Raw genomic sequence first — 115,343 nt, 5'->3', positions numbered from 1 at the left:
CGCTGCCCGCGCCGCCAAACGCGAGTCCTCGGCTGTCGAGGCACTTGAGGGTGGCGACCTGGGTCCGGAACAGCACGGCCTGGTGATCGCGCACTTCGGTGTGCAGGTCGAGGTCGAGGCCTGCGAAGGTGCATTGGCCGGCCAAGTGTTCCGCTGCCACCTGCGGGCCAACCTGCCTGCCCTGGTGACCGGTGACCAGGTTGTCTGGCGCGCTGGCAACCAGGGCATCGGCGTGATCGTGGCGCAACTGCCGCGCAACACCGAACTGTGCCGCCCGGACAGCCGTGGCCAGCTCAAGCCGGTAGCCGCCAACGTCGACATGATCGTCATCGTTTTTGCACCGCTTCCCGAGCCCCACGCCAACCTGATCGACCGTTATCTTGTCGCTGCCGAACATGCGGGCATCAAGCCGCTGTTACTGCTGAACAAGTTCGACCTGATCGACGAAAACAACGCGCCGGCGCTGAACGCCCTGCTCGCGGTTTACCGCACGCTGGGTTACCCGGTGCTGGAAGTCTCGGCGCACCACGGCAACGGCATGGAACAGTTGCAGAAACAGCTGGACGGTCGCATCAGCGTGTTCGTCGGCCAGTCCGGTGTCGGCAAGTCGTCGCTGGTCAACAGCCTGTTGCCGGAAGTCGAGACCCGCGTCGGTCCGTTGTCCGAGCTGTCCGGCCAGGGCACTCACACCACCACCACCGCGCGGTTGTTCCACTTCCCTGGCGGCGGCGAGTTGATCGACTCACCAGGCATCCGCGAGTTCGGCCTGGGACACGTCAGCCGTGCCGATGTCGAGGCCGGCTTCATCGAGTTCAACGATTTGCTCGGCACCTGTCGCTTCCGCGACTGCAAGCACGACCGTGAACCCGGTTGCGCATTGCTCAAGGCTCTCGAAGACGGCCGCGTGCAACAGCAACGAATGAACAGCTACCGCTCGATCATCGCCAGTTTGCCGGAAAACGGCTACTAAACAGGCACCTGCCCCGCCCTGATCCAACGGGGCGGCGGGCTGCCGGCTCTACTGTTTAAATCACCCACCAACTTAAACGTCAGACATTTCTGTAAGGCGTCTGCACGCATCCCTGTAGGGCATTTCTCTTTCGCGATCGGCACCTTGTGGCGGCCAGCCAATGACCTAAGTTCAAACCCTCTTCGCACTCCTGCGACATCGAGGGACAGCCATTGCAAACCTATCATTTGTTCATCAGCCATTCGTGGACCTACCCTCACGCCCACGACAACCTCGTGCGCTTGCTCAACGCGCAGCCCGGTTTCATGTACAAGAATTTTTCAGTGCCGACGGACAACCCGATTGTCGACGCGAAAACCGACAAACAACTCGAAGATGCCCTCGAGAACAAGATCCGCCCATGCTCGGCGGTACTGATCATGGCCGGCATGTATTCCACGTATAGCAAATGGATCAACAAGGAAATCGAGATCGCCAAGCGCATGGGCAAAGTGATCATTGCCGTCAAGCCGTTCGGTGCCGAACGGATTTCCAAGGTGGTACGTGAGGCCGCACATGCCGAATGCGCCTGGAATACCAACAGTATCGTCAGCGCCATTCGCCAACACACGGCGGTGTAACCATGCGCAAAGGACTGTTCATTGGCATCAACGATTACACCCATGTCTCGCGCCTGAGCGGTTGTTGCAACGACGCCATGGCCATGGCGTCTGTGCTGAAGACCGACGCCAATGGCGACCCGAACTTCAAGAACATCGTGTTGACCTGTGCCGAGGATTACCTGAGTCGAAAGAAACTCGAGGATCAGATCCGCGAGTTGTTTTCCGGGGACTGCAACGTCGCACTGCTGTACTTCGCCGGTCACGGCACTTTCGACACCGATACCGACGAAGGCATGCTGATCCCGCAGGATTACAGGAACGCCAATGACGGGATTCGCCTCAGCGATGTTCTTAATTGGGCAACCAAAGCCACCCGGATCAAAAACAAGGTGATCATTCTCGACTGCTGCCAGAGCGGCTCGGCAGGCGAACTGCGCGCCTTGCGCAGTGAAGGCAGCGTAGTGGGCGAAGGCATGACCATTCTTACTGCGTGCAAAAAGGAAGAGCCGGCGATGGAAGGCGCCCAACACGGCGTATTCACCGGGCTATTGCTCCAGGCTCTGCACGGCGGCGCCGCCAACATCCTCGGCAAGATCACTCCCGGCAGCCTCTATTCGTTTGTCGACAACGCCCTTGATGCCTGGGAACAGCGGCCGGTGTTCAAGACCAACGTGTCGCAGTTCATTTCCCTGCGCGAGGTTTCACCGCTGATCGCCAAGGAAATCCTGCGCAAACTGCCCGAGTGGTTTGCCGAAGCGGAATCGGTCTACCCCCTCGCCCCCAGCTTCGAGCCCAGCGAACCCGAGTTCAATCCGGAACACGGCGAGGTCTTCTCTCAACTGCAAAAGTGCAATCGTCACAGCCTGATCGAACCGGTTGATGCCGAACATATGTATTACGCCGCCATTCACTCCACCGGCTGCCGCCTCACCGCCCTCGGTGCCTATTACCGCGAACTCGCAATCAAGGGACATTTCTGATGCCAGTGTTTATCAGCTACCGCCACATGGATCGCGCCTACGCGGTCAACATCAACACCCGCCTGATGCAGGCCAACATCAAGACCTATCTCGATGTGCTGGACGCCGAATCCCAGACCACCGACGACATCACCGGTGTGATCACGCGCAACATCAGTGAATGCACGCACCTTCTGGCGGTGGTGTCGGAAAAAACCGCACTGTCCTGGTGGGTACCGTTCGAAATCGGCGAGGCGACCATCACCAACCGACGCATCTGCTCATTCAAGACCGGCCCAACGGAACTGCCGCTGTACCTCGATAAATGGCCGAAACTGACCAGCGACAGAGACATCGAGTTCTTCATTGATGCCTATCGAAACGAATCGACCATCAAGCGATCGATGTCACTGGAGTCGGTTAACGGCAGCGAGGCGGTGCGCAGCGTCAACAAAACCAACGCCGATCGATTTCACACGGATCTCAAATCCAGGATCATTCGCGGTTTCTGAAGGATCAGGTCGGCTGTCAGTCCGACATCGCTGGCAAGCCAGCTCCCACAGGAATCGTGCCCACACGGAGAATGCAGCGGCCTGATAAACGCCGAAAAAAAACCGACATCACTGTCGGTTTTTTTGGGATCACTGCTTCGCTGGCTCAGCCGGCTTCGGCGCCGGATCATCAAACAGATTCAAACGCTCGCGCAGCTCGTGGGCCGGCAGCGGTTCCTTGTCTGCCGGCAGCGCATTCGGGTCGACCGGTGCAGCCGGGGTGGCGCCTGGCGCTGCAGAACCTTGCGGTGCATCAGGAGCAGGTTCCGCGCCTTGCGAACCTTCAATGGCGCGCTGGGCTTTCTTGGTCAGCACCACAATGTCGATGCGACGGTTGACCGGGTTGAACGGATGTTCACGGTCGAACAAGGCAGACGAGGCATAACCCACCACCCGCGCCACCTGCCCGTCCGGATAACTGCCCGCCACCAGCGCACGGCGGGCGGCGTTGGCACGGTTGGCCGACAGTTCCCAGTTACCGAAATCGCCCTGGCCGCTATACGGTTTGGCATCGGTGTGGCCGCTGATGCTGATCTTGTTCGGCACCGCTTTGATGGTGTCGGCCATGGCCAGCAGGATGTCTTCGAAATACGGTTTCAGACGCGCAGAACCCGAGTCGAACATCGGCCGGTTTTCGGCATCGACGATCTGGATACGCAAGCCGTCCGGGGTGATCTCGAACATGATCTGGTCTTTGAATTTCTGCAGCTGCGGGTTCTCTTCAACCTTGTTTTGCAGTTCTTGCAGCAACAACTCGAGACGTTCCTTCTCGACCATTTCGGCCATGCCTTCGACCTGTTCGGCGTCGACGGTCACCTTGTCCGGTTGCGGCTGGGACTTCACCTCGGGGTTGAGGGTGTTTTCCGGCGCCAGGGTCGGCGTACCGCCAAGGTCGATGATGTACGGCGTGCCGCTTTCGGAAAAGCCGATCGGGTCCTTGAAGTAACCGGCGATGGCGATCTTCTGTTCCGGCGTAGCCGTCGACAGCAGCCACAGCACCAGGAAGAACGCCATCATCGCCGTGGCGAAGTCGGCGAAAGCGATCTTCCACGCCCCGCCGTGATGCCCGCCGGCGATGCGCTTGACGCGCTTGATGATTATCGGCTGGTTATTTTCCATGGCTTAACGACCGCGAACCGCTTGTTCCAGCTCGGCGAAGCTAGGGCGGTGCGCCGGGTACAGAACCTTGCGCCCGAACTCGACGGCCAGCGATGGCGGCATGCCGGAAGCCGAAGCCACCAGGGAAGCCTTGATGGCTTCGTAGACGTTCAGCTCTTCCTTGGCATCGTGGGCCAGGGAATGGGCCAACGGGCCGAAGAAACCGTAGGCAGCGAGAATACCGAAGAAGGTACCGACCAGCGCCGCACCCACGTGCAGGCCGATGGACTTCTGATCGCCCTCCCCCAGGGACGCCATGGTCACCACGATCCCCAATACCGCCGCGACGATACCGAAACCGGGCATGGCGTCGGCGATGCCGTTCACCGCATGGGACGGGTGCTCAAGGTCTTCCTTGAGGCTGTAGAGTTCCATGTCGAACAGGCCTTCCAGCTCATGGGGAGCCATGTTCCCGGAAGACATGATGCGCAGGTAATCGCAGATGAACGCGGTCATGCGCTCGTCTTTCAGGACCGTCGGGTACTTGGCGAAGATCGGGCTCGCGGCCGCATCTTCGATATCGCCTTCAATAGCCATCATGCCTTCACGACGGCTCTTGTTGAGGATCTCGTAAATCAGGCCAAGCACTTCAAGATAAAAACCGTGGCTGAAACGCGAACCGAACATGCTCAGGGACTTCTTGAGCACGTGCATGGTCATGTAGCCGGGGTTGGCCTGCAAGAATGCGCCGAGGGCCGCACCACCGATGATCATCACCTCGAAAGGCTGGATCAGGGCGGCAATTTTGCCGTGGGAGAGCACGTATCCGCCGAGCACGCTCGCGAATACGACGATGATGCCGATTATTTTAGCCATAGGTAGGAGAGCACTTACTGAGTCGGGTTCAAGGTCATATTCGGAAGTTAAAAAATCTCTTCTTCTACTTATCGGCAAAACTGCGCCAGACTATAGCCAGTTCAGGCGAAAAGCCAATTTGACCCATTCCGGGCGCAGGTAACGCAGACGATGATCGCCTCCAGACATGGTTAACGAAACGAACGTCCCGACTCCCAAACCAACCACGCTCCAAGGCTGGGTCAAGCTTCTGGATGGCGTCCGCCTGCCGGTTCCGCAGGCCAGTCACGACCGCGTCTGCCGGGCAATCCGCGACAGTCGCAGCTCGCTGCGCGACATCGCCGATTTGATGCAGGACAGTCCGGCTTTGGCCTTGAGCGTGATTCGCGAAGCCAACCGCCACACCCACGGCAGCATGACCGAGCCGGCTGAAAACCTTGAGGTGGCGATCAACCGCCTCGGTTTGAAACGCACCGAAGAATTGCTGGAACGCTTGCCTGCCGCGCCCATGGGCGAGATTCCCAAGGCACTGCGTCAGCTACAAATGATCAGCCAGCACGCGACGCAACAAGCCAACGGTTTTTTCGCCAGCCGCCTCGCACGCCTGTGGCAGGACATTCATTGGGGCAGCCTGCTGTTTCTGTCACCACTGTGGCCCCTGGCATTGACGCATCCGCAGTTGCTCGAAGAATGGGAGCTGCGGGTCATCCATAAAGGCGAGTCGGCGTGTAAAGTCGAAAAGCAGTTGTTTGGCGCGCGCCTGCTGGAAATCGGCCTGGCCCTGGTGGAGGCCTGGCACCTGCCGATCTGGGTGCAGCAAGGCTATAAACTGTTGCTCACCGAACAGCGGGAACTGGTCAAAGTCCTGCGCATTGCCCGCGACAGCGAGCATCCTTTGCGCCAGCAAAATCGCCTGGATGACGATCCGACGCTGCGCCGCTGGCTGAACCAGCCCGCCAACACGGTGCTGCTGGCCAACGGGCTGGCGCTGTCGGCGCAACAGGCCTGGGACAGTCCGCACAGCGAGCGCTGGCAGTACCTGACCAGTCTTTACCTGCAAATGCCCATGGACGAGGTGCAACAACAATTGCACCAGCAGGCCGCCAACAGCGCCCGCCATCACGCCATGCCCGACCTTTGGCACCCTGCCGTTGCATTGCTCTGGCCATGGGGCACGAATCGAGTGCATGCCGGTCTGTTGCCAGCCCCGGCGCCGACCGCCGAAGACCTGGCAAAGTGGCGTCGTCAATGTGCCGAATTGCTGATCGAGCCGAGCCGCTTCACCAACGCCATGCACTTGACCACCTCGGCCCGCGACGCCCTGGTCGCGTGCGGCATGCGCCGGGTAATGATCCTGATGGCTGATCGAGCCCATGCCAACCTGCGAGTGCACCAGAGCGCCGGTTTACCGAAAGAAGTGGCCGGCATGAATTTCGCGGTCAGCCAGAGCACAGTGCTGCAACGGCTGCTCGCGCAACAGGCGCAGGTGCGTTTGACGCCAGCCAACAACGCACAGTTTTCCGCCCTGCTGCCCAACAGCCTGCGCTCACAATTCAGCGGTGAGCATCTGTTGCTGCGCTCACTGGTCAATAACGGCCGCGTGATCATGATTGTCGTGGCGGATCAGGGTGGCGGCGCCTTTTCGGAAATAACCGTACAAGCCTTCGGCAAAACCGCGCAGTGCATCGAGAAAGCCCTGCACAGCTTTAGCCACCGCGGCCAGTAAGGCTGCGTTACAATCTTCCCTTTTTGTGCCCTGGAGACCTCACATGTCTGACTTCTCTGGCTTGCCGCTGGTGATCGAGCCGAGCGACTTGCTCCCTCGCCTCGATGCCCGCGAACTGATCCTGGTGGACCTGACCAGCAGCGCCCGCTACACCGCAGGGCATATTCCCGGTGCTCGTTTTGTCGACCCCAAGCGCACGCAACTCGGTCAGGCGCCTGCGCCGGGACTGATGCCGCCGCAGGCTGCACTCGAGACGTTGTTTGGTGAGCTGGGACACAACCCCGACGCAGTCTACGTAGTGTACGACGACGAAGGCGGCGGTTGGGCCGGGCGCTTTATCTGGCTGCTGGATGTCATCGGCCACCGCAAGTACCACTATATAGACGGCGGCCTGACAGCCTGGCTGGCAGAAGGCTTGCCGATGTCGATCCAGATCCCGCCAGCCGTGGGTGGTCCGGTTTCACTGACCTTGCATGACGAACCCACCGCTACCCGCGAGTACCTGCAAAGCCGTCTCGGCGCCGCCGACCTGGCGATCTGGGATGCCCGCGGACCGCTGGAATACTCCGGCGAGAAAGTGCTCGCGGCGAAGGCCGGTCATATTCCCGGCGCGATCAATTTCGAATGGACGGCGGGCATGGATCAGGCGCGCCAACTGCGCATTCGCACCGACATGCCGCAGATCCTTGAAAAACTCGGCATCACGCCGGACAAGGAAATCATTACCCACTGCCAGACCCACCACCGGTCCGGCTTCACTTATCTGGTGGCCAAGTCCCTCGGTTATCCACGGGTCAAAGGCTACGCCGGTTCATGGGGCGAGTGGGGCAATCACCCTGACACGCCTGTCGAGCTTTAAGGTTTTTAAGGACACCCAATGAAAGAACGTTTGTTTATCCTCAGCCAGTACCTGCTGCCCCACCACTTGCTTTCGCGACTGGCGGGCTGCGTCGCCGAATGCCGGGTGCGCTGGTTCAAGAATGCCTTTACCGCCTGGTTTGCCAAGCGCTATCAGGTGGACATGTCCCAGGCATTGGTCGAAGACCTGACGGCCTATGAGCACTTCAACGACTTCTTCACCCGCGCCTTGAAAGACGGCGCACGTCCGCTGGACGAAACACCGGGCGCGATCCTCAGCCCGGCCGACGGTGCGATCAGCCAACTCGGCCCGATCGAACACGGTCGCGTGTTCCAGGCCAAGGGCCACAGTTTCAGCGTGCTGGAACTGCTGGGGGGTGATGCTGCCAATGCTGCGCCGTTCATGGGCGGTGATTTCGCGACCATTTATCTGTCGCCGAAGGACTACCACCGTGTGCACATGCCGCTGGCCGGCACCCTGCGCGAAATGGTCTACATCCCGGGCCGGCTGTTCTCGGTGAACCAGTCCACCGCTGAAAACGTACCGGAACTGTTCGCCCGCAACGAGCGAGTCGCGTGCATTTTCGACACCGAGCGCGGGCCGATGGCCGTGGTATTGGTGGGGGCGATGATCGTCGCGTCGATCGAAACCGTTTGGGCCGGCCTGGTCACACCGCCGAAGCGCGAACTGAAAACCTTCCGTTACGACGAAGCCGCCCGTGCGCCGATTCATCTGGAAAAAGGTGCGGAACTGGGCCGCTTCAAGCTGGGTTCGACCGCTGTCGTACTGTTCGGGCCGGATCAGGTGAAGTGGACGGAAGACATGGTCGCCGGCGCCCCGGTACAGATGGGCCAGGGCATGGGCCTGCCGAAGGCTTAAAGACCACGCTGTACCTTGTGGGAGCGGGCTTGCCCGCGATTGCGGACTGACCGTCAACCGTGATGTTGATGGTTGGTCAGTCATCGCTGGCAAGCCAGCTCCCACATTGATTTCCAGCGTATCAGAGCTGTCCGTCGCGATCGCGGAAGCCCAGCAAGTACAGCACGCCATCCAGCCCCAGGGTGGAAATCGCCTGCTTGGCCGATTGCTTGACCAGCGGCTTGGCACGGAACGCCACGCCCAACCCGGCAATCGCCAGCATCGGCAAGTCATTGGCGCCGTCGCCGACTGCAATGGTCTGCTCCAGACGCAAACCTTCCTTGTGTGCCAGTTCTTTGAGCAGATCCGCTTTGCGCTGCGCATCGACAATCGGCTCGATCGCCACGCCAGTCACCTTGCCGTCGACCACTTCCAGTTCGTTGGCGAACACGTAATCGATACCGAGCTTGGCCTGCAATTGCTTGGCGAAGTAGGTGAAACCGCCCGACAGAATCGCAGTCTTGTAACCCAGGCGCTTGAGTTCGGCGAACAGGGTTTCAGCGCCTTCGGTCAAGCGCAACGAAGCGCCGATAGAATCCAGTACGCCGACATCCAGGCCTTTGAGCAAGGCCAGACGCTCCTTGAAGCTGGCACGGAAATCCAGTTCGCCGGCCATCGCCCGCTCGGTAATTTCCGAAACCTTGTCACCCACACCGGCGGCCTTCGCCAATTCGTCGATCACTTCGGCTTCGATCAGCGTCGAGTCCATGTCGAACACCGCCAGACGACGGTTGCGACGGAACAGCGAATCCTCCTGGAACGCGATGTCGACGTTCAGCTCCTGGGCGACGCTGAGGAATTCGGCACGCAACGCCTGCGGATCGGCCGCCTCGCCGCGTACGGAAAACTCGATGCAACCCTTGCCTTTATCAGCCGGAGTATCCAGCGGCATGCGCCCGGACAGGCGATCGATGTGATCGATGTTCAAACCGTACTTGGCGGTGATCGAACTCACGGCCTGCAGTTGTCCGGCAGTCACCTTGCGGGTCAACAACGTGACGATGTGGCGCTTTTTGCCCTGGTTGCCGACCCACTGCTGGTAATCCTCTTCAGACACCGGCGTGAAACGCACCTGTTGATCAAGCTCATAGCCCTTGAACAGGATGTCCTTGAGCACGGATTTACCTTGCTCGGTATCGGGAATTTCAACCAGGATGCCGAACGACAAGGTGTCGTGGATCACCGCCTGACCGATGTCGAGAATGTTCACACCACCCTGGGCCAGAACGCCGGTAATGGCCGCAGTCAGACCCGGACGGTCGACTCCCGTGATGTTTATCAGGACGATTTCGCGCAAGGCGCACCCCCGCAGGTGGAAAAAAACCGCATTCTACCCACTTTCAGTGACCATCGGGCACCGTGAGCGCTTTGACGGTCTAGGGCCTGTCGCTATACTGCGCGTCAACTTCACGGACAAAAGAGCCGAGCTCAAGTGAACCGGCCCACGCCAGTTAAAACCGATAACTTCTTCCTGCTGATCTTCCGGGCACTGCGTCACCGCCGTGTACCGATTGCATTGCGCATTGCCAGCCATAACGTGATCCTGGTCGCTCTGGCCCTGGTGATCTACGCCTGTGTGATGGGTTTGCAGTTCAAGCAGGCCATGCATGAGCAGGCGGATGCCCTGGGCGAAAGCCTGACCACGCAGACGGCCACCTCGGCCACCGAGCTGCTGGTGTCCAATGACATCCTCAGCCTCAACGTGCTGCTCAACAACCTGACCAAGAACAAGCTGGTGGCCCACGCCGCCATCTACAGCGTCGACAACCGCATCCTCGCCGAAGCCGGTCAGCGGCCCAAGCACGGCTTGCTGGGCGAAGCCGAGGGCATGTACCAGAGCAAGATCACCTTCCAGGACGTGACGGCCGGGCAACTGCGCATCAGCCTGGACATGGATCAGTTCCAGCAGCCGATGACCATCAGCCTGCAAAGCATGGGCATCCTCAGCGCGATCCTGCTGGCACTTTCCCTGGCCTTGAGCCTGCGCCTGGGTCGGCACATCTCTACGCCGCTCCTGCAGTTGCGCGTCTGGCTGCGCAATATCGACGAATACACCCCGGCCACCGAACGCCAGGACGAGATCGGTGATCTGGCCCGGCAACTGCACGCCAACTTCGCACCGGAACCGGCCGAGCCTGAACCGGAGCCGGAACCCGAGCTCGAAGACAGCGATGATGACGATGCCGAACCGGGCTTCGAAGTGCGCAACCTGCGCGATCCGAGCTTCGACGAAAGCCGGCCGATGGCGGCGAAGAAAGCGGCCCCACGGCGCGTTGTCAGCACCGTTGAAGACGATGACGACGATGCGTTTGCCGATTTGCTCGATGACGCAGACAGCGTAGTGAAACCGCTTGCCCGCCCTGCTCCTTCGAATGTACCGCAGCACAGCGCCGTTCTGGCCGTGCAGCTGGGCTCCCAGGAGCAACTGCGTCGCTTGCCACGCGCACGCCTGGAAGAATTGCTCAAACGCTATCGTGATTGCCTTGATCAGGCCGCTTCGTTGTACGAGAGCGAACTGCACACGCTGAACGACGGCAGCACACTGATGCTGTTCCACACCGAAGACAGCGGCGACGACTACCTGACCAATGCCATTTGCTGCGGCGAGTTGCTCCGCGCGCTCGGCCACCAGTTGCAAATCGAAGTCGCCGACAGCGGCATCACCCTGCAATTGCAGCTGGGCCTGACCCTGGGCGACGATTTGTTCGGTCTGAGCCAGATCGATCTGCTGCTGACCGATGCCGCCCAGGACGCCCTGGCTCTGTCGCAACACAGCCGCAACCTGCTGCTGGTGGAACGCAAGATCAGTGACGACGCGCTGATCCGCCAACGCGCGCGGATCCGCCCGATTGCCAGCCCTGAAGGCGCTTGCTGCGTAGAGCGGTTGATGGAGCCTTATCCGTCGATGCTGGAGCGGCAATTGGCGCGGATGCATGAACGCCGGGCGTAAGCCTTAAGCCCCGGTATAACGAAGCCCGCAGGTGATCACTCGTCTGCGGGCTGATCGTTCCCATGCTCAGCGTGGGAATGCCTCCAGGGACGCTCCGCGTTCCAGCCCCACCTCCTTCCAGCCTGGCCCTGATGTGACGCAGAGCGTCACGGGCTGCATTCCCACGCTGAGCATGGGAACGATCATCTCCAACCCGCAGAAACAACAAGGCCCGCATCAAAGCGGGCCTTGTCATGAATCAATCACAAGCTTAGAAGCGGAACACTTCCATGTCCGTGCGAATCGGCGAGGCCATCGGGATCTTCGGCTGCTTTTCCGCTTCCGCCGCCGGTGCCACAGGCTTGGCCGCCGGTTTTTTTGGCGCTTCGGCGATTGGCGGCTGGTTGGCCAGAGGCTTGAGCGCGGTCGACAGCTGTTCGGCCAGTTTCTGCAACAGCACACCCTGAGCCTGAACCTGCGCCGCCGTGCTGCCGGCGTGCTGCTCCTGCAAATGAATGATGCGATTGTCGCGGACCTGCCCACGACGGTCGATGAGGCGCCATTGCGCATCAAGGATGGCCGGCTGCTTGGTCCCAGAATCCAGGCGCGTGATGGTCAACAACACTTGAACGTCCGGCGTGAAGCCAACGGTGGCCGGCGCCAATACCACGCGCTGGCTGTCCAGATGACCGGCGACCTGACGCAGCAACAACTGGTCGATGTCGGAAGACAGGCTGCCGGCCCAGCGACCGTCGGTCGCGGCTTGCAGGCTGCCGTCGGGCTGACGCTGCAACAGGGTTTCGCGTTGCAGATAGTCGGCAACGGTCACCGGGCCCAGCAATACAGCCATGCCCGCGCTTTGCGCAGGCTGAACCGGACTACCGCTGTCCAGTTGATACAGCGACACCGGCTGGTGAACGCTGCAGCCCGCCAGGCCAAGAACGCCGGCGAGCATCAGAATAAAAGGAAGGCGCAGAGCAGTCATCGTCCCATCCAGGTGATTGCCACAAGGCTAATCACAGTGAAAATACTCAATAAATATGAAGAACGCTCAGCCACGCCGGCGCTTGAAAGGCCATATCATCCGTGAATATGCGTTCCGACTCCAGCGCGAAAGCGTCGATCTACGCGTTAAATCGTAGATCGAGCGCTCTAGGACGCTTAATTGAGGTTTTCGACGAGCAGCGCATCCACCCGCTGGAAGCCACGCGGCAGTTTATTACCACGACGCCCACGTTCACCCTTGTAGTGTTCGAGGTCGTCCGCTTTCAGTGACAAGGTACGTTTTCCAGCCTGAAGCACCAAGGTTGCACCCTCCGGGATAACGGCGATGTCCGTGACATATTCTTCGCGACTGGCCACTCGCTCACCGGAAATCCCGATGATCTTGTTGCCTTTGCCCTTACCTAATTGTGGCAGATCGCTGATCTTGAAGATAAGCAGGCGACCTTCGGTGGTCACCGACGCCAACCAGTTCTGTTCACGATCGGCGACAGGCCGCGGCAGGATGACCTTGGCGTTGTTCGGCAGGCTCAACAGCGCCTTGCCCGCCTTGTTCTTGGCCTGCAGGTCTTCACCCTTGACCACGAAACCGTAACCGGCATCGGAGGCGATCACGTACAACGCATCGTCTTCGGGCATCAGCACGCACTCGAAACTCGCCCCCGGCGGTGGCGTCAGACGACCGGTCAGCGGTTCGCCCTGGCCACGGGCCGATGGCAGCGTGTGCGCTGCCACCGAATAGCTGCGACCGGTGGAGTCGATAAACACCGCAAATTGGTTGGAACGCCCCGCCGCCAGGGCCTTGAAGCCATCGCCAGCCTTGTAGGAAAGCCCGGTGGCGTCGATTTCGTGACCTTTGGCCGAACGTACCCAGCCTTTCTCCGACAGAACGACTGTTACTTTCTCGTTCGGCAGCAGATCGTGTTCGGTCAGGGCCTTGGCTTCAGCACGCTCGACGATTGGCGAACGGCGGTCATCGCCATAGGTTTCAGCGTCCTTGATCAACTCGCTGCGCACCAGCTTCTTCAGCTTGGCTTCACTGCTCAGCAAAGCTTGCAGCTTGGCTTGTTCCTTGAGCAGTTCATCCTGCTCGGCGCGCAGCTTCATTTCTTCCAACCGCGCCAACTGACGCAAGCGGGTGTCGAGAATGTAGTCAGCCTGGATCTCGCTCAGGGCAAAACGCTCGATCAGCGCGGCTTTCGGATGTTCCTCGGTGCGGATGATGTGGATCACTTCATCCAGGTTGAGGTAGGCAATCAGCAAACCGTCCAACAGGTGCAGGCGACGCTCGACTTTATCGAGGCGGAATTGCAGGCGTCGACGAACGGTCTGAACCCGGAACTCCAGCCACTCGACCAGCAAGGCGCGCAGGTTTTTCAGCTGCGGCTTGCCATCCAGGCCGATGATGTTGACGTTGACCCGGTAACTCGACTCCAGCTCGGTGCTGGCGAACAGATGCTGCATCAGCGCATCGTGGTCGAAGTTTTTCCGCGCTCCCGGAATGATCACGATCCGGCACGGGTTCTCGTGGTCGGATTCGTCGCGCAAGTCAGCGATCTGCGGAGCCTTGGACGGTTTGGCCTGCATCATGGCCGCGATCTGTTCCAGCACCTTGGCGCCGGAAACCTGATGCGGCAGCGCGGTGACGATGATGTCGCCGTCTTCGATGTGATAAACGGCGCGCATGCGAACCGAGCCTTTGCCGGTTTCATACATTTTCAGCAGATCGGCACGGGGCGTGATGATTTCCGCTTCGGTCGGGTAATCCGGGCCCTGGATATGCTCGCAGAGCTGTTCGACCGTGGCTTTGGGCTCATCCAGCAAACGCACGCAGGCACTGGCGACTTCGCGCAGGTTATGCGGCGGCACGTCAGTGGCCATGCCCACCGCGATACCGGTGGTGCCATTGAGGAGGATGTTCGGCAAACGTGCCGGCAACACCAGCGGTTCGTCGAGGGTGCCGTCAAAGTTCGGTCCCCAGTCCGCGGTGCCCTGGCCCAGTTCGCTGAGCAGCACCTCGGAGTAGCGCGACAGTCGCGCTTCGGTGTATCGCATGGCCGCAAAAGACTTGGGATCATCCGGCGCACCCCAGTTGCCTTGGCCGTCCACCAGCGTGTAGCGGTAGCTGAACGGCTGGGCCATCAGGACCATGGCTTCGTAGCAGGCCGAATCGCCGTGCGGATGGAACTTGCCGAGCACGTCACCGACGGTACGCGCCGATTTCTTGTGCTTGGAATCAGCGTCCAGCCCCAGCTCGCTCATGGCGTAGATGATGCGCCGCTGTACCGGCTTCAGACCGTCGCCGATATGCGGCAAGGCACGGTCCATGATCACGTACATGGAGTAGTTGAGGTAGGCATTTTCGGTGAAGTCAGCCAGCGATCGGCGTTCTACGCCATCTAAGCTGTCTGCAAGGATGTCGCTCATGCGGGCCTCATCGGTTCGTTGTCTGGCGCAGCAGCATGGTGCCACCGCGCTGGGTAAATTCAAGTTTGTTCAGTGCGCTCATGCCGAGCAACACCTGGTCGCCATGCAGGCCGGGCGCCACCAGTGCGCGGACATCCCGCAGCACGATGTCGCCCAGTTGCAGGCGTTCTATACGGGTGCGATAGCCCTGGCTCAGGCCATTGGCCGTGCTCAGGGTCACACCGAAACCTTCTGCCAGCTGCAAGCGTTTGGCCAGTTCCGCCGGGACCGCCACATCAGTGGCCCCGGTGTCGAGCATGAAGTCCACCGGCTGCCCGTTGATATGGCCACTGGCGACGAAGTGTCCCTGGGCATTACTGGCCAGTTTCACCTCGATGTAACCATTGCCCTGTTCCGAGCTCACCATCACATTCGGGTTTTGCTGACGCTCTTCCCACTGCCCGAAAAACCGTGTGGCCAGAAACAGCGCCGCACACCAGGCCAGCACCATCAACACTCGACCGGCGCGTTTACCGGGTGTTTGCTGGCTCACGGCGCGTTCCAGCCACCGTCAGGCGCGGCAAAGCGCCAGACGATCGGACGAAATTCACCATCGGCACGGGCTCCGGTGTTGTTGTCGATACCGATCCAGGCTCCGTCAGCGTCGACTACCAATGCCTCCGTGAGGCCGAAATCCTGGGGATAACGCCGATTTTCCTGCAATGCCTCGTCGGCAAACGACCAGCAACGCTCGAGCTTGGCAGTCAATGCGTCGCGGCGACAGATCTCGAACGCATTGCGTTCCAGGGTGAACAGCTTGCCGTTGAACAGTGACAGATCGGCAAAGTCCCGGGGCATTGCCCTGGCATGGGGGAACTGTGCAGGCTGCATTTCTTTTCCGTCTTCGCTGAGCAGCACGCAGCCGCCGTCGCAATCCCAGACGGTTTGCTTGCGCTTGACCAGCAGCAACCCACGGTTCTGGCGTTCAGCGGCCAACCACAACTGGTCACCCTCAGGATTGATCGCCAAGCCCTCGAACAACGCGTTGAAACGCAACAGCATGCCTCTGGCCCGAGCTTCACGCACCATCAGCGGGGAAATCTTCAACCAGGAAGTCGGCCCGGTCGGCGGAATTTGCAACACCCCTGCATGGGCTTCACTGACGACATAGCGGTTGCCGGCGTTGTCGCAAGTAATGCCTTCGAAGTCCAGACCGCCGCCACGCACGAATGACGCCGCCCAGGCCCGCGAACGCAGGCCCCAGGGCAAGCCGCTGTCAGGCACCTGCGGCACGCCGATGCCCACGGCCTCTGCACGCCAGACGCTGGCCTGGGTATCGAGGCGGTAGATCTGATCGTCGTCGCGGTCGGAGATCGTCCACAGTTCCTTGCCGCACTGAGCCAGCCCGGACAGGTTGCCGCCGCGCATGCCATCGATGGCATGCTCGGACAACAGACGCAGTTGCGGTGCCGGTTCGCCGGACACCGTCATCGAGGTCAGCAGCAACGCACACGCCAGGGCAAAGCCCAGGCGCATCAGCCCAGCACCTCCGCCAGGTTGCCCTTGGATTCCAGCCAGGTCTTGCGATCGCCAGCGCGTTTTTTCGCCAGCAGCATGTCCATGATTTCCGAGGTCGCCTCGAAATCATCCAGCGTCAGTTGCACCAGGCGCCGGGTGTTCGGATCCATGGTGGTTTCGCGCAACTGCGGCGGGTTCATTTCACCCAGACCCTTGAATCGGGTGACCTGAGGCTTGCCGCGCTTCTTCTCCGCCACCAGGCGATCAAGAATGCCGTCGCGTTCGGCCTCGTCGAGGGCGTAGTAGATCTCTTTGCCCAGGTCGATGCGGTACAGCGGCGGCATGGCGACATAAACGTGACCGGCATCGACCAGCGCACGGAAGTGCTGGACGAACAGGGCACAGAGCAATGTCGCGATGTGCAGACCGTCGGAGTCGGCGTCGGCAAGGATGCAGATTTTTCCGTAGCGCAGCTGGCTCATGTCCGCCGCGCCCGGATCGACGCCGATGGCCACGGCAATGTTATGCACTTCCTGGCTGGCCAGCACTTCGCTGCCGTCGACTTCCCAGGTGTTGAGGATCTTGCCGCGCAACGGCAGGATCGCCTGGAACTCTTTGTCCCGCGCCTGCTTGGCCGAACCGCCGGCGGAATCACCTTCCACCAGGAACAGCTCGGAGCGCATCGGGTCCTGCCCGGCGCAATCGGCGAGTTTGCCCGGCAGCGCCGGACCTTGGGTGATGCGCTTGCGCTCAACCTTTTTGCTGGCCTTCAGACGACGACCAGCGTTGTTGATCGCCAGTTCGGCCAACGCCAGACCGGTTTCCGGGTTGGCATTGAGCCACAGGCTGAACGCATCCTTGACCACGCCGGAAACAAACGCCGCGGCTTCCCGGGACGACAGGCGTTCCTTGGTCTGGCCGGAGAATTGCGGTTCTTGCATTTTCATCGACAGCACGAAAGCGATGCGCTCCCAGACGTCTTCCGGGGCCAGCTTTACGCCGCGCGGCAACAGGCTGCGGAATTCGCAGAACTCGCGCATGGCGTCGAGCAGCCCCTGGCGCAAACCGTTGACGTGGGTACCGCCCTGGGCGGTCGGGATCAGGTTGACGTAGCTTTCCTGCACCGCGTCGCCGCCTTCCGGCAGCCACAGCAGCGCCCAGTCCACCGCTTCCTTGTTACCGGCAAACGCACCGCAGAATGGCTCGTCCGGCAGGCGCTCGAATTCGCTGACCGCATCGACCAGGTAGGAACGCAGGCCGTCTTCGTAATGCCATTCGACTTTCTCGCCGGTGGCTTTGTCTTCAAAACTGACCAGCAGACCCGGGCACAGCACGGCCTTGGCCTTGAGCACATGCTTGAGGCGGCTGATGGAAAACTTCGGTGAGTCGAAGTATTTCGGGTCCGGCGCAAAGAACACGCTGGTACCGGTGTTGCGTTTGCCGACCGTGCCGACCACTTCCAGCTCGGTGGCCTTGTAACCATCGGCGAACGTCATCTGGTATTCGTTGCCGTCACGCTTTACACGCACCCGGACTTCGGTCGACAAGGCGTTGACCACCGAAATACCCACCCCGTGCAGACCGCCGGAGAACTGGTAGTTCTTGTTGGAAAACTTGCCACCGGCATGCAGCTTGGTGAGGATCAGTTCGACCCCGGAAACACCCTCTTCGGGGTGAATGTCCACCGGCATGCCACGGCCGTCGTCGCTGACTTCCAGCGAGTGATCGGCGTGCAGGATGACTTGCACCGATTTGGCGTGCCCGGCCAGGGCTTCGTCGACACTGTTGTCGATGACTTCCTGGGCAAGGTGGTTCGGCCGACTGGTGTCGGTGTACATGCCGGGGCGTTTGCGCACCGGGTCGAGGCCCGAGAGGACTTCGATGGCGTCGGCGTTATAAGAGCTAGCGCTGGGAGTGGCCATGGGGTCTCGTCGTCAGTCATTCATTGAAAATAGGGGCGAGGTTTCACAATGCGGTGAAATCTATCGCCTGATACACATCGGCGCCAATGCCGGCAAAACTCAGCATGGCTGGAAGCTGTGCGGCAAACCCCTGGAAACTATGGTCGCCGCCGGCCTGGATACGCAAGGCACAGGCCCGGTAATACTGCTGGGCCAGGCGATAGTCCAGCGTTTCATCCCCCGTCTGCAACCATACCTGATACCGCAGCGGGTCCAGGGGTGGCGGCACTTCCAGCTCGGCCAGCGCCGTTACGTGGTCGTGGGTCAGTTCCCAGGTCTCATCGGTATACAGGTTTTTCTGCGTCCCCAGAAATCCGTCGAACATCCGGTGCGGGCTGACGGCAGGGTTGATCAGCAGGGCTTTCAGGCCATGGCGCTCGGCCAAGTGAGTCGCATAGTAGCCGCCGAGTGAGCTGCCGACCAGTAATGGCCGCCCGAGCGCTGCAATCGCCTGTTCAAGCTGACCGATGGCCTCGCGGGGATGGTGATGCAAGGCCGGCACGCGCAAATGGTCGCTCAAGCCCAGCCGTTCCATCACTGCGCTCAACTGCGTGGCCTTTTTCGATGCAGGCGCGCTGTTGAAACCGTGGATATAAAGGATCGAACCGGACATTTGGACTCCCTGCGCGTCGGGTAAAGAAGCGGAGTTTACAGGGACTCGGGGGATGTTGGGTGCCATCGCTACCGAATTGAACACAGCCCCTGTGGGAGCTGGCTTGCCAGCGATGAGGCCGTCACATTCAACATTGATGTTGTCAGGCAGTCCGTAATCGCTGGCAAGCCAGCCCCCACAATGGAAATCAGTGTTCGCGGGAAACGTGTCAGTAGCCGTTGGAGCCGTAATCGACCTGGAAATCGAAACCGGTAACGCGTTCCACCCCGGTTTGCAGCTGTCCATCGGGCATCAACCGCAACCAGCGATACCCCGGCGCCTGCTCTCCGACCGTGAAGTCCTCGCTACCCGGTTCAAACTGAATGCAGGTCGACGGCGAGGCGATCAGACGCACTTTGTCACGCAATTGATCGATCTCCTGATGCACATGCCCCCACAGCACGGCACGCACCTGCGGAAAACGATCGAGCACTTCAAAAAAGGCGTCCGGATTGCGCAAACCGATCGGTTCCATCCACGCACAACCAATCGAAACCGGATGATGGTGCAGGCACACCAGATGATGCCGCTGCGGTGCCTCGCTCAACGAGCGGGCCAACAGTTGCAATTGTTCGTCCTGCAGGTAGCCCGGCACTGAGCCCGGCACTGCCGAATCGAGCAGCGTGACTCGCCAGTTGCCGATATCCACTACCGGCTCCAGCAATGCACTCTGAACGGCGGCCTCGGCCATGATCTGCGGCTCGTCGTGATTGCCGGGAATCCAGCGCGCCGGCGCATCGAGCTGTCGGGTCAGGTCGCGAAACGCCTGGTAAGACTCCAGCGAGCCGTCCTGAGACAGGTCACCGGTGGCCAGGACCAGGTCGATCCGTGGCTGCTGGGCGCGCACCATTTCAAGGACTTTTTGCAGGCTGTCGCGGGTGTTCATGCCCAGTAGCGTGCCGTGCGCCTCGGCGAACAGATGGCTGTCGGAAATTTGCACCAGCAGTGCCGGCTCAGCGGTGCTCAAGGTGGATACGCTCGGCAAGGTGTTCTCCCAGGGCGTGATCACGGGATTGGATGATTGGCGCAATTATGCTGGGGGACGATCGAAAGAAGAAACCTGTGAACCTGACGCAGTTCACAACTGCGACGGAAGTTAACGTACCACTTCGTACTCATGCCCCAATGCCAGGCAATGACTCAGCCACTCGCCCAGGAACATGTTCAGCTGGGCTTTTTCGTCGGGCTGGTGCATCGAGGCATTCGGATAAGGATAGATGCCGCGAAAGCGTCGCGCATGTTCGGCACTGACCACTTCGGCCATGCAGGCATCGTGATAGACCTGTACTTCCAGTTGCGGCACCGGTAGCCAGGGCAGACTGTGCTCCTGACGCACTTGCAGGGTGGTGGTGTACGGACAGACCTGCAACACCTCCAGCGCCAGCACGCCGAGCATCTGGTCGCCATGGGTCACGGCGATGCGCCTCGCCGCAGGCTCGCTGCGCATGTCCGGCAACAGTCGCATCAGGCGCGCGTAGTTCGCCTCACAGGACGCTTGCAGCCCCACGAGGTCCACCCGATAGCGATCGCGCAGTTTGTTTACGACCATAACCCCCTCACTTCAACGCGATTCAAAGCCAGCCATTGCAAGGCAATGATGCTTGGCGCGTTGGCAATACGTCCATCGCGTACGGCTTGCAGGGCATCTTCAAAGGCCCACACCGAAACGCGGATATCTTCGGCCTCTTCCTCCAGTCCATGCAGGCCACCGGCGCCGGTGGTGTCGCAACGCCCCAGGTACAAATGCACGAATTCGTCGCTGCCGCCCGGCGATGGAAAATATTTGGTCATCGGCCAGAGCGCTGCGATTTCAAGCCCAGCTTCCTCCTGCGCTTCGCGGTGAGCAACTTCTTCCGGCTGTTCGTCCTTGTCGATCAGACCGGCAACCAGTTCTACCAGCCACGGATTGTCGGTCTTGCCGAGGGCACCGACACGGAACTGCTCGATCAGCACGACTTCGTCACGCTGCGGATCGTACGGCAGCATGCACACTGCATCATGACGGACGAACAGTTCACGGTTGATTTCGCGGCTCATGCCACCGGCGAACAATTCATGGCGCAAGTGCACGCGTTCGAGCTTGTAGAAGCCCTCGAAGCACTTTTCGCGCCGAACGATCTCTACGGCGGTCGGAATGGCGTTGGCAAAATCGGTCATGACAATCCTCATTACTTCAATCCGATACGAGATTCCTTTTCCCGTGGAACCTCGACTTCGCGCCATCCTAACGCGCCCGTGAGGTTTGATGCAGCCCCTTTCCCGTCAGCGGGATAGACGGTGAGGACGAAACCCACTCTAATTAGCTTAGTGGCGAACTGACTGCTCCGTTGGTAGTCGAAGCGGGTAACTTTTTGCCTTTCCCTGATTTATGAAGGACGCACATGTCGCTTTTTAAAATCGCCTCCGTGGCCGCTATCGCCCTGACCCTGGGCGCCTGCCAGAGTTTGTTCCAGCCCAATTATCGCGCACCGCTGGAAGTCACCCGCGACGCCACCGAACAGCTTCAGCCGGGTTGCAAGGATCAGGATTGCCCGCTGGTGAACATCGACACCCTGCACTTCCCCGCGGAACCCGCACTGGATGGCATCATCGAAAAACGCCTGCTGGCAATGACCCGCACCTCGCCCGATGCTCCGGTCGCGCCGACGCTGGCGGCCTATCGCGAGCAATTCTTGCGCACTGCGGGGCCACGCAACAGCAGCTACCTGCAAGCGAAAGTACGCGAGCAGCATGACGGCTTGGTGATCATCGAATTGTCCAGCTACCTGGACACTGGCGGCGCCCATGGCACGCCGGGCCGCGGCTTCATCAACTACTCGCGTCAGCAGCATAAAGTGCTGACGCTGGCGGACATGCTGGTGCCAGGGCAGGAAGAGGCGTTCTGGAAAGCCGCGCAGGTGGCGCACAACAGCTGGTTGATCAGCACCAAGCTCGATCAGGAACCGGAGTTCGTCAAAAGCTGGCCGTTCCAGAAAACCCAGAACGTGGCGCTGACCTATGGCGGGGTGATCCTCAAATATGAAACCAGCAGCATCGCGCCGTACGCACTGGGCCATGTCGAACTGAAGATCCCCTACCCTCGCCTGAACGGCATCCTCAAGCCCGAGCTGTTTCCCGGCCGTAACTGAAGGCCCGGCCCAGCACCAGCTGCAGCAGCCCTGCCACCACCAGTGCCGGCAGGGTTGCACCGATATCGGCATACAGGTTGGCCAGCAAATGATAGGTGCTGATCCCGCCCAGCCAGGCGAGCAGCGCCGGCCAGCGCAATGCGGCTGACGCCACCTGGCCACTGCGCTTGCGCAGAATGAAGTGATCCACCAGCACCACGCCAAACAGCGGCGCAAACACCGAGCCGATCAACAGCAGGAAGTTCTGGTACTGCGCCAATGGCGCCAGCAAGGCGATCAGCGTGCAGATCACGCCGATGGCCAATGCCAGGTGCTCGACTTTCAGGCGCAACAGAATCCCGCTGGACACCGCTGCCGAGTGAATGTCGGCGAAGGCGTTCTCCGACTCGTCCAACAGAATCAACAGCAACGGAATGCCCAGGCCGGCGCCGGCCAGTGCCAGCAACAGGGCATTGACTTCACCGCTCGGCGCGAACGCCAGGGTGTAGGCCACGCCCAGGCTCATCAGCCAGAAATTACCGATGAAGAAACCGATGGCGGTGCCACCGAAGACGTTTTTCGCCCGCTTGCCGAAACGCGAGTAGTCGGCAATCAAAGGCAACCACGACAGCGGCATGGCGATGGCAATGTCGAAGCCCACCGCGAACGGCATCGAGCCATCGCCGGCCTGCGTCCACAATGCGGCCAGATCGGCCTTGGCGAACAGGTTCCAGGTCAACCAGATGCACGCCGCCAACAGCAACCAGATGCCCCACTTGCGCAATATCTTGCGCACGAAGGTCAACGGACCGCTGACAGCGAGCAAGGTCGCCAGCGCGCCGAAAAACAGCGTCCACAGCACCGGGCTCGACATCAGGCTGGCGTCGCTGAAAGCCTTGGCGCCCAACAGGCTGGCGGCATCGCGCATGACGATGATTTCGAACGCCCCCCAACCGATCAGTTGCAGCAGGTTCAGCACTGCCGGCAGGCTCGCGCCCTTGGCGCCGAGGCTGAGTTTGAGTGCAGTCATCGATGACAGGCCGGTGTCGCTACCGATCACCCCGACCGCCGCCAGTAGAAGAACGCCGACCAGCGTGCCGAGGAAAATCGCCAGCAACGAGCCCGACAGGCCCAGGCCTGGTGCAAGCAATGCGCCGGTCTGCAGGACCATCAGGCCGATGCCGAGGGAGAACCACAGAGAAAACAGATCGCGGCCGCCGAACACACGTTTGTCGATCGGCACGGCGATATCAGGTGAGTAAGTGCTGGGTTGAATGCTCAAGGGTGTTATCTCAGAGGGACATTGTTGTGTAAACCACCCTTGTGGCGAGGGAGCTTGCTCCCGCTCGGCTGCGCAGCAGTCGTAAAATCGGTCATCGCAATCTGGCACCCAGAATGCGGTGGCTGGTTTTGGGTCTGCTTCGCAGGCCAGCGGGAGCAAGCTCCCTCGCCACATGGATAAGCGGCGCACCCGAGTGCGCCCGGTCAGATCAAACCTTCTTGTACAGCTGGCTGCCTTCCTGCTTGAAGCGCTCGGCCTGTTCGGCCATGCCTTGGGCAACGTCCACGTCGACCGCTTCGATGCGTTGGTTGGCCGCGTACTCGCGGACTTCCTGGGTGATTTTCATCGAGCAGAACTTCGGCCCGCACATCGAGCAGAAATGCGCGACCTTGGCCGAATCCTTCGGCAGGGTTTCATCGTGATACGAACGAGCGGTGTCCGGATCAAGGCCCAGGTTGAACTGGTCTTCCCACCGGAATTCGAAACGCGCCTTGCTCAAGGCGTTGTCGCGAATCTGCGCGCCCGGATGTCCCTTGGCAAGGTCGGCGGCGTGGGCGGCGATCTTGTAGGTGATGATCCCGGTCTTCACGTCATCCTTGTTCGGCAGACCCAAGTGCTCCTTGGGCGTTACGTAGCAAAGCATGGCGCAACCGAACCAGCCGATCATTGCCGCACCGATGCCGGAGGTGATGTGGTCGTAGCCCGGCGCGATGTCGGTGGTCAGTGGGCCGAGGGTGTAGAACGGCGCCTCGTCGCAGCATTCGAGCTGCTTGTCCATGTTCTCTTTGATCAACTGCATCGGCACATGGCCCGGGCCTTCGATCATGCATTGTACGTCGTGCTTCCAGGCGATCTTGGTCAGCTCGCCGAGGGTTTCCAGCTCGCCGAACTGCGCTTCGTCGTTGGCATCGGCAATCGAGCCAGGACGCAGGCCATCGCCCAGCGAGAAGCTGACGTCGTAGGCCTTCATGATTTCGCAGATGTCTTCGAAATGAGTGTAGAGGAAGTTCTCTTTGTGATGCGCCAGGCACCACTTGGCCATGATCGAACCGCCGCGGGAGACGATGCCGGTCACGCGTTTGGCGGTCATCGGCACGTAGCGCAGCAGCACGCCGGCGTGGATGGTGAAGTAGTCGACGCCCTGCTCGGCTTGCTCGATCAGCGTGTCGCGGAACAGCTCCCAGGTCAGGTCTTCGGCGACGCCGCCGACTTTTTCCAGGGCCTGATAGATCGGCACAGTACCGATCGGCACTGGCGAGTTGCGGATGATCCACTCACGGGTTTCATGGATGTGCTTGCCGGTGGACAGATCCATGACCGTGTCCGAACCCCAGCGAATGCCCCAGGTCAATTTCGCCACTTCTTCTTCGATGGACGAACCCAGGGCGCTGTTGCCGATGTTGCCGTTGATCTTCACCAGGAAGTTACGGCCGATGATCATCGGTTCCAGTTCGGTGTGGTTGATGTTGGCCGGGATGATCGCGCGGCCCCGGGCGATTTCGTCACGGACGAATTCGGGGGTAATGACTTTCGGCACGCTGGCGCCGAAGCTGTGGCCGGCGTGCTGCTGGTCCAGCAGGCCGGCGGCGCGGGCCACTTCCAGCTTCATGTTTTCGCGGATGGCGACGTATTCCATCTCGGCGGTGATGATGCCTTTGCGCGCGTAGTGCATCTGGCTGACGTTGGCGCCCGGTTTCGCGCGACGTGGATTGTTGACGTGAGCGAAACGCAGCTGGGTCAACTCGGGATCGGCAAGGCGTTCCTGGCCGAAATTCGAACTCAGGCCAGCCAGTCGCTCGGTGTCGCCACGGGCCTCGATCCACGGCGAACGCACATCGGCCAAGCCTTTGCGCACGTCGATGATGACGTTGGGATCGGTGTACGGGCCTGATGTGTCATAGACCACGACCGGTGCGTTGACCTCACCGCCGAAGTCGGTCGGCGTCACGTCGAGGCTGATTTCACGCATCGGCACGAGAATGTCCGGACGAGAGCCCTGGACATAGATTTTTTGCGAGCGGGTAAACGGCTGAACCGATTGCTGATCGACCTTGGCCGATTCACTCAGGTTGGTGGCGATTTTTGCTTTTGTAGTCATCACGGGTTCTCCAGACATCATCCAGGCAGTGGATTTTTGTCGGAGCGAACCTGTAAACGAATGGACGCACGGGCGCTGGGAAACCAGCTGTGCTGTGCTCGGTGCACGAGGGCTGTTCGATTGTCGAACAACATCCCGGACGAAGCACAAGAGGACTCGCCGGGTGACGAGAAATCTTGTTCCCTACGCAGGCGTTAACCTGATCAGGTTCAACGGGATCCGAAATTATTCGATCTCAGCCTCATAGCAAGGCACCCCGACAAGAACCCGGCCAGTCTAGACACAACTGGCAAAGAACGCCAACACCGCTGCAAACACCTTGATGAATGGCGTAATTACGGGGGAAGGCAGGATTGTTGCCGATTGAATGCACAACTACACTCGCTACGCCGAGGCTGCGCATTGACGCTGCACCTGTAGCGCCTTAGCCTTGGCGCTTAAATTACTTGTGTAATATTTCTACTAGGGATCGCCTATGCTGCGCAAACTCTCACTGGCCGTTGCCGTGTCATGTGCGTCCAATGGAATGGCCTGGGCAGCAGAAGCGCCCTTGTCGACAAAAAACGATCTGGTCAGCGTCTACCAGGAGGCGGTGGACAACAACGCCGACCTCGCTGCCGCCATCGCTCAATATGGCGCCCAGAAAGAAGTCGTGCCCCAGGCCCGCGCCGGGCTGCTGCCCAATCTGTCGGGTGGCGCGGATGTCACCAGTGTCCGCACGTCTATCGATCAGCCGTCGGCCACTGCCAACCGCAATGCCCACTCTTACCAGGCAACCCTGGCACAGCCGCTGTTTCGTGCCGATCGCTGGTTCCAGTTCCAGGCCGCCAAGGACGTCAACGAACAGGCCGCCCTGCAACTCTCGGCGACCCAGCAAAACCTGATCCTGCAAACCGCCGACAGTTACTTCAACGTGTTGCGCAGTCAGGACAATCTGGCATCGACCAAGGCCGAAGAAGCCGCGTTCAAACGGCAGCTGGATCAGTCCAACGAACGTTTCGATGTCGGCCTTTCGGACAAGACCGACGTCTTGAACTCACAAGCCAGCTACGACACTGCACGTGCCAACCGGATCGTCGCGCAGCGTCAGGTGGATGACGCGTTCGAAGCCCTGATCACCCTGACCAACCGTCAGTACAAGGCTATCTGGGGCATTTCCCATAACTTGCCGATCCTGCCGCCGGCACCGAACGATGCCAAGGCGTGGGTCGACACAGCCGCCAGACAGAACCTCAATCTGTTGGCCAGCAACTATGCCGTCAGCGCCGCCGAGCAAACCCTCAAACAGCGCAAGGCCGGCCATGCACCGACCGTTGATGCCGTGGCCAGATACCAGAAAGGCGATAACGATGCACTGGGCTTCAGTAACCCGAGTGCCTTTGGGCAGTCGTACAAGGGTGATGTCGAGCAATCGTCGATTGGCCTGCAATTGAACATCCCGATCTACAGTGGCGGGCTGATCAATTCCCAGGTCCGTCAGTCTTACGCTCAACTGGACCAGACCGAGCAGCAGCGCGAATCCCTGCGCCGGCAAATCGTCGAAAACACCCGCGACCTGCATCGCGCGGTGAACACTGACGTCGAACAGGTACAGGCGCGCAAGCAATCGATCATCTCCAACCAGAGCGCGGTGGAAGCGACCGAAATCGGTTATCAGGTGGGGACGCGAAACATCGTCGACGTGCTGGATGCACAGCGCCAGCTGTACACCTCGGTGCGTGATTACAACAACACCCGCTACGACTACATCCTCGACAACCTGCGCCTCAAGCAACAGGCCGGGACATTGAACCCGGGTGATTTGCAGGACCTGGCGCGCTGGCTCAAGGCCGACTACAACCCGGACAAGGATTTCCTGCCACCGGATCTGGCCAAGGCTGCGGCTGAACAGTTGAAGGCCCGGCCGGGTCAGTAAAAAGGCAACTTGGGTGAAAAGCTTTCTGTGGCGAGGGAGCTTGCTCCCGCTCGGCTGCGAAGCAGTCGTAAAACCTGGCAATGCGATATGTCTGTATGCAGTGCGGTGTCGGGGTATGGGGCTGCTTCGCAGCCCAGCGGGAGCTTGCTCCCTCGCCACAATTGGTCAGTGGCCAGCGATCAACCGGCCTAGCCCATCCAGCAACCGCTGCAATGCGCCCTGATTGCTGCGCATCACTTTCAAGCCTGCTTCGGCCATGCGTTGTGCATCCCGCGGCAATTCGAACAGCCGCTGAACTGCCAGGGCCAAACCTTCGGCATCTTCCACTTCCTGCAAGGCCCCGGCACTGCGCAGTTGCGCGGCGATTTCGAGGAAATTGAACAGGTGCGGGCCACTCAATACCGGTTTTGCCAGCGCGGCCGGCTCCAGCAGGTTATGCCCGCCGTTGGGCACCAGACTGCCGCCGACAAAAGCGCTGTCGGCCAACGCGTAGAGAAACAGCAATTCACCCATGGTGTCGCCGAGCAGCACCGAAGTACCGGCACCAACCGGCTCGCCGCTGGAACGCCGGACCGTGGCAAACCCTTGTTGCTGGCACAAGCCGTACACCGAATCGAATCGCTCCGGATGACGCGGCACCAGGATCAGCAACGCATCAGGATGATCGGCCAGCAACCGGCGATGGGCCGCCAGCACCACTTCATCTTCTCCGTCATGGGTGCTCGCGGCGATCCACACCGGGCGCTCCTGGGCCTGCCATTGGCTACGCAATTCGCTGGCGCGCTGCAACAGTTGCGGATCGATCGTCAGGTCAAACTTGATCGAGCCGGTCACTTCAACCGTTTCTGCCCGCGCCCCCAGATCACGGAAACGCTGGGCCTCGGCTTCGGTCTGCACCGCGAACAGGCTCATCTCGGCGAGCATTGGTCCGGTCAATTTGCCGAAGCGGCCATAACCCTTGGCGGATCGTTCCGACAACCGCGCATTGGCCAGTGCCACCGGAATCCCGCGCTTGGCGCATTGATGAATATGGTTGGGCCACAGCTCGGTTTCCATGATCACCGCCAGTTTTGGTCGGGCCCGATCAAGAAAGCGTTTAGCGGCGCACGGCAAGTCATAGGGCAAATAACAGTGCTGGACGCGCGGCTCAGTGGCAAACAACGCCTGGATGCGCTCCGAGCCAGTTGGCGTCATGCACGTCACGGTGATCGGCAATTGTGGATAGCGTTGCAGCAAGGCACGGATCATCGGCGCGGCAGCAATGCTCTCGCCCACCGACACCGCATGCACCCAGATACCGCCCGGTTTCATCGCGGGCATGCCATAGGAGAAACGCTCGCCAATGCGTTTGGCATACGCCGGCGCCTTGCGTGCGCGCAGCCAAAGCCGAATCGCCACCAATGGCAGCCCCAGATAAAACAGCGCGGTGTAGAGAGTTCTATTCATGGCGGCGGAGTTTATCGGCTTTTTTCGCCGATCGCCTGCAAGTGCACGGCAAAACGTTCAGCAAGCCAGCGAGCCGCCGGACCGAGCGGTTCGTCGCGGCGCCAGACCAGCTCCACCACCAGCGCTGGCGGGGTCCATTCGCTGACCAGTTCCACCATCTGATTCTGATACGTCGGGTACTGCACCACGTGGCGCGGCAACCATGCCCAACCCAGGCCGCGCACCAGCCATTCGGCCATCACGTAGAAACTGTCGGCACGCCAGACTTGCGGGCTGGCTGGCTCGCTGCCCGGATAAATGCTGGACTCCGTCGACATCAACAACTGCCGGTGTTGCGCCAGTTGCTGGCAGTCCACTGTGCCCTTGGCCGCCAGCGGATGTTCCCTGCCGCATACGGTGACCATTTCGACGCTGCCCAATACCCGCCGTTCCAGCGCTTCGGGTATCTGATCATGAAAGAACAACAACCCCAGATCGGCCCGCCGCTCCACCAGTTTGCGCGCGACATCGCCTTGGGCGGCGCTGGTCAACTGCACTTCGACACTGGGAAATTTTTCCGCCAGGGCTTCGAAGCTTTCGATGATCGGCTGGTAAGGCATCGCCTCGTCCTGCGCCACACGCAAACGGGCCTCTTGCCCGCGCATCATCGCCAACGCCCGGCCATTGAGGCGTTCACACTGGCGCAGCACTTCTCGGGCCTCCTCCAGTAATGTCGTGCCGGCCTCGGTGAGTTTCGGCTGACGGCCGCTACTGCGCTCGAACAGGCTCACGCCCAGGTCTTCCTCCAGCAATGCAATAGAACTGCTGACCGCCGATTGCGCCTTGCGCTGATCCCGCGCCACGGCGGAAAACGATCGTTGCTCAGCCACGCTGACAAACAGCCGCAGCTGCTCCAGATTCCATTGTGTGTTCATGGCTCAACCCATCTCCAAAGCAGATAGGTAATGACTTTACCGCATCTGGGGAATCTCTAAAATGCCGACCTCAGAGAGCAACACTTCACACGAGGATTGAACCATGACCGCCTACTACTATCTGGCCATCGCCATCTGCGCCGAAGTGATTGCCACTGTTTCGATGAAAGCGGTCAAAGGCTTCAGCACACCGTTGCCCTTGTTGCTGGTCATCGTCGGTTACGGGATTGCCTTCTGGATGCTGACGCTGGTGGTGCGCAGCGTGCCGGTGGGTGTTGCCTACGCGGTGTGGGCCGGCATGGGCATCGTCATGGTCAGCGTGGCGGCGCTGTTTATCTACGGGCAGAAACTGGATGTGCCGGCGATGCTGGGGATGGCGTTGATTGTGCTGGGGGTTGTTGTCATCCAGCTCTTCTCCAAGACTGCCGGGCATTAAGCTCGCACCTAATGCACTGTGGGAGTGAGCCTGCTCGCTCCCACAGGATTTTGATTCGCCGTGTTGATCGCCAGCAAAACCTCCAATCTTCGAGTCTGTATACTGCGCCCTCGTCTTGAACACTGAGGTCGTCGCATGCCATCCGTTATTTCCACCGACGTTCTGATTGTCGGCGCTGGTGTCGCCGGCCTCTGGCTGAATGCGCGCCTGCGCCGCCAGGGTTTTTCGACCGTGCTGGTGGAAAGCGCCAGCCTCGGCGGCGGGCAAAGCATGAAATCCCAAGGCATCATTCACGGCGGCGCCAAGTACGCATTGCATGGCGCAATCACCGGTGCCTCTGAAGCCATTGCCGACATGCCCCGTCGCTGGCGGGAAGCGCTGGCCGGTGACGGCGAGCTGGATCTGTCCGGCGTGCGCCTGTTATCGCAAGCCCATTATCTGTGGTCCCCCGGCACGATCGCCGGCAACCTCACCAGTTTCTTCGCCAGCAAAGCCGTGCGCGGCCGTGTCGATCAGGTCAAGGGCGAGCAATTGCCGCCCGCCCTGCAAGACAAGCGTTTCAAGGGCAAGGTCTATCGACTGGCCGAATTGGTGATCGACGTGCCGAGCCTGATCCAGCGCCTGGCCGATCTGGCGGGTGATGGCCTGCTCGCCGGTCAGAAGATCGAACCGCTGCTGGAGGCTGGTGTTCTGGTCGGCCTGAAAGTCGATGAGCGTGAAATTCGTGCGCAACGCATCGTCTTGAGCGCCGGTGGCGGGACAGCTGCGCTGCTTGAAGCTTTGGGGTTGAGCCAACCCGCCATGCAACGTCGCCCGCTGCACATGATCATCGCCAAAGGCCCGAGCCTCAAGCCGCTGTATGCCCACTGCCTGGGTGGTGGCACCAAACCGCGCCTTACCATAACCACCCATCCGGCAGCCGATGGTCAGTGGGTCTGGTACATGGGCGGAGACATCGCCGAAAGCGAAGGTGTGGCTCGCGAGCCCGCCGAACAGATCGCCACCGCACAGAAAGAACTCGGCCAGTTGTTGCCCTGGATTGATCTGAGCACGGTGCAGTGGGCAACCTTGCGCGTGGATCGTGCCGAGCCGTTGCAATCGGGCCTGACCCGCCCCGACAACGCCTTCCTCGCCGAGGAAGGTCGATTGTTGGTGGGTTGGCCTACCAAGCTGGCATTGGCGCCGGACTTTGCCGACCGGGTGATCGCCAGCCTTGCACGCGACGGCATTCAACCGGGTCCGGTAGCGGCGCTGCCGCCGCTGCCAAGGCCACCGATGGGCATTCCGGTCTGGGAGCAACTACTGCCATGAGCCAACCTACCCTGCACGACCTGCATCGCCCCCTGGGCAGCACCGGCCTGATGGTTTCTCCGCTGGGCCTGGGCACCGTGAAACTCGGCCGGGACCAAGGGGTGAAGTACCCCAACGGCTTCCAGATTCCGGACGATGACGAAGCGCGCATGCTGCTCAAGTTGACCCGGGACCTGGGCATCAACCTGATCGACACCGCCCCGGCCTATGGCCGCAGTGAAGAGCGCCTCGGCCCGCTCTTGCGCGGCCAGCGTCAGGACTGGGTGATCGTCAGCAAGGTTGGCGAAGAGTTTGCCGACGGCCAATCGCGCCACGATTTCAGCGCTGCACATACCCGGCTCTCGGTTGAACGCAGCCTGCAACGCCTGGAAACAGATTTCATTGACCTGGTGCTGGTGCACTCCGATGGCAACGACCTTGCGATCCTCAACGATTGCGAAGTCTATGCAACCCTCGCCGCGCTCAAGGCCGAGGGCAAGATTCGCGGCTTCGGTTTTTCCGGCAAAACCGTCGAGGGTGGCTTGAAGGCGCTGGAGCAAGGCGATTGCGCAATGGTCACCTACAATCTGAACGAGCAAAACGAGAAAGCCGTGATTGACTATGCTGCTGCTCACGGCAAAGCCATTCTGGTCAAAAAAGCCCTCGCCAGTGGTCACGTTTGCCTGAGTCCCGGGGTGGACCCGGTGCGCGCCAGTTTCGAGTTGCTGTTTGAACATCCGGGGGTGGCCAGTGCTATTGTCGGAACGATCAACCCGCTGCACCTCGCCCACAACGTCGCGACCGTTGCCCAGGTCCTACGTAGCCACTGATGCCGCCCCACGCGGCCTAAAGCAGGAGCCGACATGCCGCGTACGCTCATTAGAAAGAATCCGAGCAACTTCAAGACCCTGCCGTTATTCGTCGAAGCGACTCCCGAAGGCCTGAGTTACCAGAGCGTCGGCAGGCCGCTGAACTTCTCCCAGACCCTGCAACGTCGCCGCCCGGTCACCGTCGCCGACAGCGAGCGCTTTGCCCTGGAACTGGCCAACCTCGGCGTTTCGGTGCGCCTGACGCTGCATTGGCAGAATCGCGATTACTGGGTACTGGTGCGTCAGCGTCGCCAGGATCGCGGGGACGTCGTGCTCAAGCTGATTTCCGGCTACGTGCCGGCCCACGAGCTGAACCTGCCGCTGCACACGGCGATCCAGGAGATTGCCGAAGAATGCCTGCTGGAAACCCCGGAAGGCTGGCTCGGCGGGCGCTTCAACGACACATGGTTGCCCGCGCCCTACTCGTCTGCTCTGCATTACCGCGAAGCCCTGCCGTTTCGCCTGTCGCCACTGTCCGGCTCGGCGCGGCCGGTGCGTTGCGCCAACCTGCAGCTGATTGAGCGGCCCCGGGCCTATGTGCACCTGCCGACGGCATCGTTGCAGTTGATCTATGATTTGCGCCTGGACGTGCCCAAGGAAGCCAAATCCCTGAGTCTGTTCCACGTCGACGAACGGCTGGAAGGCGATCAACTGGTGGCTCGACTGGATCGCAAGCGGCCCGATCTGTACTTGATGCCTTTGCAGGACGGCCACCCGTTGGCCGAGCTCTATACCTTGAAGAAGGATCAACTGTACCCGGCGAGCACGCGCGGGTTGTTTCTGGCCGAGAGCTTTGCCCGGCAGGAAGGCTGGTTGGTGAGGGATGAGCGCATTCGCTGGAAGGACTGGGTCCGCCAGCAAGGCTTGACGCCACCGGCGAAGGATTCAGGCCTGGCGCGACTGCGCGGGAAGGCCAAGCAACTGCTGAAGAAGATCGTACCGCGCAAGGCTGCACGATAGGCTGATCAGGACGCTGCCGTGGCGAGGGAGCTTGCTCCCGTTGGGTCGCGGAGCGACCCTAAAACCTGCAATCGAGTTGCACCAGGCAAATCGCATTCAATGGTTTTACGACCGCTTCGCAGTCGAACGGGAGCAAGCTCCCTCGCCACAGTGATCACGCGTTATTCGGACTTGCGGATTTTCTCGACAATGGCGGTAGTGGAGCTGTTTTCCACCAGCCCCAGCACTTTCACGGTGCCGCCGTAGGCAGTCACGATGTCCGCGCCCACCACCTGGTCAATCCCGTAATCCCCACCCTTGACCAACACGTCCGGCTTGACCTCGCGCAGGAGGTTTTCCGGGGTGCCTTCGGCGAAGCTGATCACCCAGTCCACCGCACCCAACCCGGCCAGCACGGCCATGCGTCGGTCGACACTGTTGATCGGACGACCCGGCCCTTTCAAGCGACTGACCGACGCATCGTCGTTGACCGCTACGATCAGGCGATCGCCTTGGGCGCGCGCCTGTTCGAGGTAAGTCACGTGGCCGGCATGCAGAATGTCGAAGCAACCGTTGGTGAACACGATCTTCTCGTTGTGCGCACGGGCGTCGTCGACGGCCAGCAGTAATTGCTCGAGCCCCAGCACACCGCGCTCCGAACCTTCTTCACGCTGGATGGCGCGACGCAGTTCCGGCGCACTGATCGCCGCCGTACCGAGCTTGCCGACCACGATGCCCGCGGCCAGGTTGGCCAGGCCCACCGCATGCGGCAGTTCCTCGCCGGCAGCAATCGCCGCCGCCAGGGTGGAAATCACCGTGTCGCCGGCGCCGGTCACGTCGAACACTTCGCGGGCGCGAGCCGGCAGGTGCAGGGCCGGATGATCCGGGCGCAACAGGGTCATGCCGTGTTCGCCACGGGTCACCAGCAAGGCGCCAAGGTCCAGGTCGTGCATCAACTGCGCGCCCTTGCTCACCAGCTCGTGCTCATCGGCGCAACCGCCAACGATGGTTTCGAACTCGCTGAGGTTCGGTGTGATCAGACTCGCACCGCGATAGATCGAAAAATCCTTGCCCTTGGGGTCGGCCAGCACCGGAATGCCACGGGCACGAGCTGCCTGAATCAAGACTTGATGGTTTTTCAACGCACCCTTGCCGTAGTCGGAGAGCACCAGCACCTTGATGCCTTCGAGCAATTCGTCGACTTGCACCGACAACGCCAGCGAGTCGGTGGCGAACGGTTCTTCGAAGTCGATACGCAGCAATTGCTGGTGCCGACTCATGACCCGCAACTTGACGATGGTCGGTTGATGCGCGATGCGCTGGAACAACGCCCGCACACCTGCACCCTTGAGGCTATTGACCAGACTGTCGGCGGCTTCATCGTCGCCGGTCACGCCAACCAGCGAGGCTGGCGCGCCAAGGGCGGCAATGTTCAACGCAACGTTGGCGGCACCGCCGGGACGGTCCTCGATGTGCTCGACCTTGACTACAGGTACTGGCGCCTCAGGGGAAATCCGTGAGGTACCACCATGCCAGTAACGGTCGAGCATGACATCGCCGACCACCAAGACAGGGGCTTGATCGAATCGCGGCATGGACAACTTCATGGAGCAACCCACATACAAAATGAACAGGGGCGCGATATTAACACAGGGTTGCCGCAGGCTTGTGCGACGGCTGCATCGGGATAAATTCGCGAGGGCAGGACTGTAGAGAGCAACGAGGCTGCGACCTCTTGATCTTTAAAAACAAAGTCAAAAGATCGCAGCCAGGGCAACGCCCTGCAAAAGATTATTTCAGGCGATGTCTTCAGCCGGCGCGTCCAGCCCCATCGCATGCAAACGCGAGTAGTAGCCGTTTTGCGCCAGCAGTTGAGCGTGGGTGCCGCGTTCGACGATCTGGCCCTGCTCCATCACCAGAATCAAATCGGCTTTTTCGATGGTCGACAGACGGTGAGCGATGACCAGCGTGGTGCGCCCTTTCATGACTTGGTCCAGCGCCGCCTGAATGTGGCGCTCGGACTCGGTGTCGAGGGCCGAAGTGGCCTCGTCGAGGATCAGCAATGGCGCGTTTTTCAACAGTGCCCGCGCAATCGCCAGACGCTGACGCTGCCCGCCGGACAGCAGCACGCCGTTTTCTCCGACCTGAGTATCGAGGCCTTCAGGCATCTGCGAGATGAAGTCCATCGCATAGGCATCCGTGGCAGCCTTTTCAATGTCTTCGCGCGGCGCGCCAGCCAGGTCGCCATAAGCGATGTTGTTGGCAATGGTGTCGTTGAACAGCGTCACGTGTTGGGTAACCTGCGCCACGTGCCGGCGCAGGTTGCGCAGGCGATAGTCTTCGATCTCAACGTCATCGAGCAGGATTTCGCCAATGTCGTGATGATAGAAACGCGGAATCAGGCTGGCCAGGGTCGACTTGCCGCTCCCTGAACGGCCGACCAGTGCAATCATCTGCCCCGGCGCCGCCGTGAAGTTGATGTTTTTCAGCACTTCACGGTCAGTTCCAGGGTAGGTGAAGCTGAGGTTGCGCACCTCCAGATGCCCGCTGACGCGGTCTCGCTCGACCGTGCCGCTGTCGACCTCGGGCTCGACGTCCAGTTGCTCGAAAATGCTTTCGGCACCGGCGACGCCCTTCTGGATGGTCGAACTGACCTCCGACAACTGGCGGATCGGCTTGGGCAGCAGGCCAGCGGCGGTAATGTAGGCCACCAGATCACCGGCGGTGGCATCACCGCGCAGGAACAGCACCAGGAACATCAACACAGCCATGGCGGTGTAGATCACCAGTTGCAACATCGGCGTGTAGACCGCGCCGGTCTTGGTCATGCGCAACTGCTTCTCGGTGTTGCCCTGGCTTGCGGCAGCGAAGCGACGCTCTTCATAAGTCTCGCCGCCGAAGCTGCGCACCACGCGATAACCCTGAATGGTTTCGGAAGCCACGTGGGTCACATCACCCATGGCCACCTGGATCTTCTTGCTCTGCTTGCGGAATTTTTTGCTGGCGCTACCCACCATCAAAGCAATCAACGGCAGGATCGCCAGCATCACCAGGGTCAGCTTCCAGTTCATCCACAGCAAATAGGCAAACAGGAAAACCACGGTCAGGCCTTCACGGATCACGACCTTGATCGCATCGGTGGCGGCACCGGTCACCATGGTCACGTTGAACGTGATGCGCGAGATCAGATGCCCGGAGTTGTGGGTGTCGAAATAGCGGTTGGGCAGCACCAGCAGCTTGTTGAACAGCTCGACGCGCAGGTCATGCACCAGCCCTAGCGATACCCTCGCCAGGTAGAAGTTACCGAGAAACGAACCGAGGCCTTGCCACGCCGCGATCAGGATGATCAACAACGGCACGGCCATCAGCAGCTGCAAATCCTTCAGGTAAGGGACTGTAGGGAACAGCACCGCTTCAGGGTTGCTCAGGCCATCGACGAAATATTTGAGAATCCCGGCCAGCATCGGCTGCGTGGAGGCAAAGATCACGAAGCCTACGATACTCAGCAGGAAGAGACCGATATAGGGTTTCACGTACCCCAACAGCCGAAGGTAGATTTTCAGGCTGGAATCCTGTCCCGCTTCAGGCGGTGCATCACTCATCGTAGGGCTCACTGGTTAAATGGAACGTGAAATTTTATCACAGGCGCCGGAGTTGGCCCGTGCCCATACCAGAACACTGGCCAGCCCCACGGGCAACCAGCTTATAAACCATTCGGGCCTCGGGGTCCCGGACAGGCTGGCGGCGTCAAATTGCATGGCCAGCGTCGAGAACACCCAGATGCCAATGATTCCCTTGGCATAAAGCGTCTCCCGGGCTTTCCAGGCCTCGTACAGCACCGCAAGCCAGATCGAACACCACAACAGCAACCCTGGCAGCCCCAATTCGAGAGCCACGTGGGTAAACAGGTTATGCGTATGATTGAAGTACTCACCTGAAGCAAACACTCGGTAGTCACCGCCAAGGCCGAGGCCAAGCCATGGGTGCTCACTGATCATCTGCAGACTGGCTATCAGGATTTGCGGACGATAAGACACTCCGCGCGCCACGACGAACGATTCGAAAAACCAGATTGCCATGACCGCCACGATCAATGCTGCCGCTGCGATGATGCGGCTACGTCGGTCACTGCTCCAAACCGGCATGGCAAGTATCGTGAAAAACAACGCCAGCCCGGCGCCACGGCTCTGGCTAAGCATCACGAATGCACAAAGCAGGGCCAGAGCAATCACCCAGAGCACCTGCAATTTGCCGCTGGCCGGAGGCCAGAAAGCCAGCCAGACCGCAGCCAGCCCAATGACATACCCGCCCAGGATCGGATGAGCCAATTCACCCAACCCCTCCAGGCGTGCGCTCCAAATGTTTCCATCCACGCCATAGAACTTGATGATGGCGATGAGCGCCGTCAGCGCCAACCCGAGCCCACCCCACTGCATGATGCGGATCACGCGATCAGGCTGGCCATTGGCAAATATCGGGAAGAACATCAGGAACACCACGATGTAGAGCAAACGCTTGGCCTCGCGAGCGAGGTCCGGAGCGTTCGTCCAGGCAAGACTGATCAGAGACCACACCAGAAGCCCGAGCATCGGCAGATAGACCCAGCGTTGCTGATGGAATAACTCCCGGAGCCGGGCTCGCGCGGACCATGAAAAAAACAGTGCCGGCAGCCAGACCGATGCGACCAAACCTTGTTGATAGATCTTGTTGGTAGGCGCGACGGCGATGGCCAACAGGAACCAAAGCAGACCTATCGTCATCCATACTTGCGCCCAGCGTTTTTCTTGCATCAAATTACCCCTGAGAAACGTCACCCACCCCGCCCGGCATGGTTAAAGCTGAAACTTTTCGGCATCATTGCCCGTCACAACGCCCGTCTTCCAACAAGGCTTTCTACGATGCAATGTTCTCGGCTTTCACAAGCCGCTCTAAATCAAATGATTGAAGGCGCCAGAGTACTGGAAGCCGACAGCTTTGGGCCGAAAGTCTACCTGTTGCAGAATGGGAATATTCTGAAACTGTTCCGCCGCAAGCGTATTTTTTCTTCTGCGCTGTTTCGTCCCTATTCCAAGCGATTCATCGACAACGCCGTAGAACTGCAAAAACTCGGTGTGCCGACTTTGCAGGTCCTGCAGTACTACCGACTGCAAGCGCCAGGCATGACGGCGGTGCTTTACCAGCCATTGCCAGGCGAGACCCTGCGCCAGATCGCCAACAAGGAAGGATTCACCTGGCCGCAGGCCTTGCCGGACCTGGTGGGCCTGATAAGAAGTCTCCATGAATCGGGAATTTATTTCCGCTCACTGCACCTGGGCAATATCGTGGTCACCCCCGATAACCGCATGGGCCTGATTGATGTGGCGGACATGCGCTTTCTGCGCGCACCGCTGTCCCGTCATCTAGTCAAGCGCAACCTGCAGCACTTCGCTCGCTATATTGCACGGGAAAACCTGAACGACAGCTTTCCGATGAAAGCCCTCGAACAGGCACTGCTCGCTTCATGAGAGCAATGCCCGGGAAGCCTGGCTGAAATCCCGCCAGGCCTGGTCCGGGGCAAGTGCACGATATTGCTCTGCGGCGATCGCTTGAGCGTTGGCACTGAACGCCCGGGCAATCGCGTCGCGCCAGGCAGCCACATCCTCGACAGGGGCATACCAGCCGGCATCGCCCAATTGTTCACGGAACACATCCAGTTCACTGGCGATTACCGGTACCCCGGCCATGACCGCCTCCTGCAGGATCAGCCCCAGGCCTTCGCTCAGCGACGGCATCGCCACCCAGTCGAATGCTCGATAGAGCTGCCCCACGTCACTCACATGACCCGGCAAAAAGACTTTGCCGCGCAACCCTGCCGCGTGGATTTTCGCTTCCAGTTCGGCACGGGCAACACCTTCGCCCACAATCACCAAGCGCAGATCCGGTCGTTCAAGCAATGCTGCCGCGAAAGCATCGATCAGACAGGCAAAACCTTTTCCCCCAACCAGCCGTCCCACGGCACCCAGCACCGATGTGTTATCCACAGGCAAGCCCAACCGGGAACGCGCCTGTTCCCGGGTGAGCAGGGCAGAACGCCAGGCCGTGGGATCAAAAGCGCTGCGCAGTGTCGTGACTGGCCGTTGCAGGTCCTGGCTCAATGACGTCGCGAGGGTTTGCGACACAGCAACCACCGACAGCCGGGACGCCGGGAACCGCTGGAAGAGCGCTCGATCCGCTGCGTGAAGCCGCGTCGAACCATGGAAAACCACTACCGCACGCAAGTGCGGCATGGTCTCGATGCAGGGCAACAGTGCCCGGGCCACGCCCAGGCCATCAAGCAACAGTACGCGCGCATCGCTGGATTTGAGCGCACTCTGCAATTTGTAGTGCATCCAGGGCCGGGCCAGTCGCCAGATGTGTCGCCCTTTCAGTCGCGCAGAGGTCAGCCCCCACTCCCGCACCTTGCCGACCGCCACTCCACACTCCGAGGCATGCCCCTGAAGCAGCCAGGTTTCGATCGGTACAGAGGCCGGGACCTGGGACAATATCTGTTGGTGCACCTTGTGAGTCGAGGCAAACGGAGCGCCGCTGGCCCACATGACGTTAACAATGCTCATAGGGTGAAAAGCCGGGACAGGGAGTGCTTTAGAGAAGCCGTACGGCGCTCAGGGGATGAACCGACCACAACTTCACCATAGCAACCGCCAACAGGAACGCACGCTCGGTGTACCGATGCGATGTCGTTTTCCATGGATAACTGCACCTGACCCCTAAAGAAATGGAGGTCGCCAGCAATGCCAATGGCCGGGTAACACATCGTCAAATGCCTAACTTCAGACGGACTTTTTCCAGCAGGCTCAAGGGCGCGCGAACACGCAATGCCGGCTCGAGCTCCTCGACGATTCGCTGACCGATGCGTGCAAAACTGAACTGGCTGACCGCCAGTTCGCGACCGTTACGGGCAATGCGCTGAGCCAGTTCCGGGTCGCTGCGTAATAGCGCGAGCTTTTGCTGAAGTTGTGCGATGTTCTGGTAGAACACCACGTTTTGCATGTCCAGCAGACCCAGTGCCTGGCTTTCCGCCTCGCCCTGGTCATACGCCAGCAATACACAACCGCAAGCCATGGCCTCGAAGTTCTTGATCATGAATTCGCCCATACCGACATCGGCACTGACGAAGTAGCGGATGCGGTTGAGGGTGTCGCGGTATTCCTCGCCGGATTTCGTGCGGGTGACCACCAAGGGTTCGACGCCCGCCAACTCATCGAGCAAGGCTTTGCGCCCGCTGTAGGCGACACTGTTGGTGCTGCCGACGAAGGCCAGTTCGATATCGCGCTCACGCCCTTGATCTTCAAGCTGGGTCTGGTCGTAGCCTTTGGGCACGAATACCGCATCGAACCCTTCGCTGCGCAACCTTTCGGTGACGACGAAACCTGAGCTGATGACTCGCGCCCAGGGCAGCTTGCGGTAATGTGCGCTGAACTTTCCCGTGTACTTGCAAGGAATGTAGTTCTGATAGGCGTCGTGTTCGAGGATCACCAGATTGGGGATCGTGCGGATAAATCCGACCTGGCGGATCTCCTGCTTGAAGCGCAGGAAAAACACGATCCGGTCATACTGCGCCACATCGACTTCGCGTCGAAAATAGCGGCGCAGGTTGCGCTGCTCATCGCTGCTCAGCCACCGCAGGTCGCACTCGCAATGGGCGGCCACGCCCTCGTACAGACGGTCCAGGATAGCCCGCTGATCTTTCTGCACCAGAAACAAAACTTTCATCGTCTTCCTTGCCGCAACAGGCAAACCGAGCAACCTCTGACATACCCCTGCTCGCAGCTGGGGCGCTTCACGCACGCAATCCTACAAATGCCAGAACAGCTCATGGCGACGTACAGCCTTGCGAAAAAATTCGTTCTCACCGTAGGGCGAACCGCGGCGCCCGGCCAGCAACCGCTGCAATACCCGGCGCACCCGGCGCTTGAACGGGGCTGGCGGCTGCAAGTCATGCATCATTGCCAGCGCCATGGCCTTGTCGCGCTGCTGCGCCGGCGTGAGTAAAAGACAATAGGGATGCAGCAGCGAGGCAGGATCAAACACCGGTGGCAGCGCCACGCCGGTACCGCTATTGCCCATGGGCCAGCGATCGTTGTCATGCAAGTGATTGGCGTAACCCAGCAATGTCGGCTGCCAGTCGAGCCCTTGCAAGGCTTCAAGAACCGCGGCATGAGCGCAAATATGATCCGGATGCGGATCAAGTGTCGGATGCGGCAGCACGATGACTTGCGGTTGCGCGCGCAGCAGCAACTCTCGCAAGTCGGCCAGCAGGTTGTTCCAGGTCGGCGCGCCATCGACATCGCCCGGCAAGGCGAACGGGTTCAACTGGCGAAACAACCGGGTATCACTCAAATCCGCTTCGCGCGAGCCCGCCGGCTGAGCAGGCGAAGCCTGCATGGTCGCCAGTTGCAGGCAGAAATAACCCAATTGCACGCACCGGCTTTCGGCCACGCCAGCCCAACGCGGCACTGCAATGCTGTCCCAGGTTCGCAAACGGCCTTTGAGCCGCGAAGCCTGGACTTTGTCCAATCCCATCTGCTGGTAGTGTTCGGCTTCGATTTCACCGGCGGTGAGCGTGACGATCCAGGCTTCATCCGCCTGGCTGTACAAGCCATAGGCTGCCAGTTCCGCGTCATCGGCATGAGGCGCAATGACCATCACCCGTTGGCGACGGTAATCCGGATGTTCGATCGCCCACAGCACCGGCTCGCCGAGCAGGCGGCAAAAACGGCCGCGCAGGCGGAGCTCGCCTTGGGACAGGACCTGTGCCTGGCCACTGAGGTTGAGATAACGCAGGCCGTTTACACCGCGCTCGAAGGTCAGCCGATCCGGATTGTCACCACCAGCCAGTTCGACCACAGGATCAAGGAAACGCCCCAGCCAGGTGCTTTTGACCCGCAACGCCAGCACCAGCGTCGCGTCTTCGACCAACATGACGCCATCGTCCAACCGCAGGCGATCGCCATTGAGGTGGACTTTCGGTTGCGGCGTGTAGGGCGGGAAGCTGTACTGGTAATCGTCGTTGGGCGAATAGAACAGGTGGTCGGCGAACCACGCTTCATGGGCAATCCAGCCCAGGACTGCGAGCACCAGCGGCAGCCACCAGGCCACCAGCAGGCCCATGACAATCAACATTCCCAGCGCGATCAACAAGCCGATGCGTTTGTTGCGCCGATGGCGCTTGAGCAGTTGTTGTTTGCGGCTCATGGCTTGGCTCATACGGTGAAGACCGGAACAGGGTTGCACCAGCGATCCTTGTATTCCCGGTCGGCGCGACCGAAGGAAAAGCGCAAGGGCTTGTCCAGTGCCCGTGCATGCTCCCAGGCGCTTTGGGTATTGAGGAAGCTCAACACGCTGCCAGGGCTGAACTCGCGGGTTTCAGGGTCGACGCCACCATTGATGTACTCGACGCTGATCCACTGCGGCGTCTCGACGCGGTACACCAGCTGAATGGCAATCGCTGCATCGTTGAGGAAGATCACCGAGCCGATCAGCAACTCGCGCAACAACTCGATGACTTCAGCCATGCGCTCGGCGCCGGTCGCCGGAAAACCCCAGCGGCGCTGGAACAGGTCGCAATAAATGGCCGCCAGCTCGCTACTGGAAAAATCCGAAACCGGGCGTACCACACCGCCCGCCTCTTCCAGTAACCGGAGTTCCCGGCGCTGGTTGTAGCGAAATTTCTTCGACAGTTCTTCGGGAGCGCGGGCCATGGCCAATTGTTCGGCCTGCAACTTGATGCCGGTGAAACGGCTTTCGTTCAGTGCCGAAAGGTAACGCCCGCGATGGCGCAGAGGCGCTTGGGCATCGGCCGCAGCCGGCAGGATGATCTCGGCGTTGCCAAGGTCGAACAAGCCTTTTTTACCGCTGCGCTTGAGCACATCCTTGGACAAGGCAAGATCGCGCCCCCAGGTCGGGATCGCCGCTTTCACCTCGCCCTCATGCTCCCAGGCCAGGTAACGCACCGGAATACCAGCCAACTGCGCCAACCGTTCAACCACCATAGGGTGAGTCGCGACGCTGCCGCCATAACGTTGCCAGACCTCGGCATAGATCGAGGCATCGGCTACCGACCAGCCACGTTCGCGCCAGCCTTGAAATCTGTTGAGCATCAGCCCCTCGGTGCCAGTTCGATAACGTGTGGCAAATGCCAGAAAGCATCCTGCACCGCGCGGTCGGAAAAGCGTTCGCGCAAGCGGTCCAGCATCAGCTCGGCACACTGAAGACGTTGTTGATCGTCCATCGCGGCAAGGTGCTTCAGCCCTTGCGCCAGATGTTCGGCATCGCCCAGCGGGAACAGAATGCCCACGCCTTCGACCACTTCCTTCGCCCCACCACATGCGGTGGCGAGCAAGGGTACACCAGCAGCCATGGCCTCTAGCAGCACCATGCCGAAAGGTTCGTGATCGGAACTCAAGGCAAAAACATCGAAGGCACGAAAATACCGTCGGGCCTCTGGCACCTGGCCAAGGAACAACACGCGGTCTCCAATCCCCAGTTCACGAGCCTGCGCCTTGAGATCCTGCTCCAGACGCCCGCTGCCGAGAATCACCAGCTGACTGTTGGCGGGTAGCCCTGGCAGCGCTGCGGCAAAGCCCTCAAGCAACGTGGCCTGATCTTTGTCCGGGTGCAATCGACCGACGTTGCCGACGATCCAGGCATCCGCCGACAACCCCAGGATCTCCCGTGCCTCACGCGCGCAAACCTGGCTGGCCTGCAACGCCGGCACATCGATGCGGTTATAAAGTGTCTGGATGCGCGTCGCCGGCCACTTCGGCAGGCAGCGGCGCATGTCATCGCGCACGGCATCGGAAACCCCGAGCAGGCTCAGGCGCTTGCGGAAAACATGAGCGAACAGCTTGCGCGTGCCGCGCTTGTAATCGTCAAACGCGTGGTGCACGCCGATCACCGGCAACGAAGTGCCCAGCAAGGCGATGTAGATGGGTTTGAAGCGGTGGGCGATGCAGAAACTGAAATTGCGCGAAGCGGCGATCTTGCGCAGATCGCCAATGGCGCCCAGCTTCAGGCCACGAATGGCTCTGGAGCTGTATTCCATGAACAACACTTCATCAGAGGCGCATCCCGCGGCGACTTCGGCGTCGGCGACCCCGGTGAGAAACACCGTGGTCACGCGATAACCGGTCCCCGCGAACAGGCTGGCGTACTGCCGGGCGCAGTCCAGAAACGGCCCGTCATAGCCGTGGCAGAACTGCAACACATGGCGTTCAGCCGAGCGTGTCATATGCGTTCGCGCCCTCTTTGACCACCAGGATGTCTTCCATGATCAGATACTGTAGATCGGAACCGAAGAACATGTTCAAGGCGTCCGTCGGCGAGCAGATCATCGGCTCACCGCGACGGTTGAGCGAAGTGTTGAGCGACACGCCGTTGCCGGTGAGTACTTCCAGCGCTTTCATCATGTCGTAGTAGCGCGGGTTGTATTCGCGCTTGAGCACCTGGGCACGGGAAGTGCCGTCTTCGTGGACCACTTCCGGCACGCGGGTTTTCCACTCTTCAGCCACTTCAAAGGTGAAGGTCATGAACGGCGCCGGGTGATCGATCTTGATCATCTGTGGCGCCACGGTGTCGAGCATCGACGGGCAGAAAGGCCTCCAGCGCTCGCGGAACTTGATCTGGTGGTTGATGCGATCGGCCACGCCCGGCACGCTCGGGCAACCAATGATCGAACGACCGCCCAGTGCACGCGGACCAAACTCCATGCGGCCCTGGAACCAGGCCACCGGGTTGCCGTCGACCATGATTTTGGCGATCTGCTCCGGCATGTTGTCGAGCTTGCGCCACGCAGGTTTGTTCTCATGGCGGGCGCAGGCGGCGATCACATCTTCATTGCTGTAAGACGGGCCAAGGTAGACGTGTTCCATCTTCTCGACCGGAACGCCGCGGGCGTGGGACACATAAGCCGCAGCGCCGACGGCAGTACCGGCATCGCCGGACGCAGGCTGGACGAACAGCTCTTTGATGTCGTCGCGGGCGATGATTTTCTGGTTCAGCTTGACGTTCAAGGCACAGCCGCCAGCGAACGCCAGCTTGCCGGTTTCCTTGAGTACGTCGCCCAGGTAGTGGTCGATCATCTGCAACGCCAGCTTCTCGAACAGCGCTTGCATGCTGGCGGCGTAGTGGATGTATGGCTCGTCGGCGATGTCGCCTTCGCGCTTCGGACCCAGCCACTCGATCAGCTTCGGCGAGAAGTAGAAACCCTTGCCCTTCTCTTTATAGCGACGCAGGCCGATGACGTTGGCGTAATCGGTGTTGATCACCAGCTCGCCGTTTTCGAAAGAGGCCAGGCGCGAAAAGTCGTACTTGCTGGCGTCGCCATACGGCGCCATGCCCATGACCTTGAACTCGCCGTCGAGCATCTCGAAACCGAGGAACTCGGTGATTGCGCCGTACAGGCCGCCGAGGGAGTCAGGATCGAAGAATTCCTTGATCTTGTGGATCTTGCCGTTTTCGCCGTAACCGAAGAACGTCGTGGCGTACTCACCCTTGCCGTCGATCCCGAGAATCGCGGTTTTTTCTTTGAAACCGGAGCAGTGGTAGGCACTGGAGGCGTGAGCCAGATGGTGTTCGACCGGCTCGATCTTGATTTTTTTCGGATCGAAACCCAGTTGCTCGAGGCACCAGACGATCTTGTTGCGATAGCGCTTGTAGCGACGGTTGCCCATCAGGATTGCATCGAGGGCGCGGTCCGGCGCGTACCAGTAACGCTTGGCGTAGTGCCAGCGAGCCTTGCCGAACAGGCTGATCGGGGCGAACGGAATGGCCACCACATCAACGTCGGAAGGTTTGATACCGGCCTGTTCCAGGCAGAATTTCGCCGATTCATAAGGCATGCGGTTCTTTGCATGTTTATCGCGCACGAAGCGCTCTTCTTCAGCCGCCGCGACCAGCTTGCCGTCGATGTACAGGGCTGCGGAAGGATCATGGCTAAGGGCGCCGGACAGGCCAAGAATCGTCAATGCCACAGGGGTCTAGCCTCTTTAGTCTGCGTGCAGGCGCAATGCGCCTCAAAAATTTATGTGCCCTCGCAAGGGGCGAGAGACAGCTAAAGGGCGGGATTATAGCGTAAAAGCTGCGGCAAACCTCTAGCGGCAACCGGCAAGCCTTTTCGGAAGTCGACTTGCCGCTGTTTAACCGCGCACGGGTCGCCAATAGATCTGGATATTGCCGTCCACGCTTTGCCGGTAAATCGTGTAGGGCAAGACAACGGTGTCCAGAGCGCCGGACAACGTCAGGTCCAGCAGAATGAATGGCACGAGGAAGCCCGTGGGATCGGGTGGCGCATTCAATACGCAGAAATCATGGGCGAGACCGCTGTAGACCCGCGGTATCGACTGGCAATAGGTTTTTTGCTTTCGCAACCCTTGCGCGGCGTCAGCATCGTCCTGAAGCACCGTCGCAGCGGTCCCGCATCCCGCCAATGCCAGCGAAATCGCGCCTGAAGCAGCTGCCATTCTTATTGTCAAAGTCCGCCCTCCGCAAATGTCAGGGCAAACTAGCATCGGGCCGATCCGGGCCACAGTTCATGGCTTCCGAAGATCGCGTAGGACGGTTCACAAGAACTTGTCCCTGATCTTATTTGGCTGGTCCGATCCCATCGCGGGCAAGCCCGCGACAGGACCGAAGGCCCGATTCAGGAAACGCTGGCGATGTCTTTGGGCAGACGCCCATCGATGACTTGATAAAGCGCGCTACTGTCCGGCCAATTGCGCATGAACCGCGCGCGATCCCGTGCATACGCCGGTACGAAACTGGCGAGGGAGCCATGCTGGCACATCGAGTCGAGATCGATCAGTGCCCAGCGATCCTGCTGCCAGAACAGGTTGTGGCCCTTGAAGTCGCCATGGCTGATGCGCTCGCGAATCAGCTCGGCGAACAAGTGATCCAGCGCTGCCAGCTCAGACTCCGGCGCATCACCACTTTCCACATAGGGCGCAAAGCGCTCGATGATGTCCGGCCCCGACAGATGCTCGGTGATGAGGTAGGCGCGACCGCGCAACCCGAGGAAGCGCTTTTCCAATAGCGCCAGCGGCTTGGGCGTGGCGATGCCGAAGAACGCCAGGCGATTGCCTTCGCGCCAGGAGTGCCACGCCCGGCTCGGGCGCCAGAAACGCTTGAGCCAGTGCGCAAAGCCCTTGATGTTGTAGCGCTTGATCACCAGCGTGCGACCATTGACCTGGACTTTGCCGACACTCGCCGCGCCGCCGGTCTTGTACAGATGCCCTTGGTCAAGCAACTCATCGGCCCGCTCCAGCACCGGCAGCATGGCCGCTTCTTCCTCGCGGCGAATCGCCCGCAAGCCGAACGCCCCGCGCTGCACGCTGAACAGTGTGCATTCACGGCCGACTTTGTTCAGAAAATCCTTGAGGCGCCAGTTGCGGACTTTGTCGATCTGCTTCTGTAGCGCTTCCATGGGCAAGGCATGTTCGCCATTGCTCAGCAGGTAGTAGACCAGCAACTCTTCGGTGAACGGCTGCAACGATTGTGGCAACTGGGCAAAGAACACCCCGAGATTTTCCAGGACCTTTTGCCGCGACAACGGCTGGCCAGGCGTTTCGCTGCAGATTCCGGCGCCGTCGATCAGATAGAGCCGACGGCCCTGGCGCAGCAGATTGTCCAGATGCAGATCTTCCTGCCACAGGCCTTTGCGATGCATTTGGCCAATGGCACCCAAGGCTTCGGCCAAAACCGCTGATTGCTCGTCGGCCAACACGGGCAAGCTTTCAACTCGCTGCCACGCATCGCCGAGGCTTTCAGCGCCTTCCAGAAACTCGAACAACAGCCAGCCGCCCTCGCCTTCCTTAAGGCCGTCGGCCAACAGCAGCGGCGTGGTCAAGCCTTGGGCAGCGAGTAAACGCACGCCGTCCAGTTCCCGTTGAAAATGCCGTGCAGCCTTGCTGCCGACCAGCAATTTGGCCAGCACCGGGCGGCCACGCCAGACACCGGCGCCCACGTAACGCTGCCCCGGCAACACTCGCAGCAGGCTCAGTAGCTGCAAATCGGCCGGACCGGCCGCGTCGGCCAGGGAAAGAGTCAACGGCAGCGTCGGACTGCGGCCAGCGCTTTTCAGTTCGGACAAACGCATCAAGCTTTCCCCTTATGGCTGCGCCGGGCAGTCAGACGTGTCAGCCAGCTGTCGATCAGCGAACTGTCCTGAGCCTGATCCAGATAGGCGGCCAGAAGCACCCGCAACTGCGCTTCGCTCCACTCGGGTGCTCGACGCAGTAATGGCTCCAGATCCTTGACCCGGTCCCGTTGGCCGAACAGCAGTGGCCGAGTCTTTTCCAGGTCAATCAACTGCGCCTGATAGCCGTCGCCGTTGGCGCGCAGGAAAATGTGCTTGGGATAGAAGCAGCCGTGCACCTGACGCCTGCCATGCAGGCGCTGCGCCAGACGGCCGCAGGCTTGCAGAATGGCCACGTGTTGCGCCTCGCCGAGCTCTGACCAGCGGCGCAGCAGCGAATCCAGATCATCCCAGCCGTCCAGTGCCCGGGTCAGCAGCACAGCGCGGACTTCGCCATCAACTTTGCGCTCGCCGAAAAACGCCGCTTTCAGCGCCGGAATGCCGAGTTTTTCATAACGGCTGATGTTGCGAAATTCACGGGCAAAACTCGGCTCGCCGAACGGCGCGTGCAAAGTGCGCATCTGATAGTTGCTCTGGCGCTTGAGATAGAAGCCATGACCTTCCAGGTCCAGTCGAAACACGCTGCTCCAGCCACCGCGAACGGTGTTGGGTTCGTCCACGGCCTCGAGTTGCCGGGACCACAGCGCATCGAACGTGCCGAGGCCATGGCGTTCGAGCAGCGCACGGTCTTCAGCGGCCAGAAAATCAGTCATTCGCGTCCCTCGAAAAATCTCACCACGTGCCGGATGCGTTTTTTATCGGCGGCATTGAGCCGTTCCCGTTGCCGGTATTGCAGGTAAAAGCGCAGACGCTGAGTGGCCGACAGCTGATATTTGGCGACCTTGTCCAGGCACGCCAGGTCCTTGGTGATGCGGTACTTGAGCCAGAAACCGCTCCAGAAATCACCATTGGGACAGTCAATGAGAAACAGCTGGGGCTGATCGTCGACCAGCAGGTTGCGCCATTTCAGGTCGTTGTGGGTAAAACAATGCTCGTGCATGGTCCGGGTGTAGCTGGCCAGCTGGCGGCTGATGGTATCGACCCACGCGCGGTCCGCGAGCTTGGGGTCGTGCCGTTCGGCAAGGGCCGAGAGGTCTTCGGTATGCGGCAGTTCGCGGGTGATCATCGCCCCGCGATCGTAAGCCATGCCGCGACGCTCCAGCCCCCAGGCCACCACCTCGGCGGTGGGAATGCCCCACTTGGCGAAGCGCTTGAGGTTCTGCCACTCCATTTTCACCCGAGGCTTGCCCAGATAACGGCGCAACCCCTTGCCTGCGCCCACGTAGCGTTTGACGTAATAGTTGACGCCCTTGCGCTGGACGCGGATGACTTCCGACAGCGGATCACGGGTCAATCGCTCGCCTTGAAGCGCAAACACCGCTTCGAGGCTGCCGAAGTCCTCTGCCAGATCGCTGTATTCAGGCTCCAGTGTCCAACCCGCCATCAGAGCGCATCCCCGTATCGCTGTTTGCGGTCGTAGAGTTTGTTGGCCTTGCCCTCGAGCCAACTGAGCAGCCCGGCTTCTTCGCTGAGAATCTGCCGCAGCGGTTGCTGGAAATAACCCTTGAGGAACCGCAGCTTGTCGCGACGGGTCAGGCCGATATCCAGAGCGGAAAAATACAGCGCCGCCAGATCCTTGTTGCGCCAGCGGGCAGTGATCGTCGGACGCGTCTGGGCGCGGTGCAGGTCGATTACCGACAGCTTGAAGTCATCGGCCGTCACCGGCTTGTCGGTGTGCAGCAGGAAGTGGCAGATGTAGCAGTCGCGGTGGTTGACCCCGGCGCGGTGCATCATCCCGGTCATGCGTGCCACTTCGGCGATCAGCGCGCGCTTGAGCTTCGGCTCGGGCGGCTGCTTGATCCAGTTGAGGCTGAAGTCTTCGAGACTGACCGTCGGCGCCAGCTCTTCAGTGACGATGAACGAATGCTGGTCGGCCGGATTGCTGCCTTTCTCACCATAAGCGACGGCGGTCATGGTCGGCACGCCGACTTCCTGCAAGCGCTGGATCGCCTTCCACTCCTGGCCTGCACCGAGTACCGGCAGTTTGGCGGTGAGCAGGTTCTTGAAGATCTCGCCCCAGCCAATGCCGCGGTGGATCTTCACGAAAAACCCGTTGCCGTTCACTTCAGTGCGCAGGGTCCGGCGCGCTTCAAGCTCGCGGTACACCTCGCCCTGCAAACCCTCGACTTCGGCGAACGGATCGCGTCCGGCCCAGAGGCTTTTGAACGGTTCAGCCAGCATCAACTTCATTTAGCGTGCTCCGCCAGAATCACATCGGCCGCGTGCTGCGGCATGCTGTAGAGATCAGCCGTCTCGGCAAACGCCAAACCGTTGCGGCTCCAGGCCGCCCGTGCTTGGGCGTCGTTGAGCATGCCGGTCAGGTATTGCGTCAGCTGTGCTTGCTCGAAGGGTTCGTCCAGCACCAGGCCAGCATCGGCCTCGGCAATGTAATGGGCGTAACCGCACACCGCACTGACCAGCACAGGCAACCCGGCCACCAGCGCTTCAAGCAGCACGGTACCGGTGTTTTCGTTATAGGCCGGATGGATCAACAGATCGGCCCCCAACAGGAAACGCGGAATATCGCTGCGGCCCTTGAGGAACGTCACGTTGTCGCCCAGCCCCAACGTCGCACTCTGCATCTGGAACAATTTGGGGTCGTCCTGGCCGATTACAAACAGCCGTGTGCGTTTCTTCAGATCAGCGGGCAATGCCGCCAACGCCTTGAGGCTGCGATCAACCCCCTTGGTCTTGAACCCGGAGCCAATCTGCACCAGCAACAGTTCATCGTCCTTGAGGTTGAATTCGGCCCGGAAGCCGGCGCGAATTTCGTCGGCATCGGCTGGGCGGCGGCGATCCTGGGCAATGCCTGGCGGCAGCAGATGAAAACGCTCCAGCGGCGTGTCGTAATGCTTGATGAACAGCGGCTGCTGGACTTCGGAGATCATCAACACTTCAGTCTTCGCGTCTTTGGCAAACACCGCGCGCTCATATTCGGCGAAGTGGCGATAGCGGCCCCAGCGACGATACAGCGAGTTACGCAGGTTCTGCGCTTTGTCTTCGAAGCAGCCGTCAGCGGCGTAATACACATCCAGCCCCGGCATCTTGTTGAAGCCGATCAGACGATCAACCGGGCGTTTGGCCAGGTCCGCTTCCATCCATTCACTGAGCTTTTCGTTGCGACGATGGTTGAAGAATGCCTTGACTGGCGCCACCAGCACTTCAAAACCCGGCGGCACGTCGCCTTCCCAAATCAGCGTGTAGACGCGAATCTGGTGCCCGCGTTTTTGACACTCCAGGGCGATGCGCATGAAATCGCGCTGCAAGCCACCAAAGGGAAAGTACTTGTACAGGACAAATGCCAATTGCATCAGCGCAGCTCCTCAGCCAGTAGCAACGTGCTCAGTCGGCTGGCGACCCGCTCGGGATTCAGGCGCGTGAAGCACAACGGCCACTCGCGCTCAAGGTCGAACTGACGGGCATCTTCGGCCGTCGGTTGATAGGTGCATTTCTTTTGCAGGCAGGGTGCGCAAGGGAAATCGCTGGCCAGGTGGATCTGCGATTTGCCGTAGGCGCCGGTCAGGCCCGGGTTGGTCGGACCGAAGAGCGACAGGGTCGGCACATCCAGTGCAGCGGCCAAATGACCAAGACCGGTGTCGACCGCCACACACGCCTGAGCCCCGGCCAACACCTTGCCGACGCCGGCCAGGTTCAGCTTGGGCAGCACTTCGGCGTGCTTGAAACCGGCAGCGATGCGTTCGGCGCGCGCCTTCTCCACCGCGTTGCCCCAAGGCAGTTTCACCCCGACACCGAGATAACCGACACGCTCGGTCAGCTCGCGCCAATAGGCTTCAGGCCAGTGCTTGGTGTCCCAGGTCGTGCCATGCAGGAACAGTACGTAGGGATTCTTGCGCGGCAACTCCACCAGGCGTTCGACGCTCAGGCCATAGTCGCCCAAGCCCTTGGGCAGGTCGTAGCCCAGGGCGATGGCGAACAATTGACGCACTCGCTCCACCGCGTGCTGGCCACGGGCAACCGCCAGGCGTCGATCATAGAAACGCGCGGCCATCGGCTCGCGGGCCGACGACTTGTCCAGGCCGGCCACCGGGGCTTTGACATAGCGAGTCAGCCAGGCGCTCTTCAGCAAGCCCTGGGCATCAATGACCAAATCGTATTTCGTGGCGCGCAGGCTTTGCTTGAAACGCTTCCACTCGCCGCTCTTGATGGTTTGCCAGAGGTTTTTGCGCCAGCGCCGGATTGCCACCGGGATCACCTTGCCCACCGCCGGATGCCAGGTGGGGATTTCGGCGAAGCCTTCTTCCACCACCCAGTCGAACTTGATGCCGGGGATCGCCCGCGCAGCATCGGTCAGCGCTGGCAACGCATGAATCACGTCGCCCAGCGATGACGTCTTGATCAGCAGTACCCGCAAGCTATTTGACCTCGACCACTGTGCCCTGCAAACGCTGCAAGGCTTCGTTCACGGCTTGCGGCATCAGCTGGCGCAAGCAGTTGTAATGGCCGAAACGGCAGGTGCGATCGAAGCAAGGGCTGCATTCGATGCCCAGGCGCACGATCTCGACATGTTCGGCCAACGGTGGCGTGAAACCCGGCGATGTCGAACCGTAGACCGCTACCAGTGGACGGTTCAGCGCGGCAGCGACGTGCATCAGGCCGGAATCATTGGACACCACGGAATCAGCGCAAGAGAGCAGATCAATTGCTTCGGCCAGCGAAGTGCCGCCACTGAGGTTCACCGACTCTTCGCGCAAGCCGGGAATCAAACGTGAACGGATGTCTTCACCCACCCCGTGATCATTTTTCGAACCGAACAGCCATACCTGCCAGCCGTCACGGATCTTCGCCTCGGCGACCTTGGCGTAATGCTCGGACGGCCAGCGCTTGGATTCGCCGAACTCCGCGCCTGGGCACAACGCCAACACCGGGCGATCGAGGGTCAGGCCGAATTTGGCCAATGCTGCCTCGCGGGTGACCGGGTCGATCTGCAAGCTCGGGCGCGGATAGGGTTTGGGCAACTCGATACCCGGCTCGAAGGCCAGCGCCATGAAGCGCTCGATCATCAGCGGATAACGTTCCTTGTCCAGCGTGCGCACATCGTTGAGCAGGCCGTAGCGGAACTCGCCGCGCCAGCCGGTGCGTTTGGGGATGCCGGCAAAGAATGGCACCAGCGCCGACTTCAACGAGTTGGGCAACAGGATCGCCTGGTCGTACTGCCCGGCCAGGGATTTACCGATGCGCCGACGGGTCGCCAGCTCCAGCGCGCCGTGACCGAGCGGAAAGCTCAAGGCCTGGCGAACTTCGGGCATGCGCTCAAGAATCGGCCGGCTCCACTCGGGGGCCAGCACGTCGATTTCGCACTGCGGGTGGCGCTGCTTGAGACACTGGAACAGTGTCTGCGCCATCACCATGTCACCGACCCAACTGGGCCCAACGATCAGAATTTTCATGTGGCTTCCAAAAACGAACCGGGGAGGCTTATGCCTCCCCGCCTCGATAATCCAGCACCTGCGGGATGAACCATCAGGTCATTTGGACGAGCCGGCTGGGGCTCGTCGGATCAATTTCACACATCAATATCAGTCAGCATACAACGTCGTGGCGAGGGAGCTCGCTCCCGCTGGGCTGCGAAGCAGACCCAAAACCTGCGACTGTATTTCATCTGCCAGACCGAGCCGGCTGAGTGGCGACTGCTTCGCAGCCGAGCGGGAGCAAGCTCCCTCGCCACAAAAACCCGCTCCCACATTTGAATCTCGTCGCCTGCTCAGCTTAGCCCCAGCTCGCGCCAGATCCGCATGACCTGTCGCCGCTCGTCCGCGAACTGGTCACCGGCAATCACCCCGGGATCCTTCTGCAAGGCCTGCCGGTGGGCGGCCGAGCGGTAAGCTTTATAGGCTTCACGCAGCAGACTGGCATCTTCGACGGGCATCAGCCCTTCGTGTTCCAGCTCTTCCAGAATGCGGATGTTATCGGTCCAGCGCAGCAATGGCGGGTGCGTTTGCGACCACGCCAGGGCCGCGTATTGCACCATAAATTCAATATCGACGATACCTCCGGCGTCCTGCTTGAGGTCGAAGGGCGCCGTGGCGTCGAAGGCATTTGCCCCGGTGCCGGCCGCCGTGCTCTTGCTGCCAAGGTTCTCGCGCATCTTGGCGCGCATCTCGCTGACCTCCTGGCGCAGGGTCGGCAAGTCACGCGGTTTGCCCAGTATCGCCGCACGGACCTTTTCGAAAGCCTGGCCGACGTCCTGACTGCCCACCAACACCCTTGCCCGCACCAACGCCTGATGCTCCCAGGTCCAGGCTTCATTTTCCTGATAACGGGCAAACGCCCCCAAAGAACTGACCAACAGCCCCGACGCACCGGACGGACGCAGGCGCATATCCACTTCGTACAGCTGGCCCGAGTTGGTCTGGGCCGTGAGCAAGTGGATGATCCGCTGTCCCAGGCGGGTGAAGAACTGGGCACCATCGATCGGCTTCGGCCCGTCGGTTTCGGCCTGCGGATCACCGTCGTGGATGAACACCAGATCCAGGTCCGAACCATGCCCGAGTTCCAGGCCGCCGACTTTCCCGTAACCGACAATGATGAACCCGGGATCGCATAAAGAGCCGTCGGTGCGCAGCGGCGTGCCGTACTTGGCCACCGTTTGCCGCCAGGCCAGGGCCAGGACCTGTTCCAGAATCGCCTCGGCGAGCCAGGTCAGGTAATCGCTGACCTTCATCAGCGGCAGGCTACCGGCGATTTCCGAAGCGGCGACTCGCAAGCGGTGCGCCAGTTTGAAATGGCGCAGGGCTTCCATCTGCTGCTCCAGGTCGTCCTCGGGAATCCGCGTCAGGCGCTCGCGCAATTCGGCGGCCAGCTCGGGAGCCAACGGCGGCTTGAACAGTCGGCCTTCGTTGAGCAATTCATCGAGCAACAGCGGGAAGCGCGTGATCTGTTCAGCGATCCACGGGCTCGCGGCACACAGGGTCAGCAAACGGCGCAATGCACCAGGGTTTTCGGTCAGCAATACCAGATACGCCGAACGACGCGCCACGGCTTCTACCAATGGCAGCACACGCTCGAGCACCAGATCCGGATTGGCATGTTCCACCGCCTGTGCAAGCAGACGCGGAATAAAGGCATCAAGCCGTTCGCGCCCCAAACGCTGCATGGCTCGTAATTGCGGGCTGCTGCGCAAGCCAGCCAAGGCTTTCAGCGCTTTGGGAGCATCAGTGAAACCGCCCTCTTCGAGCTGACGGCAGGCGGCTTCTTCATTCTGCGCCTCCTCCCATAGCGGCAGCCATTCACCACCGACCACCACTTCGCTTTCGGTGCCGGCTTCCTCGTCCGGATCAGCGATGACCTGGCCGAAGTGCCACGCCACCCGACCGCGCCAGTGCATCAATTGCTCATGGAACGCCGCCCAGTCGGCAAACCCCAGCATGAAGGCAATACGCGCCTGATCCTGGGCGCCATCGGGCAGCATCTGCGTCTGACGGTCGGCAATCGCCTGGATGGCGTGTTCGGTGTAGCGCAGGAATTCGTAGCCTTCGCGCAGTTCGCTGATCACCGTAGGCGGCAGATAACCCTGACCTTCCAGCGTGCTCAGTACTTTTAATAAAGGGCGCTGCTGCAAGCTCAGGTCGCGACCACCGTGGATCAGCTGGAACGCCTGGGCAATGAACTCCACTTCGCGGATGCCGCCGGAACCCAGCTTGATGTTGTCGGCCATGCCCTTGCGCCGCACTTCCTGCTGGATCAATTGCTTCATGGTGCGCAGCGCTTCGATGGCGGAAAAGTCCAGGTAACGCCGGTAAACGAACGGCCGCAGCATTTCCTGCAATTGCGCGCCGGCAACCTGATCGCCCGCCACCACACGCGATTTGATCATCGCGTAGCGTTCCCAATCGCGACCCTGATCCTGGTAATACTGCTCCAGCGCATTGAAGCTCAGCACCAATGCCCCGGACGAACCGTAAGGACGCAAACGCATGTCGACCCGGAACACGAAACCGTCGACGGTCATCGGGTCCAGCGCCTTGATCAGGCGTTGGCCGAGCCGGATGAAAAATTCCTGGTTATCCAACGGGCGTTTGACGCCGACCGTCTCGCCACCCTCGGGGTAGGCGAAAATCAGGTCGATGTCGGACGACAGATTCAACTCCACCGCACCGAGCTTACCCATGCCCAGCACCACCATTTGCTGGGGTTCGCCGCTGCGGCGGCCGGTGGGCACGCCGAATTGCTGGCAATGGCGTGCGTACAACCATTGATAGGCCTGGTCGATACTGGCATCGGCCATGTCGGAGAGATCGCGACAGGTCTGCACCAGATCGGCCTGGCGGGTCAGGTCGCGCCAGATGATCCGCACCTGGTGACGGGTACGCTGACGACGCAAGGCACGGCCGAGCTGGTCATCGGTTTCGGCCGCGTTTGCCGCAGCGGCAATCTGCGCACACAACTCACCGGGGCTGAAGCTGCGGTCCAGTTCGCCGGACTGCACCAGCTCCAGCAACATCAAAGGGTCACGCACGCTCTGTTCAATGACAAAGTCGCTGGCGGCGGTCACTCGGGCAAATTGAGCCCAACGCTCAGGGGTCCAGGCGGACAGCCCATGATCGTCGTCCAGGGCATCGACAGCGGCACGGAACGACTGCTCGGCGCGGGTGACAAGCGGCATCAGAATGGCGGGCAGTTCGGCAAGCGTAGGCAGGCTCATGGTCTATCCTTGATCGGCGTGTATCGGGCTGCATGTAGTGAATTTTCATAACGCACTACCTGAAGGACTGTCGAACAAAAGTTAGAAATAGCTGAAATTTCTTTATTTTTGGCAGCCAGCATCAAGCTTTCACCTTTTCGGGTTGGCAAATGACCAACCTTAACGATTATTCTCACAACGCAGCCGGGGGCCACAAGCCGCTCATCTGTAGTTTTACTACTCGTATATACATTAGTAAGGCTGAAATGCCGGATGATTTGTAGTAAAACTACACACCGCCGGAACAACCTATCGGCAATCCAAGAATTCATAACGTCTGCCCACAAGGCCAGTCGCTAACTCAGGCAACCGATTCTGGTAGCCTTTCCGCCCTGGAGCAAGCCATGCAAGACCTCGATCCCGTCGAAACCCAGGAATGGCTGGACGCCCTGGAATCGGTTCTCGACAAAGAAGGCGAAGACCGTGCTCACTATCTGATGACCCGTATGGGTGAACTCGCGACCCGCAGCGGTTCGCAGTTGCCTTACGCCATCACCACGCCTTACCGCAACACCATCCCGGTTACCCACGAAGCACGCATGCCTGGCGACCTGTTCATGGAACGCCGCATTCGCTCGCTGGTACGCTGGAACGCGATGGCCATGGTAATGCGTACGAACCTGAAAGATTCTGACCTCGGCGGTCACATCTCCAGCTTCGCTTCCAGTGCGACCCTGTATGACATCGGCTTCAACTACTTCTTCCAGGCCCCGACCGATGAACACGGCGGCGACCTGATCTACTTCCAGGGCCACACCTCGCCAGGCGTTTACGCCCGTGCATTCATGGAAGGCCGCATCACCGAAGAGCAGATGAACAACTTCCGCCAGGAAGTCGACGGTCAGGGCCTGTCGTCCTACCCGCACCCTTGGCTGATGCCTGACTTCTGGCAGTTCCCGACCGTATCCATGGGTCTGGGCCCGATCCAGGCGATCTACCAGGCACGCTTCATGAAGTACCTGGAAGCCCGCGGCTTCATTCCTGCCGGCAAGCAGAAAGTCTGGTGCTTCCTGGGTGACGGCGAGTGCGACGAGCCGGAATCCCTGGGCGCGATCTCGCTGGCTGGCCGCGAGAAGCTCGACAATCTGATCTTCGTCATCAACTGCAACCTGCAGCGCCTCGATGGCCCGGTTCGCGGCAACGGCAAGATCATCCAGGAACTCGAAGGCGTGTTCCGCGGTGCACAGTGGAACGTGACCAAAGTCATCTGGGGCCGTTTCTGGGACCCACTGCTGGCCAAAGACGTCGACGGTATCCTGCAACGTCGCATGGACGAAGTCATCGACGGCGAGTACCAGAACTACAAAGCCAAAGACGGCGCGTTCGTGCGCGAACACTTCTTCAACACGCCAGAACTCAAGGCGATGGTTGAGGACCTGTCCGACGACGAAATCTGGAAACTCAACCGTGGCGGCCACGACCCGTACAAGGTCTACGCGGCGTACCACGAAGCGGTCAACCACAAAGAACAACCAACCGTCATCCTGGCCAAGACCATCAAGGGTTATGGCACCGGTGCCGGCGAAGCGAAAAACACCGCGCACAACACCAAGAAGGTCGATGTCGAAAGCCTGAAGCTGTTCCGCGACCGCTTCGACATTCCGGTCAAGGACGAAGAGCTGGAGAACCTGCCGTTCTTCAAGCCAGAGCCGAACAGCGCCGAAGCCCGCTACCTGAGCGAGCGCCGCACTGCACTGGGCGGTTTCGTGCCACAGCGCCGCGCGCAGAGCTTCAGCGTGCCGACTCCGGACCTGGATACCCTCAAGGCTATCCTCGACGGTTCCGGCGACCGTGAAATTTCCACCACCATGGCTTTCGTGCGGATCCTCGCGCAACTGGTCAAGGACAAGGAAATCGGCCCGCGCATCGTCCCGATCATTCCGGACGAAGCTCGTACCTTCGGTATGGAAGGCATGTTCCGTCAGTTGGGCATCTACTCCTCCGTCGGCCAGCTCTACGAGCCAGTCGATAAAGACCAGGTGATGTTCTACAAGGAAGACAAGAAGGGCCAGATCCTCGAAGAAGGCATCAACGAAGCGGGCGCCATGAGCTCCTTCATCGCTGCCGGTACTTCGTACTCCAGCCACAACCAGCCGATGCTGCCGTTCTACATCTTCTATTCGATGTTCGGCTTCCAGCGTATCGGCGACCTGGCCTGGGCCGCTGGCGACAGCCGTACCCGTGGCTTCCTGATCGGCGGCACCGCCGGCCGTACCACCCTGAACGGTGAAGGCCTGCAACACGAAGACGGTCACAGCCACCTGCTGGCCGCGACCATCCCGAACTGCCGCACCTACGATCCAACCTACGGCTACGAGCTGGCGGTGATCATCCAGGACGGCATGAAGAAGATGACCGAAGAGCAACAGGACGTCTTCTACTACATCACCGTGATGAACGAGTCGTACCAGCAGCCAGCCATGCCGGCCGGTGCCGAAGAAGGCATCAAGAAAGGCATGTACCTGCTCGAGGAAGACACCCGCGAAGCGGCGCACCACGTTCAGCTGATGGGCTCCGGCACCATCCTGCGTGAAGTCCGTGAAGCAGCGAAGATCCTGCGGGAACAGTTCAACGTCGGCGCCGACGTGTGGAGCGTTACCAGCTTCAACGAACTGCGTCGCGACGGCCTGGCCGTTGAGCGCACCAACCGTCTGCACCCGGGCCAGAAGCCTAAGCTGAGCTATGTCGAAGAGTGCCTGAACGGTCGTAAAGGTCCGGTCATTGCCTCTACCGACTACATGAAACTGTTCGCCGAGCAGATCCGTCAGTGGGTACCGTCCAAGGAATTCAAAGTCCTGGGCACCGATGGTTTCGGCCGCAGCGACAGCCGCAAGAAACTGCGTCATTTCTTCGAAGTCGACCGTCATTTCGTGGTGTTGGCAGCCCTGGAAGCACTGGCTGACCGTGGTGACATCGAACCTAAAGTCGTGGCTGAAGCCATTGCCAAGTTCGGTATCAACCCGGAAAAACTCAACCCACTGGACTGCTGAGGAGAGATTCTGTGAGCGAACTCATTCGCGTACCTGACATCGGCAGCGGTGAAGGTGAAGTAATTGAACTGTTTGTGAAGGTCGGCGACCGTATCGAAGCCGACCAGAGCATCCTGACCCTGGAATCGGACAAGGCGAGCATGGAAGTGCCTGCGCCGAAGGCCGGTATCATCAAGAGCCTGAAAGTGAAGCTGGGCGATCGCCTGAAAGAAGGCGACGAGCTGCTGGAGCTGGAAGTCGAAGGCGCCGCGCAAGCGGCTCCTGCGGCTGCCGCGGCGCCTGCTGCAAAAGCTGAAGCCAAACCGGCCGCCGCGCCTGCTGCCGCTCCAGCCGCTGCCCCTGCTGCTCCTGCTGCCGCTTCGGTTCAGCAAGTGCACGTGCCGGATATCGGTTCGTCGGGCAAGGCCCAGATCATCGAGATCCAGGTCAAGGTCGGCGACACCGTCGAGGCTGATCAGTCGCTGATCACCCTGGAATCGGACAAGGCCAGCATGGAAATCCCGTCGCCTGCAGCTGGCGTGGTCAAGGCCATCAGCGTCAAGCTCAACGACGAAGTCGGCACTGGCGACCTGATTCTGGACCTGGAAGTGGCGGGTGCTGCGGCGCCGGCCACTGCGCCAGCTCAGGCTGCTGCACCTGCCGCCGCTGCTCCTGCGCCAGCTGCTGCCGCTCCGGCTGCACCGGTAGCCGACAGCGTCCAGGACATCCACGTTCCGGACATCGGTTCGGCAGGCAAGGCGAAGATCATCGAAGTCCTGGTCAAGGCCGGCGACACCGTTGAAGCCGACCAGTCGCTGATCACCCTGGAATCCGACAAGGCCAGCATGGAAATCCCATCGCCTGCCGCTGGCGTGGTGGAAAGCGTTTCCATCAAGCTCGATGACGAAGTCGGTACCGGCGACCTGATTCTCAAGTTGAAAGTCAAAGGCGCAGCTCCAGCTGCTGCCCCGGCTCCAGCTGCCGCTGCTGCTCCGAGCGCTCCGGCGCCAGCTGCTGCTGCTCCGGCTGCCGCTGCCCCTGCTGCTGCCGCTCCGGCCGCTGCGCCTGCCAAGCCGGGCGCGAAAGTTCACGCCGGCCCTGCCGTGCGTCAACTGGCTCGCGAATTCGGTGTCGAGCTGAGCGCTGTCGGCGCCAGCGGTCCGCACGGTCGCATCCTGAAGGAAGACGTACAGGTTTACGTCAAGGCCATGATGCAGAAGGCCAAGGAAGCTCCGGCCGCTGCTGCTGGCGCAACCGGTGGCGCGGGCATTCCGCCGATTCCGGTCGTGGACTTCAGCCGCTTCGGCGAAATCGAAGAAGTGCCGATGACCCGCCTGATGCAGGTCGGCGCTGCCAACCTGCACCGCAGCTGGCTGAACGTGCCGCACGTGACGCAATTCGACTCGGCCGATATCACCGAACTCGAAGCGTTCCGTAACGCCCAGAAAGCCGTAGCAGAGAAGGCCGGCGTCAAGCTGACCATCCTGCCGCTGCTGCTCAAGTCCTGCGCGCACCTGCTCAAGGAACTGCCGGACTTCAACAGCTCGCTGGCGCCAAGCGGCAAAGCGATCATCCGCAAGAAATACGTGAACATCGGCTTCGCCGTCGACACCCCTGATGGCCTGCTGGTACCGGTGATCAAGAACGTCGACCAGAAGAGCCTGCTGCAACTGGCGGCCGAGGCGGCTTCCCTGGCTGAAAAAGCCCGGACCAAGAAGCTCTCTTCGGACGAGATGCAAGGCGCCTGCTTCACCATTTCCAGCCTCGGCCACATTGGCGGCACCGGCTTCACGCCGATCGTCAACGCGCCGGAAGTGGCGATTCTCGGTGTTTCCAAGGCAACCATCCAGCCAGTCTGGGACGGCAAAGCCTTCCAGCCGAAACTGATGCTGCCACTGTCGCTGTCCTACGATCACCGTGTGATCAACGGCGCCGCTGCTGCACGCTTCACCAAGCGTCTGAGCGACTTGCTGGCGGACATCCGCACCATCCTGCTGTAAGACCGGCCGGCCCTCCCTCACGGGAGGGCCAGTCGCGTTCCACGTTTCCGAGCGCCACGCTCGTACCTCAACCCCGCCAATTGGCGGGGCTTTTTTTGCCCGCCGTTTTTTACTCTGAAAGAATCCTTCCTACATTTGTGGCTGACATCGCCCACAACTCAAGTCCGTTTCCGCCCGATATTTTTTGCGATTCAATCACTAGCCTTGGTTATAAGGCTGTTCAAGCAGCCAATAACTTTACCGCTTTGATTAACAGAAAAACATCGAAAGGACTCGACTATGTTCAAGCCTACTGTCGGCCCTATTATTGGCCACACAACAACTAATGACGCACGAATATTCCTGCGCGGAGAATGGCAAAAAGATGCTTTGGTATTTGCCGGCATTCGTTATAGACGGGCGGGGGAAGAGCGCTGGAATAACGGCTTATTTACCCAACTGATCCCGTCGCGCGACATGTCAGATGTCATCGTTCTGCAGGATCTCACTGCCGATACTGAATACGAATACCAGGCTGGATGGTTCAGCCCCATGTGCCCGTTGCACAATCCGCAATCCGTCCAGGAGTTGCCTCTACAGTGGCCGCGGGAGGTTTATCACCTGCGTACGCAAGCCAGCAAGGCAGCCATGCCACGAGCTTATATTGTGGGCTCCTGCCGCTATTTGCGCATGACGGCAGGGCAGCCTTCCGCTCCGCACCTGGGTGACCGGATCTTCGCCGCCATCGCCAAACTTGCACACTGCGCGTCACCACCTATCAATGCTGTATTGATGACGGGCGATCAAGTGTATGTTGACGATCTGAACTTCATAGCGCCGGATCGGGAATACACCGAGATACTTGCCAAGTATCGTTCTGCATTTTCCCAACCTAATATTGCAAAACTGATGTCTGGCATTCCCACTTACATGATTCTTGATGATCATGAAATTGAAGATAACTGGCCAGCCAACAAAAACAGCAATGATGAGTATTTATACAAGAACGCCATGGCAGCTTATGAACTGTATCAAGCCAGTCACAGCCCGGCCGGGGAATTCAATACCCAAAATCAACCAAGTCATTCACCAAGGCGCTATTGGTACCAGTTTGCCAATGGTGATATCGAATGGTTTGTCACCGACAGCAGAACCCGGCGCAATCTCACGGGCAACGACCGACGCATTCTTGATGGCGAACAGGAACAGGCGCTGTGCGACTGGCTGATTCACAGCCCGGCCCGGGTCAAATTCGTGGTCACCAGTGTGATGTTCTACCCGGACCGCAAACGCTTGGGCGATGACGCCTGGAAAGCCTTTCCCGAGCAACGGTTACGGCTGCTCGAAACGATTCGCACCCACGGCATAAAGAATGTGGTGTTCATTTCCGGCGACGTCCACGGCTCCCTCACCAGCCGCCTGACCCACAGCGAAGACCCGGCTTTCGAGGTCAACACCATCGTTTCGTCACCGCTGTGCAACAGCAAGCTGCTGCCTTATGCCAAGGCTTCGACCTTCATTCTCGATCAACCGTTGGCCCGGACCGCTGCCGGCGACTATCGACACGAATTGACCAGCGACGTGATCAGCCAGGATAACTTCGCGCATCTGATCGTCGATTCGGATCAGATTCATGTGCGTTATCACGATCGGGATGGCCATTTTCTAGAGTCGGTGGCTATTGCGTTGCGTTAAAAGTAAAAAATCGCAGCCTTCGACAGCCCTCGCGTTGGGATGGAATACCCCCTGCAGGAGCCGACGAAGGCTGCATTCTCTGCGCCGAGAACATTACTTTTGGCTTTAATTGCAGAAATCTTCGCGCCTGCCGACACATTCTTATAGCACTTGGCCTTCATCTCTCTTGTCAGTCGGTGTCGCAATGATGCAACCTTGCCGCAGGCAACAGTAAAGAGGGCGAGAGCCCCGGCGCGTTCAGCAAATTCGAAGCGAGTTCCCTCCATGAAAAGCCAACCCGATGCCGCCAGCCGTATGGTGGCCGAGGTAGTGACGCAGTTGCCCGTGCCCTCGCGGCTCGGCATGCTGCGTTTCGAGCGGCTGAATGAACCAAGCTGGGCGCTGCTGTTTCTTGATCCCAATTGCGAACGCCAGTTCGGCCTGCCGGCTGTGGAACTGTGCGCCCTGGTCGGCTCGCCATACGCCAGCCTCATGGAACCAGAGGCGCGCTATCAGCTGCATGACGCGGTTCAACAGCAACTGAGCGAAAGCACCCATTATCTGATCCGCTACACCCTGCACACGGCTTCCGGCTCGCTGAATCTGCTGGAACTGGGTGAAGCCTACAAACAACACAACCGACACCTGTTGCGTGGCTACCTGTTGGTGATCGACGGTTTGTTCGACGACGACCCGTTGCTGCCGGCCCTCGACCTGGAAACCCAGAACTCACGCCTGCAGATCGCCCTTGAGCTCAACCAGCGCGCCCAGCAGGAACAACTGCAGCATCTGGATCGGGTCCGCGCCCAGCAGGACTTGATCCTGCTATTGACCCGCCAGCGCTACAGCAGCAACAACTCCCTGCAGGAAGCTGCCGAACTGATCACCCGCAGCGCCTGCGACATTTACCAAATCGACTGCGCCAGCCTGTGGCACCTCGAAGGCTCGCAGCTGGTGCCGATTTCGGCCTATCACCGCACGACCCAGGAATACCTGCTGCCGGAACCGATCGATGTCAGCGTATTCCCCGACTACCTCGACGCCTTGCATACCGGCCGCGCCATCGACGCCCACAATGCCATGCGCGACCCGCGCACCCGGGAAATGGCCGAGAGCCTGCGCCCGCGGGATGTCAATGCGATGCTCGACGCCAGCATCCGGGTCGACGGTCAGGTGGTCGGCGTACTGTGCCTGGAGCAAACCGGTGTGACCCGCGCCTGGCAGTCGGACGAAATCGCCTTCGCCGGCGAACTGGCGGATCAGTTTGCTCAGGTCATCAACAATCACAACCGACGCACCGCCACCAGTGCCCTGCACTTGTTCCAGCGTGCGGTGGAACAAAGCGCCAACGCCTTTTTGCTGGTCAACTGCGACGGCGTGGTCGAATACGTCAACCCGAGCTTCACCGCGATCACCCAGTACAGCACCGAAGAAGTCCACGGCCATCGCCTGTCGGAACTGCCGGCCCTGGAAAACCTCAGCGAACTGCTGTTCGACGCGCCTTCGGCACTGGCCAAGAGCAACAGTTGGCAAGGTGAATTCAAAAGCCGGCGCAAAAACCTGGAACCCTACTGGGGGCAGTTGTCGATCTCCAAGGTTTACGGCGACAACCGCGAGTTGACCCACTACATCGGCATTTACGAAGACATCACCCAGACCAAACTCGCCCAGCAGCGCATCGAGCGCCTGGCCTACACCGACAACCTGACCAACCTCGGCAACCGTCCGGCATTCATCCGCAACCTCGACGAGCGCTTCGCCCGGGACAGCGATACACCCATCAGTCTGTTGCTGGTGGACATCGACAACTTCAAGCGGATCAACGACAGCCTGGGCCACCAGACGGGCGACAAACTGCTCATCAGCCTGGCCCGACGCCTGCGCAACAGCCTCAGCCCGAGCGGCAGCCTGGCGCGGTTTGCCAGTAACGAATTTGCGGTGCTGCTGGACAATACCAATCTGGAAACCGGCCAGCAGATCGCCAGCCAATTGCTGACGACCCTCGACAAGCCAATGTTCGTCGACAACCAATTGATCAGCGTGACCGGCTCGGTCGGCCTGGCCTGCGCGCCGCTGCATGGCCGCGACCCGCAAACCCTGATGCGTAACGCCGGGTTGGCGCTGCACAAGGCCAAGGCCAACGGCAAACATCAGGTGCAAGTGTTCACCGAAGCCTTGAACGCCGAGGCCAGTTACAAGTTGTTCGTCGAAAACAACCTGCGCCGCGCCCTGACCCAAAACGAGCTGGACGTGTTCTACCAGCCCAAGCTTTGCCTGCGCAGCGGTCGACTGCTGGGCATGGAAGCGCTGCTGCGCTGGGACCATCCGGAAAAGGGCATGATCCGCCCGGACCAGTTCATCAGCGTCGCCGAAGAAACCGGCCTGATCATCCCGATCGGCAAATGGATCGCCCGCCAGGCCTGCCGCATGAGCAAGGCACTGACCGCTGCAGGGCTGGGTAATTTGCAGGTGGCGATCAACCTGTCACCCAAACAGTTCTCCGACCCGGACCTGGTGGCCTCCATCGCCAACATTCTCAAGGAAGAAGCATTGCCGGCGCACCTGCTGGAGCTGGAATTGACCGAAGGCCTGCTGCTGGAAGCCACCGAAGACACCCACTTGCAGCTCGACCAGCTCAAACGCCTGGGCCTGACGCTGGCAATGGACGACTTCGGCACCGGTTACTCGTCGCTCAGTTACTTGAAAAAATTCCCGATCGACATCATCAAGATCGATCGAAGCTTCATCCACGAAATCCCGGACAACCAGGACGACATGGAAATCACTTCCGCGGTGATCGCCATGGCGCACAACCTCAAGCTCAAGGTCGTGGCTGAAGGTATCGAGACGGCTGCGCAGCTGGCTTTCCTGCGTCGCCACCGCTGTGACGTCGGCCAGGGCTACCTGTTCGACCAGCCGATCCCCGGCGCCGAGCTGATCGAGAAGCTCAAACGCTACCCGCGCGGTCCAATCGCCTGACAGCGGGCCAACACTCGGGCAAACTGCACTTCTAAATATTCCAACGACTGAGGGGACTGATGATGGTTCTGCGCTCGGAAATTCTGGTGAACAAAAACGTGCTCCCTACCAAAGAACAAGCTCTGCCTGGCCGCGAAACCCCGATCAAGGTTCCGGACGAACACTTCGTCAACAAAAACCCGTTGCTGGGTCCGTTCCCCGGCAATGTCGAATTCGCCATCTTCGGCCTGGGCTGTTTCTGGGGCGCAGAGCGGCGTTTCTGGCAGCGTGAAGGCGTGTACAGCACAGCCGTGGGGTATGCCGGCGGCTACACGCCGAACCCGACCTATGAAGAAGTCTGCTCGGGGCTGACCGGCCACACCGAAGTGGTGCTGGTGGTGTACGAACCCGAGAAAGTCAGCTATGAAGAGCTGCTGAAGATGTTCTGGGAATTGCACAACCCGACTCAGGGCATGCGCCAGGGCAACGACATCGGCACTCAGTACCGTTCGGTGATCTTCGCCACCAAACCGGAACAACTGGAAGCGGCGAAAAAAAGCGCGCAAGTGTTCCAGGTCGAACTGACCAAGGCCGGCAAAGGCATCATCACCACTGAAATCGACGAAGCCCCGACGTTCTATTACGCCGAGGCGTATCACCAACAGTATCTGGCGAAGAATCCGGAAGGCTATTGCGGGATTGGCGGGACTGGCGTGACTTGCCCGATCTGATTCAGCACAACCTCTGTACCCGATCGTTCCCACGCTCTGCGTGGGAATGCAGCCCGGGACGCTCCGCGGCCCAAAAGCGTGACGCAGAGCGTCACATGAGGCATTCCCACGCAGAGCGTGGGAACGATCATCGCCTCATTCGGCAATCAACCAATCCATCTGCCACCCACCCTGGGTCTGCCCCAGCTTCTGGGACAACCATGGCAGCAGTTCACGCAGTTCCTCTTCCAGCCCCCACGGCGGATTGGCGATTGCCAGACCGGAACCGTTCAGGCTGTTGGGCGTGTCCAGCGGATGCACCAGCAACTCCACGCGCAACAATTTCGGCGCGCCGGTGCCGGCCAGGTCCTGATAGAAACGGCGCAGTGCGCGCTGATCCTTCACCGGATACCAGATGGCCGCCACGGTTTGCCGCATACGGCCAATCGCCTCTTTCAACGAAGCCGCGCAACGCTGCATTTCATCGAGCTTTTCGAACGGCGGATCGATCAACATCACCGCACGCTTCTCTGGCACCGGCAGCAAGGCGCGCGACACATGCCAACCTTCGCCCAAGTGCACCTTCACGCGACGATCGCCCGCCATGTTGTCCTTGAGCAACAAGCCGTCTTGCGGGTGCTTTTCGTTGAGCAACACGCGATCCTGCTTACGCGTCAGACGTCGCGCCAATTCCGGCGAACCGGGGTAATAGCGCAACTGGCCATCCGGGTTCATCTCATGCAGCACCTGCATGTAGTCAGCGGTCAGGATCGGCAGATCCGGCTGATCCCACAAACGCGCAATGCCCTCCAGGTACTCACCGGTACGGCTGGCCTGATCACCCTGAAGGTCATACAGACCGATGCCGGCGTGGGTATCGAGATAGGCAAACGGCTGTTCCTTGCGCGACATCAGGGCGATGAGGCGGGTCAAGGTCAGGTGTTTGAACACATCGGCGTGATTGCCGGCATGGAAGGCGTGACGATAATTCATGGTTGCTCCTGCGAAGGCCGGCAAGTTTACCTTTTACCGGCCTGCAAGTCAGGGTTCACGGCTGAGTGGCCTGCTGTATCGAAGACTGGCGTCAGCTCGACGCCTCCAGCAAATACTCCACCCAATCAGCTTTCGACGCAGCTGCCACGTCAGTTTCCGCAAGGAAATGCGCAGCCTTGCTGCGCAAGACGCGCTCCGAAAACACCTCGAAAATACCCGGCTGCTCTTCACTCAACCATTGCAACAAGTTGTTGATCCGGGTGGTAGCGTCATCCGCAGCCAGTTGTTGCAACAGCGCATCTGGCACCTTCCACCAGGGGAAGACCTTCGATGTTTTCTGCGCATTGCCATCTATCTCGACAGCGTGCCCGTTAATCCAGCATCGGCCGATGACCGGCAGGAGCTCATAAGGATTGACCTCTGTACTGTGCAGGATCGGCATCAGAAAACGCCCATCCCAGAAGCGGAAAAACACCGCATTGTCATTGGGCAACAGAACCTGTGTGAGACTGCGCAGGTGTTCGGCGAGCACCTCTTGGCTCGCAGAAGAAACCGCCAGCCACCCCCAATCGCGAGACCTTGTGGTCGCCGCCCACTGCACAAACTCACTGTCCACCGCGACATGTGCGACGTAGGGCATCACTGCTTCCCACTCGGCATAAGCGGTATCGGCCCAGATCGGGGTCGCCTTGCTGATGGGCATCGATCGTCGCCAGGCTTCGAGTGGTTTGGCGGCACTGGCGTTACTGAAGATCGCGAACAACTGCTGCGACGCTTGCAGCGGCTGGCGTTCGAGCCAGTCGTGGGGCAATAGAAAATCAGGCGGCACACACACCTTCCTTGCAGCGTTCGCACTCTTCGCAAAATGGCGAAGCACTTTGCATACTCAGCCTCTGCGCCATGCTTAGCGCTACACCTTGCACAGCCACGCTTGACACACCGGGAGCCGACATCGGCGCCCCACCGACTTCGATCGGCACACTGCTGAAAATTCCCGCAGGACCGATATTGATCCAGTGGCCACCGGCCTGAATCGTGGCGTTGGTGCCGCCATCAATCACGACCTGGCTAACGGCATTGAGCTGAAACTGCCCGCTCGCCGTGACGGTCTGGCTGCCGACGCGGATGTGCCGGTCACCGGTGACCTGCAGGTATTCGTTTTGCCCGACCTGCACGTGCATGTCATGCAACACCTGCTGGTTCCAGTTTCGCTGGGCGCGCAAGTGGATTTCCTCGGCCCCTTTGCGATCCTCGATGCGCAATTCGTTGTAGCCCCCGCCACCGGGACTGCTGCGCGAGCGGAAAATACTGCGAGTCTTGTCTGCCGGAAGATCCAGCGGCACCGGGTTCATCGCATTGGGCAGGCAACCCATCACCAGCGGCTTGTCCGCATCGCCATCTACGAACCCCACCAGGACTTCCATGCCGACACGCGGGATCAACACACTGCCGTAGCTGTCGTGCGCCCAACCGCTGGCCACCCGCAGCCAGCAACTGGAATGTTCTTCCAACTGACCGAAGCGATCCCACATCAACCGGACCTTGACCCTGCCGAATTCGTCGCAATGAATTTCACTGTCTTTCGGCCCACTCACCACAGCGGCTTGATACCCGGCCACCTGAGGCTTGGCGCGCATTCGCGGGCGGAAAAAAACGTCCCACGGCGTTGCCAGGAAGGTATTGCGATAACCTTGAAAACTGTCCGTGCTGCCCGCCGACTCTTCCAGCACTTGTGGCTGACAGCCATGGTGTTCGATTTCAGTCAGCAGCCACAGGTTGTTCCACTCCTGCTGCGGGTGCTCGTCGAGTTGCAGGAAATGCCCACTGATCAACGCAGCTTGATCACTCTTGCCTTGCGCCTGACGGTAATCCGCGCGATGGCTCTGCAATGCCCGCTGAGCCAGCCGCCCGCCGATTTCCCGATCATTGAACTGCCCCGGAAAACGGTAATCCTCAAGCAGCGGCAACTGCTCACTGTCGGAACGACTTTGCAGTTCCAGGCGTGGTTGATGGAAGTCGTAGTCGCGGCGCGTCACCACGGTGGGTCGGGTTTCCAGACGAACATTGAACCGCTTGATGACAGCTTCATTCACCGCCATGCCACTGCCCGGCCGGTAAGGTATCGGTTCAGGCAAGCGTGGAAAAACTGTCTGGTCATCGCCAAACACCAACAGGTGACCGTCGCAACTGTGTTGGAAATGGTAGTGGATACCCAGTTCGGCACACAGCCGCTGGATGAACGCCAGATCGCTTTCCGCGTATTGCACGCAGTACTCGCGCTCGGGATAGGCGCCACTGAGCTGAAAAGCAAAGGCATCGCCGAGGATGCCATGATCCTTGAAGATTTGCGTGATGATCGCCGGCACAGTTTGGTGCTGAAAGATTCGCTGGTTGATCCGATGATCGAGGTAGGCCAGACGCGGTACAAGGCTGATCTCGTAGCGCGTCAGACGTTTACCGGAATTGCCCTGGCCCACCCGATAAATCTGACCATGAACACCGGCGCCTTGCGCATCGAAACCCAGAAACGCCTGACGATGCAGAAGGTTTTCGAGATCGATGTCCGGCCGCTCGCTGACCAGCTCCACGTCAAAACGGTATGGCTGGCTGATGGCCTCCTTACCGGTGAACTCAAGTACCTTGAGTTCACTCTGGACACCGTCGACGGTCAACGTGAAGCGCGGTTGGTTGGCAGAAGCGAACATCCGATGTGTCTCGGCAGAATGACAGCGGGCGATTCTGCATGAGCATCAAGCCTCCCTGATCAAGAAACAGGAAAATCAGATTTGCCCTACCGCTCCTGAAGCATTGCCCCTCAAAAAACGCTTCATTCGACTACAGACAACCCCGAGAACACCGCGCCCCTTGCAGGAACCGAGCTTGCTCGCGATGGCGGTCTGGATGCCAACATATGTGTTGAACGTGCTGACGCCATCGCGAGCAAGCTCAGCGCCTACAGAAAACCTTGAAAGTGCAGGCAAAAAAACGGCCCGCTTCCAAAGGAAGCGGGCCGTTTTCGTTCAAGCCATTGGCGCAGAGCTTTCGCTCGTGCCGATTACTTGTTCAGGCGGAAATCACTTTCGGCAGCAGCGAAACGCTGCAGCATGCCGGCAGTCGGCGCGCCCATTTTGCTGACGAAGTAAATCGCCAGGCTGGCGAAGATGAAACCAGGGATGATTTCGTACAGGCCCAGCAACTCGAAGTGCTTCCACACGATCACGGTGATTGCGCCAACCAGGATACCGGCCAGTGCGCCGTTGCGGGTCATGTCTTTCCAGATTACGGAAATCAACACGACCGGACCGAAAGCGGCACCGAAACCGGCCCACGCGTAGCTCACCAGACCCAGTACACGGTTTTCCGGGTTGGCAGCCAATGCGATGGCAACCAGGGCAACCAGCAACACCATGGCGCGACCGACCCAGACCAGTTCGACCTGGGAAGCCGACTTGCGCAGGAAGGTTTTGTAGAAGTCTTCGGTCAAGGCGCTCGAGCACACCAGCAGCTGGCAGCTCAGGGTGCTCATGACGGCCGCCAGAATGGCCGACAGCAGTACACCGGCAATCCATGGGTTGAACAGGATCTTGGCCAGTTCGATGAACACACGTTCGTGGTTTTCAGTCACTGGACCGGCCACTTCAGGGTGCGCCGAGAAGTACGCGATACCGAAGAAGCCAACTGCCACGGTGCCGCCCAGGCAGAGGATCATCCAGGTCATGGAAATGCGACGGGCGTTGGCGATCGACTTGACCGAATCCGCTGCCATGAAACGCGCCAGGATGTGCGGCTGACCGAAGTAGCCCAGACCCCAACCCATCAGCGAGATGATGCCGATGAAGGTGGTGTTTTTCAGCATGTCGAAGTTGCTTGGATCTTGCGCTTCGATGGCCAGGAACGTGGTATCCACGCCACCGGTGGCCAGCAGCACGATGATCGGCGTCAGCAACAGGGCGAAGATCATCAAGGTGGCTTGTACGGTGTCAGTCCAGCTCACCGCCAGGAAACCGCCGACGAAGGTGTAGGCAATCGTCGCCGCAGCGCCGGCCCACAGCGCAGTCTCGTAGGACATGCCGAAGGTGCTTTCGAACAGACGGGCACCAGCCACGATGCCGGAAGCGCAGTAGATGGTGAAGAACACCAGGATCACGACGGCGGAGATGATCCGCAGCAAGCCGCTTTTGTCTTCAAAACGGCTGGAGAAGTAATCCGGCAGGGTCAGGGCATCACCGTTGTGCTCGGTCTGCACGCGCAGGCGACCGGCAACGAACAGCCAGTTCAAGTAAGCACCGACGATCAGGCCGATGGCGATCCAGCTTTCGGACAGACCGGACATGTAGATGGCGCCCGGCAGGCCCATCAACAACCAGCCGCTCATGTCGGAAGCACCGGCGGACAGTGCCGTCACGACGCTGCCCAGGCTACGGCCGCCCAGAATATAGTCAGAAAGGTTATTGGTGGAGCGATAGGCCATGAAGCCGATCAGCACCATTGCTGCGATGTAGATCACGAACGTGATCAGGGTTGGATTGCTTACGCTCATTTAAGTGACGCCCTGGCTTTGTTTTTATGTAGCGGCGGCTGGTGAACCGCTCGCAAACGGTGACGTTTGACAGACGATTCGGGATCCCGCGCATTTATGACTGATGTTTCCCCAGGAAAGCCATCAGCCGGTGCACCGGCCTCTTCGACGGTTGCACCTTGGGGCGCGAATGCTATTCAACAAAGCAAATAAGGTGCAACCCATTTCTGGAGAATAAGTTGCACCTAGTCGGAAAAATCTTGTTATGCGCTGTTTTTGCTCCTTTTCGGAGCAAAGATCGCCAGCGATCCATCAAAAAAGCCCCAAGGAAATGCAGCACGGTCGTACCAGAAATTATTTCCTGACGAGCTGCGTATTAATCCGACAAAAAAATGGTTGCACCCGGTTGCACCTCAGGAGTCGCACGGCTAATCTTGCCGCCAGCTGATGCCACGCAGTCGTGGCAAACATGAGGATAAAAACATGGCTACCACCACCCTTGGCGTCAAACTTGACGACCCGACCCGCGAACGCCTGAAGGCTGCCGCGACCTCGATTGATCGCACGCCACACTGGCTGATCAAGCAGGCAATTTTCAATTACCTGGAAAAACTCGAGGGTGGTGCAACCCTGACCGAGCTGAACGGTTCGACCAAGGATTCCGACGATGCCGTCGATGCGCCTCTGGATCACGCCCACCAGTGCTTCCTTGAATTCGCCGAAAGCATCCTGCCGCAATCGGTACTGCGCGCATCGATCACCGCCGCTTACCGTCGCCCGGAGCCGGAAGTGGTGCCGATGCTGATCGAGCAGGCACGCCTGCCGGCGCCGATGGCCGAAGCCACCAACAAACTGGCCGCCTCCATTGCGGAAAAACTGCGCAATCAAAAGAGCGCTGGCGGCCGTGCCGGCATCGTGCAGGGCCTGTTGCAGGAATTTTCCCTGTCGTCCCAGGAAGGCGTGGCGCTGATGTGCCTGGCCGAAGCGCTGCTGCGCATCCCGGACAAAGGCACTCGCGACGCGCTGATCCGCGACAAGATCAGCACCGGCAACTGGCAACCGCACCTGGGCAACAGCCCGTCGCTGTTCGTCAACGCCGCTACCTGGGGCCTGCTGCTGACCGGCAAACTGGTGTCCACGCACAACGAAGCGGGTTTGACTTCGTCCCTGAGCCGCATCATCGGCAAGAGCGGCGAGCCGATGATCCGCAAGGGCGTCGACATGGCCATGCGCCTGATGGGCGAGCAGTTCGTCACCGGTGAAACCATCGCCGAAGCCCTGGCTAATGCCAGCAAATTCGAAGCCAAGGGCTTCCGCTACTCCTACGACATGCTCGGCGAAGCGGCGTTGACCGAACACGACGCGCAGAAGTACCTGGCCTCTTACGAACAAGCCATCCATTCGATCGGCAAAGCGTCCCACGGCCGTGGGATTTATGAAGGCCCGGGCATCTCCATCAAACTGTCCGCACTGCACCCGCGCTACAGCCGTGCGCAGTACGAGCGCGTGATGGATGAGCTGTACCCGCGCCTGCTGTCGCTGACCCTGCTGGCCAAGCAATACGACATCGGCCTGAACATCGACGCCGAAGAAGCCGACCGCCTCGAGTTGTCGCTGGATCTGCTCGAGCGCCTGTGCTTCGAACCGCAGCTGACTGGCTGGAACGGCATCGGTTTCGTGATCCAGGCTTACCAGAAGCGTTGCCCTTATGTGATCGACTACGTGATCGACCTGGCTCGCCGCAGCCGTCATCGCCTGATGATCCGTCTGGTGAAAGGCGCGTACTGGGACAGCGAAATCAAGCGCGCCCAGGTCGAAGGCCTGGAAGGCTATCCGGTCTACACCCGCAAGGTGTACACCGACGTTTCCTACATCGCTTGTGCACGCAAACTGCTGTCGGTGCCAGAAGTCATCTACCCGCAGTTCGCCACGCACAACGCCCACACCTTATCGGCCATTTATCACATCGCCGGTCAGAACTATTACCCGGGCCAGTACGAATTCCAGTGCCTGCACGGCATGGGCGAACCACTGTACGAACAAGTTGTAGGCAAAGTTTCCGAAGGCAAGCTGAACCGTCCTTGCCGCGTGTACGCTCCGGTCGGCACCCACGAAACCCTGTTGGCGTACCTGGTTCGTCGCCTGCTGGAAAACGGTGCGAACACTTCGTTCGTCAACCGTATCGCCGATCAGTCGATCTCCATTCAGGAACTCGTGGCCGATCCGGTGGCCAGCATCGAGCAAATGGCGACCGTGGAAGGTGGTTTCGGCCTGCCGCACCCGCGCATTCCATTGCCGCGTGACCTGTATGGCGCCGAGCGCGCCAACTCCGCCGGCATCGACATGGCCAACGAACATCGCCTGGCCTCGCTGTCCTGCGCCCTGCTCGCCACCGCGCACAACCACTGGAAAGCCGCGCCGATGCTCGGTTGCGCTTCCAGCACCGAAACCCCTGCGCCGGTGCTGAACCCGTCCGATTTACGTGACGTGGTTGGCCATGTTCAGGAAGCCACTGTCGAAGACGTCGACAATGCCATCCAGTGCGCCCTCAACGCCGCACCGATCTGGCAGGCCACCCCGCCCGCCGAGCGCGCCGCGATCCTGGAACGTGCCGCCGATTTGATGGAAGCCGAGATCCAGCCGCTGATGGGCCTGTTGGCTCGCGAAGCCGGCAAGACTTTCGCCAACGCCATCGCCGAAGTGCGCGAAGCCGTGGACTTCCTGCGCTACTACGCGGTGCAGGCGCGCAACGATTTCAGCAATGACGCCCACCGCCCATTGGGTCCGGTGGTATGCATCAGTCCGTGGAACTTCCCGCTGGCGATTTTCAGCGGTCAGGTGGCTGCTGCCCTGGCTGCCGGTAACCCGGTACTGGCCAAGCCTGCCGAACAGACTCCGCTGGTAGCGGCTCAGGCCGTGCGCCTGCTGCTCGAAGCCGGCATCCCGGAAGGCGTGCTGCAACTGCTGCCGGGCCGTGGCGAAACCGTCGGTGCCGGTCTGGTGGGTGACGATCGCGTCAAAGGCGTGATGTTCACCGGTTCGACCGAAGTCGCTCGTCTGTTGCAACGCAACATCGCCGGTCGCCTGGACAGCCAGGGCCGTCCGATCCCGCTGATCGCCGAAACCGGCGGCCAGAACGCAATGATCGTCGACTCTTCGGCCCTCACCGAACAAGTGGTGATCGACGTGGTTTCGTCGGCCTTCGATAGCGCCGGCCAGCGTTGCTCGGCCCTGCGCGTCCTGTGCCTGCAGGAAGATTCCGCCGACCGCGTCATCGAAATGCTCAAGGGCGCCATGGCTGAAAGCCGTCTCGGCAATCCCGAGCGCCTGTCCGTGGACATCGGCCCGGTGATCGACGCCGAAGCCAAGGCTGGCATCGAGAAACACATCCAGGCCATGCGCGACAAAGGTCGCAGCGTGTACCAGGTGGCCATCGCCGACGCCGAAGAAGTCAAACGCGGCACCTTCGTGATGCCGACACTGATCGAACTGGAAAGCTTCGACGAACTGCAACGGGAGATCTTCGGCCCGGTGCTGCACGTGGTTCGCTACAAGCGCAAAGACATCGATCAACTGATCGGCCAGATCAACGCTTCCGGCTATGGCCTGACGTTGGGTGTACACACCCGCATCGACGAGACCATCGCCAAGGTGATCGATAACGTCAATGCCGGTAACGTCTACGTCAACCGCAACATCGTCGGTGCCGTGGTTGGTGTACAACCGTTCGGTGGCGAAGGTTTGTCGGGTACTGGCCCGAAAGCCGGCGGCCCGCTGTACCTGTACCGCCTGCTGTCGACGCGTCCTACCGATGCGATCGAACAATCCTTCGCTCGCGGTGACGCTCTCGCCGCACCGGATGTACGACTGCGTGAAGCCATGAGCAAGCCGCTGACCGCCCTGAAAGCCTGGGCCGACAGCAACAAATTCGCTGACCTGAGCACCCTGTGCGTGCAGTTCGCCGCGCAATCGCAAAGCGGTATCACCCGCGTACTGGCAGGCCCGACCGGCGAACGCAACAGCTATGCGATTCTGCCGCGTGAGCACGTGCTGTGCCTGGCGGAAGTCGAAGGCGACCTGTTGACTCAACTGGCAGCGGTATTGGCTGTCGGCGGTTCGGCAGTATGGCCGGACGCCGAGTTGACCAAGGCATTGTTCGCACGCCTGCCGAAGGACATTCAGGCACGCATCAAAGTGGTGTCCGACTGGAACAAGGACGAGGTGGTGTTTGACGCGGTTCTGCACCACGGTCATTCCGATCAGTTGCGCGCGGTCTGCCAGCAAGTGGCCAAGCGTGCCGGTGCGATCGTTGGCGTGCAGGGTCTGTCGCAAGGCGAGTCCAACATTGCGCTGGAGCGTCTGGTGATCGAGCGGGCGCTGAGCGTCAACACCGCGGCGGCAGGTGGTAATGCCAGCTTGATGACCATCGGTTAAACCTCTGCACCAAGATCGTGTGATCGTTCCCACGCTCTGCGTGGGAATGCCTCCTGTGACGCTCTGCGTCACGTCGTTTGGGGACGCGGAGCGTCCTGGGCTGCATTCCCACGCTCTGCGTGGGAACGATCAAGTCGGTGCTCGGCTCCAACATCACCGCTATCAATCATCCTGTTCAGCCTCAATTCGCACGCCTAGACTCGGCCCATCCCAATAAAAGGTAGGCCGCCATGTCCGAGACGTTGCTCAGTTCCCGCAATCTGGCTTTCGAGCTGTACGAAGTCCTCGATGCCGAGGGCCTGACCCAGCGTGAGCGTTTCGCCGAGCACAATCGCGAAACCTTCGATGCCGCCATCGGCACTGCCAGAAGCATCGCCGAAAAGTTCTTCGCCCCGCACAACCGAAAGGGTGACGAGAACGAGCCGCGCTACGAGGACGGTCAGGCGATTCTGATTCCGGAAGTGAAACCGGCGGTGGATGCGTTCCTTGAAGCAGGCTTCCTCAATGCCGCGCGCAGTTTCGACGCCGGCGGCATGCAACTTCCTACACTGCTGTCCCAGGCGTGCTTCGCGCATTTTCAGTCAGCGAACGCAGCGTCGACTTCGTATCCATTCCTGACCATGGGCGCAGCGAACCTGATCGAAAGCTTCGGCACCGAAGAGCAGAAACGCCGTTTTCTGCAACCGATGATCGACGGCCGTTTCTTCGGCACCATGGCCCTGACTGAACCCCATGCAGGCTCATCGTTGTCGGATATTCGCACGCGCGCCGAGCCTGCGTCTGACGGCACCTATCGACTCAAGGGCAATAAAATCTTCATTTCCGGTGGCGACCATCCGCTGTCGGAAAACATCGTGCACATGGTACTGGCCAAGCTGCCGGACGCACCGGCCGGGGTGAAGGGGATCTCCCTGTTTATCGTGCCGAAATTCCTGGTCAACGATGACGGCAGCCTGGGCAAGCGTAATGACGTGCTGCTGGCCGGGTTGTTCCACAAGATGGGCTGGCGCGGCACTACTTCTACCGCACTGAACTTCGGTGACAACGGTGAGTGCGTCGGCTATCTGGTGGGCAAGCCGCACCATGGCTTGAGCTATATGTTCCAGATGATGAACGAAGCGCGCATCGGTGTCGGCATGGGCGCAGTGATGCTTGGCTATGCCGGCTATCTGTATTCGCTGGAATACGCCCGCGAACGTCCGCAAGGACGGGTGCCGGATAGCAAAGACCCCAATACCGCCCCTGTGGCGATCATTCAACATGCCGACGTGAAGCGCATGTTGTTGACGCAAAAAGCCTACGTCGAAGGTTCGTTCGACCTTGGCCTGTACGCGGCACGGCTGTTCGATGACACCACGACTCTCGAGACGGAAGAGGCGCGCAAGCAGGCCCATGAACTGTTGGATCTGCTGACCCCCATCGTCAAATCCTGGCCGTCGGAGTTTTGCCTGAAGGCCAACGAACTGGCGATCCAGATCCTCGGCGGCCACGGCTACACCCGCGAATACCCGGTGGAGCAGTATTACCGCGACAACCGCCTGAACCCGATTCACGAAGGCACCCACGGCATTCAATCCCTGGACTTGCTCGGCCGTAAACTGGCGCAGAATGGCGGCGCGGGGCTCAAGCAACTGATCCGCTTGATCGCCGACACCGCCGAGCGTGCACAGGCGTTTGATTCGCTGACTGCGCTGCGTGAACCACTGGAGAAACTGGTGGCGCGCCTGCAAACCGTGACCATCGGCCTGCTGACCGACCTGGCCCAAGGCAAGGTCAACAGCAGCCTGGCGAATTCGGCGCTCTACCTGAAGGTGTTCGGGCACACGGTGATTGGCTGGCGCTGGCTGGAACAGGCGATTCGCGCCGAAGAAGGCTTGGCCAAGGGCAATGCGGCGGATGTGAGCTTCTATAAAGGCAAGTTGCAGGCGGCGCGATACTTCCTGACGTGGGAGGTGCCGGGTTGTCACCATGAACTGGCGATTCTTGAAGCGCGGGATGATGCCTGCCTGGGCATGCAGGATGAGTGGTTCTGAAGCAAGTCTTGGGTTGTAGCTGAAATCCAATCGCTGGCAAGCCAGCTCCCACAGGTATCTCTCTTGATCACAAATCTTGTGCTCAACACAAAACCCTGTGGGAGCGGGCTTGCCCGCGATGAGGCCCGCACCGCCAACCATCAACTCAACTTGAACCCACCCATCTGCCGCGCCAGATCGTCCGCCAGACGTTGCAATGTCTGACAATCCTCACGACAAGCCCTGACCTCCCCCGCCGTCGCCCGGGCCAGATCGGAAATGCCCTGCACGTTACGGTTGATCTCTTCGGTCACTGCCGACTGCTCTTCGGTCGCCGTTGCCACCTGATGATTCATGTCGCTGATGCGTTCGACCTGCCCGGTAATCGCGGTCAACGACGCTCCGGTGCGTTGACTGGATTCGACACCGGTACCGGTCGCCGCTTGCCCGGAATGCATCGACGACACCGCATTTTCCGCGCCCTGCTTGAGACTGCCGATCATTTGTTGAATCTCATCGGTGGACGATTGTGTACGCCGTGCCAGTGTGCGCACTTCATCGGCGACCACCGCAAACCCGCGCCCCATATCGCCTGCACGTGCGGCTTCGATGGCAGCGTTGAGCGCCAGCAAATTGGTTTGCTCGGAGATCCCGCGGATCACTGCCAACACCTGATCGATGGACGCCACCTGGTGGGCCAGCTCCCCGACCGCCGTGGCGGCAACGCCGATTTCGTCGGACATGCTTTCAATGTGCCGGATCGATCCGCCGACCACTTCCCGTGCCTGCATTGCTTCATCCCGGGCGTTTTGCGAAGCGACTGCCGCGTTACCGGCGTTCTGCGCGATCTCTTGCACGGTCAGACCCATCTCATGGACCGCAGTAGCGACCATGTCGGTCATTTCCTGTTGTCGGCCCGAGCGTTCGGCGGTGTTTTCCACCACCCGCGCCACTTGCCCGACAGCCGTACGCAAGCGTTCGCTGGTGGTGAGCACTTCGCCGATCATGTCGCGCTGGCTGTCGAGGAACCGATTGAACCCTCGCGCCAGATCGCCCAGCTCATCGGCGCGGCTGGAATCCAGCCGATGGGTCAAATCGCCACCACCGCTACCGATGGCCACCAACGCTGCTGTTACCTGGCGGATCGGTCGGACCAATCCCCGGGCCAGCAACACCACCAGCAACAGGCATATCACCGCCACTGCCAGGCCGATGCCGCTGCTCATCCACATGGCGCGACGGGCTTCAGCGTAAATCTGCGACTGCGGCACTTCGGCCACCAGGGTCCAGCCGAGATCGCGCAAAGGCAGGCTTAATGCGAGGAAATCTTCACCGTCCCGCTGGAAGCTATTACTCGTGGCAGTTTTTTGACCCAGGGACGCGCCGGCCGCCGCCGCGCCAATTTGCTCTGCCAGGGTACGTTTACCACTCAATTGCGCTTGGGGATGAACCTGGATCAAACCGTCGGAACGCACGAGATAGACCTTGCCACGCTCTCCGAAACTGAAGTTGTGAATCAGTTCGGAGAGCTCCTTCATGCTCAGGCCCAGCCCGGCAACGCCCACGACTTTGCCGGCCTTTTCGACTTTAAGGTCGATGAAAAGCGCCAATTCTCCGCTGGCGGTGTCATTGTCGATGTTGAGGGTGCGCGGCTGGTCGCTATCGAGAAACGCATAGAACCACGCGTCTTTGGGGTTGGTGCGGCTGAGGGTCCGGTCCAGGCCTTTTTCATTGAAGTAGTGGTTGGACGCGGTGCCGACAATCAGTGCGGTAAAGGCCTTGTGTTCGGCGCGGATGCCTTCGAGGTAAGTGGTGAACGTAGCGGCCTGGGCACTGTTTTCACCCTCGGCCAACCAGTCGCGCACCATGCTGTTGCTGGCGATGTCCTTGGCGGCGGTGAGTGGCTGAACGAGGATGCGCTCGATGTCGTTGCGCATCGCTTCGATGCTCGACGGCAGCGCTTGTTCGACCAGATAACGCTGGGCGAGGCGATTGACCACAAGGGTATAAATGCCAACCACGATCAGAATACTGACGAGCAGGGCGGTGCCCATGCTCAAGATCAACTGCCATTGAATACTGCGTCGCCAAAACTGCATGGAGCACCCCCAAAGAATAAGAGGCTGAAACACTGCAACAGCCGTGCCGATTGTATACAACGCAAACGACAATTTATTCTTTGGTTGTGCGCAAAGCCGATCAGGCCTGATTGATCGTCTTGGAGATCACTTCAACCGTGGCGTTGACTTGCTCTTGGTAACGGTCGAGTTCGAGCTTGTGTTGCTTCTGCATTTCGATCTGTTGCGAGCACAGATTCATCGCGGCCAGTACCAGCAGTCGGTCACCGATCAGTGTCGGGTACTTCTTTTTGGTGTCGGCCAGGGCAGCCTTCAACATTAATGCAGCGTCCAGCAGGGTCTGCTCTTCCCCGGCCGGGGCCTTGATCGAATAGTCCTCACCCAGGATCGAGACGACTTTCACACCCGGGCCGTAACTCATGCGCTGACTGGGCCAGCGCTCACACGCTCAACCAGGGCTTGAATGCGCGCGGCGGTGGCGCCTTGTTTCTCTTCCTGTTCCATCAGGCTCAGTTGCAGGCTTTCGTTTTCATCCTTGGCCTGGGCCAGTTCGGCGCTCAGGGCTTGGTTGGTGCCGAGCAGGGTCTGGTTCTGTTGCACCAGGTCGCTGACCAGCTGTTCCAATTGGCTTAGGGATGCTTCCAACATTTTGATATTCCAGGCATTTTCAAAGGGCGCGTACGATAAAGAAAAGTCACTGTGGAAGCCAGGGTTATACGGGCCCAAGGCCCTGATTTTCCTGACGACCGACCTTTCTCGCGAACTGTAGAGACTGTGATCGGCCGATCTGGTTCCTGCACTTCGTCGCCATGACGTTTGTGCGGCAAAACCGCGCAGGGACTCAAGACTTCAGGCGCATGACCGATAAGTCATCCATACGTCAGCCTCGGCACCCTCTGGTGCGCTCTCTTCGGTAAACACCATGTCCCTTCGAAATATGAATATCGCGCCGCGAGCGTTCCTCGGTTTTGCCCTGATTGGCGGTTTGATGATGCTGCTGGGCGTGTTCGCCCTGAACCAGATGAGCAAGATCCGCGACGCCGCCGAGAACATCACCGTCAGCAGCGTGCCCAGCATCAAGAGCCTCGACGAGTTCACCCAGCTGACCCTGCGTTTGCGCGTGTTGTCCTACCGTTTGCTGGTCAACCGTGAACCAGATGTGCAGCACAAGACCATGGAGCTGCTGGAAATGCGCAACCAGCAGATCCGCACCGCCCAGAACGTCTACGAAAAACTGATCAGCAGCCCCGAGGAACGTGCGGCCTACGATCAATACGTGCAGTTGCTTGGGCAATACCGCCAGATCGAAGATCGGATGAAGACCCTGTCGCGCAACAATCAGGTCGACGAATTGCGCAACCTGCTCAACGCCGACCTGCTGAGTAACTCCGAAGCGGTCAATGCGGTGCTGAACAAACTGCTGGAGATCAACACTCAGCAGACCCTCGACACCAACCAGCAAGCCGCCGACCAATACGATTCGGCCTTCAATCTGGTGATCGCCCTGCTTGTGATCGCCACCGCCCTGACCATGCTGTTCGCCTGGTTGCTGACCAACAGCATCACCAGACCCATCGCCAACGCACTGAACGCCGCCGAACAGATTGCCGAAGGCAACCTGACGCGCCCGATCACCGTCGATGGCGAAGATGAGGCCGGCCGCCTGCTCTTGGCGATGTCGAAGATGCAGGACAAACTGCGCGACACCCTGCAGCGGATTTCCGGCTCGGCCACGCAATTGGCGTCCGCCGCGGAAGAGCTCAACAGTGTCACCGACGAAAGTGCCCGTGGCCTGACCCAGCAGAACAACGAAATCGAACAGGCCGCCACCGCGGTCAATGAAATGACCAGTGCAGTGGAAGAAGTCGCGCGCAACGCCGTAAGTACGTCCGAAGCCTCGAAGAACGCCACTACGTCTGCCGGCGACGGCCGTGATCTGGTGCAGGAAACCGTCAGCGCCATTGAACGCATGAGCGCCGATGTTCAGAGCACCGCGACCCTGATCGGCGACCTGGCGAACGAGTCCCGCGACATCGGCAAAGTACTGGACGTGATCCGTGGCCTGGCCGACCAGACCAACCTGCTGGCCCTGAACGCGGCCATCGAAGCTGCACGTGCCGGTGAAGCCGGTCGTGGTTTTGCGGTGGTGGCCGACGAAGTGCGGGCACTGGCTCATCGCACCCAGCAGTCGACCAGCGAAATCGAGCGCATGATCGGCAGCATCCAGAGCGGCACCGAACATGCGGTGGATTCAATGCGCAACAGCACAGAGCGTGCCGAATCGACCCTGAACATCGCCCGCGGCGCCGGTATGTCGCTGGATACGATCAACAGCGCCATTGTCGAAATCAACGAACGCAACCTGGTGATCGCCAGCGCTGCTGAAGAACAGGCGCAAGTGGCCCGTGAAGTGGACCGCAACCTGGTGAATATCCGCGATTTGTCGGTGCAATCGGCCACCGGCGCCAACCAGACCAGCGCAGCGAGCAGTGAGTTGTCGCGCCTGGCGGTGGACCTGAACACCATGGTTGGGCGGTTCAGCCTTTAATCTGAAGTCGCCTCTGTGGCGAGGGAGCTTGCTCCCGCTCGGCTGCGAAGCAGTCGCAATTGACCCATGCGCTGAATCTGACGAACCGCTGTGTCGTTTTGGGGGCGCTACGCGCCCAGCGGGAGCGAGCTCCCTCGCCACACTGATCTTCCCTGCTCAAGCGGGTGTGCATGTCCGCTGTCAAAAGCTTTCCATGATCGTTCCCACGCTCCGCGTGAGCATGCAGCCCAGGGCGCTCCGAGTCCCGGAAGTGGACGCAGAGCGTCCATTGAGGCGTTCCCACGCAGAGCCCGGGAACGATCTGGTATAAACCAGAAAAGCTTTTTGACAGCATCACATTTCAACAGGTTAGAATCGCTGGCACGCAGACTGCATGGTCAGTTTGTGCCCGCCTTTCAGTTTTCTGGAGTACTGCCTTTGAATGCGACCACCATCAACAGCCTGTTCTTGATCGGCGCGTTGCTGGTAGGTGCAAGCATTCTGGTGAGCTCACTTTCGTCGCGCCTCGGCATCCCGATTCTGGTGATCATCCTGGCCGTTGGCATGGCGGCCGGCGTCGACGGCGGCGGCATTATTTTCGATAACTACCCCACGGCTTATCTGGTCGGCAACCTCGCACTGGCGGTGATCCTGCTCGACGGCGGTTTGCGCACGCGGGTGTCGAGTTTCCGCGTGGCGTTGTGGCCGGCGTTGTCGCTGGCCACGGTCGGGGTGTTGATCACCACCGGGCTGACCGGCATGGCCGCGGCCTGGCTGTTCGACCTGAACCTGATCCAGGGCCTGCTCATTGGCGCCATCGTCGGCTCCACCGATGCCGCGGCGGTGTTTTCGTTGCTGGGCGGCAAAGGCCTGAACGAACGGGTGACCGCCAGCCTGGAGATCGAATCCGGCAGCAACGACCCGATGGCGGTGTTCCTCACCGTCACGCTGATCGACATGCTCGCCAGCGGCCAGACTGGGCTGCACTGGAGCCTGCTGGCGCACCTGCTGCGCGAGTTCGGTATCGGTGGTGTGATTGGCCTCGGCGGCGGCTGGCTCATGTTGCAACTGGTCAACCGGATCAATCTGGCCACCGGTCTGTACCCGATCCTGGTCATCGCCGGTGGCCTGGTGGTGTTTGCCCTGACCAACGCCTTGCACGGCAGCGGTTTCCTCGCGGTGTACCTGTGCGGTCTGGTCATCGGCAACCGGCCGGTACGCAGCCGCCACGGCATCCTGCACATGCTGGACGGCATGGCCTGGCTGGCACAGATCGGCATGTTCCTGGTGCTGGGGCTGTTGGTCACGCCCCACGATTTGCTGCCGATTGCCTTGCCGGCCCTGGCCTTGGCGCTATGGATGATTCTGTTTGCGCGGCCGCTGTCAGTGGTGGTGGGTTTGTTGCCGTTCAAGGCGTTCCATGGCCGCGAAAAGGCGTTCATTTCCTGGGTGGGCCTGCGTGGCGCGGTACCGATCATTCTGGCGGTGTTCCCGCTGATGGCCGGCCTGCCCAATGCCCAACTGTACTTCAACCTGGCCTTCTTCATCGTTCTGGTCTCGCTGCTGGTACAAGGAACCAGCCTGCCGTGGGTCGCCAAGCTGCTAAAGGTCACGGTGCCACCGGAGCCCGCGCCGATTTCCCGGTCCGCGCTCGAAGTGCATGTCACCAGTGAGTGGGAACTGTTCGTTTATCGCCTCGGTGCCGAAAAATGGTGCATCGGTTCGCCTCTGCGCGAACTGAAAATGCCCGAAGGTACCCGCATCGCTGCCCTGTTTCGTGGCCAACAACTGCTCCATCCGTCGGGTAGTACGGTGCTGGAAGTCGATGATTTACTGTGCGTAATCGGCCATGAACACAACCTTGCGGCCCTCGGAAAACTGTTCAGCCAGGCACCGCAACGCGGCCTCGATTTGCGCTTTTTCGGCGACTTCGTTCTCGAAGGAGACGCCCAGCTGGCCGCGGTTGCTGCCCTGTACGGGTTGAAGGTCGAAGACATCGATCCGCAGATGACTCTGGGCAAGTTCATCGCCCAGAAAGTCGGGGGAGCGCCGGTGGTCGGCGACCAGGTGGAGTGGAACAACACCCTCTGGACTGTCGCGGTCATGGACGGGAACAAGATCGACAAAGTGGGCGTCAGATTCCCCGAAGGAAGTCGCCCGGGTCCGGGCTTGTTCCTCTAAACTCCACTCTTCGCCTCGTATTTTGATCGGTCTCTATGTCAAGCCTGCGCACCTTTTTCGTCCTGGCCCTGTTGGGCCTGAGCCTCTCCGTCGGACCTTTGCAAGCCGCCGAACCGCCCTCCCGCGAATCTGTGCAGACGAGTCTGGACAAGATTGCCGACCGCAAATTGCCGGAGGCCGATCAAAAGGCTCTGCAGTCCGTCCTGCAAGGCACGCTGACGCAGCTCAACAATCAGCGTGATTACGAGCAGAAACTCAGCGATCTCAAGCAGCAACTGGCCACCGCGCCCAAGCAAACCATCGAAAACCAGCGTGAGCTGACGCGCCTCAAGGCCAGCGTCGTCGCGCCCGTATCGCAACGCTTCGCAAAAGAGTCGATCCAGCAACTCGAGCAAATGCTCACTGAGCGATCGACCCAGCAAAGCGATCTGCAGAAAGCCCTGGCGGACGCCAACAGCCTGATCATTACTGCACAGACCCGTCCCGAGCGTGCCCAGGCGGAAATTTCCGCCAGCCAGACGCGTATCCAGCAGATCAACAATATGCTCAAGACCGGCAAAGACGCCGGCAAGACCCTGAGTGCCGAGCAGCGCGACCAGCTCAATGCCGAGCTCGCCGCCCTCAACGCCTTGATCCCGCTGCGGCGCCAGGAACTGGCCGGCAATACCCAGCTGCAAGACCTGGGCAACAGCCAGCATGATTTGCTGTCGGAAAAATCCGATCGCCTGGACCGGGAAATCCAGGACCTGCAAAGCCTGATCAATCAGAAGCGCCTGGCTCAATCCCAGGAGACGGTGACGCAGCAGTCGATCGAAGCACAGAAGGCAGGCGGCAGCAGCCTGTTGGCGACTGAAAGCACCGCCAACCTGAAACTCTCGGATTACCTGCTCAAAAGCACTGACCGTCTCAACGAAGTCACCCAGCAGAATCTGCAGACCAAGCAACAGCTGGACAGCGTGACCCAAAGCGATGCGGCGCTGGACGAGCAGATCAGCGTGCTCAAGGGCAGCCTGCTGCTCTCGAAGATTCTCTACAAACAGAAACTGGCCCTGCCGCGCCTCAAGGTCGATCGCGACCTCGCCGACCAGATCGCCGACATTCGGCTGTATCAATTCGAAGTCAGCCAACAACGGGAATTGCTCAGCAACCCGGCCACTTATGTCGACAATCTGCTGGCCGCCCAACCGCCCGAGCAAGTCACCCCGCAGTTGCGCAAAAGCCTCTTGGAGCTGGCGACCACGCGTGCCGACCTGCTCGAGCGTCTGAACCGCGAATTGAGCGCGGTGCTCAACGAGTCCATCACCCTGCAGTTGAACCAGAAGCAATTGCTCAGTACCGCGCAAAGCCTGCGTGCGACGCTGGACGAGCAGATGTTCTGGATTCCCAGCAATAAACCGCTGGACCTTGAATGGCTGCGCAGCGTGCCGGATCGCTTGCAACGCCAGGTAGACTCCCTGCCCCTGGCCTCGAGCCTGAGCGAGTTGACTGATGGCCTGACCCAACGACCGCTGCTGTTCCTGCCGCTGGCGCTGTTGATCGGCGCCCTGCTGTGGCGTCGCAAGCAACTGTATGCCCGTCTGAACAAGGTTCACCAGGACATCGGCCACTTCAAGCGTGACAGTCAGTGGCACACCCCGCAGGCGATCCTGATCAATATCCTGTTGGCGATGCCGGTCTCGCTGGGTCTGGCCCTGTGCGGCCTGGCCCTGCAAATCGACGCCCGCGGGCAGAACGCCAATATGGGCGCGGCCTTGCTGCAAATGGCCCAGGCATGGCTGGTGTTCTACACCGCCTACCGCATCCTCGCACCGGGCGGCGTGGCTGAACTGCATTTCCGCTGGGAAAAACCTCAGGTCGAATTCCTCCGGGGCTGGGTCCGTCGGCTCGGGATGGTGGTGATGGCCCTGGTGGCAGTGGTAGCCGTTGCCGAACTGCAACCGGCCGGGCTCGCCGATGACGTGATCGGCATGCCGGTCGTACTCACTTGCTACGCCTTGATGACATTGCTGCTCAGCCGCCTGCTGGTCAGCAGCCCGACCCACGAAAACGCCTCGCTGTTCCGCAAAGCCGTGGGCGTCATGTTCACCATCCTGCCCGTGGCGCTGTTCGTGGCCGTGTGCTTCGGCTACTACTACACCGCGCTCAAACTCAGCGACCGCCTGATCAACACCTTGTACCTGCTGATGTTCTGGCTGGTGATCGAAGCCACCTTCGTCCGTGGCCTGAGCGTAGCGGCCCGTCGCCTGGCCTATCAGCGCGCCCTCGCCAAGCGGCAGGCGGCCAAGGAGGCCGGCGATGGCGAAGCGGTGATCGAAGAGCCGACCATGGACATCGAGAAGGTCAACGAACAGTCCCTGCGCCTGATTCGCCTGGCCTTGCTCGGCGGGTTCATGGCCTTGCTGTACTGGGTCTGGGCCGACCTGATCACGGTGTTCTCGTACCTGGACAACATCACCCTCTACGAATACACCAGCGGCACCGGCGCCAACATGAGCATGGTACCGATCAGTATCGGCGACATGCTCGGCGCACTGATCATCATCGGCATTACCTTCGCCCTGGCGCGCAACTTGCCGGGCCTGCTGGAAGTGTTCGTGCTGTCCAAACTCAACCTGGCCCAGGGCAGTGCTTACGCCACGACGACGTTGCTGTCCTACGTGATCGCCGGCGTCGGTTTCGTTTCCACCCTGTCGACACTCGGGGTGAGCTGGGACAAATTGCAATGGCTGGTGGCCGCGCTGTCGGTTGGCCTCGGTTTCGGCATGCAGGAGATCTTCGCCAACTTTATTTCCGGGATCATGATCCTGTTCGAACGCCCGGTGCGCATCGGCGACACCATCACCATCGGCAACCTGTCGGGCACGGTGAGCAAGATCCGCATCCGCGCCACGACCATCACCGACTTCGACCGCAAGGACATCATTGTCCCGAACAAGACGTTCATTACCGGGCAACTGATCAACTGGTCGCTGACCGACACCATCACACGGGTGACCCTCAAACTCGGCGTCGATTACGGTTCGGACCTGGACCTGGTCAAAGAGCTGCTGCTGAAGGCCGCGCGGGATAACCCACGCGTGCTGAAAGATCCGGAACCCCACGTGTATTTCCTGAACTTCGGTGAAAGCACTCTCGACCACGAACTGCGCATGCACGTGCGCGACCTCGGCGACCGCAACCCGGTGCTCGACGAGGTCAACCGCTTCATCAATCGCGAGTTCAAGAAGCAGCACATCAACATCTCGTTCCGGCAGATGGAGGTTTACCTGAAGAACCTGCACGGACAGGAATACAAGATGGTGCCGATCGAGCCGGAAGCGAAAACCATTGTGCCGATAAAGGATGGCAAGCAACCGCCACAAATGCCGCCCGCCGCCAAACTCGACTAACCGGACTTTCCCCAGCAGAATGCTCGGACATTCTGCTGGAGCCGGCCCTTGAAAGCCCTCGACGAACTGACCTTCGATAATCGCTTCGACCGCTTGGGCGATACGTTTTCCGCCCACGTGCTGCCCGAGCCCATCGACAACCCGCGCCTCGTAGTCGCTAGCCCTGCCGCCATGGCGCTGCTGGACCTTGACCCGGCCGTGGCCGAAACCCCGGAGTTCGCCGAGCTGTTCAGCGGCCATAAGCTCTGGGCCGATGCGGTTCCTCGGGCAATGGTCTATTCCGGGCATCAGTTCGGTTCGTACAACCCGCAACTGGGCGACGGTCGGGGCCTGTTGCTGGGTGAGGTGTACAACGAGGCCGGCGAACACTGGGACCTGCACCTCAAGGGTGCCGGCCAGACACCGTTTTCGCGCATGGGCGATGGTCGTGCGGTGCTGCGCTCCTCGATCCGCGAATTCCTTGCTTCTGAAGCGTTGCACGCGCTGAACATCCCGACCACACGAGCATTGTGCGTGATCGGCTCCGACACCCCGGTCTGGCGCGAAAAACAGGAACGCGCCGCCATGGTCCTGCGCCTGGCACCGAGCCATGTGCGCTTCGGACATTTCGAGTATTTCTACTACACCAAGCGCCCCGAAAAACAGAAAGAGCTCGGCGATCACGTGCTGGCCATGCATTTCCCGCAATGCCTGGAACAACCGGAACCGTATCTGGCCATGTTCCGCGAAATCGTCGAACGCAACGCCGAGCTGATCGCCAAGTGGCAAGCCTACGGCTTCTGCCACGGGGTGATGAATACCGACAACATGTCGATCCTCGGCATTACCTTCGATTTCGGCCCGTTCGCCTTCCTCGACGACTTCGACGCCAACTTCATCTGCAACCACTCCGATGACCAGGGCCGCTATTCCTTCAGCAACCAGGTGCCGATCGGACAGTGGAACCTCAGCGCCCTGGCCCAGGCCTTGACGCCGTTCATCAGCGTCGAGGCCCTGCGCGAAACCCTCGGCCTGTACCTGCCACTGTTCCAGGCCCATTACCTCGACCTGATGCGCCGTCGTCTTGGCTTCACCACGGCTGAAGACGACGACCAGAAGCTGCTGGAACACCTGCTGCAACTGATGCAAAACAGCGGCGTCGATTACAGCCTCTTCTTCCGCCGCCTGGGCGACGAATCACCGGAGGCGGCCGTCGCCCGCTTGCGTGATGACTTCGTCGACCTCAAGGGCTTCGATGCCTGGGGCGAGCTCTACATCGCCCGGGTTGCCAGCGAAGGCGCGCTTGATCAAGCGCAGCGTCGGCAACGGATGCACGCGGTGAATCCGCTGTACATCCTGCGCAATTATCTGGCGCAAAAGGCTATCGATGCGGCAGAGAGCGGCGACTACTCGGAGGTTCGGCGCCTGCACACGGTGCTGAGCAAGCCGTTCGAGGAACAGCCGGGAATGGAAAGCTACGCCGAACGACCGCCGGAGTGGGGCAAGCATCTGGAGATCAGTTGTTCGTCGTGAGCAAGTATCAATCCGCCGGATCAATGGCACTGATCACACGCGCAATGATGTCGGACATCGTCGCATCGTCAAGACGCTCGATAAACCTGGCTGAGCCATCACGCACTCGTTGTTCGATGTCAAAGCTGCGTACCTGATTGCAGACGGCGACACCATTGGTTTCGTATCCGGAAATGACGACGGCCAGACCAACGTGTCGACTGAAACTTCCGCCGCTCGTAATGGGTACAGTCATGCTGACACCAAGTGAATTGATTTCACTTGGTGTTATCACGACGAAACGATGCCGGTTCATCATCTCCCGGCCGGCTACCGGGTTCGGGTCGATCCAATAAACATCTCCCCGTTTCGGGGGTTGGCGACGAACCATCAACCCAGCTCCCGACCAAGCGGCCCACCTTCACGAGCAGACGCTGTCTGCTCATTCAGCGCGGCTATTTCATCGCGGCCCTCAAGCAACTCTGCAAGGCTAAAGCGTTTGCGCGCGGGCTGCACAACGGGGCGGGCAATCAATTCACCATCGATCACATTCAGCTCCAGCTGCGCCCCTACTTCCAGATGCAGAAGTTTGAGCAATGCAGGCGGAAGCGTGATCACCGCTGCACCGCCTTGCCGACGAATTTTTGAAGTCACGGACATGGGATAACTCCGTTCCGATAATTGAAAGATATCGACATTTCGATAAGTGCAACAAAAGTAGCACGCAGCTAGAGCCAAAGCGAACCTCACTATTGGAAATGGTGGCCTGAGTAGCCTCCAGCGTAGCTACCGTTCCTGAAATGAAGACCAGGAAAATGTGAGCATTTGCGACGGTTCGCGCATAGCTCCAGAGTTTGGCTGGCTTGATATATTCCGCACTCATCTCCAAATCATCGTCATTGCCAAATCCTGGAGCCGCAAATGACCAATCCTCTCCTCATCCCCTGCCCCCACTGCAATGGCCTCAACCGCATCCCGGCCGAACGCCTGAACGATCATCCCAAATGCGGACGCTGCAAAGCCGAGGTCTTGTTGAACAAGCCGTTTGAACTGAAACAAGGTGACTACGCCAGCCAGATCAAGGGTGATTTGCCGTTGCTGGTGGACGTGTGGGCGGACTGGTGCGGGCCGTGCAAGTCGTTTGCACCGGTATTTGAACAAGCGGCAGCGCAACTGGCGGGCAAGTGCCGGCTGGCCAAGCTGGACAGTGAGGCCAATCAGCAATTGTCAGCCCAGCTGGGGATTCGCTCGATCCCGAGCCTGATCCTGCTCAAGAACGGCCGGGAAGTCGCACGCCAGAGCGGGGCGTTTCCATTGCCGCAGTTGATGAGCTGGCTGCGCAGTCAGGGGATCTGAAACAGCGCAGCCCTTGTGTGAGCGAGTCAGTCGGCGAGGATGTGGATGTCAAACCTCATCGCGAGCAGGGCTCACTCCTGAAGGTTGTGTGTATGAACCAATATCAGGCGTTTTCCAGCAGGTTGTGCAGCTCGACGAATTGCTGCGTCAGCTTGTGTCTTGGATCGAGATGGATCAGCGGCGTATTGGCCTGGTGGGATTCGCGCATGCGCACCGAAGAGGCCAGATACACCGGCAACACCGGCAGCCCCTCAGCGATCAGTTCGTCGAGAATTTGCTGCGGCAGGCTGGCTCGGGCCTGAAACTGGTTGACGACGATGCCTTCAACTTCCAGACCTTCGTTGTGGTCCTCCTTCAGCTCTTCGATTTCCGCCAGCAGGCCGTATAGCGCCTGGCGAGAAAAACTGTCGCAATCGAAGGGAATCAGCACGCGATCAGCGGCAATCAGCGCTGAAACGGCGTAAAAATTGAGCGCTGGAGGGGTATCGAGGTAAATCCGGTCATAGTCTTCGCTCAGCTCTTCCAGCAACTTCCTCAGCTTATTGATCTTGTGCTTGGCCTCGAGCTTGGGCTGCAAGTCCGCCAGTTCAGCCGTGGCGGTGACGACATGGAGGTTATCGAACGGCGTTTCGTAGATATCGACCTGGTTTTTTCTGGAGAACGGCCCGGAAGACAGGGTTTGCTTGAAAAAATCGGCAATCCCCATGGGAATGTCATTGCCGGTGAGCCCCGTCAGGTATTGAGTGGAATTGGCCTGGGCATCGAGGTCAACCAAAAGGGTGCGAAAACCCTCGTTGGCGCTGACCGCCGCCAAATTGCAGGCAATGCTGGATTTGCCCACGCCACCTTTCTGATTGAACACCACGCGCCGCATGTCAAAACCTCCGTGTATCAAAGAATGACCGAGTGTAGTGGTGCATGGCGTTGCTTAGCTACCTCCCGGAATGGGGACTGCACAGTCAGTCGTCGTCTCGCACCAAAAAACGGGAAACATCAGAGCCATACGCAGCAATGGCCGACAAACGGCATGATAAAAATGTGAATAATTGCCAAACGTTCATTTTTCGCCAACCAGGCGGTACATCTTGCTGAGCAAAATGTAACCAGCATTTGCTACGCGTTCGTCGCACCGGGATAATGCGCACCACTCGGCGCCAAGCGCCACGTAGGGTGTGCCGTGCATTTGCGCACTCATCGCGTCAAGAAAGCCCGCAGGGGCGGGATGAATGTCTGTGATCAATTTCAACATCGCCCAGTGGCGCGCGTGGGCCCCGGGGCTCGAAAGCGTGGACGATTGGCAAGCCTGGAGTCGACGACCGGTCGTACTCCCGGGCAGCGATGCGGCCCCGGATGTCTCGTTTCTGCCGGCCATGCAGCGCCGACGCCTCAGTCGGCTGGCGAGGATGGCATTCAGTGTCGCTTGGCCCCTGGCCGAAGGTCGTCAGGACTTGCCGCTGGTCTTTGTTTCCCGTCATGGTGAAACCCCGCGCACCTTCGACATTCTCAGTGAGTTGGCCGTTGAACAGCCGCTGTCGCCCACTCAATTCAGTCTTTCTGTGCACAACGCGATCATTGGCCTGTGGTCGATCATGCGCGGTGAAACCAGCGAGATGACCGCCCTTGCCGCAGCCGGCGATGGCCTGGAACACGGCATGCTGGAAGCCGCGGCCTTGCTGAATGAGGGTGCGCCGGCCGTGTTGCTGGTGGTAACCGAGGAACAGCCCCCCGAAGCCTATTCGACGTGGATTGATGACGTGCCGTTTCCGTACGCCCTCGGCCTGCTGATCACGCCAGGCAACGACTGGCAGCTGTCCCTGAACAGCCCCTCGGATGCGTTGTCCAAGTCTCGCTGGCCCCATGCACTGAATCTGTTGAAAACGCTGCTGGGCCAGCAAACCACCTGCCAACATGCCTGGAAAAATCGTGTATGGACCTGGCAACGCAATCCATGATCGAGAAAAACCGCGACGCCTACTACTGGCGCCTGCTGGCAACTGCTGCAAGCTTTACCCTGTTCGGACTGGGCGGGCTGTGCCTGCGCGTGGTGGTTTTTCCGTTGCTCGGCTGTTTGCCGGGCGATGCCCGGACCCATCGCCTGCGCGCGCGGCATACGGTCAGCCGTTGCTTCTGGTTTTTCGTGCGGTTCATGGCTCGCGCCGGCGTGCTGACCTATGACATTCAGGGCGAGGAAAAACTCGGACGCCCGGGGCAGATGATCATCGCCAATCATCCCTCGCTGATCGACGTGGTATTCCTGATCGGGCTGGTGCGCCACGCCAACTGCGTGGTCAAGCAAAGCCTCTGGGAAAACCCTTTCACCCGCGGCCCGCTACGCCGTACCGAATACATCAGCAACGACGGCAGCATGGACATGCTCGATGCCGCCGCCGATGCATTGAAAGAGGGTCAAACCCTGATCATCTTTCCCGAAGGCACCCGCACCCAGCCGGGTCAGGCACCGGCCTTTCATCGGGGAGGAGCGGCAATTGCCGTGCGGGGTGCGAAAATCCTCACCCCCGTGGTGATCAGGGTCAATCCGACCACGTTGACCAAGGCGGAGCCCTGGTATCGGATCCCAAAGCGTCGTGTGCACTTCAGTTTTCGCGTCGGGGCCGATATAGACCCACAGGCCTTCGCTGCGCTGGGCCCAGCACCTCAAGCCTCGCGCAAGCTCAATGATTACCTACATTCGTACTTTATTAAGGAGCTCGCCGAAGATGAGCGATCTGCACCGTGATATCAAAATGCTTATCATCGACGCCCTTGGCCTCGAAGACATCAGTGCCGACGACATCGGCGATGACCAGACGCTCTTCGGCGAAGGCTTGGGCCTGGACTCTGTCGATGCTCTGGAACTCGGCCTGGCCATCCAGAAAAAATACGGCATCAAAATCGATGCCGACGCCAAGGACACGCGTAATCATTTCAGCAACGTGGCGAGCCTTGCGGCGTTCGTCACCGCAAAACAGGCAGCTTGAGACCGGACCATGCAAACTCGTGACGACATTTTCAACACCCTGCGCGATGCCTTGGTCGAGCTGTTTGAACTGGAGCCCGAGCGCGTCAGCCTCGAATCCAACCTGTATCAGGATCTGGAAATCGACAGCATCGACGCGGTTGACCTGATCGACCACATCAAACGTCAGACCGGCAAGAAAATCGCCGCCGAAGAATTCAAATCGGTGCGTACCGTCAGCGACGTCGTCGAGGCGGTCTACCGTCTGGTTCAACCGGCCGCATGAGCCGACTGATCGGCCTTGGCCTGCTGCTGGCAGGCCTGCTGTACCCCTTTGCGGTGTATTTCGGCATGGAGCATTTCGCGCCGTGGCAATTCGGTTTGCTGCTGGGCAGCCTGTGGCTGGCCCGCGCACTGAGCGGCCGACAAAAGCCCGGCAGCCTGTGGATGGCCGCGGCAGCCATCGTCTTTTGCCTGCTGCTGGCGCTGTTCGACAGCCCGGTGTTGTTGCGTTGGTATCCGGTGCTGATCAGCGGTTTCATGCTGGCGCTGTTCGGATCGAGTCTGATGTACGGCCCGCCAATGGTCGAACGCCTGGCCCGTCTGCGCGAACCGCACTTGCCCGCCAAGGCCATTCGCTATACCCGCCAGGTGACCATCGCCTGGAGCGTGTTTTTTCTGTGCAACGGTTTGTGCGCCGCCGCCCTGACGCTGTGGGCGCCACTGAACTGGTGGATGTTGTACACCGGTCTTATTTCCTACGGATTGATAGGCCTGATGTTTGCCATTGAATGGCTGATACGACAACGGGTACGAGGCCACCCATGAATTGGATAAAACTTGAGCAGCTGCTGCTCAAGGCCGAGCCGCAGCGAGCCGTAACGGCCGAGCCGCCGCTCGATCACGCACATCTGTGTGCCCAGGCCCTGAGCCTGGCCGCCGGCCTGCAAGCCCAGGGTGTGCAGCGCATTGCCGTGCACCTTGAAGACGCCGCCGATCTGGCGATTGCCCTGCTGGGTGCCTGGCGTGCCGGGGTCAGCGTATTGCTGCCCGCAGACTTGCAAGCGCAAACCCGCCAGCGCTGGTCGAAGGAAGTGGACCTGTGGCTCACCGATCAGCCCGACGATGCGCAGCTGAGCGCTTACCGACATGCACCGCTCAGCGCCGCCGCACTGGATCTGGATCAATGCCGGCTGAGCCTGTGCACGTCCGGATCCAGTGGCGAGCCCAAGCGCATCGAAAAAAACCTGCGGCAATTGGCCAATGAGGTTCAAGCCCTGGAACAGCTGTGGGGCGCCGATCTCGGCCCGGCATGCATCATCGGCAGCGTTGCCACCCAACACATCTACGGCCTGCTGTTCCGCGTGCTCTGGCCACTGTGTGCCGGACGCCCGTTCACGCGCAGGCAACTGGCGTTTCCGGAAGACCTGCAACGCGCCAGTCGCCAGCATCCGGCTTTCGCCTGGGTGGCCAGCCCGGCACTGCTCAAGCGCATGGGCGACAACCTCGACTGGCCCGCCATGAGCGCAGTGCGCCGGGTATTTTCTTCCGGCGGCGCGTTGCCGGCCGAGGCGGCTAAGATCTTGTACCAACGCCTCCATCAATGGCCGACAGAAATTTTTGGCAGCTCGGAAACCGGCGGCATCGCCTGGCGCCAGGGGCCAACGCTCTGGCAACCCTTCGCCGATGTCGCCTTGAGCCAGGACGCTGACGGCGCACTGCTCATCGCCTCACCCTACTTGCCCGCCGGCCATGTCGAACATACCGCCGATGCCGCGCGAATTGTCGCTGACGGCCGTTTCGAGTTGCTGGGGCGGCTGGACCGAATCGTCAAACTGGAAGAAAAGCGCATTTCGCTGCCGATGCTGGAACAGGCGTTGATGACCCATGCATGGGTGGCCGAAGCGCGCCTTGGCGTCGTCCAGGAAAATCGCGCTTCACTGGGTGCATTGCTGGTCCTGACAGAAGCGGGCCTTCATGCCTTGCGCAATCAAGGACGACGCACGCTCACTGAACAATTGCGCCAACACCTGAGCCAGCATTGCGAAGCGCTGGCCCTGCCACGGCGCTGGCGCTTGCTGCGACAACTACCGCTGAACACCCAGGGAAAACTGCCCCAGGCCGACGTCGAAGCCTTGCTGCTGGCGCCACGCCCCAAGGCGCCGCAAATTCTGGAACAGCTCGAAACCGAAGGCGAGTGGAGCCTGCAACTGGCCGTACCGCCGGATCTTGCCTATTTCAGTGGTCACTTCCCCACGGCGCCGGTATTGCCCGGCGTGGTGCAAGTGGAGTGGGCGCTGAACCTCGGCCAGCAATTGATGAACTTGCCGGAAAAGTTCGCCGGCATGGAAGTGCTGAAATTCCAGCAACTGGTGCGTCCGGGGGATGAAGTCCAATTGCACCTGCGTTTCGACCCGGACCGCAGCAAACTGTACTTTGCCTATCGCAATGAAACAGCGACCTGCTCCAGCGGGCGGATTTTGCTGGAACCCGCACTTGCAGGTGCAAACCAGCATGCATAGCCCCTGCGCAGTCATTCCGGTGTACAACCACGAAAGTGCAATCACCACCGTGGTCGATGCGCTGATTGCCCGCCATCTGCCGTGCATTCTGGTGGATGATGCCAGCAGCCCGGCGTGCGCCAGGGTGCTTGATCGACTGGCGCAACGCGAAATGGTCTACCTGATTCGCCTCGCTGCCAATCAGGGCAAGGGCGGCGCGGTCATGACCGGCCTGCGTGAAGCGTCGCGCCTGGGTTTCAGCCACGCCTTGCAAGTGGACGCCGACGGCCAGCATGACCTGCAAGACGTGCAACGCTTTATCGAACTGTCGCGCAAGCATCCGCAAGCGGTGATTTGCGGCTACCCGAAGTACGATGAAAGCGTGCCCAAAGGCCGCTTGTACGCCCGCTACCTGACCCACATCATGGTCTGGATCAACACCCTGTCGCTGCAGATTCGCGACTCGATGTGCGGCTTCCGTGTGTATCCGCTGCCGCCGGTTCTGGCACTGATCGAGTCGGCAAAAATCGGCAAACGCATGGATTTCGACTCGGACATCCTGGTACGCCTGGCCTGGCGCAACCAACCGATGCAATGGCTGCAAACCAAAGTGCATTACCCGCTGGACGGTGTTTCGCATTTCCGCCTGTTCTACGACAACGTACTGATATCGAGCATGCACACCCGGCTGTTTTTCGGCATGTTGCTGCGTTCACCGGTGATTCTCTGGCGGCGGTGGCGAGCATGAACGCGCAAAAGCAACACTGGGCCGACCGCGAAGAGCGCGGCAGTTTCTGGCTGATGAAATTTACCGCGGTCGCCGCCAAAGTGCTTGGCCGTCGCCTGCTGAGCCCGCTGCTGTACGGCATCGTCCTGTATTTCTTCCTGTTCGGCCGCAGCGCCCGCCACAGTGCCTGGCAATATCAGCAACGCCTGGCCGAGTGGAGCGGTCGCAATGAATTGCGCCCGAGCCATTGGCGAGTGTTCGGCCAGTTCATGGCCTTCGCCGATTCCATGCTCGACAAACTCGACGTGTGGAACGGCAAGTTGAGCATCGAGCAGATCGAAATCATCGACCCGGCGCTACTGCGCAACCAGTTGCGCGGTACTCGCGGGCAGATGCTGGTGGGCGCTCACCTGGGCAATCTCGAAGTCTGCCGCGCACTGGCGGAAATCGGCGAAAAGGTCACCATGAATGTGCTGGTGCACACCAAACACGCCGAGCAATTCAACCGCTTGCTCGGCGAAGCCGGCGCGACCAATCTGCGCCTGATCCAGGTCAGCGAACTGGACCCGGTGATCATGCTGCAACTGCACGAGCGCCTGGAGCGCGGCGAGTGGCTGGCGATTGCCGGCGACCGCGTGCCACTGCATGGCGGGCGCAGCGTGACAGTGGATTTCCTTGGCCATCCGGCCAGGTTTCCGCAAGGGCCGTGGCTGTTGGCCGGTTTGTTGAAATGCCCGGTCAACCTGTTGCTGTGCCTGAAGAAACCCGACGGTGACTATCGCCTGACCATTGAGCCTTTTGCGGACTCGATCATCTGGAAACGTACGGATCGCGAGCAGGTCATTCATCAGTGGGCCTCCCGCTACGCCGAGCGCCTGAGTCACTATTGCCTCGACGCGCCTCAACAATGGTTCAACTTTTACCCTTTCTGGAAGACCGATGACGACGCCAACGCTTGAGCCGGTAACCTTCGGCGAACTCCCTTTGCGCATCGAAGACGTGCTGGCCCTGGCCAACCGCCAGGCGCCGGCGCAATTGCAGAGCGACGCTGCCTACCGCGAGCGCATCGCCAAGGGCGCTCGTTTCCTCGACTCTCTGCTGGACAAAGAAGGCGTGATCTACGGCGTGACCACCGGTTACGGCGATTCCTGTGTGGTGGCGGTGCCGCTGCATCACGTCGAAGCGCTGCCGCAGCATCTGTACACCTTCCACGGTTGCGGGTTGGGCAAATTGCTCGACGCCCAGGCCACCCGTGCGGTGCTGGCGGCGCGGTTGCAGTCACTGTGCCACGGCGTGTCGGGGGTGCGGGTGGAACTGCTGGCACGCCTGCAAGCCTTCCTTGAATACGACATTCTGCCGCTGATTCCGGAAGAGGGCTCGGTCGGCGCCAGCGGCGATCTGACGCCGCTGTCCTACGTCGCCGCCACGCTGTCTGGTGAACGCGAAGTGATGTTCCGCGGCGAACGCCGCCAGTCCGCCGAGGTGCATCGCGAGCTCGGCTGGAATCCGCTGGTGCTGCGTCCGAAAGAAGCCCTGGCGCTGATGAACGGCACCGCCGTGATGACTGGCCTCGCCTGCCTGGCCTTCGCCCGCGCCGACTACCTGCTGCAACTGGCGACGCGCATCACCGCGCTGAACGTGGTCGCGCTGCAAGGTAATCCCGAGCATTTCGACGAGCGCCTGTTCGCCGCCAAACCCCATCCGGGGCAGATGCAGGTCGCCGCGTGGCTGCGCAAGGATCTGGCGATCGATGCGCCGACCGCGCCACTGCATCGCCTGCAAGACCGCTATTCCCTGCGTTGCGCGCCCCATGTCCTTGGCGTGCTGGCCGATAGCCTGAACTGGTTGCGTTCATTCATTGAAATCGAGCTCAACAGCGCCAACGACAACCCGATCATCGATGCCGAAGCCGAACGTGTTTTGCATGGCGGGCACTTCTATGGCGGCCACATCGCGTTCGCCATGGACAGTTTGAAAAACCTGGTCGCCAACGTCGCCGACCTATTGGACCGGCAACTCGCCCTGCTGGTAGATGAGCGCTACAACCACGGTTTGCCGAGCAATCTCTCCGGTGCCACAGCCGACCGAGCGATGCTCAACCACGGTTTCAAGGCCGTGCAGATCGGCACCAGTGCCTGGACCGCCGAAGCATTGAAAAACACCATGCCGGCCAGTGTGTTCTCGCGTTCCACCGAGTGTCACAACCAGGACAAGGTGAGCATGGGCACCATCGCCGCCCGCGATGCGATCCGTGTACTGGAATTGACCGAACAGGTCGCCGCCGCCACATTGCTCGCCGCCAACCAAGGCGTCTGGCTGCGTGGTCAGGCCGAGGACGCGCGACCGTTGCCGCCAGCGCTCGCGGCCATGCACGAAGCGTTGGGCAAAGACTTCCCGCCGGTCATCGAAGATCGTGCGCTGGAAGGCGAACTGCGCCTGTGCCTGAAACGGATCGCCGAACAACACTGGAGGCTGCATGCGTAGCAAGGGAGTGCTGCACACCGATACGGAAATCCTCGTACCGTTCTTTGACGTCGACAGCATGAACGTCGTCTGGCACGGTCATTACGTCAAATACCTGGAAATCGCCCGTTGCGCGTTGCTGGACAAGATCGGCCACAACTACACCGCGATGTCCGACTCGGGTTACGCGTGGCCGGTGATCGACCTGCAATTGCGCTACGTGCGCGGTGCGGTGTTCGGCCAGAAGCTCAACGTGCGAGCCAATCTGGTGGAATGGGAAAACCGTCTGAAGATCAACTACCTGATCAGCGATGCGCAAACCGGCGAACGCCTGACCCGCGCGGTTTCCGTGCAAGTCGCGGTTGACATGAGCAACCGCGAGATGTTGTTGGCTTCCCCCAAAGTCTTCACCGACGCCGTCGAAAGGGCCTTGCCATGATGTTCCGCCACCCCCGGTCCCCTGTGGGAGCTGGCTTGCCAGCGATGGTCGTTAACGATGACGCTGGGGCCAAACCCTGCGGCGTTCTCGGGTTTTTCGCGAGCAGGCTCGCTCCTGCAGTGTTGTGCGTGGTGTTGGGCATTCCGGGGCTGGCTCAGGCATTCGATCTGCAACAGCTCAGCGATCAACTGGCCAAGCCCGACGTCATCCACGGCAACTTCATCCAGGAAAAGCACCTGCGTGCCCTGCCCCAGCCACTGACCAGCAAAGGCACGTTTGTCCTGGCGAAAAAATACGGTCTGCTGTGGCTACTGAAAACCCCGTTACAACAGGATTACCGCATCACCACCCAAGGTATTGCCCGACGCGACGGCAACAGCTGGCAGATGCTGCCTGGCAAAAGCGCCGGCGCCGAGCAGAACCGTTTGTTCCTCGCTGTGCTGCAAGGCGACAGCAGCGGCCTGCAACGGGATTTCGAACTGTCCTTGAGCGGCGACGCGCAGAACTGGAAACTGACCCTGCTACCGCGTTCGATGCTGCTCAAGCAGGTGTTCAACCAGATCAACATTGCCGGCGGTGAACTGGTGCACAGCATCGAATTGCTTGAAACCCAGGGCGACAGCACCCTGTTGCGCATGCAGGACAGCACCAGTGCCCAACCCTTGAGCGACGCGGAGCAACATGACTTTGCCCAGTGAACGCAGGCTGCCGTGGCTATTCGTGATCCTGCTGCTGGCCGTGGTGGCGCTCGCCGGTTGGCAATGGCGCAACGGTGCACCGTTGTCGGCCAACCTGATGGAACTGGTGCCGGGCACTGCGCCCGACGCTCTGGAAATGCGCGCCGAACAACGCATGCAGGAACCACTGAATCGCGAAATGCTGGTACTGGTCGGCCATGAACATCGTGAGCAGGCCATCGCCATGGCGCAAAAACTCGGCGATCAATGGCAGGCCAGTGGTTTGTTCGAGAAGGTCCAGTGGAACCTGCAAGCCGATTTGCCGGCGCTGCGCACGCAACTGTTGCAGGGCCGTTTGTCGATGCTCTCGGCGGACGATCGCCAGCAATTGATCGAGCATCCCGACGCCTTTATCCAGCAACGCGTACAAGCGCTGTTCGACCCTTTCACCGGCTTCAGCCTGGTGCCAAGCCAGGACGACTGGCTGGGCCTGACCGGACGCATCCAGAACAGCCAGCCGCAGCACGGTGCGGTGCAACTGGACCTCGGCAGCGGCGCGTTGATTGCCGATGCCGACGGCAAGAGCTGGGTACTGCTGCGCGCCCGCACCACCGGCAACGCCTTCGACATGAGCCTGCCGCTGCAAGTAGCCGATCTGCTTGCACAAAGCCGCGAAGAAGCCGCCAGGTCTGACGTGCAACTGCTGGCCGCCAGCGGCCTGCTCTATGCCGCCAATGGTCAGAAACAGGCGTCCCGTGAGATGACCTGGGTCGGCGGTGGTGCCACCGTCGGCATCCTGTTGTTGTTGCTTCTGGCCTTCCGCCGCTGGCGTGTGTTGCTGGCATTTGTCCCGGTGCTGGTGGGCATGCTGTTCGGCGCGGTGGCGTGTGTGGCACTGTTCGGTCATATGCACGTGATGACACTGGTGCTGGGGTCGAGCCTGATCGGCGTCGCGGTCGATTATCCATTGCACTATTTGTCCAAGAGCTGGAGCCTGAAACCCTGGCAAAGCTGGCCAGCGCTACGCCTGACTTTGCCGGGCCTGACATTGAGCCTGATCACCAGCGCCATCGGCTACCTGGCCCTGGCCTGGACGCCGTTCCCCGCGCTGACCCAGATTGCGGTGTTCTCCGCCGCCGGTCTGCTGGGAGCTTATCTGTCCGCCGTATGCCTGTTGCCGGCGCTGCTCAAGGGTGTGGAGTTGCGCCCGGCGCAATGGCCGCTGCAGGTTTCCGAGTTTTTGCTGGCTCGTCGCGAAGACTTGCTCAAGATCCTGAGCACGCCGGTGCTGCTGGTGCTGCTGCTCGCTTTCTGTGTCGCTGGCCTGCTGCAACTGCAAACGAAAAACGACATTCGCCAATGGGTCGGTGCACCGCAGCAATTGACCGACGAAGCACAAACCATCGCACGGATCACCGGCTATCAACCCACCAGCCAGTTCTTCCTGGTGCGGGCCGCCAACCAACAGCAATTGCTCGAACGATCAAGTGCCTTGAGCGAACGTCTGGATCAGTTGGTCAATCTGGAAAAACTTCAGGGCTATCTGTCGCTCGACCAATTGGTCAGCCCGTCAAATGACCAGCAACACGTTCGCCAAGCCTTGGGCAAACTGCCGCAGTTCTGGCAGCCGCTGCTGGATGTCGGCGTGCCGGTCGCGGCGTTGCAAGCGGAGTTGACCCAGCTGCAAGCACTGCCCGTCGAAGACATCGACAGTGCCCTGGCCGGGCCGCTGGCGGAACCTTATCGCTTGTTGTGGCTGGGGCCGACCGATGACGGCGTAGCGGCCATGGTCAGCCTGCAAGGCATCACCAACCCGAACTTGCTGCAAGTCCAGGCTGAAGATTTACCGGGGGTGGTACTGGTGGATCGACTGGGTGAGCTGAACCGTGTTTTCGCTGCCACTCAAATCAGCGCTGCCGAACTGAAACTCGCTTCCTGTGTGCTGATCGTGCTGGTGTTGGTCGTGCCGTTCGGCTTTGGCGGCGCACTGCGCATTGTGTCCCTGCCGCTGCTGGCCGCTCTGTGCAGCCTGGCCAGCCTCGGTTGGCTGGGGCAGCCGCTGACGCTGTTCAGCCTGTTCGGCCTGCTGCTGGTGACGGCGATCAGCGTCGACTACGCGATCCTCATGCGCGAACAGGTCGGTGGCGCCGCCGTGAGCCTGTTGGGCACCTTGCTGGCGGCATTGACTACTTGGCTGTCGTTCGGCTTGCTGGCGGTGTCCAGTACGCCCGCGGTGAGTAATTTCGGCTTGTCGGTTAGCCTGGGGCTGATCTTCAGTTTCCTGCTTGCCCCCTGGGCCGGGCGCCATGTGCATGCGCTACCTGTTGCGGAGCCGACAACATGATGATCGTTGTGTTTTGGCTAATGGCCCTGGCGTTGTTCGCCGTGGCGACTCGCATCGGTCGCCACGTAGGCCTGATCCCGATCGTCAGCCAGTTGTTGCTGGCGACCATTGGCCTGCCGCTGTTGATGTTCTTCTGGATCGAGCCGCAATGGCAACTGAGCGGCGCGGCGCTGGTGTCGCCCATCTGGCTGAAAAACCTCTACAGCCTGAGTTTTGCACTGCTGTTGGGCTATATCCTCAGCGATGTGATCGATCTGCAACTGGACCGCCGAAGCCTGAAAATCGCCCTGCCGAGTTTCTGTATTCCGTTCGTCTGCGGCCTCGCCACCGCGGTCTGGCTGCTGCCGCCGCAACCGTGGATCAGTTCGCTGGCCGTTGGTTTGTTGTTTGCCATCACTGCGATTCCAGTGTTGTACCTGTACCTGCGACACATCGATTACCCGCCAGCCGCCACCCGTCGACTGGTACAGACCGCGATCCTGATCGACCTCGCCTGCTGGACCCTGTTTGCCCTCGCCCAAGGCAGCCTGCACCTGGGCAGTCTCCTGCTGCCCTTGGCCGGTGCCTGCCTGCCCGTGTTGCTGCGGCTACTCGGACTGCGCCAGACCTGGCTCTACAGCCTGGGCTTTTTCGCCCTGCTGGTGGTCGCCGAACACTACAAGCTCAATGCGCTGATTTTCGGCATCGGTTATGTGTTGATCATGGCCGCGCTGAAGGCGCCGCTGGTGCTGCCGCTGCCGGCGATCTGGATGAGCCGCCTGCAGACCTACATCGCCATCCCGTTGATCCTCACCTTCGGCATCGTGCAGATCAACGTGCACAGCGCGATGGACAGCCTTGGCTGGCTGCAACTGGTGGCGCTGCTGCTGTTGCCGATCGCCAGCAAACTGCTGGGCAACTGGATCGGCCTGGGCTGGGCCGGCGCCTCGTTCCAGGGCGCCAGTCGCTGGCGCGAAAGCGTGCTGCTGAACATTCGCGGCTTGAGTGAGATCGTCTTTCTCAACCTGCTGCTGCAACAACAGCTGATCAGCCCGGCGCTGTACTTTGCGTTGATGCTGATGGGCCTGGTCGCGACACTGCTGCCGGCACTCGCCGGTATGCACCGAATTCCCCTGAACGCTGCCGCCCCGGCAAGGAGCCCTCATGCCAACCGTTGAATTGCAACGTCGCCCGATCGTGGTCATCGGGGCCGGCCCTTCCGGCGCTATCGCCGCTGCGCTGCTCAAACGCAAGGGCCATGATGTGCTGGTCATCGAGCGACAGCATTTCCCCCGGTTTTCCATCGGCGAGAGCCTGCTGTCGCATTGCCTGGATTTCGTCGAAGAAGCGGGCATGCTCGATGCCGTCAACGCGGCCGGCTTCCAGCTGAAGACCGGTGCTGCGTTCGCCTGGGGCGAGCGCTACAGCAGCTTCGATTTCGGCGATACGTTCACCCAAGGCAAACCGACAACGTTTCAGGTCCAGCGCGCCGACTTCGACAAGCTGCTGGCCGATCAGGCCGCCCTCCAGGGCGTGGAGATCCGCTACGGCGAAACCATCGTCAGCGTCGATATCGATCAAGCCAAGCCACTGCTCGGCGTCAAGCGTGAGGATGGCAGTGAGTATCGGATCGAAGCGGATTTCATGCTTGATGCCAGCGGTTACGGGCGTGTGCTGCCGCGCCTGCTCGACCTGGAGGCGCCGTCGAATTTCCCGCTGCGCCAGGCCGTGTTCACCCACGTCGAAGACCATATCGACAACCCGAATTTCGACCGCAGCAAGATCCTTGTCACCACGCACCCTACCCAGCGCGATATCTGGTTCTGGACCATCCCGTTCAGCAACGGACGTTGCTCGGTCGGCGTGGTCGCTTCAGCGGAACATTTCGAGGGTCGCAGCGACAATCTGGACGATTGCCTGCGCGGCTTCATCGCCGAAACGCCGAGCCTCGCCGGTGTACTGACCAACGCCGTTTGGGATACCCCGGCGCGTACCATCGGCGGGTACTCGGCCAACGTCAAAACCCTGCACGGGCCGGGTTTTGCCTTGCTGGGCAACGCGGCGGAATTCCTCGATCCGGTGTTTTCCTCCGGCGTGACCATCGCCATGCGTTCAGCGAGCATGGCCGCTGCGGTTTTGCACCGTCAGTTGCAAGGCGAAACCGTCGACTGGCAACGCGAGTTCGCCGAACCGCTCAAGCGCGGTGTCGATACCTTCCGCTGCTACGTCGAGGGCTGGTATGCCGGGACTTTCCAGGACGTGATTTATTTCCCTGGCGGTGCGCCGGACATTCGCCGCATGATCAGTTCGATCCTCGCCGGTTATGCCTGGGATGAGCGCAACCCGTTCGTCGCCGAACCCAAACGCCGACTGCGGATGTTGTCGCAGCTGTGTTCAAGGGACGCCACATGAGCTACTTGAGCAACATTTACGTCGAAGAGACCCGTTTCGGGCTTTGGTTCCTGCGCAGCCACACCTGGCAGCATCATGTGCTGCGCGTGGCGATCAATGATCTGCAGCGCCTGTTCGGCGACGTGTTGCCAAGCCGTCCGGTGTTGCTGGACGCCGGTTGCGGTCAAGGCAAGTCATTTCGCTATCTGCAACAGGCCTTCATGCCCGAGCGTCTGATCGGCGTGGACGCCGACCCGCAAAGCCTGAACCAGAGCCGCGCAGAAGCAGCTGGCCAAGGTTTGACGGTAGAATTGCTCGGCAGCGATTGCGCGACCCTGGCCGTGCCCGACGCCAGCGTCGACCTGCTGTTCTGTCACCAGACATTCCATCATCTGGTCGAGCAGGAACAGGCACTCGCCGAGTTCTATCGCGTGCTCAAGCCGGGTGGTTACCTGCTGTTCGCGGAATCCACCGAGGCTTACATTGATACCTGGGTGATTCGCTGGTTGTTCCGCCACCCGATGCACGTGCAAAAGAGTGCCGCGCAGTATCTGGCGATGATTCGTCGACAGGGTTTTCAATTCACGGAAAAAAACGTGTCCTATCCGTACCTGTGGTGGAGCCGCGCCAGGGATTTCGGCCTGCTTGAACGTATGGGCTTGCGCCAACCGAAGCCTTTTGGCCAGCGGGAAGAAACGCTGGTCAATGTGGTGGCGCGCAAACCTCTTGAAGGTGCTGTGTGATGTTTTTCGTCAACCGCTTCGCCATGCGATTTCTTCTATCGGTCGCAGTCCTGCTGCTCGGCGCCTGTGCCAGCCAGCCGCCGCTGCCCGAAAAAAACCCGAGCCTTTCGTTGCCTTTGCAATTTCACATCCAGCGCTTGCAGGCCGAACAGCGTCAAGACTGGGTATTGGTGATCCAGCGTGAAGGTCCGGCCATTCGCTGGTCGATGATGGACCTGCTGGGCATTCCCCAGGCACGCCAGAAACTGGTCGACGGCTCGTGGCGCGCCGATGGCCTGCTGCCGCCCAACCCGGAAGCCCGAGAACTGTTCGCCGCGTTGCTGTTCGCGCTGACCCCAAAAGACGAGCTACAGAGCAACTACCCCAGCGCCTGGCAACACGGCGCGCAACGTTCGCTGCCAGCGCGCTGGGACGTTCATTATTCACAACCCTCGAGCTTCGAATTGAATTTGCCAAAAGGCCCGAATTATCAAATCACGCCCCTGAGCGGTGACACCCCATGACGGCCTACCTGAACGCCCTCGGGGTGATTTGCTCGCTGGGGCGCGGCAAGGCGCAAGTCGCCCGCAACCTGTTCGCTGGCGACTGCTCCGGCATGCGCAGTGAAGCTGGCTGGGTGCCGGAGCGTTCGTTGCCCGTAGGCGCGGTGCAGGGCGAGCTTGCGGCGATTCCGCCACAGCTGAGTCGGCAGCGCAGCCGCAACAATCAACTGTTGCTCGAAGCCGCCCTGCAAATTCGCCAGGACATCGATCAAGCGATCCAGACCTACGGTCGTCATCGCATCGGCGTGGTGCTCGGCACCAGCACCTCGGGCATCGATGAGGCCAGTCAGGGGCTGGCTCAGTACGTGCGCGAGCAGCAGTTCCCGAACGAATATGACTATGAGCAACAGGAACTCGGCGCACCGGCAAATTTCCTCGCCGACTGGTTGCAACTGAGCGGTCCCGCCTATGTGATTTCCACCGCCTGCACCTCCAGCGCCCGGGCATTGATGAGCGCCCGGCGACTGCTCGATCTGGGCGTTTGCGACGTGGTGCTGTGCGGTGGCGTCGACACATTGTGCAAGCTGACCCTTAATGGTTTCTCAGCGTTGGAGGCGGTGTCCGGGCAACGCTGCAATCCGTTCTCGGTAAACCGCAACGGCATCAACATCGGTGAAGCGGCGGTGCTGTTCCTGATGAGCAAACAGTCCAGTGACAGCCAGGCGATTGCCTTGCTGGGCAGCGGCGCCAGCTCCGATGCCCATCACATTTCCGCGCCGGAACCGACCGGCCGTGGAGCCCGACAAGCGATGCGCAAGGCTTTGAACCAGGCCCAATTACAGCCCGAACAAATCGGCTACCTGAACCTGCACGGCACCGCTACCCAGCACAACGACGCCATGGAAAGTCAGGCAGTGAATGCGCTGTTTGCGCAAGGTGTCCCCTGCTCGTCGACCAAACCCATGACCGGTCATACCCTCGGCGCCGCCGGGGCACTGGAAGCGGCGTTCTGCTGGTTGAGCCTGAGCAAGGACAACCACGCGCACGCCCTGCCGCCGCACATCTGGGATGGCCAACCGGACCCGGCGTTACCGCCCCTGAAATGGGTGACCCCGGCCGATCGACTGGCGTCCACAGGACCTCGCTTCCTGATGAGCAATTCCTTTGCCTTCGGTGGCAACAACGTCAGCCTGATTATCGGAGACGCCCCATGATTGACTGGCCGCTCGCCGAACTGCTGCCTCACGCCGGCGACATGATCTTTATCGATCAGATCCTGGCATTCGATGACGAGCAGATTCACACCCGCCTCACCGTCAAGCCTGATGGCTTGTTCAGCCTGCCTGACGGCAGTTTGCCGGCCTGGGTTGGCATCGAACTGATGGCCCAGAGCGTCGCCGCCTTCGCCGGTTGTCATGCGCGCCAGCGTGGCGAAACGGTGGCCTTGGGCTTTCTGCTCGGCAGCCGCAAGTTCGAGTGCAACGTCGAAAACTTCCCGGCCGGCAGCGAGTTGACCATCCACGGCATCCGCTCGCTGGAGGACGACAACGGCATGGGCGTGTTCGAATGCCACATCGACGGGCCAGGCATTCACGCCACCGCCCGCCTGAACGTGTACCGCCCGCCGCAGGCGGCTCAATATCTTCATGAACCCGCAGGAGTCCAGTCATGACTGAATCCGTACTGGTCACCGGTTCCAGCCGTGGTATCGGCCGCGCCATCGCCTTGCGCCTGGCCCAGGCCGGGCATGACATCGTGCTGCATTGCCGCAGTGGACTGAGCGAGGCCATGGCCGTGCAAGCCGACATCGAAGCCTTGGGACGCAAGGCACGCATCCTGCAATTCGACGTCAGCGACCGCGCCATGTGCAAAGCGATGCTTGAGGCCGACGTCGAAACCCACGGCGCCTATTACGGCGTGGTGCTCAACGCCGGCCTGACCCGTGATGGTGCTTTTCCGGCACTGAGCGAGGATGATTGGGATGTGGTGATGCGCACCAACCTCGACGGTTTCTACAACGTGTTGCACCCGGTGATGATGCCGATGATCCGTCGTCGCGCCGCCGGGCGGATTGTCTGCATCACGTCGGTGTCCGGCCTGATCGGCAACCGGGGCCAGGTCAACTACAGCGCCTCCAAGGCCGGCCTGATCGGCGCGGCGAAAGCATTGGCGATTGAACTGGGCAAGCGCAAAATTACCGTTAACTGTGTCGCCCCCGGCCTGATCGACACGGCCATGCTCGACGAAAACGTGCCGGTGGAAGAACTGATGAAAATGATTCCCGCACAACGCATGGGCACACCTGAAGAGGTGGCAGGCGCAGTGAATTTCCTGATGTCCGCGGAAGCCTCGTACATCACCCGGCAGGTTCTGGCCGTCAACGGAGGCCTGTGCTGATGAAGCGCGTCGTCGTCACCGGCATGGCCGGCATCACCTCACTCGGCAGCGATTGGCAGACCATCGTCGGCAACTTCGCCGCCAACCGCAGCGGCATTCGCCGGATGGACGAGTGGGATCGATTCACCGAGCTCAACACGCGCCTGGCGGGGCCTATCGACGACTTCAAGGTGCCGAGCCACTGGACTCGCAAGCAACTGCGCAGCATGGGCCGCGTTTCCCGGCTGGCAGTCGGCGCGGCGGAACAGGCGTTGACGGACGCCGGACTGCTCGACGACGAATCGATCAAGGATGGACGCATGGGCGTCGCCTGCGGTTCGTCCACCGGCAGCACCGACGAGATCAAGGCGTTCGGCAACATGCTGCTCAATTCGGTGGCCGAGGGCCTGAACGCCAACTCGTATGTGCGGATGATGCCGCACACCACGGCGGCCAATATCAGCATTTTCTTCGGCCTCACCGGCCGCCTGATCCCGACGTCAAGCGCCTGCACCAGCGGCAGCCAGGGCATCGGCTATGCCTACGAGGCCATCAAGTTCGGCCGCTTGCCGCTGATGCTCGCCGGCGGCGCCGAAGAGCTGTGCCCGACCGAAGCCATGGTTTTCGACGCGCTCTACGCCACCAGCCTGAAGAACGACACCCCGCAGTTGTCGCCACGTCCTTATGACAGCGGCCGTGACGGCCTGGTGATCGGTGAAGGGGGTGGCATGCTGGTGCTCGAAGAGCTGGAGCACGCCCTCGCGCGCGGCGCACGCATCCATGCCGAAATCGTCGGTTTCGGCAGCAACGCCGACGGCCAGCACACCACCCGTCCCGAACAAGTCACCATGCGCCGGGCGATGGAATTGGCACTGGAAGACGCGGGGCTGCAACCGTCGGATATCGGTTACGTCAACGGCCACGGCACTGCCACTGAACAGGGCGACATCGCCGAAACTTTGGCCACCAGCAGCCTGTTTGGCGAACACATGCCCATCAGCTCGCAAAAGAGCTTCCTCGGCCACACCCTCGGCGCCTGCGGTGCGCTGGAGTCCTGGTTCAGCATCGAAATGATGAACCGCGACCTCTACGCCCATACCCTCAACCTCGACGACGTCGACCCGCATTGCGGCAAGCTGGACTACTTGCGCGGCGAGTTCCGGCAGATGAGCAACCGTTACGTGATGAACAACAATTTTGCGTTTGGCGGGGTGAATACTTCGCTGATTTTCAAGCGCTGGGCGTAACGCGGCAAACTACCGAACGACTTTGAATTTTCGGTGTACTTGCGGACGCTTTCGCGGGCAAACCCGCTTGTGTCGTCCGCAGAAGCGAGGCTCACATCGAACCCCGTGGGAGCAGGCTTGCCCGCGATTGACGGCGCAGCCGTCATGTTTTCAACGGCTCAACCTTGCGCGTCAACAGCTCCACGAATGCCTTGGCCATCGCTGACTTCTGATCCTTGCGTTGCACCAGCCACACCGCCGACACCGCCGCCGGATCAAGCAATGGCCGATAAACCACGCCATCAATCCGCATCCGCTGATAGGACGCCGGCAGCACCGACACGCCCAGCCCCGCAGCGACCAGGCCAATGATGGTCATTGCTTCGCCTGCTTCCTGGGCAAAGTGCGGGCTGAAGCCGGCGTCTCGGGCCAGGCTGAGCAACTGTGCATAGAGCCCGCTGCCATAGCTGCGCGGGAAAAACACGAACGGTTCGAGGGCCAGCGCAGACAGGAACAATCCTTCCTCACTGTCATTGACCAGCGGATGCTTGGAGCTGAGCACCGCCACCAACGGTTCGCGCATCAACTCGACGACGCTCAGGCAATCCGGCAGCCCGAGCGGTCGCATGATCCCGACTTCGATCGACTCATCCACCAAGGCATCGGCCACTTGGGTACTGCTCATTTCCCGCAGGTTCAAATGCACCGCGGGGAAACGCTGACGAAACGAAAAAATCGCTTGGGGAATCGTCGAGTTGAACGGTGCCGACGAGGTAAAGCCGATTTTCAGTTCGCCTAGCTCACCCAACTGCGCCCGGCGCGCCACATCTGCCGCCTTGTCGACCTGCGCCAGTACCAGTCGCGCCTCTTCGAGGAACAATCGACCGGCTTCGCTGAGCTCGACCCGACGATTGGTCCGCTCGAACAAGCGTGCACCGACTTCCTGCTCCAGCGCCTGAATCTGCTGACTCAAGGGTGGCTGGGAGATGCCCAGCACCTGTGCGGCGCGGCCGAAATGCAGTTCTTCGGCAACGGCGATGAAGTAGCGCAGGTGACGCAATTCCATGAAAACCTCATTAGGTCGTTAAAGCTATCAAACAGGTCGAACAATATATTGGATTGAATCATTAGCCAGCTATATGCTTTTTTCATTGCCTGACCGGCTGCGCTGCTCCGAGGTCCAACGTGAAAACTGCTGTCGCCCCACTCGCCCATGAAGTTCCACCCGCTGCACAGGACGATGTCGTCACTGCGCGGGTGGAGATTTACATCGAAAAAGGCACGCCGGCGTTCATGCGCACGGTACTGGCACTGTTCTGTGGCGGCTTTGCCACTTTCGCCCTGCTCTATTGCGTGCAGCCGATGATGCCGCTGTTGTCCAGCGAATACTCCATCAACGCGGCGCAGAGCAGCCTGATTCTGTCGATCGCTACGGGCATGCTTGCCATCGGCCTGCTGATCACCGGTCCCGTCTCCGACCGTATCGGACGCAAGCCGGTAATGGTTGCGGCGCTGTTTGCCGCCGCCCTGTGCACCATGGCCAGCGCGATGATGCCGAGCTGGCACGGCGTGTTGGTCATGCGTGCGCTGATCGGGCTGTCATTGAGCGGCTTGGCGGCGGTCGCGATGACCTATTTGAGCGAAGAGATTCACCCACAACACATCGGTCTGGCCATGGGTCTGTACATCGCCGGCAACGCCATCGGCGGGATGAGCGGTCGGCTGATTACCGGGGTGTTGATCGACTTCGTCAGCTGGCACACGGCAATGCTGGTGATCGGTGGCCTGGCGCTGATTGCCGCGGCAGTGTTCTGGAAAATCCTCCCTGAATCACGCAATTTCCGCGCCCGCTCATTGCATCCGCGCAGCCTGCTGGACGGTTTCACCATGCACTTTCGCGACGCCGGCCTGCCGTTGCTGTTTCTCGAAGCGTTCGTGCTGATGGGCGCGTTCGTCACGCTGTTCAACTACATCGGCTATCGCTTGCTGGCCGAGCCGTATCACATGGAACAAGCCTTCGTCGGCCTGCTCTCGGTGGTGTACCTGTCGGGTATCTACAGTTCGGCGAAAATCGGCTCGCTGGCTGACAAGCTCGGACGGCGCAAAGTGCTTTGGAGCACCATCGTGCTGATGCTCGGCGGCCTGGCCCTGACGATGTTTACCCCGCTGCCGCTGGTGGTTATCGGCATGCTGATTTTCACCTTCGGCTTCTTCGGCGCCCACTCGGTCGCCAGCAGTTGGATCGGCCGCCGTGCCACCAGGGCCAAAGGACAGGCGTCGTCGCTGTACCTGTTCAGCTACTACGCTGGATCGAGCATTGCTGGCACGGCGGGCGGGGTGTTCTGGCACCTGGGCGGCTGGAACGGCATCGGCCTGTTCATCGGCTCGCTGCTGGTGATTGCACTGCTCGTGGCGCTGAAACTGGCGAAGTTGCCGCCGTTGCCCGCAAGCGCTGCTATCTGAGCACCACCCGCGCCTCCAGCAATCCATCGCGCGCCTCCAGTGTCAGCGATTGCAGTGTGGAGCCGTCGCGTTCGAGGCGGTCCAGCCATGGCAACAGCGCCATGGCGTCGCCGCTGAGGGTCAGGCGTAATTGATCGTTGTCGCTGTCCATCTGATGCAATTCAAGGCCTGCCGCCGTAGCGCTGTCGCTGATGCGCCGTGACAGCGGCTGGTTGGCTGATTGCGCAACGCCAAGGGGTTGTGCCTGCTGCAATTGCGCCGCGAGTATCCATTGTTGTTGATAGCGGCGTTCGGCTGTTGCGAGTCGTTGTTGGGTTGGCTGCCAAATCAGCAGGTATGCCGGAACGCCCACCACTAAAACACCCAGTGCCAATAGCAGTCTTCGTTCGCGCAAAGAAAGCCGCTGAAACTTTGCAGCGATTGTGCTCAATCCGCTCAATCTCATGCGCCTTGCTCCACGGTCAGAGTCGCCTGCACCCGGTTGTTGTGCTCCTTGTTTGCGCTGTCGAGCCGAACCGGCAGACCTTGCTGCCGACCCCGCTCGCGCAGCAGCTCCAGTTCGGCAAAGTTGCTGGCCGTCAGCTGGATTCGCCAGCCATCGCCCTCGCGAAATTCGATGCGCCGGACTTCGACATCGCTGGCACCGATCACTTGCTCGACCAGTCTGACCAATCCTGCAATCCGCCCGCCTTGCGCCTGTGCGCCTTGGCTTTGCAGGTTTTTGAGTTGTGCCGCGAGGTCGACGATGCGGGTCTGCTCGGGGTACAACGTCTTGAACTGTTGCTCACTGCGGCTGTAGAGCTGACGACTTTGATTGTCGAGAAAACGGACACGCGTTTCACTCGCGCCCCAGTTCAGCAGTGCAAGCAGCAGCATCGCGATTACGCCGAGGCGCCAAGGCAGGCGGATACCCCGTGGGGCGAAATCGCCCTGCAACAAATTGATCGCCTGGCCCTGTTCCCGCATCAACCATTGATCACACTCGGTGTTTGCCTGACGCTCATCGCGCCATTGGATGTCCGAGGGCAAATGAGGCCTCATCAACGCCAATCCGTCATCGGTCAGTGTCAGGCG

General features: G+C 60.4%; 95 protein-coding genes, 2 pseudogenes and 1 riboswitch (2 of these 98 cut by a window edge). Of the genes and pseudogenes, 49 read left to right on the top strand and 48 right to left on the bottom strand.

The window, feature by feature from the left end:
* The 4 genes from rsgA to ASD60_RS01910 all read left to right on the top strand — a co-directional run.
* A protein-coding gene (gene rsgA, locus ASD60_RS01925) for a small ribosomal subunit biogenesis GTPase RsgA (RefSeq protein ID WP_056852363.1) crosses the window boundary here: on the top strand, nt 1-970 show its 3' portion. The gene continues 62 nt to the left of window position 1, outside the view; only the last 970 of its 1,032 coding nucleotides appear in the window; its start codon lies beyond the left edge, outside the window; the stop codon is at nt 968-970.
* A 212-nt stretch (nt 971-1,182) separates the two neighbouring features.
* Entirely contained in the window at nt 1,183-1,590 is a 408-nt protein-coding gene (locus ASD60_RS01920) for a TIR domain-containing protein (RefSeq protein WP_056852362.1), read from the top strand.
* A 2-nt stretch (nt 1,591-1,592) separates the two neighbouring features.
* Nucleotides 1,593-2,552: a caspase family protein gene (locus ASD60_RS01915; protein WP_056852361.1), complete on the top strand. Its 960-nt coding sequence runs from the start codon at nt 1,593-1,595 to the stop codon at nt 2,550-2,552.
* The gene (locus ASD60_RS01910) at nt 2,552-3,043 is read left to right on the top strand and encodes a toll/interleukin-1 receptor domain-containing protein (protein ID WP_056852360.1); all 492 of its coding nucleotides are present in this window, start codon (nt 2,552-2,554) and stop codon (nt 3,041-3,043) included. The genes ASD60_RS01915 and ASD60_RS01910 overlap by 1 nt, the downstream gene beginning before the upstream one ends.
* 129 nt (nt 3,044-3,172) lie before the next feature.
* On the opposite strand, the gene motB is transcribed toward ASD60_RS01910, so the two are convergent.
* Together motB and motA are read right to left on the bottom strand one after the other, a co-directional pair.
* Nucleotides 3,173-4,201: a flagellar motor protein MotB gene (motB, locus tag ASD60_RS01905; protein WP_056852359.1), complete on the bottom strand. Its 1,029-nt coding sequence runs from the start codon at nt 4,199-4,201 to the stop codon at nt 3,173-3,175.
* 3 nt (nt 4,202-4,204) lie between these two features.
* On the bottom strand, nt 4,205-5,056 hold the full coding sequence (motA, locus tag ASD60_RS01900) for a flagellar motor stator protein MotA (protein ID WP_056852358.1): 852 nt from the start codon (nt 5,054-5,056) through the stop codon (nt 4,205-4,207).
* A 166-nt stretch (nt 5,057-5,222) separates the two neighbouring features.
* On the opposite strand from motA, the gene ASD60_RS01895 reads away from it, so the two are divergent.
* The 3 genes from ASD60_RS01895 to asd are packed head-to-tail and all read left to right on the top strand — an operon-like array spanning nt 5,223 to nt 8,499.
* Nucleotides 5,223-6,761 carry an HDOD domain-containing protein gene (locus tag ASD60_RS01895; protein WP_056852357.1) on the top strand — a complete coding sequence of 513 codons (1,539 nt, stop codon included), beginning with the start codon at nt 5,223-5,225 and terminating at the stop codon, nt 6,759-6,761.
* A 43-nt stretch (nt 6,762-6,804) separates the two neighbouring features.
* Complete coding sequence (locus ASD60_RS01890) at nt 6,805-7,620, top strand: rhodanese-like domain-containing protein (RefSeq protein ID WP_056852356.1); 816 nt, start codon at nt 6,805-6,807, stop codon at nt 7,618-7,620.
* Between the two features lie 18 nt (nt 7,621-7,638).
* Nucleotides 7,639-8,499 (top strand): archaetidylserine decarboxylase, encoded by an 861-nt coding sequence (asd, locus tag ASD60_RS01885; RefSeq protein ID WP_056852355.1) that lies wholly within the window; start codon nt 7,639-7,641, stop codon nt 8,497-8,499.
* Nucleotides 8,500-8,620: 121 nt separating this feature from the next.
* On the opposite strand, the gene serB is transcribed toward asd, so the two are convergent.
* On the bottom strand, nt 8,621-9,835 hold the full coding sequence (gene serB, locus ASD60_RS01880; RefSeq protein ID WP_034148725.1) for a phosphoserine phosphatase SerB: 1,215 nt from the start codon (nt 9,833-9,835) through the stop codon (nt 8,621-8,623).
* 135 nt (nt 9,836-9,970) lie between these two features.
* Between serB and ASD60_RS01875 the strand changes: the two genes are divergently transcribed.
* Nucleotides 9,971-11,488, top strand: a complete 1,518-nt coding sequence (locus tag ASD60_RS01875) for an AhpA/YtjB family protein (RefSeq protein ID WP_056852354.1) — start codon at nt 9,971-9,973, stop codon at nt 11,486-11,488.
* Between the two features lie 250 nt (nt 11,489-11,738).
* Here ASD60_RS01875 and ASD60_RS01870 read toward each other — a convergent pair whose 3' ends face one another.
* The 9 genes from ASD60_RS01870 to ASD60_RS01830 all read right to left on the bottom strand — a co-directional run bounded on the left by ASD60_RS01870 (nt 11,739) and on the right by ASD60_RS01830 (nt 21,163).
* The gene (locus ASD60_RS01870; protein ID WP_056852353.1) at nt 11,739-12,452 is read right to left on the bottom strand and encodes a PqiC family protein; all 714 of its coding nucleotides are present in this window, start codon (nt 12,450-12,452) and stop codon (nt 11,739-11,741) included.
* A 176-nt stretch (nt 12,453-12,628) separates the two neighbouring features.
* On the bottom strand, nt 12,629-14,896 hold the full coding sequence (gene parC, locus ASD60_RS01865) for a DNA topoisomerase IV subunit A (RefSeq protein WP_056852352.1): 2,268 nt from the start codon (nt 14,894-14,896) through the stop codon (nt 12,629-12,631).
* 7 nt (nt 14,897-14,903) lie between these two features.
* On the bottom strand, nt 14,904-15,428 hold the full coding sequence (locus ASD60_RS01860; protein ID WP_056852351.1) for a retropepsin-like aspartic protease family protein: 525 nt from the start codon (nt 15,426-15,428) through the stop codon (nt 14,904-14,906).
* Nucleotides 15,425-16,411, bottom strand: coding sequence for an esterase-like activity of phytase family protein (locus tag ASD60_RS01855; protein WP_056852350.1), 987 nt, complete (start codon nt 16,409-16,411; stop codon nt 15,425-15,427). The genes ASD60_RS01860 and ASD60_RS01855 overlap by 4 nt, the downstream gene beginning before the upstream one ends.
* Nucleotides 16,411-18,315, bottom strand: coding sequence for a DNA topoisomerase IV subunit B (gene parE, locus ASD60_RS01850; RefSeq protein ID WP_056852349.1), 1,905 nt, complete (start codon nt 18,313-18,315; stop codon nt 16,411-16,413). Before parE ends, ASD60_RS01855 begins: the two co-directional genes overlap by 1 nt.
* Before the next feature lie 43 nt (nt 18,316-18,358).
* On the bottom strand, nt 18,359-18,967 hold the full coding sequence (locus ASD60_RS01845) for a YqiA/YcfP family alpha/beta fold hydrolase (protein WP_056852348.1): 609 nt from the start codon (nt 18,965-18,967) through the stop codon (nt 18,359-18,361).
* Between the two features lie 208 nt (nt 18,968-19,175).
* The gene (cpdA, locus tag ASD60_RS01840; RefSeq protein ID WP_056852347.1) at nt 19,176-19,991 is read right to left on the bottom strand and encodes a 3',5'-cyclic-AMP phosphodiesterase; all 816 of its coding nucleotides are present in this window, start codon (nt 19,989-19,991) and stop codon (nt 19,176-19,178) included.
* A gap of 111 nt (nt 19,992-20,102) precedes the next feature.
* Complete coding sequence (locus tag ASD60_RS01835; RefSeq protein WP_008063540.1) at nt 20,103-20,555, bottom strand: DUF1249 domain-containing protein; 453 nt, start codon at nt 20,553-20,555, stop codon at nt 20,103-20,105.
* The gene (locus tag ASD60_RS01830) at nt 20,546-21,163 is read right to left on the bottom strand and encodes an NUDIX domain-containing protein (protein ID WP_056852346.1); all 618 of its coding nucleotides are present in this window, start codon (nt 21,161-21,163) and stop codon (nt 20,546-20,548) included. Before ASD60_RS01830 ends, ASD60_RS01835 begins: the two co-directional genes overlap by 10 nt.
* A gap of 224 nt (nt 21,164-21,387) precedes the next feature.
* Here ASD60_RS01830 and ASD60_RS01825 point away from each other — a divergent pair, with 224 nt between their 5' ends.
* Nucleotides 21,388-22,134: an RsiV family protein gene (locus ASD60_RS01825; RefSeq protein ID WP_056852345.1), complete on the top strand. Its 747-nt coding sequence runs from the start codon at nt 21,388-21,390 to the stop codon at nt 22,132-22,134.
* On the opposite strand, the gene cytX is transcribed toward ASD60_RS01825, so the two are convergent.
* Both cytX and thiC read right to left on the bottom strand, forming a co-directional pair.
* On the bottom strand, nt 22,103-23,395 hold the full coding sequence (cytX, locus tag ASD60_RS01820) for a putative hydroxymethylpyrimidine transporter CytX (RefSeq protein ID WP_056852344.1): 1,293 nt from the start codon (nt 23,393-23,395) through the stop codon (nt 22,103-22,105). The genes ASD60_RS01825 and cytX overlap by 32 nt on opposite strands.
* A gap of 208 nt (nt 23,396-23,603) precedes the next feature.
* Nucleotides 23,604-25,493 carry a phosphomethylpyrimidine synthase ThiC gene (gene thiC / locus ASD60_RS01815; RefSeq protein ID WP_056852343.1) on the bottom strand — a complete coding sequence of 630 codons (1,890 nt, stop codon included), beginning with the start codon at nt 25,491-25,493 and terminating at the stop codon, nt 23,604-23,606.
* Nucleotides 25,494-25,656: 163 nt separating this feature from the next.
* Nucleotides 25,657-25,762, bottom strand: a riboswitch (TPP riboswitch).
* Nucleotides 25,763-25,968: 206 nt separating this feature from the next.
* Here thiC and ASD60_RS01810 point away from each other — a divergent pair.
* Nucleotides 25,969-27,408 (top strand): TolC family outer membrane protein, encoded by a 1,440-nt coding sequence (locus ASD60_RS01810; protein WP_056852342.1) that lies wholly within the window; start codon nt 25,969-25,971, stop codon nt 27,406-27,408.
* A 165-nt stretch (nt 27,409-27,573) separates the two neighbouring features.
* Here the strand turns inward: ASD60_RS01810 and waaA are convergent, their stop codons facing one another.
* On the bottom strand, nt 27,574-28,854 hold the full coding sequence (gene waaA / locus ASD60_RS01805; RefSeq protein WP_056852341.1) for a lipid IV(A) 3-deoxy-D-manno-octulosonic acid transferase: 1,281 nt from the start codon (nt 28,852-28,854) through the stop codon (nt 27,574-27,576).
* A gap of 11 nt (nt 28,855-28,865) precedes the next feature.
* Entirely contained in the window at nt 28,866-29,768 is a 903-nt protein-coding gene (locus ASD60_RS01800) for a LysR family transcriptional regulator (protein ID WP_056852340.1), read from the bottom strand.
* Nucleotides 29,769-29,871: 103 nt separating this feature from the next.
* Here ASD60_RS01800 and ASD60_RS01795 point away from each other — a divergent pair, with 103 nt between their 5' ends.
* From ASD60_RS01795 to ASD60_RS01780, 4 genes are all read left to right on the top strand, one after another.
* Complete coding sequence (locus tag ASD60_RS01795; protein WP_008004867.1) at nt 29,872-30,204, top strand: DMT family transporter; 333 nt, start codon at nt 29,872-29,874, stop codon at nt 30,202-30,204.
* A gap of 135 nt (nt 30,205-30,339) precedes the next feature.
* A complete protein-coding gene (locus ASD60_RS01790) occupies nt 30,340-31,515 on the top strand; it encodes an NAD(P)/FAD-dependent oxidoreductase (protein ID WP_056852339.1) in 1,176 nt (391 codons plus the stop codon).
* Entirely contained in the window at nt 31,512-32,324 is an 813-nt protein-coding gene (locus ASD60_RS01785) for an aldo/keto reductase (protein ID WP_056852338.1), read from the top strand. The genes ASD60_RS01790 and ASD60_RS01785 overlap by 4 nt, the downstream gene beginning before the upstream one ends.
* A gap of 33 nt (nt 32,325-32,357) precedes the next feature.
* Entirely contained in the window at nt 32,358-33,323 is a 966-nt protein-coding gene (locus tag ASD60_RS01780; RefSeq protein ID WP_056852337.1) for a hypothetical protein, read from the top strand.
* 161 nt (nt 33,324-33,484) lie between these two features.
* On the opposite strand, the gene hldE is transcribed toward ASD60_RS01780, so the two are convergent.
* The 3 genes from hldE to ASD60_RS01765 all read right to left on the bottom strand — a co-directional run bounded on the left by hldE (nt 33,485) and on the right by ASD60_RS01765 (nt 38,092).
* Nucleotides 33,485-34,909, bottom strand: a complete 1,425-nt coding sequence (gene hldE, locus ASD60_RS01775; protein WP_046819873.1) for a bifunctional D-glycero-beta-D-manno-heptose-7-phosphate kinase/D-glycero-beta-D-manno-heptose 1-phosphate adenylyltransferase HldE — start codon at nt 34,907-34,909, stop codon at nt 33,485-33,487.
* Between the two features lie 189 nt (nt 34,910-35,098).
* Complete coding sequence (msbA, locus tag ASD60_RS01770; RefSeq protein WP_056852336.1) at nt 35,099-36,904, bottom strand: lipid A export permease/ATP-binding protein MsbA; 1,806 nt, start codon at nt 36,902-36,904, stop codon at nt 35,099-35,101.
* 15 nt (nt 36,905-36,919) lie between these two features.
* Entirely contained in the window at nt 36,920-38,092 is a 1,173-nt protein-coding gene (locus ASD60_RS01765; protein ID WP_056852335.1) for an O-antigen ligase family protein, read from the bottom strand.
* 108 nt (nt 38,093-38,200) lie between these two features.
* On the opposite strand from ASD60_RS01765, the gene ASD60_RS01760 reads away from it, so the two are divergent.
* On the top strand, nt 38,201-38,806 hold the full coding sequence (locus ASD60_RS01760; RefSeq protein WP_056852334.1) for a serine/threonine-protein kinase: 606 nt from the start codon (nt 38,201-38,203) through the stop codon (nt 38,804-38,806).
* Here the strand turns inward: ASD60_RS01760 and ASD60_RS01755 are convergent.
* The 15 genes from ASD60_RS01755 to glnE all read right to left on the bottom strand — a co-directional run bounded on the left by ASD60_RS01755 (nt 38,801) and on the right by glnE (nt 57,193).
* The gene (locus ASD60_RS01755; protein WP_056852333.1) at nt 38,801-39,895 is read right to left on the bottom strand and encodes a glycosyltransferase; all 1,095 of its coding nucleotides are present in this window, start codon (nt 39,893-39,895) and stop codon (nt 38,801-38,803) included. The two genes, ASD60_RS01760 and ASD60_RS01755, sit on opposite strands and share 6 nt — an antisense overlap.
* Before the next feature lie 202 nt (nt 39,896-40,097).
* A complete protein-coding gene (locus ASD60_RS01750) occupies nt 40,098-41,054 on the bottom strand; it encodes a glycosyltransferase (RefSeq protein ID WP_056852332.1) in 957 nt (318 codons plus the stop codon).
* Nucleotides 41,055-41,135: 81 nt separating this feature from the next.
* Nucleotides 41,136-42,536 (bottom strand): PIG-L deacetylase family protein, encoded by a 1,401-nt coding sequence (locus ASD60_RS01745; protein ID WP_056852547.1) that lies wholly within the window; start codon nt 42,534-42,536, stop codon nt 41,136-41,138.
* An 8-nt stretch (nt 42,537-42,544) separates the two neighbouring features.
* A complete protein-coding gene (locus ASD60_RS01740) occupies nt 42,545-43,441 on the bottom strand; it encodes an antimicrobial resistance protein Mig-14 (RefSeq protein WP_056852331.1) in 897 nt (298 codons plus the stop codon).
* Nucleotides 43,441-44,571: a glycosyltransferase gene (locus ASD60_RS01735; protein ID WP_056852330.1), complete on the bottom strand. Its 1,131-nt coding sequence runs from the start codon at nt 44,569-44,571 to the stop codon at nt 43,441-43,443. Before ASD60_RS01735 ends, ASD60_RS01740 begins: the two co-directional genes overlap by 1 nt.
* Nucleotides 44,555-46,312, bottom strand: a complete 1,758-nt coding sequence (locus ASD60_RS01730; RefSeq protein ID WP_056852329.1) for a carbamoyltransferase family protein — start codon at nt 46,310-46,312, stop codon at nt 44,555-44,557. Before ASD60_RS01730 ends, ASD60_RS01735 begins: the two co-directional genes overlap by 17 nt.
* A gap of 165 nt (nt 46,313-46,477) precedes the next feature.
* Nucleotides 46,478-46,801, bottom strand: a complete 324-nt coding sequence (locus tag ASD60_RS01725) for a YceK/YidQ family lipoprotein (protein WP_442965960.1) — start codon at nt 46,799-46,801, stop codon at nt 46,478-46,480.
* 179 nt (nt 46,802-46,980) lie between these two features.
* Nucleotides 46,981-48,432: a lipopolysaccharide kinase InaA family protein gene (locus ASD60_RS01720; protein WP_056852328.1), complete on the bottom strand. Its 1,452-nt coding sequence runs from the start codon at nt 48,430-48,432 to the stop codon at nt 46,981-46,983.
* Complete coding sequence (locus ASD60_RS01715) at nt 48,432-49,184, bottom strand: lipopolysaccharide kinase InaA family protein (protein WP_056852327.1); 753 nt, start codon at nt 49,182-49,184, stop codon at nt 48,432-48,434. Before ASD60_RS01715 ends, ASD60_RS01720 begins: the two co-directional genes overlap by 1 nt.
* Nucleotides 49,181-49,915, bottom strand: a complete 735-nt coding sequence (locus ASD60_RS01710; protein WP_056852326.1) for a lipopolysaccharide kinase InaA family protein — start codon at nt 49,913-49,915, stop codon at nt 49,181-49,183. Before ASD60_RS01710 ends, ASD60_RS01715 begins: the two co-directional genes overlap by 4 nt.
* Nucleotides 49,915-50,721, bottom strand: a complete 807-nt coding sequence (gene rfaP / locus ASD60_RS01705) for a lipopolysaccharide core heptose(I) kinase RfaP (protein WP_056852325.1) — start codon at nt 50,719-50,721, stop codon at nt 49,915-49,917. Before rfaP ends, ASD60_RS01710 begins: the two co-directional genes overlap by 1 nt.
* Entirely contained in the window at nt 50,718-51,842 is a 1,125-nt protein-coding gene (locus ASD60_RS01700) for a glycosyltransferase family 4 protein (protein WP_056852324.1), read from the bottom strand. Before ASD60_RS01700 ends, rfaP begins: the two co-directional genes overlap by 4 nt.
* Complete coding sequence (gene waaC, locus ASD60_RS01695; RefSeq protein WP_056852323.1) at nt 51,842-52,903, bottom strand: lipopolysaccharide heptosyltransferase I; 1,062 nt, start codon at nt 52,901-52,903, stop codon at nt 51,842-51,844. The genes ASD60_RS01700 and waaC overlap by 1 nt, the downstream gene beginning before the upstream one ends.
* A 1-nt stretch (nt 52,904) precedes the next feature.
* Complete coding sequence (gene waaF / locus ASD60_RS01690) at nt 52,905-53,939, bottom strand: lipopolysaccharide heptosyltransferase II (RefSeq protein WP_056852322.1); 1,035 nt, start codon at nt 53,937-53,939, stop codon at nt 52,905-52,907.
* A 314-nt stretch (nt 53,940-54,253) separates the two neighbouring features.
* Nucleotides 54,254-57,193 carry a bifunctional [glutamate--ammonia ligase]-adenylyl-L-tyrosine phosphorylase/[glutamate--ammonia-ligase] adenylyltransferase gene (glnE, locus tag ASD60_RS01685; RefSeq protein WP_056852321.1) on the bottom strand — a complete coding sequence of 980 codons (2,940 nt, stop codon included), beginning with the start codon at nt 57,191-57,193 and terminating at the stop codon, nt 54,254-54,256.
* A 383-nt stretch (nt 57,194-57,576) separates the two neighbouring features.
* On the opposite strand from glnE, the gene aceE reads away from it, so the two are divergent.
* The 5 genes from aceE to msrA all read left to right on the top strand — a co-directional run bounded on the left by aceE (nt 57,577) and on the right by msrA (nt 67,543).
* Nucleotides 57,577-60,222 carry a pyruvate dehydrogenase (acetyl-transferring), homodimeric type gene (gene aceE / locus ASD60_RS01680; RefSeq protein ID WP_056852320.1) on the top strand — a complete coding sequence of 882 codons (2,646 nt, stop codon included), beginning with the start codon at nt 57,577-57,579 and terminating at the stop codon, nt 60,220-60,222.
* Nucleotides 60,223-60,233: 11 nt separating this feature from the next.
* The gene (aceF, locus tag ASD60_RS01675) at nt 60,234-62,201 is read left to right on the top strand and encodes a dihydrolipoyllysine-residue acetyltransferase (RefSeq protein ID WP_056852319.1); all 1,968 of its coding nucleotides are present in this window, start codon (nt 60,234-60,236) and stop codon (nt 62,199-62,201) included.
* A gap of 279 nt (nt 62,202-62,480) precedes the next feature.
* Complete coding sequence (locus ASD60_RS01670; RefSeq protein WP_056852318.1) at nt 62,481-63,875, top strand: alkaline phosphatase D family protein; 1,395 nt, start codon at nt 62,481-62,483, stop codon at nt 63,873-63,875.
* A gap of 264 nt (nt 63,876-64,139) precedes the next feature.
* Complete coding sequence (locus tag ASD60_RS01660) at nt 64,140-66,833, top strand: sensor domain-containing phosphodiesterase (protein WP_056852316.1); 2,694 nt, start codon at nt 64,140-64,142, stop codon at nt 66,831-66,833.
* Between the two features lie 62 nt (nt 66,834-66,895).
* Nucleotides 66,896-67,543, top strand: a complete 648-nt coding sequence (gene msrA / locus ASD60_RS01655) for a peptide-methionine (S)-S-oxide reductase MsrA (RefSeq protein ID WP_056852545.1) — start codon at nt 66,896-66,898, stop codon at nt 67,541-67,543.
* A 135-nt stretch (nt 67,544-67,678) separates the two neighbouring features.
* On the opposite strand, the gene ASD60_RS01650 is transcribed toward msrA, so the two are convergent.
* The 4 genes from ASD60_RS01650 to putP form a co-directional block, all read right to left on the bottom strand.
* The gene (locus ASD60_RS01650) at nt 67,679-68,515 is read right to left on the bottom strand and encodes a 23S rRNA (adenine(2030)-N(6))-methyltransferase RlmJ (RefSeq protein WP_056852315.1); all 837 of its coding nucleotides are present in this window, start codon (nt 68,513-68,515) and stop codon (nt 67,679-67,681) included.
* A gap of 91 nt (nt 68,516-68,606) precedes the next feature.
* The gene (locus ASD60_RS01645) at nt 68,607-69,344 is read right to left on the bottom strand and encodes a DUF4123 domain-containing protein (RefSeq protein ID WP_056852314.1); all 738 of its coding nucleotides are present in this window, start codon (nt 69,342-69,344) and stop codon (nt 68,607-68,609) included.
* A complete protein-coding gene (locus ASD60_RS01640) occupies nt 69,334-71,220 on the bottom strand; it encodes a type VI secretion system Vgr family protein (RefSeq protein WP_056852313.1) in 1,887 nt (628 codons plus the stop codon). The genes ASD60_RS01645 and ASD60_RS01640 overlap by 11 nt, the downstream gene beginning before the upstream one ends.
* Nucleotides 71,221-71,570: 350 nt before the next feature.
* Nucleotides 71,571-73,055, bottom strand: a complete 1,485-nt coding sequence (putP, locus tag ASD60_RS01635; RefSeq protein WP_056852312.1) for a sodium/proline symporter PutP — start codon at nt 73,053-73,055, stop codon at nt 71,571-71,573.
* 462 nt (nt 73,056-73,517) lie between these two features.
* On the opposite strand from putP, the gene putA reads away from it, so the two are divergent.
* Both putA and ASD60_RS01625 read left to right on the top strand, forming a co-directional pair.
* The gene (gene putA / locus ASD60_RS01630; RefSeq protein ID WP_056852544.1) at nt 73,518-77,468 is read left to right on the top strand and encodes a trifunctional transcriptional regulator/proline dehydrogenase/L-glutamate gamma-semialdehyde dehydrogenase; all 3,951 of its coding nucleotides are present in this window, start codon (nt 73,518-73,520) and stop codon (nt 77,466-77,468) included.
* Between the two features lie 230 nt (nt 77,469-77,698).
* The gene (locus ASD60_RS01625; protein WP_056852311.1) at nt 77,699-79,501 is read left to right on the top strand and encodes an acyl-CoA dehydrogenase; all 1,803 of its coding nucleotides are present in this window, start codon (nt 77,699-77,701) and stop codon (nt 79,499-79,501) included.
* Between the two features lie 140 nt (nt 79,502-79,641).
* On the opposite strand, the gene ASD60_RS29725 is transcribed toward ASD60_RS01625, so the two are convergent.
* From ASD60_RS29725 to ASD60_RS01610, 4 genes and pseudogenes are all read right to left on the bottom strand, one after another.
* On the bottom strand, nt 79,642-80,373 hold the full coding sequence (locus ASD60_RS29725; protein ID WP_442965967.1) for a methyl-accepting chemotaxis protein: 732 nt from the start codon (nt 80,371-80,373) through the stop codon (nt 79,642-79,644).
* Between the two features lie 132 nt (nt 80,374-80,505).
* A pseudogene (locus ASD60_RS29720) lies at nt 80,506-81,534 on the bottom strand (HAMP domain-containing protein); the annotation flags it as partial.
* A gap of 145 nt (nt 81,535-81,679) precedes the next feature.
* The gene (locus tag ASD60_RS01615) at nt 81,680-81,979 is read right to left on the bottom strand and encodes a cell division protein ZapA (RefSeq protein ID WP_056852309.1); all 300 of its coding nucleotides are present in this window, start codon (nt 81,977-81,979) and stop codon (nt 81,680-81,682) included.
* The gene (locus ASD60_RS01610) at nt 81,976-82,206 is read right to left on the bottom strand and encodes a hypothetical protein (protein ID WP_056852308.1); all 231 of its coding nucleotides are present in this window, start codon (nt 82,204-82,206) and stop codon (nt 81,976-81,978) included. The genes ASD60_RS01615 and ASD60_RS01610 overlap by 4 nt, the downstream gene beginning before the upstream one ends.
* A gap of 274 nt (nt 82,207-82,480) precedes the next feature.
* Between ASD60_RS01610 and ASD60_RS29715 the strand changes: the two are divergent.
* The 5 genes and pseudogenes from ASD60_RS29715 to selO form a co-directional block, all read left to right on the top strand.
* Nucleotides 82,481-83,203 (top strand): annotated as a pseudogene (locus ASD60_RS29715) (MCP four helix bundle domain-containing protein); the annotation flags it as partial.
* Between the two features lie 30 nt (nt 83,204-83,233).
* Entirely contained in the window at nt 83,234-84,106 is an 873-nt protein-coding gene (locus ASD60_RS29710) for a methyl-accepting chemotaxis protein (protein ID WP_412071951.1), read from the top strand.
* Nucleotides 84,107-84,523: 417 nt separating this feature from the next.
* Nucleotides 84,524-86,266 carry a potassium/proton antiporter gene (locus ASD60_RS01600; protein ID WP_056852306.1) on the top strand — a complete coding sequence of 581 codons (1,743 nt, stop codon included), beginning with the start codon at nt 84,524-84,526 and terminating at the stop codon, nt 86,264-86,266.
* Nucleotides 86,267-86,301: 35 nt separating this feature from the next.
* A complete protein-coding gene (mscK, locus tag ASD60_RS01595) occupies nt 86,302-89,655 on the top strand; it encodes a mechanosensitive channel MscK (RefSeq protein WP_056852305.1) in 3,354 nt (1,117 codons plus the stop codon).
* 48 nt (nt 89,656-89,703) lie between these two features.
* Nucleotides 89,704-91,167 carry a protein adenylyltransferase SelO gene (gene selO / locus ASD60_RS01590; RefSeq protein ID WP_056852304.1) on the top strand — a complete coding sequence of 488 codons (1,464 nt, stop codon included), beginning with the start codon at nt 89,704-89,706 and terminating at the stop codon, nt 91,165-91,167.
* Nucleotides 91,168-91,174: 7 nt separating this feature from the next.
* Here selO and ASD60_RS01585 read toward each other — a convergent pair whose 3' ends face one another.
* Entirely contained in the window at nt 91,175-91,537 is a 363-nt protein-coding gene (locus tag ASD60_RS01585; RefSeq protein WP_056852303.1) for a type II toxin-antitoxin system PemK/MazF family toxin, read from the bottom strand.
* On the bottom strand, nt 91,537-91,806 hold the full coding sequence (locus ASD60_RS01580) for an AbrB/MazE/SpoVT family DNA-binding domain-containing protein (protein WP_056852302.1): 270 nt from the start codon (nt 91,804-91,806) through the stop codon (nt 91,537-91,539). The genes ASD60_RS01585 and ASD60_RS01580 overlap by 1 nt, the downstream gene beginning before the upstream one ends.
* A gap of 261 nt (nt 91,807-92,067) precedes the next feature.
* On the opposite strand from ASD60_RS01580, the gene trxC reads away from it, so the two are divergent.
* Nucleotides 92,068-92,502, top strand: coding sequence for a thioredoxin TrxC (gene trxC / locus ASD60_RS01575; protein WP_056852301.1), 435 nt, complete (start codon nt 92,068-92,070; stop codon nt 92,500-92,502).
* Nucleotides 92,503-92,605: 103 nt separating this feature from the next.
* On the opposite strand, the gene ASD60_RS01570 is transcribed toward trxC, so the two are convergent.
* Nucleotides 92,606-93,376, bottom strand: coding sequence for a ParA family protein (locus tag ASD60_RS01570; RefSeq protein WP_056852300.1), 771 nt, complete (start codon nt 93,374-93,376; stop codon nt 92,606-92,608).
* Between the two features lie 352 nt (nt 93,377-93,728).
* Here ASD60_RS01570 and ASD60_RS01565 point away from each other — a divergent pair, with 352 nt between their 5' ends.
* The 20 genes from ASD60_RS01565 to ASD60_RS01470 are packed head-to-tail and all read left to right on the top strand — an operon-like array spanning nt 93,729 to nt 111,827.
* Complete coding sequence (locus ASD60_RS01565) at nt 93,729-94,454, top strand: beta-ketoacyl synthase chain length factor (protein WP_056852299.1); 726 nt, start codon at nt 93,729-93,731, stop codon at nt 94,452-94,454.
* Nucleotides 94,430-95,239, top strand: coding sequence for a lysophospholipid acyltransferase family protein (locus ASD60_RS01560; protein ID WP_056852298.1), 810 nt, complete (start codon nt 94,430-94,432; stop codon nt 95,237-95,239). Before ASD60_RS01565 ends, ASD60_RS01560 begins: the two co-directional genes overlap by 25 nt.
* Entirely contained in the window at nt 95,220-95,480 is a 261-nt protein-coding gene (locus tag ASD60_RS01555) for a phosphopantetheine-binding protein (protein WP_056852297.1), read from the top strand. The genes ASD60_RS01560 and ASD60_RS01555 overlap by 20 nt, the downstream gene beginning before the upstream one ends.
* Before the next feature lie 9 nt (nt 95,481-95,489).
* Nucleotides 95,490-95,744 (top strand): acyl carrier protein, encoded by a 255-nt coding sequence (locus ASD60_RS01550; protein ID WP_028622164.1) that lies wholly within the window; start codon nt 95,490-95,492, stop codon nt 95,742-95,744.
* Complete coding sequence (locus ASD60_RS01545; RefSeq protein ID WP_056852296.1) at nt 95,741-96,286, top strand: hypothetical protein; 546 nt, start codon at nt 95,741-95,743, stop codon at nt 96,284-96,286. The genes ASD60_RS01550 and ASD60_RS01545 overlap by 4 nt, the downstream gene beginning before the upstream one ends.
* The gene (locus tag ASD60_RS01540; protein ID WP_056852295.1) at nt 96,283-97,980 is read left to right on the top strand and encodes an acyl-CoA synthetase family protein; all 1,698 of its coding nucleotides are present in this window, start codon (nt 96,283-96,285) and stop codon (nt 97,978-97,980) included. The genes ASD60_RS01545 and ASD60_RS01540 overlap by 4 nt, the downstream gene beginning before the upstream one ends.
* Nucleotides 97,973-98,707, top strand: coding sequence for a glycosyltransferase family 2 protein (locus ASD60_RS01535; RefSeq protein WP_056852543.1), 735 nt, complete (start codon nt 97,973-97,975; stop codon nt 98,705-98,707). Before ASD60_RS01540 ends, ASD60_RS01535 begins: the two co-directional genes overlap by 8 nt.
* On the top strand, nt 98,704-99,645 hold the full coding sequence (locus ASD60_RS01530) for an LpxL/LpxP family acyltransferase (RefSeq protein WP_056852294.1): 942 nt from the start codon (nt 98,704-98,706) through the stop codon (nt 99,643-99,645). Before ASD60_RS01535 ends, ASD60_RS01530 begins: the two co-directional genes overlap by 4 nt.
* Complete coding sequence (locus tag ASD60_RS01525; protein ID WP_056852293.1) at nt 99,626-101,170, top strand: HAL/PAL/TAL family ammonia-lyase; 1,545 nt, start codon at nt 99,626-99,628, stop codon at nt 101,168-101,170. Before ASD60_RS01530 ends, ASD60_RS01525 begins: the two co-directional genes overlap by 20 nt.
* Nucleotides 101,163-101,588 carry an acyl-CoA thioesterase gene (locus ASD60_RS01520; RefSeq protein ID WP_056852292.1) on the top strand — a complete coding sequence of 142 codons (426 nt, stop codon included), beginning with the start codon at nt 101,163-101,165 and terminating at the stop codon, nt 101,586-101,588. The genes ASD60_RS01525 and ASD60_RS01520 overlap by 8 nt, the downstream gene beginning before the upstream one ends.
* Nucleotides 101,585-102,286: an outer membrane lipoprotein carrier protein LolA gene (locus tag ASD60_RS01515; protein WP_056852291.1), complete on the top strand. Its 702-nt coding sequence runs from the start codon at nt 101,585-101,587 to the stop codon at nt 102,284-102,286. The genes ASD60_RS01520 and ASD60_RS01515 overlap by 4 nt, the downstream gene beginning before the upstream one ends.
* Nucleotides 102,270-104,609, top strand: coding sequence for an MMPL family transporter (locus tag ASD60_RS01510; RefSeq protein WP_056852290.1), 2,340 nt, complete (start codon nt 102,270-102,272; stop codon nt 104,607-104,609). Before ASD60_RS01515 ends, ASD60_RS01510 begins: the two co-directional genes overlap by 17 nt.
* The gene (locus tag ASD60_RS01505; protein WP_056852289.1) at nt 104,606-105,766 is read left to right on the top strand and encodes a hypothetical protein; all 1,161 of its coding nucleotides are present in this window, start codon (nt 104,606-104,608) and stop codon (nt 105,764-105,766) included. The genes ASD60_RS01510 and ASD60_RS01505 overlap by 4 nt, the downstream gene beginning before the upstream one ends.
* Nucleotides 105,753-107,000 carry an NAD(P)/FAD-dependent oxidoreductase gene (locus tag ASD60_RS01500; protein WP_056852288.1) on the top strand — a complete coding sequence of 416 codons (1,248 nt, stop codon included), beginning with the start codon at nt 105,753-105,755 and terminating at the stop codon, nt 106,998-107,000. Before ASD60_RS01505 ends, ASD60_RS01500 begins: the two co-directional genes overlap by 14 nt.
* Nucleotides 106,997-107,722, top strand: coding sequence for a class I SAM-dependent methyltransferase (locus ASD60_RS01495; protein ID WP_056852287.1), 726 nt, complete (start codon nt 106,997-106,999; stop codon nt 107,720-107,722). The genes ASD60_RS01500 and ASD60_RS01495 overlap by 4 nt, the downstream gene beginning before the upstream one ends.
* Nucleotides 107,722-108,225, top strand: coding sequence for a hypothetical protein (locus tag ASD60_RS01490; RefSeq protein WP_082557516.1), 504 nt, complete (start codon nt 107,722-107,724; stop codon nt 108,223-108,225). The genes ASD60_RS01495 and ASD60_RS01490 overlap by 1 nt, the downstream gene beginning before the upstream one ends.
* Nucleotides 108,222-109,418: a beta-ketoacyl-[acyl-carrier-protein] synthase family protein gene (locus tag ASD60_RS01485; RefSeq protein WP_056852286.1), complete on the top strand. Its 1,197-nt coding sequence runs from the start codon at nt 108,222-108,224 to the stop codon at nt 109,416-109,418. Before ASD60_RS01490 ends, ASD60_RS01485 begins: the two co-directional genes overlap by 4 nt.
* A complete protein-coding gene (locus ASD60_RS01480) occupies nt 109,415-109,876 on the top strand; it encodes a hotdog family protein (RefSeq protein ID WP_056852285.1) in 462 nt (153 codons plus the stop codon). The genes ASD60_RS01485 and ASD60_RS01480 overlap by 4 nt, the downstream gene beginning before the upstream one ends.
* Entirely contained in the window at nt 109,873-110,601 is a 729-nt protein-coding gene (gene fabG, locus ASD60_RS01475) for a 3-oxoacyl-ACP reductase FabG (protein ID WP_056852284.1), read from the top strand. The genes ASD60_RS01480 and fabG overlap by 4 nt, the downstream gene beginning before the upstream one ends.
* A complete protein-coding gene (locus ASD60_RS01470) occupies nt 110,601-111,827 on the top strand; it encodes a beta-ketoacyl-ACP synthase (RefSeq protein ID WP_056852283.1) in 1,227 nt (408 codons plus the stop codon). The genes fabG and ASD60_RS01470 overlap by 1 nt, the downstream gene beginning before the upstream one ends.
* Before the next feature lie 142 nt (nt 111,828-111,969).
* Here the strand turns inward: ASD60_RS01470 and ASD60_RS01465 are convergent, their stop codons facing one another.
* The gene (locus tag ASD60_RS01465) at nt 111,970-112,872 is read right to left on the bottom strand and encodes a LysR family transcriptional regulator (protein WP_056852282.1); all 903 of its coding nucleotides are present in this window, start codon (nt 112,870-112,872) and stop codon (nt 111,970-111,972) included.
* 119 nt (nt 112,873-112,991) lie between these two features.
* Here ASD60_RS01465 and ASD60_RS01460 point away from each other — a divergent pair, with 119 nt between their 5' ends.
* Nucleotides 112,992-114,269, top strand: a complete 1,278-nt coding sequence (locus ASD60_RS01460; protein WP_056852281.1) for an MFS transporter — start codon at nt 112,992-112,994, stop codon at nt 114,267-114,269.
* Here ASD60_RS01460 and gspM read toward each other — a convergent pair.
* On the bottom strand, nt 114,262-114,714 hold the full coding sequence (gene gspM / locus ASD60_RS01455) for a type II secretion system protein GspM (protein ID WP_056852280.1): 453 nt from the start codon (nt 114,712-114,714) through the stop codon (nt 114,262-114,264). The two genes, ASD60_RS01460 and gspM, sit on opposite strands and share 8 nt — an antisense overlap.
* Nucleotides 114,711-115,343, bottom strand: partial view of a type II secretion system protein GspL gene (gspL, locus tag ASD60_RS01450; RefSeq protein ID WP_056852279.1) — the 3' portion only. It continues 477 nt past the right edge of the window; 633 of the gene's 1,110 nt are visible here — the last part of the coding sequence; its start codon lies beyond the right edge, outside the window — the gene reads right to left on this strand; the stop codon is at nt 114,711-114,713. The genes gspM and gspL overlap by 4 nt, the downstream gene beginning before the upstream one ends.

Origin of the sequence: Pseudomonas sp. Root562, assembly GCF_001427125.1 — a bacterium.
Lineage (GTDB): Bacteria > Pseudomonadota > Gammaproteobacteria > Pseudomonadales > Pseudomonadaceae > Aquipseudomonas.
Note: the sequence above shows the minus strand (reverse complement) of the source record. Positions and strands in the feature narration are given on the sequence as shown.

What these genes read in the sequence shown, in the direction of transcription:
- ASD60_RS01490 (WP_082557516.1), top strand. Translation starts at nt 107,722, where the DNA reads ATGTTTTTCGTCAACCGCTTCGCCATGCGATTTCTTCTATCGGTCGCA.
- ASD60_RS01545 (WP_056852296.1), top strand. Translation starts at nt 95,741, where the DNA reads ATGAGCCGACTGATCGGCCTTGGCCTGCTGCTGGCAGGCCTGCTGTAC.
- ASD60_RS01505 (WP_056852289.1), top strand. Translation starts at nt 104,606, where the DNA reads ATGATGATCGTTGTGTTTTGGCTAATGGCCCTGGCGTTGTTCGCCGTG.
- ASD60_RS01895 (WP_056852357.1), top strand. Translation starts at nt 5,223, where the DNA reads ATGGTTAACGAAACGAACGTCCCGACTCCCAAACCAACCACGCTCCAA.
- rfaP (WP_056852325.1), bottom strand. Translation starts at nt 50,721, where the DNA reads ATGAAGTTGATGCTGGCTGAACCGTTCAAAAGCCTCTGGGCCGGACGC.
- ASD60_RS01795 (WP_008004867.1), top strand. Translation starts at nt 29,872, where the DNA reads ATGACCGCCTACTACTATCTGGCCATCGCCATCTGCGCCGAAGTGATT.
- ASD60_RS01725 (WP_442965960.1), bottom strand. Translation starts at nt 46,801, where the DNA reads ATGGCAGCTGCTTCAGGCGCGATTTCGCTGGCATTGGCGGGATGCGGG.
- motB (WP_056852359.1), bottom strand. Translation starts at nt 4,201, where the DNA reads ATGGAAAATAACCAGCCGATAATCATCAAGCGCGTCAAGCGCATCGCC.
- fabG (WP_056852284.1), top strand. Translation starts at nt 109,873, where the DNA reads ATGACTGAATCCGTACTGGTCACCGGTTCCAGCCGTGGTATCGGCCGC.
- ASD60_RS01755 (WP_056852333.1), bottom strand. Translation starts at nt 39,895, where the DNA reads ATGAGCATTGTTAACGTCATGTGGGCCAGCGGCGCTCCGTTTGCCTCG.
- ASD60_RS01560 (WP_056852298.1), top strand. Translation starts at nt 94,430, where the DNA reads ATGGACCTGGCAACGCAATCCATGATCGAGAAAAACCGCGACGCCTAC.
- ASD60_RS01480 (WP_056852285.1), top strand. Translation starts at nt 109,415, where the DNA reads ATGATTGACTGGCCGCTCGCCGAACTGCTGCCTCACGCCGGCGACATG.
- ASD60_RS01825 (WP_056852345.1), top strand. Translation starts at nt 21,388, where the DNA reads ATGTCGCTTTTTAAAATCGCCTCCGTGGCCGCTATCGCCCTGACCCTG.
- ASD60_RS01750 (WP_056852332.1), bottom strand. Translation starts at nt 41,054, where the DNA reads ATGAAAGTTTTGTTTCTGGTGCAGAAAGATCAGCGGGCTATCCTGGAC.
- ASD60_RS01765 (WP_056852335.1), bottom strand. Translation starts at nt 38,092, where the DNA reads ATGCAAGAAAAACGCTGGGCGCAAGTATGGATGACGATAGGTCTGCTT.
- ASD60_RS01845 (WP_056852348.1), bottom strand. Translation starts at nt 18,967, where the DNA reads ATGTCCGGTTCGATCCTTTATATCCACGGTTTCAACAGCGCGCCTGCA.
- ASD60_RS01585 (WP_056852303.1), bottom strand. Translation starts at nt 91,537, where the DNA reads ATGGTTCGTCGCCAACCCCCGAAACGGGGAGATGTTTATTGGATCGAC.
- ASD60_RS01540 (WP_056852295.1), top strand. Translation starts at nt 96,283, where the DNA reads ATGAATTGGATAAAACTTGAGCAGCTGCTGCTCAAGGCCGAGCCGCAG.
- ASD60_RS01625 (WP_056852311.1), top strand. Translation starts at nt 77,699, where the DNA reads ATGTCCGAGACGTTGCTCAGTTCCCGCAATCTGGCTTTCGAGCTGTAC.
- mscK (WP_056852305.1), top strand. Translation starts at nt 86,302, where the DNA reads ATGTCAAGCCTGCGCACCTTTTTCGTCCTGGCCCTGTTGGGCCTGAGC.
- ASD60_RS01735 (WP_056852330.1), bottom strand. Translation starts at nt 44,571, where the DNA reads ATGACACGCTCGGCTGAACGCCATGTGTTGCAGTTCTGCCACGGCTAT.
- putA (WP_056852544.1), top strand. Translation starts at nt 73,518, where the DNA reads ATGGCTACCACCACCCTTGGCGTCAAACTTGACGACCCGACCCGCGAA.
- ASD60_RS01810 (WP_056852342.1), top strand. Translation starts at nt 25,969, where the DNA reads ATGCTGCGCAAACTCTCACTGGCCGTTGCCGTGTCATGTGCGTCCAAT.
- parE (WP_056852349.1), bottom strand. Translation starts at nt 18,315, where the DNA reads ATGGCCACTCCCAGCGCTAGCTCTTATAACGCCGACGCCATCGAAGTC.
- ASD60_RS01510 (WP_056852290.1), top strand. Translation starts at nt 102,270, where the DNA reads ATGACTTTGCCCAGTGAACGCAGGCTGCCGTGGCTATTCGTGATCCTG.
- ASD60_RS01790 (WP_056852339.1), top strand. Translation starts at nt 30,340, where the DNA reads ATGCCATCCGTTATTTCCACCGACGTTCTGATTGTCGGCGCTGGTGTC.
- ASD60_RS01830 (WP_056852346.1), bottom strand. Translation starts at nt 21,163, where the DNA reads ATGACCGATTTTGCCAACGCCATTCCGACCGCCGTAGAGATCGTTCGG.
- ASD60_RS01890 (WP_056852356.1), top strand. Translation starts at nt 6,805, where the DNA reads ATGTCTGACTTCTCTGGCTTGCCGCTGGTGATCGAGCCGAGCGACTTG.
- ASD60_RS01700 (WP_056852324.1), bottom strand. Translation starts at nt 51,842, where the DNA reads ATGCAATTGGCATTTGTCCTGTACAAGTACTTTCCCTTTGGTGGCTTG.
- ASD60_RS01800 (WP_056852340.1), bottom strand. Translation starts at nt 29,768, where the DNA reads ATGAACACACAATGGAATCTGGAGCAGCTGCGGCTGTTTGTCAGCGTG.
- ASD60_RS01640 (WP_056852313.1), bottom strand. Translation starts at nt 71,220, where the DNA reads ATGTTCGCTTCTGCCAACCAACCGCGCTTCACGTTGACCGTCGACGGT.
- asd (WP_056852355.1), top strand. Translation starts at nt 7,639, where the DNA reads ATGAAAGAACGTTTGTTTATCCTCAGCCAGTACCTGCTGCCCCACCAC.
- ASD60_RS01565 (WP_056852299.1), top strand. Translation starts at nt 93,729, where the DNA reads ATGTCTGTGATCAATTTCAACATCGCCCAGTGGCGCGCGTGGGCCCCG.
- ASD60_RS01550 (WP_028622164.1), top strand. Translation starts at nt 95,490, where the DNA reads ATGCAAACTCGTGACGACATTTTCAACACCCTGCGCGATGCCTTGGTC.
- ASD60_RS01710 (WP_056852326.1), bottom strand. Translation starts at nt 49,915, where the DNA reads ATGGCGGGTTGGACACTGGAGCCTGAATACAGCGATCTGGCAGAGGAC.
- ASD60_RS01485 (WP_056852286.1), top strand. Translation starts at nt 108,222, where the DNA reads ATGACGGCCTACCTGAACGCCCTCGGGGTGATTTGCTCGCTGGGGCGC.
- ASD60_RS01720 (WP_056852328.1), bottom strand. Translation starts at nt 48,432, where the DNA reads ATGCGTTTGTCCGAACTGAAAAGCGCTGGCCGCAGTCCGACGCTGCCG.
- ASD60_RS01615 (WP_056852309.1), bottom strand. Translation starts at nt 81,979, where the DNA reads ATGAGTTACGGCCCGGGTGTGAAAGTCGTCTCGATCCTGGGTGAGGAC.
- ASD60_RS01470 (WP_056852283.1), top strand. Translation starts at nt 110,601, where the DNA reads ATGAAGCGCGTCGTCGTCACCGGCATGGCCGGCATCACCTCACTCGGC.
- ASD60_RS01870 (WP_056852353.1), bottom strand. Translation starts at nt 12,452, where the DNA reads ATGACTGCTCTGCGCCTTCCTTTTATTCTGATGCTCGCCGGCGTTCTT.
- ASD60_RS29725 (WP_442965967.1), bottom strand. Translation starts at nt 80,373, where the DNA reads ATGGTCGCTACTGCGGTCCATGAGATGGGTCTGACCGTGCAAGAGATC.
- ASD60_RS01610 (WP_056852308.1), bottom strand. Translation starts at nt 82,206, where the DNA reads ATGTTGGAAGCATCCCTAAGCCAATTGGAACAGCTGGTCAGCGACCTG.
- ASD60_RS01915 (WP_056852361.1), top strand. Translation starts at nt 1,593, where the DNA reads ATGCGCAAAGGACTGTTCATTGGCATCAACGATTACACCCATGTCTCG.
- hldE (WP_046819873.1), bottom strand. Translation starts at nt 34,909, where the DNA reads ATGAAGTTGTCCATGCCGCGATTCGATCAAGCCCCTGTCTTGGTGGTC.
- motA (WP_056852358.1), bottom strand. Translation starts at nt 5,056, where the DNA reads ATGGCTAAAATAATCGGCATCATCGTCGTATTCGCGAGCGTGCTCGGC.
- aceE (WP_056852320.1), top strand. Translation starts at nt 57,577, where the DNA reads ATGCAAGACCTCGATCCCGTCGAAACCCAGGAATGGCTGGACGCCCTG.
- ASD60_RS01650 (WP_056852315.1), bottom strand. Translation starts at nt 68,515, where the DNA reads ATGAATTATCGTCACGCCTTCCATGCCGGCAATCACGCCGATGTGTTC.
- ASD60_RS01910 (WP_056852360.1), top strand. Translation starts at nt 2,552, where the DNA reads ATGCCAGTGTTTATCAGCTACCGCCACATGGATCGCGCCTACGCGGTC.
- trxC (WP_056852301.1), top strand. Translation starts at nt 92,068, where the DNA reads ATGACCAATCCTCTCCTCATCCCCTGCCCCCACTGCAATGGCCTCAAC.
- glnE (WP_056852321.1), bottom strand. Translation starts at nt 57,193, where the DNA reads ATGAGCCTGCCTACGCTTGCCGAACTGCCCGCCATTCTGATGCCGCTT.
- thiC (WP_056852343.1), bottom strand. Translation starts at nt 25,493, where the DNA reads ATGACTACAAAAGCAAAAATCGCCACCAACCTGAGTGAATCGGCCAAG.
- ASD60_RS01515 (WP_056852291.1), top strand. Translation starts at nt 101,585, where the DNA reads ATGATGTTCCGCCACCCCCGGTCCCCTGTGGGAGCTGGCTTGCCAGCG.
- waaA (WP_056852341.1), bottom strand. Translation starts at nt 28,854, where the DNA reads ATGAATAGAACTCTCTACACCGCGCTGTTTTATCTGGGGCTGCCATTG.
- ASD60_RS01740 (WP_056852331.1), bottom strand. Translation starts at nt 43,441, where the DNA reads ATGCTCAACAGATTTCAAGGCTGGCGCGAACGTGGCTGGTCGGTAGCC.
- ASD60_RS01465 (WP_056852282.1), bottom strand. Translation starts at nt 112,872, where the DNA reads ATGGAATTGCGTCACCTGCGCTACTTCATCGCCGTTGCCGAAGAACTG.
- ASD60_RS01525 (WP_056852293.1), top strand. Translation starts at nt 99,626, where the DNA reads ATGACGACGCCAACGCTTGAGCCGGTAACCTTCGGCGAACTCCCTTTG.
- waaF (WP_056852322.1), bottom strand. Translation starts at nt 53,939, where the DNA reads ATGAAAATTCTGATCGTTGGGCCCAGTTGGGTCGGTGACATGGTGATG.
- ASD60_RS01535 (WP_056852543.1), top strand. Translation starts at nt 97,973, where the DNA reads ATGCATAGCCCCTGCGCAGTCATTCCGGTGTACAACCACGAAAGTGCA.
- ASD60_RS01855 (WP_056852350.1), bottom strand. Translation starts at nt 16,411, where the DNA reads ATGCGCCTGGGCTTTGCCCTGGCGTGTGCGTTGCTGCTGACCTCGATG.
- ASD60_RS01760 (WP_056852334.1), top strand. Translation starts at nt 38,201, where the DNA reads ATGCAATGTTCTCGGCTTTCACAAGCCGCTCTAAATCAAATGATTGAA.
- ASD60_RS01495 (WP_056852287.1), top strand. Translation starts at nt 106,997, where the DNA reads ATGAGCTACTTGAGCAACATTTACGTCGAAGAGACCCGTTTCGGGCTT.
- ASD60_RS01745 (WP_056852547.1), bottom strand. Translation starts at nt 42,536, where the DNA reads ATGAGCCGCAAACAACAACTGCTCAAGCGCCATCGGCGCAACAAACGC.
- ASD60_RS01715 (WP_056852327.1), bottom strand. Translation starts at nt 49,184, where the DNA reads ATGACTGATTTTCTGGCCGCTGAAGACCGTGCGCTGCTCGAACGCCAT.
- msbA (WP_056852336.1), bottom strand. Translation starts at nt 36,904, where the DNA reads ATGAGTGATGCACCGCCTGAAGCGGGACAGGATTCCAGCCTGAAAATC.
- ASD60_RS01835 (WP_008063540.1), bottom strand. Translation starts at nt 20,555, where the DNA reads ATGGTCGTAAACAAACTGCGCGATCGCTATCGGGTGGACCTCGTGGGG.
- ASD60_RS01580 (WP_056852302.1), bottom strand. Translation starts at nt 91,806, where the DNA reads ATGTCCGTGACTTCAAAAATTCGTCGGCAAGGCGGTGCAGCGGTGATC.
- parC (WP_056852352.1), bottom strand. Translation starts at nt 14,896, where the DNA reads ATGAGCGACATCCTTGCAGACAGCTTAGATGGCGTAGAACGCCGATCG.
- ASD60_RS01670 (WP_056852318.1), top strand. Translation starts at nt 62,481, where the DNA reads ATGTTCAAGCCTACTGTCGGCCCTATTATTGGCCACACAACAACTAAT.
- ASD60_RS29710 (WP_412071951.1), top strand. Translation starts at nt 83,234, where the DNA reads ATGTCGAAGATGCAGGACAAACTGCGCGACACCCTGCAGCGGATTTCC.
- ASD60_RS01660 (WP_056852316.1), top strand. Translation starts at nt 64,140, where the DNA reads ATGAAAAGCCAACCCGATGCCGCCAGCCGTATGGTGGCCGAGGTAGTG.
- ASD60_RS01500 (WP_056852288.1), top strand. Translation starts at nt 105,753, where the DNA reads ATGCCAACCGTTGAATTGCAACGTCGCCCGATCGTGGTCATCGGGGCC.
- gspM (WP_056852280.1), bottom strand. Translation starts at nt 114,714, where the DNA reads ATGAGATTGAGCGGATTGAGCACAATCGCTGCAAAGTTTCAGCGGCTT.
- ASD60_RS01520 (WP_056852292.1), top strand. Translation starts at nt 101,163, where the DNA reads ATGCGTAGCAAGGGAGTGCTGCACACCGATACGGAAATCCTCGTACCG.
- putP (WP_056852312.1), bottom strand. Translation starts at nt 73,055, where the DNA reads ATGAGCGTAAGCAATCCAACCCTGATCACGTTCGTGATCTACATCGCA.
- ASD60_RS01555 (WP_056852297.1), top strand. Translation starts at nt 95,220, where the DNA reads ATGAGCGATCTGCACCGTGATATCAAAATGCTTATCATCGACGCCCTT.
- ASD60_RS01570 (WP_056852300.1), bottom strand. Translation starts at nt 93,376, where the DNA reads ATGCGGCGCGTGGTGTTCAATCAGAAAGGTGGCGTGGGCAAATCCAGC.
- msrA (WP_056852545.1), top strand. Translation starts at nt 66,896, where the DNA reads ATGGTTCTGCGCTCGGAAATTCTGGTGAACAAAAACGTGCTCCCTACC.
- ASD60_RS01780 (WP_056852337.1), top strand. Translation starts at nt 32,358, where the DNA reads ATGCCGCGTACGCTCATTAGAAAGAATCCGAGCAACTTCAAGACCCTG.
- ASD60_RS01785 (WP_056852338.1), top strand. Translation starts at nt 31,512, where the DNA reads ATGAGCCAACCTACCCTGCACGACCTGCATCGCCCCCTGGGCAGCACC.
- ASD60_RS01530 (WP_056852294.1), top strand. Translation starts at nt 98,704, where the DNA reads ATGAACGCGCAAAAGCAACACTGGGCCGACCGCGAAGAGCGCGGCAGT.